We start from the raw sequence: 86,947 nt of genomic DNA on the forward strand, positions 1-86,947 counted from the left end.
CTCGGGGGGCGGCTGGCGCTCGACGGGGACGGGCGCTTCGTGGCGATGTCCCCCTGCATGGTGACCCACTGCGTCTCGGTGAAGGCGTCGACGTTCGCCCCGGTGCCGCCGAACCGCGCTCCCGTCCCCGAGGCCCCCACCCCGCCGAACGGCGCCACGGCCTCGTCGTCCACGGTCTGGTCGTTGATGTGCACGATCCCCGTCGGCACCAGGTCGGCCAGCGCCATCCCCTTCATCACGTCCCGCGTGAGGATGCCCAGCGACAGGCCGTACTCCGAGTCCGCGGCCAGCGCCGCCGCCTCCTCCAGCGTGGAGAACGTCGTCACCGGCGCCACCGGCCCGAACACCTCCTCCGCGTACGCCGGCGCGCTCACCGGCACCTCGGCCAGCACGGTCGGCCGGTAGAACAGCCCCTCGTACGTCCCCCCGGCGGCGAGCCGGGCCCCGGCGGAGACGCTCGCGGTGACCAGCTGGTGCACCCGGTCGCGCTGCCCGGCGTCGATCAGGGGCCCGAGCGCGACCTGCCCGGTGGCGGGGTCGCCCACCGGCAGCCCCGTGGCCTTGGCGGCCAGGCGCTCGACGTACTCCTCGGCCACGGCCTCGTGCACGAGGTGCCGTCCCGAGGTCATGCAGATCTGCCCCTGGTGGAAGAACGACGCCCACGCACCCGCCGACGCGGCGGCCCCGAGGTCGGCGTCGTCGAAGACGACCAGCGCCGAGTTCCCGCCCAGCTCCAGGTGGACCCGCTTGAGCAGGCGCGCCGCCGCCTCGCCGACCTTGCGCCCGGCGGCGGTGGAGCCGGTGAAGGAGATCACGGGGATGTTCGGGTCGGCGACCAGCGCCTGACCGGCCTCGGGACCGCCGGGCAGCACGTGCAGGAGCCCGCTGGGCAGCCCGGCCTCCTCGAAGACCCGCGCGACCGCGAACCCGCCGCACACGGCCGTACGCTGGTCCGGCTTGAACACCACCGCGTTCCCCAGCGCCAGCGCCGGGGCGACCGACCGGATGCCCAGGATCAGCGGGAAGTTGAACGGCGCGATCACCCCCACGACCCCGACCGGCACCCGCCGCGCGAAGCTGAGCCGCTTGCGGGCCGTCGGCAGCACCTCGCCCAGGGGCTGCGACGCCAGCGCCGCCGCCTCGTAGCACTCCTGCGCCGCCACGTGCGTCTCGAACCCGGCCTTGCCCGGCACGCCGCCGGACTCCCTGACGATCCAGTCCTGGATCTCCTGCGCGTGCTCCTCGAACAGCCGTCCGGCCCGCCGCAGCAGCGCCGCCCGCTCCTCGTACGGCGTGGCGGCCCACGCCCGCTGCTCCGACCGGGCCCGTACGGCGGCGGCCGCCACGTCGTCGGCGCCGGCGGTGCCCGCGCGGCCGAGTTCGTCGCCGGTGGCGGGCTCGGTGACGGGCGCGTCACCGGCGCGCGAGGCCGTCCATCCGCCGTCGAAGATCGAGCCCGTCCAGATCTTGGGGTCGAGGAACGTCATGGTGAGCCTCCTAAGGCTGGAAGTCCGGATCCACGGTCACGGTCACGTCGAGCAGCAGGGGCTCCTCGCGGGCCGCGAGCGACGGGAGCACCTCGTCGAGGGCCGCCGTCAGCTCGTCGTACGAGTCCACCCGCCTGGCGGGGCAGCCCAAGGACCTGGCCAGGCCGCCCATGTCCACCTCGGTGAACGGCGGCCACGGCGCCTTGCCGCCCTGCTTGTCGGCCAGCCGGTCCATGATCGCGTACCGGCCGTTGGAGAGCACGACGAACAGCGCGCCCACCCGGTAGTGCGTCGCGCTCCAGAGCCCGTGCACGCCGTAGAGGGCCGACCCGTCGCCCACGACGGCGATCACGGGCCGGTCGGGGAGCGCCATCCGCAGGCCCACCGCGGCGGGCACGGCGAACCCGAGCCCGCCCATGGCCGCCGACAGGAAGCCGAGCGGGGTTCTGGCGGGCACGAGCCGGTGCAGGTCGGGGCGGGACGAGGGGGTCTCCTCGACGAGCACGATGTCGGCGGGCAGCCGCAGCGCGAGCTCGCGCAGCACGTGCGCCGCCCGCAACGGCCGCCCCGCAGTGGGCAGTTCGGGAATGTCCGTCGCGGGAGCCCGTCCCGCTGCGGGAGCCCGTCCCGCGGCCGGTGACGATGAGGGGAGCAGAGCGGCCAGCCGGGCGCAGACGGCCGACGGCGAGGCGAGGTAGGCCAGGTCGGCCGGGCTGCGATGCGCCTCGGCCGGGTCATCCGTGATCACCGCGACCGACGTCCCCGCCGCCACCAGGGGACCGGGCACGTACGGGTACTGCCGGAAGACGGGAGCCCCCACCGCGAGCACCACGTCGTGCCCCGCCAGCGCCTCCCGCAGCCGAACCCGGTCGGCGGGCAGCACCCCCGCGTACTGCGGATGGTCCTGCGGGAACCCGGCCCGCCCCCCGAACGACTCCTGGAACACGGGACACCCGAGCCGCTCGGCCAGCGCGACCAGCGCCTCCCACCCGGCCCCCGCGCCCGCGACGATGGCCGGCGACCGGGCCCCCGACAGCAGCTCCACCAGCGGCGCGAGGTCATCGTCCGGGATGCCGGCGGGCCGCACCATCCGCGCGGGCGCCGCCACCGTCTCCTCCGAGAAGGGCGCCTCCCAGTCGTCCATCGGCACCACGACCAGCGCGGGCCCGCGGAAGGTCGTCGCCTCGTGGAAGGCCCGGACCACCGCCCCGGGCACGTCCTGCGCGCGCACCGGCTGGTCCACCCGCACCGGATAGTCCCCGGCCAGCCCGCTCAGGTGCCCGGTCAGGAACGGCTCCAGCGCCAGATGCCGCCGGTCCTGCTGCCCGACCAGGATCACCAGCGGCACCCGGTTCACCCGGGCGGTGGCGATGGCCCCCACCGCGTTCCCCAGCCCGGCCGTGGTGTGCAGCACGGCCAGCGCGGGCGCCTCGTGCCCGATCGCCCACCCCGTGGCCATCCCCACCACGGACCCCTCGTGGAGCGCGAGCACGAAACGCAGGTCGTCCGGGAGCCCGGTCAGCAGGGTCACCTCGGTGGAGCCGGGGTTGCCGAAGATCGTGGTCAGCCCGTACCGCCTGAGCACGTCGAACGTGGCGTCCCGGACGGTCGTCATCGCCGGTCCCTCGCCCGCTGGATCTGCCGGTAGACGTGCCCGCGCAACTCGCCGAACCGGGGCAGCGAGCGGGTCGTCAGCTGGTCGCGTTCGGGCGGCAGATCCACCTTCAGGTCCTCCAGGATCACGGTCGGCGACGAGGACAGCACGATCACGCGTTGCCCCAGGTAGACGGCCTCGTCGATGTCGTGGGTGACGAACAGCGTGGTCACCTCCAGGTCCCGCCACAGCCGCAGGATCAGGTCCTCCAGGTCCGCCCGGGTCTGGGCGTCCACGGCGGCGAACGGCTCGTCCATCAGCAGCACCTGCGGCTGGTACGCCACCGCCCTGGCGTTGCGCATCGCCGCCGTGAACCGCCTGGTCAGGTCGGCGTCGGTCCGGCCCGTGGTGAAGTACATGGCGACGGTGAGGTCGGGGGCGGCGTCGGCGAAGTTCCAGGCCACGGGGCGCGCTCCCTGGCTGACGGCCTGGCTGACGAACGGCTCGACCACCCAGATGGCGTCCACCCGGCCGCTCTGCAGCGCGGCGGGCGCGTCCGGGAAGGGCAGCTCCACGAACTCGATGCCGGTGGGGTTGCCTCCCGCGTTGCGCACGGAGGCGCGTACGGTCGTGTCGCCGATGTTCTTGAGCTGGTTGACGGAGATCTTCCTGCCCGCCAGGTCCTTGGCCGTCCTGATCGGGCTGTCCTGCTCGACCAGCACCGCGCTGAAGTCCTTGCCCTGCTGACCGGTGGAGGAGACGCCGTTGGCGACCACCTTGACGTCGAGGCCCTGCTGCTTGGCGGTCAGCAGCGAGGTCGTGTTCGCGAACGCGAACTGGAACTGCCCGCTCACCGCCCCCGAGACGGCGGCCGCGCCGCCCTGGACCGGGGTGATGGTGAGGACGAGAGCGCGACGCACGGCTGCTCCTAGTTGTTCGCGATGCGCACATGTATTCTCTGACCGAACAATCCCGTATCGCGGAACCTACGCTCTTGCCAGCTCATGTCAAGGGGATCACGATGGTTGATCATGTGCAGTCGCTGGCCCGGGGGCTCGCGGTGATCCGGGCGTTCAGCGCCACCGACCCTGAGCTGACGCTCAGCCAGGTGGCCCGCGCGACCGGCCTCAGCAGGGCCGCGGCCAGGCGATTCCTGCTCACGCTCGAGGACCTGGGGTACGTGCGCAGCGACGGGCGGCTGTTCTCGCTCACGCCCCGGGTGCTGGAGCTGGGGTACGCGTACCTGTCGAGCCTGTCGCTGCCCGAGGTCGCCGACCCGCACCTGGAACGCCTGGCGGCCGAGGTGCACGAGTCGGCCTCGGTGGCGGTGCTGGACGGGGAGGACGTCGTCTACGTGGCGCGGGTGGCGACGGCGCGGATCATGCGGGTGACGATCAGCATCGGGACCCGCTTCCCCGCGTACTGCACGTCGATGGGGCGGGTCCTGCTGGCCGCCCTCCCGCCGGACGAGCTGGACGCGTACCTGGAGGGGGCCTCGTTGCGCCGCCTCACCTCGCACACGATCGCGCTGCCGGCCGCGTTGCGGGCGGAGCTGGGCAAGGTGCGCGGGCGGGGGTGGGCGATGGTGGACCAGGAGCTGGAGGAGGGGCTGCGCTCGATCGCCGCGCCGATTCGCGACCGTTCGGGGCGGACGGTGGCCGCCGTGAACGTCTCGACCCACGCCAGCCGGACGACCCTGCAGGCGGCCCGCCGCGACCTCCTGCCGCCGCTGCTGGCCACGGCCGCCAAGATCGAGGCCGACCTGGCCGCCCTGTCGGTCGCCCGCGCCTGACCACCGCCCGCGAAGGCGGCGGTCGTTTCGGCCGCCCCCTCGACGCGGACCCTCCCAAGGGACGGCAACCGACGTCGGCGGTCGCTTCGGGGCCTGTGCATCGGGGGCACGGCCCTGGGCCGTGTGCGACGTCGGCGGTCGCGTCGGGGCCGGTGGGTCAGCGGTTGCGGTAGCGGTCCGTGGCGTTCCGGGTGGCCCGGATGGCCGCGTCGGCCGTGTCGTACGTCCGCTGCGCCAGCCCCACGAAGATGCAGTCCACGATCAGCAACTGGCTGATCCGGCTCGCCAGCGCCCCAGGCCGGAACGCCGTCTCCCGCCCCGCCGACACCAGCGTGTGATCGGCCAGCTCCGCCAGCGACGACCGGGGGTTGTTGGTGATGCCCACGACCAGGGCCCCGGTGTCGGCCGCGGTGCGGGCGGGCACCAGCACGTCGGGCGTCTCGCCGCTGCAGCTGATCGCCACCACGACGTCGCCTTCCTTGAGCAGCGCCGCGCTGGTCAGAGCCAGGTGCGCATCGCTGAACGGGTGGCTGGACAGCCCGATGCGCAGCAGCTTCTGCGACATGTCCGCCGCCACCAGCCCCGAGGCCCCCACCCCGTACACGTCCACCCGCCGCGCCACCGAGATGGCCTTCACCACGTCGCCCAGCTGGTCGGGGTCGAGCTGCGCGGCGGTGTCGGCCAGCGCCTCCGACTCGGCGCGGGCGACCTTGGCGATCACGTCCGTCAGCGGGTCGTCGGGCCCGAGGTCGCCGGGCACCAGCCGCTCCGGCTCCTTGGCCACGGCCGCCGCCAGGGCGAAGCGCATCTGCGAGTATCCCGCGAACCCGAGAGCCCGGGCCGTGCGCACGATGGTGGCCTCGCTCGTCCCGGAGACCGCGCTGAACTCGGTGATCGTGCTGCGCACCACCAGCCCGGGGTCGTCCAGGATGATGCGGGCGATGGACTGCGCCGCCGGGGTGAGCGAGGGCAGCACGGCGCGTACGGTGGCGACCGGGTTCGCGGGTTCGGCGGTCACTGGGTCAGCCATTCTGCCGCCGCCTGTGCGGACACGCGGGAGATGCCGTGGGTGGCCAGGTGGACGGCCCCGCCGGGCGGCGCCGGCACGCCGGTGTCCACCACGATCACGTCGGGCCGCACCGCCAGCGCCTTGGCCACCGTCGAACGCACCCAGTCGTACCGGGCGGCGTCGTGCACCACCAGCACGATCGGCCGCCCGTCGGCCGCCAGGTCGGGCAGGTCGCCCATGGGTTCGAGCTGCAGCCGGGCCGTGTTCGGCAGGAGGGAGGTGAGGGCCGCCGTGATGCCGGTCGGCGTCGAGGGGTCCACGGCCTTGCTGAAGCGGGTGTTGACCTCGACCACCAGCGGGGCGCGGTCGAGCCGGGCGGTGCCGGAGGTGGTCAGCGCCGCCCTGGCCGCCTCCAGGCCCACGCCCTCGTCCACGTCGCCCCGGGCCTTGTCGCGCAGCGCCGCCTGCGCCCCGTACCACTGGGAGAGCGCGAGCACCCGCGCGGCCGCCTCCGCGAGCCGCTCCTCGGGCAGCTCACCGGCGCGTACGGCGGCCACGATCGTGTCGCGCATCGCGTGCAGGCTCTCCTCGGTGGCCAGCCCCACGCAGATGGCGTCCACGCCCGCGTCCAGGGCCCGCACCGCGATCTCGCCCGGCGTGAACATGGCGGCCACCGCCTGCATCTCGATCGCGTCGGTGACGAGCATCCCGTCGAAGCCGAGCTCGCCCCTCAGGAGCTCGGTCATGGCGGTACGGCTCAGCGTCGCCGGCATCGACGGATCGAGAGCGGGGACGAGCAGGTGGCCCGACATGATCGAGCGCACCCCGGCGGCGATCGCGGCCCGGAACGGCGGCAGGTCGCGTGCGAAGAGCACCTCGCGCGAGGCGTGCACGGTGGGCAGCGCCAGGTGGGAGTCGGTCACAGTGTCCCCGTGGCCGGGGAAGTGCTTGGCGCAGGTGGCCACGCCCGCGCCCTGGACGCCGTTCACGTACGCGACCGTGTGCCGGGAGACCAGGTCGGGCGTGGGGCCGAAGGAGCGGATGCCGATGACGGGGTTGGCCGGGTTGGAGTTCACGTCGGCGTCGGGCGCGTAGTCGAGCGTGATGTCCAGCTCGCCGAGCATCCGGCCGATCTGGCGGCCCACGCGCTCGGTGAGCGTCACGTCGTCCACCACGCCCAGGGCCCGGTTGCCGGGGAAGGAGCTGCCGGCCTGGACCTCCAGCCGGGTGACCGCGCCGCCCTCCTCGTCGATCGCGACGACGGTGTCAGGGTTCTCGGCGCGCAAATGCCGTACGAGCTGCGCATCTATGACGTTGCGGGCGAACAGCACAACTCCGCCCAGACCCTCGCCCAGCGCGCGGCGCAGCCAGTCGGGGACCGAGGTCCCCTCGTACCCTGGGTGCAACACTGTCATCGCCAGTCTGGACAGGTCACCGCTCATCGGCACTTTCCTTCACGGTTGTTGATCTGAAGGTAATTTTCTGTCATCGTCGCCTTCGATACAACCACTTTCCGAGAGGCCACCCCCCCATGCCGAGCAGACGGACTCTCTTGAAGGGCCTCGCCCTCGCTGCCGCCGCCACCGCCGTTCCGATGCCTGCCTTGGCGCAGGACTACGTGCCGCCGTTGCGTCAGATGCGCGGTATGTGGATCGCCTCGGTGGTCAACATCAACTGGCCGTCGAAGCCAGGGCTGACCGCCGACGAGCAGAAGGCCGAGTTCGTCGCCTGGCTGGACGTGGCCGTGCAGCGCAAGCTCAACTCGGTGTTCGTGCAGATCAGGCCGACCGCGGACGCGTTCTGGCCGTCACCGTTCGAGCCCTGGTCACAGTATCTGACCGGAACCCAAGGTCAGGACCCCGGCTATGATCCGCTCGGCTTCGCCGTGGAGGAGACGCACAAGCGTGGCCTGGCCTTCCACGCCTGGTTCAACCCGTACCGCGCCTCGATGCAGCCCGACCCCGCCAAGCTGCACCCCGACCACCCCGGGCGCAAGCACCCCGACTGGATCCTGCCGTTCGGCGGCAAGCTGTACTACAACCCGGGCCTGCCGGAGGTACGGAAGTTCTGCCAGGACGCGATGATGGACGCGGTCACCCGCTACGACATCGACGGCCTGCACTTCGACGACTACTTCTACCCCACGAACACCACGGCTTTCGACGACAGCGCCACGTTCGCCAAGTACGGCGCCGGCTTCCCCGACCTGGCCACCTGGCGGCGCAACAACGTCGACCTGATGGTCCAGGAGATGCAGCAGCGCGTCCTGGCGGCCAAGCCGGAGATCGCGTGGGGGATCAGCCCGTCCGGCATCTGGCGCAACAAGGCCTCCGACCCGCTCGGCTCGGACACCAACGGCGGCCAGTCGTACGACAACCTGCACGCCGACACCCGAGGCTGGGTCAAGAAGGGCTGGCTCGACTACATCGCTCCGCAGCTCTACTGGTACATGGGGCAGCCGCCGGCCGACTACTCCAAGCTCGTGCCCTGGTGGTCCGACGTGGCGAGCGGCACCAACACGCTGCTGTGGATCGGCCAGGCCGCCTACAAGGCGGGCGACCCGGCCCAGGCGGCCCAGTGGCAGGCCCCCGGCGAGCTGTCGGCCCACCTGACGCTCAACCGGAACCACCCCGAGATCGGCGGCGACATCTGGTACAACGCCAACGACGTCAAGGTCGACCGGATCGGCTCCATCACGACCGCCGTCAACGACCACTACCAGCGGCCCGCGCTGGCTCCCGTGCTGCCCCGGCTGGCCAACGGCGAGCCGCCGCACAGGCCGGTCCTGGCGTACGCGCTGCGCAAGCCCGGCGGGGTCGAGGTGCGCGCGGTGGCCACCGGCAGGGACGAGCCGTTCCAGTTCGCGATCTTCCGCTTCGGCGGGAACGCGTCCTCGCGCGACTTCGCCGACGCCCGCAACCTGGTCGCGGTCGTGCCCGGCGACCGGCAGGTCCGCTGGACGGACGCCGACGGGAAGCGCGGCGACCACTACTACGTGGTCGCGGTGGACCGGGCCAACCGGACCAGCAAGCCGAGCAACGGCTTCCGGGTGATCTGAGCGCATGCTTGGCCGATGAGCGTCGCCGGCCGGTTTCCTGGCCGGCGACGTGCCCGTTTCCCGTGGGTCGCGGGCATGCTAGCGCTCAGGTTCCGACGCTGCCGGAACCCCTCGCCGAAGCCCCGGTCGCGATCAGGCCCCAAGTACCGTCGTCAAGAAGCCCTTCGCCCAGCCGCCGACGGCTGCTCGGCGGGGGTGCCCGTCGACCGCTGTGGTGGCACCACGGGGGTCGGACGGACCAGACCGAGCGCGACGACCTCGTTGGCCAGGCGCGTGCGCCGGTTGGTGCCCTCGGGGATCCTGAACTTCTGGTAGAGCCGCAGCAGATGCTGCTTGACCGCGGCCTCGGTCACGACCAGGTCGTCGGCGATCTCGCGCGCGGTCGCCGGGGCGACGAACGCCTCGTCCGACAGCGCCGGCCTGCAGAGCGAGGTCAGCACATCAACCTCGCGCCTGGTCAGCTCGGGCGCCGCCGCCCTGCGCAGCTCGACCTCCGGGGTGAAGTCCTCTCGGGGGACTCCACCGATGCGACCCCGCGCCGCGCCGAAGGAGACCACGTCGCCGTCGTCAAGGACCCTCCGGGCGATCGGCCTGCCGTTCACCCGCGTGCCGTTCCTGGACAGCCCCAGGTCGACGACGTACAGGTAGGGTCCTCGTCTGACGAACTCGGCATGGAGTCGAGACACACTGGGATCGGTGAGCCGGATGTCGACCCCCCGGCCTCTCCCGACCGTCGTGATCTCGGGGCGCAACGGGACCACCTCGCCAGTGTCCTCGATGCGTATGAACGGCCCCTCCACTGGCGGTTCCTCCCCTTGTGAGGCAGCGTATGAACGGCACGCCGCCACCTGGGCACGGCAGTTCCTCCCCAGGTAGCCCGCCGTAACTATTACTACAGCTCCGGCTTACCCAAACGAGGGGATGCGGAATCGCCTTTGCCGAAAGGAGAATCCGGCGTGAAATTGGTCTGGACCTTTGAGGCCGGTTTTGCCTGCTCACGGGTAGACTTCGGACGAAGATAAGCGGAGGAAACACTCATGGCGGACAAGCCCACGAAAGGCCTGGCCGATGTCGTTGCCGCGTCCACAGCGCTGAGCGACATTGACGGAAAGGCCGGCCGGCTCTTCTACCGTGGATACGACATCCACGACCTGGCCGGTCGCGCGACGTTCGAGGAGACCGCACACCTGCTTCAGCGTGGCAAGCTGCCCAACCGGTCCGAGCTCGACGCGTACGTCGACGAGCTGGCGCAGGGCCGGGAGCTGGGCGCCCTGGCTTCCGCGAACATCGCCGAGATCGCCGAGAAGCAGAAACCGATGGAGGCGCTGCGCAGCCTGGTCTCGCTGGCCGCCGCCGACGACGCGGACAAGGACTCCATCGCCCCCGACGCCAACCTGCGCAAGGCGGCCCGGCTGACCGCGCAGCAACCGCTGCTGGTCGCCCGCTACCACGCCGCCCGCACCGGCGGGAGCGTTCCCGAGCCCGACCCGTCGCTCAGCATCGCCGCGAACTTCCTGCACGAGGTCACCGGCCGCGTCCCCGACCCCCGGGCGGTCGAGATCTTCGACGAGTGCCTGGTGCTGCACGCCGACCACACCATGAACGCCTCCACGTTCGCCGCCCGCGTCTGCGCCGCGACCCTCTCGGACATGCACTCCGCGATCGTCGCCGCCATCGGCACCCTCAAGGGCCCGCTGCACGGCGGGGCGAACGAGCAGGTCATGAAGCTGCTGGAGTCGATCCCTCCGGGTCAGGTGGCCCAGGCCGTACGTGACAAGCTGGCGGCCCACGAGAAGATCATGGGCTTCGGGCACCGCGTCTACAAGACCGAGGACCCGCGCGCGACCCATCTGCGCAAGATGTCCGCCGAACTGGCCGAGGCCGGCGGCGACGACACCTACTACCGGATGTCCAAGGAGATGGAGGAGGTCGTCTTCGAGACGAAGGGCCTCTACCCCAACGTCGACTTCTACGCGGCTTCGGTCTACCACTATCTCGGGATCCCGACGGACCTTTTCACGCCGGTCTTCTCGATCAGCCGAATGTCTGGCTGGACTGCCCATGTCATAGAGCAGCACGCAGACAATAGGCTGATCCGACCTGACAGTGAGTACATCGGTGAGACCGATCAGAAGTGGAAGCCTCTAGAGGAACGTTGAGCCACGGGACCAAGCGTGAGAGCTGGGGGCCGTATCCGCTGATTCTGGCGGGTGCGGTCATCGGCGTACTCGTGATCTTTTTCGTGAACCCGCGCTGGGGCGGGTTCGCGCTGGGCGCCGTCATCATGATCGCCGCCGCCCTCCGCTTCGCCGGTTACGGTGGGCAGCTGTCCATCCGCAGCAAGAAGGTTGACGTCATCACGCTGGCCGGGTTCGGGTTCGTGCTGGTCCTGACCTCGCTCCTGCTCTACAACAACGAGCTCAAAGCGTTGATACTGTCCCTTTTCGCCTGATGACCGGACGGTCCGATAGCCTCAACGCATCAAAACATTGAAGGGGAACCATTCGCATGCCCAAGATCAAGGTGGAGGGTCCTGTCGTCGAGCTTGACGGCGACGAGATGACCCGGATCATCTGGCAGTTCATCAAGGACCAGCTGATCCTTCCCTACCTCGACGTCGACCTGAAGTACTACGACCTCGGCATCCAGTACCGGGACGAGACGGACGACCAGGTCACCATCGACGCCGCGAACGCCATCAAGAAGTACGGCGTCGGTGTGAAATGCGCCACCATCACCCCGGACGAGGCGCGGGTCGAGGAGTTCGGTCTCAAGAAGATGTGGAAGTCCCCCAACGGGACCATCCGCAACATCCTCGGCGGCGTGATCTTCCGCGAGCCGATCATCATGTCGAACGTGCCGCGCCTCGTCCCCGGCTGGACCAAGCCGATCGTCGTCGGCCGTCACGCGTTCGGTGACCAGTACCGCGCCACCGACCTGAAGATCCCCGGCGAGGGCACGCTGACCCTGACGTACACGCCGAAGGACGGCTCCGAGCCGATCGAGCTCGACGTGTACGACTTCCCCGGCAGCGGCGTCGCGCTGGCGATGTACAACCTGGACGAGTCGATCCGCGACTTCGCCCGCGCCTCGATGCGCTACGGCCTGGCCCGCAACTACCCGGTCTACCTGTCGACGAAGAACACTATCCTCAAGGCGTACGACGGCCGCTTCAAGGACATCTTCGCCGAGGTCTACGAGACCGAGTTCAAGGCCGACTTCGAGAAGGCCGGTCTCACGTACGAGCACCGCCTCATCGACGACATGGTCGCCGCGGCGATGAAGTGGGAGGGCGGCTACGTCTGGGCCGCGAAGAACTACGACGGCGACGTGCAGTCCGACACTGTGGCGCAGGGCTTCGGCTCCCTCGGCCTGATGACCTCGGTCCTGATGACCCCCGACGGCAGGACCGTCGAGGCCGAGGCCGCGCACGGCACCGTGACTCGCCACTACCGCGAGCACCAGAAGGGCAACCCCACCTCCACCAACCCCATCGCCTCGATCTTCGCGTGGACGCGCGGCCTGGCCCACCGGGGCAAGCTCGACAACACCCCCGCCGTGACCGACTTCGCCAACAAGCTGGAAGAGGTCTGCGTCGAGACCGTCGAGGGCGGCCAGATGACCAAGGACCTGGCGCTCCTGGTCGGCGGCGACGCCAAGTGGCTCACCACCCAGGACTTCCTGAGCGCACTGGACGAGAACCTCAAGAAGAAGATGGCAATTTGACCGTTTCAGCGTAAAGGGCCGCCTGCGGGCGGCCCTTTCGCTTGTCCGCTTCCCAGACCATCTCTTGACAGTGACGCGGCGTGGCGCAGTTGATCAGCTGGGTAAGAGCCACCTCGTAACAGTCGTACGCGTCTCGGGGGGTTCGGATGCGACTGCGTATTTTCAGTGGAGTGGGGCTGTTGGCCGCCGCCACCCTCCTGAGCGGCTGCGACTCGCAGCCCACCACCGTCAAGATGGCCGACACCAAGGTCGACGCCGCCGCCAAGCTCAAGGCGGCCCAGGCCGCCAAGGCCAAGCGCGCCGCCGAGGTCAAGGCGAACGAGCTGGGGCAGATCCCGGTGCTCATGTTCCACCGGGTGATCGACAAACCGGGCTCGACGGACGACAGGACACCGCAGCAGTTCCGCGCGGACCTGGAGCGGCTGGCCAGGGAGGGGTACGTGCCGATCACCGCCGCCGAGATGGTGGCCGGGAAGATCGACATTCCGGCGGGCAAGCACCCGGTGGTGCTGACCTTCGACGACTCGTCGCCATCACAGCTGACGCTCAACGAGGTAGGCGTCCCCGCCCCGAACACCGCCGTCGCCATTCTCAAGGACGTGGCGGCCAAGAACCCGGGCTTCCCGGCGAAGGCCACCTTCTACGTGACCCGCGACATGTTCGGCAAGACCGTACGCGAGGAGCAGGCCCAGATGCTGGGCTGGCTCAAGGACAACGGCTTCGAGATCGGCAACCACACCCGCGACCACATCAACCTGCGCGGACGCTCGCACCAGGAGGTCGACGAGCAGATCAGCACGATCGCCCAGCAGATCGCCTCCCTCTCCGGCGTCCACCCCACCACGATCGCCCTGCCGTACGGCAACCAGCCGAGCAACAAGGAGTGGGCCATGCACGGCAAGGCCTACAACCACCTGGGCGCGTTCCTGGCCGGTTACACGCCCGCGCCGGCGCCGTTCAGCAAGGCGTTCGAACCGCCGGGGATCCCGCGGATCAAGGTCATGGAGAAGAAGGGCGACTGCAAGCAGTTCTGCTCGGAGGCGTGGCTGGACTGGCTCAAGAACAACCCGGACATGCGCTACACCTCGGACGGGGACGTGCGGACCGTGGCGTACCCGAAGTTCAAGAACCCGTACCTGCGCAAGACCTTCACCAAGTGGGGCCTGCCCTACTGACGGACCTTCCCGAGGGCCACTCCCAGTTCGGCGGGCTGCAGGAACTGGTCGGCCACGTCACTCATGCGTACGTCGAGTCGCCGCGCCGCCCCGGTGGCGAGGTCCACGACGTGGTACGCCATCTCGGCACGAGGTCCGGAGGCCTGCACGACGACGGCGTCCTCGCCGTCCCAGCGCAGGACGCTCGTGGCCTGCCAGCCCGCCGGCAGCCGCGGCGCGACGGTCCGCGCCGGCCTGCCGGTTGACGTGTCGGTGAGCACGATGCCGTGCGCGACGACGCCGTCCGGCGTGATCTCGCGGGCGAGTGTGGCCGTCGTGCGCCCGGACGGCGACGGCATGGCGCCCGCCGCCAGGTTGCCGGGCAACGTGAAGCGTCCGACCACCTTGCCCTTGGGCGACCAAACGGTGAACGAGGCCGACGTGGTGTGCCCGGGCAGGCTGTTCGTGCGACGGGTCGTCATGGCCATGAGCCCTGCGGACGTCCAGCCGACGACCTGCCCGACGGCGGGCAGGTGACGGACGGCGCCGGTGCCGAGGTCCACGATCATCGGGTTCTCCAGCACGGTCTCGTCGTCCTTGTCCAGGTGGTCGCGCTGGATGAGCAGGTGGCGGCCGTCGAGGGAGAACAGCGGGATCTGGGCGCCGAACATCTCGCCGACCGTGCCGCCCTTCTGCCGTACGGGGAGCGCCTTGACCGCTCCGGTGCGCAGGTCGGCCACGACGTACGTGCCGTCGCTCGTCCGCAGGTAGGCCGCATGTGTGCCGTCCGGGCTGAGAGAGAGCGAGTCCGCGGCGTCGGTGCCGGGCAGCCGGCCTCGCTCGCCGCCCCACGCGACAAGGACCCAGTGGCTGCACGGGGCCGAGCCGTCCTCGCAGGTGGGGCTGTACGCATATCGGATGGGGGAGGCGTACCTGCTGAGTTCTTCCGGGGCGGTGACCGCGCGGGTCGGTTCGGGGCGGGCGAACTGGACCGGCGGTTGCTCGCCGGTCGGGCCGATCACCCACGCGGTGGCCACGGCCAGCGCCGCCGCGGCGAAGGCGTACCACCACCGGCTCACTGGATCCTCCCGAACACCGCGCCGTCGAGGTTCGCCGGCAGGTCCCGCATCGGGCTCGCCTCGCCGGTGCCCGGATCGACCAGCTGGAACTCCTTCTCGGCATCCGCATCGATCTTGATGAGGAGCCGCCCGTCCCGCGCCCAGGCGAGTGCCTTCGGCGTGCTGTCTTGCTCGGGCACGCTCAGCTTGGCGTGCCTGCGGATCTCGGCCGTGCGGGGATCCATGGTCAGCACCTCCTCTTCGGTGAGGACGACCAGCGCGCGGGCGTCGGGGGAGGCGATCACCTCGAGCGTCGGATCGAAGGGTGCCCGGGTCCGCACCGTGCCGTCGTACCCGATCGTGAGGAGTTCGGTGTCGGGGGAGCCCGCCGGCGCCCGGCGGCCGGTGGTCGCCATGACGCCGTCGGGGCCGAAGCCGAGCACGCGGCCGACGCCCGGCAGGCGGGTGCGGGCTCCGGTGCGGTTGTCGATCACTTCCGGGCCGACGCTCACGTACCGGCCGTCCTGGGACAGCACCACCTCGGGGAGGGGCCTGCCGGTCAGCGGCCCGGTCAGGTCACGCCGCGCGCCCGGCCCCGACATGTCCTGCTGCACGAGGCGGCGAGTGGCTTCGTCCACGTAGACGAGGTGCAGTCCGTCGCCGCTGAGCACGAAGGGCTCGCCGGGCAGCCGTGTGCTCGCCTGGCTCACCTCCTGCTTCTGCTGCCCTTCGCTCCGCAGCGTCCACGTGCCGGACCCCGGATCCATCAGCGCGTACTGGACGGGTCCGGCGAGGCTCTCGGGAGCGGCGGCGTCCGGCGTCTGCTGCCACACGGACCGGCCCATGGCCAGTCCCACGCCGGCCAGTGCCACACCCGCGGTGACCCAGAGCCAGGTCGTCCTCTTGCCCGAGGCGCCGGCCCGCCAGGCGTTCGAGGCCAGGGCCAACGCCAGGATCGGCAGGCCGACGAGGGCCAGCACGCCTATGTCGTTGAACTGCTGTACGGGCAGGGCGATCACCGACGTCCAGAGGGCCACGGACGCGCCCACCCCGAGCAGCCAGCGGGCGGAATGGGACCGCGTGGCCATTTCCCCGCCCACGAGGTCCGCCGGCCCCGGGAGCGGCGCCCGCCGGTGCAGGCCGCTGACCATGAACTGGACGCCGGCCACCACGGCGAGCGCGGCCGCGGCGCCGAGTCGCCGGCCGACGGTGGTCTCCGCGGAGAGGGACCGTTCGACCGTGCTGAAGGCGACCCCGCAGGAGAAGGCGGCGCAGATCAGCCAGGTCGCGGTGAGCTGCGGCGGGACGAGTCGTATTCCTGGCGCGCGCCGAATTGGGCCCCGCGGACGGCCGAATGCGATTTCACCGGCCATGACTCCGAGGAGCCAGCCGATCAGCACAAAGTAAGGAGCCAGAAAGATTGATCCGGATGATGCGCTGAAAACACCCGTGGCCAGTCCCGCGCTGGTGCCCATCCACCGGTATCGCCGCGTCACCTGGAGATATCGCAGTATGTGAGGGCCGTTGAACGCGGTGATGTCCACCATCTGGCGGTGTCCGAATCGGTCCGCCTCCACGCGGTGCAGGGGTGAGTTGGCGGCCCCGGCGACCATCGGTATCACCAATAACAGGAAGACCAGAAAACCGGTCAGCAACAAGAGTCGTCTTTCGCCATGACCGGAAAAGTAGCAGAATGCGGAATCGCCAAAAAAGGGGGCTCGAGTGATTTCCGATGAAGTCTGGGTGCGCCTGGATCCAAGGACGGGCATGGTGCGCCGCTTCGCCTACGGACGCTGGCTCCTGGCCGGGATCGCGGTGCTCGCCGCCGGGGTCGCGTGGACGAGCGGAGCGATCGTCCCCCGCCTGTCGCACGACGCGAGCGGTGGCTCCGGCTCGACGTCCCAGGATGAGGCGGGTCGGCGGCACGTCGAGGTGCTGATCGGCCTGGAGGTCGTCAACGAAGGCTGGCTGCCCACGACGGTCACGGCGGTGGGCGTGCGCTCGGCCGGTCTCGCGCTCCGATCGGTGACCCTCGACGGTAGCGGCGCCTTTCCCCGCTCGATCCCGCCCCGCACGCGGATGACGCTGACGCTCGTCCTCGGTGTCACCGACTGCCGGACCGCCCTGTCGGAAGACGTCCCCCTCGTGGTGGAGACGGAGCAGTGGTGGGGCCGCACCACTGCCGAGGCCCTGGACGAGGAACCCTGGCACACCCTCTCGACCGAGTCCGCCTGCCGTCTCAACGCTTCCTGACGAAGGAGATGTCCGCCGCGCGCAGCCGGTCGATGAGCGGCCGGCCCATGGCCGAGGCCGTCGTGAGCTGGCCGGCGCGGTCCGGGAGGTCGTCGAAGGCGAGGCAGAGGGCCGACTCCGCGAACATCCTGGCCGTCGCGCCGTAGCCCGGGTCCCCACCAGCGACCTCCGTGACCACGCGCTCGCCCCCGCCCTCGCCCAGGAACGTGACCTTGAACCAGTTCCGGGCGCGGCGCTCGGCCGACGGGCCTTCGCCGGGCTTCAGCCGGTCCTGGATCCAGCCGCGTACGGGCGGGATCTGGGCGAGTGCGGCGAAGGCGCCGGCGGCCGTCACGGTGGCCAGGGCCTCGGGGAGGGTGCGGACGGCGTAGTGCTGGCGGTAGGTGAAGTCGGGGCCGTAGCGGTCGAGGAGGCGGGCCGAGTAGCCGACCACGAACGGGTCGAGGCTCGGCATCGGGAGCGCCCACCCGCCCACGTAGCGGACGCCGCCGGGCAGCGAGCTCACCCTGCGGCCGGTGGGCCGGGGCTCGGCGGAGCGGCGCTGCGTGCCCTGCTGGACCGTCTGGCGGGCGCGGCCGAGGATGGACATCATCGTGGCCAGGGTGCCGCCGGACGGGGCCATCCTCGCCCGCAGGAAGCCGCTCACCCTGAGCGGGACACCTTCGGGGAGGTGGGTGACGGTGTGGAGCACGCCCAGGTCGTACGGGATGGAGTCGAAGCCGCAGGCGTGCACGAGCTTGGCGCCGCTCCTGGCCGCCCGGTCGTGGTAGCGCACGTAGACCAGGTCCACGAACTCGGGCTCGCCCGTCAGGTCCAGATAATGGGTGCCGGCCTCCGCACACGCGGCCACCAGCGGCTCCCCGTACGCCACATAAGGGCCGACCGTCGTTGCCAGGACGCGCGTCTGACGGGCGAGCGCGGCCACCGAGGCGGGGTCCGTGGCGTCGGCGAGCAGGATCGGTACGTCGAGCCCCAGCCGCTCCAGCTTGGCGCGGTCGCGCCCGGCCAGCGCCCACCGCGTGCCGGGCCCGGCGGCCTGCGCGAGGTAGGCGGCCGTGAGTGCGCCGGTGAAGCCGCTCGCTCCGAAAAGTACGATGTCGTAGGGGCGCTCCATGATCCAGAGCCTCCCCTCGACGGCCCGCGCGCGCAACTCCACGCCGGTAAAACCGTGACGTCACGAACGCTTAACGGATCCCTGAGGAGTTGCTGAACGTCGTAAAGTTTGCGTCGTTGGGGTTAGCACACGTGGGGATGACGAATGCCGCAAATCTCGCCGCTGGTCGCCGGCGATCCCACACAGCTGGGGTCCTTCCGGCTGTCCGGACGGATCGGGGAAGGCGGTCAGGGCATCGTTTACCTGGGCGTCAACGACAACGGGGAGCAGGCGGCCATCAAGCTGCTGCACGTCAAGTTCACCGGTGACACGATCGCCAGGTCGCGTTTCGCCAGGGAGCTGAAGGCGGCCAAGCGGGTGGCGTCGTTCTGCACGGCCAGGGTGATGGAGGCCGATCTCGACGGCAACACGCCGTACATCGCCAGCGAGTACATCGACGGCCGGGCGCTCAGGGACATCATCGAGACCGACGGGCCGCTCACCGGCACGGTGCTCGACCGGCTGGCCATCGGCACGGCGACCGCGCTCACCGCGATCCACCACGCCTCGATCGTCCACCGGGACTTCAAGCCCGACAACGTGCTGATCGCCGCCGACGGGCCGCGCGTGGTGGACTTCGGCATCGCCCGGATCATCGACTCCACCGGCACGATCACCAGCCGGGCCATCGGCACCCCCGCCTACATGGCGCCCGAGCAGATCGCGGGTGACGACGTCGGGCCCTATACGGACGTGTTCTCCTGGGGCGCCACCATCGCGTTCGCGGCCACGGGGACGCCCGCGTTCGAGGGCAAGTCCATCGCCGTGGTGCTCAACCGGATCCTCAACCACGAGGTCGACGTCGGCATGATGCCGGAGCCGCTGCGCGGCGTGGTGAGCTCCGCGCTGTCCAAGTCCCCGGCCGACCGGCCGTCCGCCGACCAGATCCTGCTGCGGCTGCTCGGGCAGCCGTCCACGGTGGGGGCGTCCACGGCGGTGCTCACCCGGGGCGTGCAGGTGGCCAGCGACGACACGACGCCGTTCAACAGGGTGTCGGCGGGGTCGATCACGGACCTGCCCCGGCCGCAACCCGCGACGGCACCGTCCGCGACGGCACAGCCCACTACGGCTGCGTCTCCCGCCACGGGTGCGCCTCCCGCGACGGTGCCGCCGGAGGGGGACAGGGTGCCGTACCCGGTGACCGAGCCCTCCCTGCCAGGGCGGTCGCGCCGCGCGCGGGTGTGGATCGCGGTGGGCACCGCCGTCGTCCTGCTCGCCGCCGCCGCCATCGCGCTCGCGATGAACGGCGGCTGGTCGCTCGCGTTCCGCGAGGGGCCCGAGCCCACGGAGACGGTCGAGCAGAAACCTCCCACGACCGCGTTCGCCACCGTGATCGACAAAGTGGCGCAGACCGGGAAGATCGTGATCGGCGTCAAGGGCGACCTGCCAGGCGTCGCGCTGCAGGACGGCGACGACTTCCAGGGCTTCGACGTCGAGGTCGCCAAGCGCATCGCCGCCGAATTAGGAGCCAAGGACACCGCGCTCGTCAAGGTCAGCAGGGGCGACCGGGCCGACGCGCTGGCCGAAGGCAGCGTCGACCTGGTCGTGGCCACCTACTCCGTCGACCGGTCCGAGACGCAGTTCGCGGGGCCGTACTACGTGGCGCACCACGACGTCCTCGTACGCGCGGGCAGCGGCATCGACTCCGTGGACGACCTGGAGGGCAAGAAGCTCTGCGCGCCCGACAGCCCGTCCGTCGGCGAGGTGCAGCAGAAGGTGAAGGTCGAGCCGGTCTCGGCCGACGACTACGCCGTCTGCATGCAGCTGCTCCGCGACGGCAAGGTGGACGCGGTCCCCGGCGACGACCTGATCCTGGCCGGGTTCGCCGCCCGCGAGAACATGCGCTACAAGATCGTCGGCGCCAAGCTCAACAACGAGCGGTACGCCGTCGGCATCAAGAACGGCGACGTGAAGACCTGCAAGGCGGTGAAGGCGGTCATCGCCGACCTCTATCGCACGGGCTTCATGAAGCAGCTTCTGAGCAAGTACTTCGCCAAGGTCGAATTCGATCCGGAGCTGAAGGTGCCCGCGATGGAAACCTGCGGATGACGAGCAGGTAGCATCCCAAAGTCAACGAATATCCTGCGAGTGAGGGGAAGGCCATGGCGTCGTCAGCCAACGGGCCCGTCAAGGTAACCGTCACCGGAGCCGCCGGTCAGATCGGTTACGCACTGCTGTTCCGCATCGCGTCGGGGCAGCTGCTCGGCGCCGACGTCCCGGTCAAGCTCAGCCTGCTGGAGATCCCGGCGGCGGTGAAGGCCGCCGAGGGCACCGCCATGGAGCTCGACGACTGCGCGTTCCCGCTGCTGTCCGGCATCGAGATCACCGATGACCCCAACGTCGCCTTCGCCGGGGCCAACGTCGCGCTGCTGGTCGGCGCCATGCCGCGCAAGGCCGGCATGGAGCGCGGCGACCTGCTCGGCGCCAACGGCGGCATCTTCGGCCCCCAGGGCAAGGCGATCAACGACCACGCCGCCGACGACATCAAGGTCCTGGTCGTGGGCAACCCGGCCAACACCAACGCGCTCATCGCCCAGCAGAACGCGCCCGACGTGCCCGCCGACCGCTTCACCGCGATGACCCGGCTCGACCACAACCGCGCGCTGTCCCAGCTGGCCGCCAAGCTCCAGGTGCCGGTCACCGAGATCAAGAAGATGACGATCTGGGGCAACCACTCCGCGACGCAGTACCCCGACCTGTTCCACGCCGAGGTGGGCGGCAAGATCGCGGCCGAGCAGGTCGACGGCGAGTGGCTGCGCGAGACGTTCATCCCGACGGTGGCCAAGCGCGGCGCCGCCATCATCGAGGCCCGTGGCGCCTCCTCGGCCGCCTCGGCCGCCAACGCGGCGATCGACCACGTCTACGACTGGGTCAACGGCACCGAGTGGACCTCCGCGGCCGTCGTCTCCGACGGCTCCTACGGCGTGCCCGAGGGGCTCATCTCGTCGTTCCCGGTGCGTGCGGCGAACGGCACGTTCGAGATCATCCAGGGGCTCGAGATCGACGCGTTCTCCCGCGACCGGATCGACGCCAGCGTGCGCGAGCTGGCGGAGGAGCGCGACGCGGTCAAGGAGCTCGGCCTCATCTGACGACCGGCCCGGCCCCCCGCGCGAGGCGGGGGGCTTCAGGGCGGACAGGACACGGGCTGCACGGCGGGAACGGCCGGCGGGGTGGCGAAGATCACGCCCGCGGCGGCCAGAAGACTACCCGTCACGATGAGGACACCGAAGAGCAGCTTCGTGACCCTTGGTGAAAAGTTCCTCACATTTCGGTATCACAGCACATTTTCCGGTGCGGCATCACGCATTTGCGGAAAGCGCGTCCCACGCGTCAGAAACGATGTCACGTAGCGCGGGTCGTTCGGCCTTCCAGCCGAGCTCGCGCTGGATCCTGGCGGACGAGGCGACCAGCACGGCGGGATCGCCTGGACGCCGGTCCGCGACCACGGCCGGGATCTCGTGCCCGGTGACCTCGCGGCAGACCGAGATCACCTCCTGGACGCTGAAGCCGGTGCCGCTGCCCAGGTTGTAGATCTTGTGCTGGCCCGGCGTGATGGCGTCCAGCGCCAGCAGGTGCGCCCGCGACAGGTCGGACACGTGGACGTAGTCGCGCACGCAGGTGCCGTCGGGCGTCGGGTAGTCGGTGCCGAAGACGCTCACCGACTCGCGCTCGCCGGTCGCGACCTTCAGGACGTTCGGGATGAGATGGGTCTCGATCGTGTGCCGCTCGCGGAAGCGGCCGTAGGCGCCGGCCACGTTGAAGTAGCGCAGGCTCACCGCGCCCAGCCCGCGAATCGCCGCGAACGCGCTCAGCGCGGTGTCGACGGCCAGCTTGGAGGCGCCGTAGGGGTTGGTCGGGCGCGTGGGGTCGTCCTCCTCGATGGGGGAGCGCTCGGGCTCCCCGTACGTGGCCGCGGTCGAGGAGAACACGATCCTGCCCACCCCCTTGTCCCGCATGGCGTCGAGCAGGGCCAGCGTGCCGCCGAGGTTGTGCGCCCAGTAGAGGCCCGGCTTCTCCACCGACTCGCCCACCAGCGACTTGGCCGCGAAGTGCAGCACCGCGTCCATGCCGTCGAGCACGTCATGTGCCTCGGTGATGCTTTTTTGGACAAATCGGGCACCTTCCGGCACCGCGTCCTGATGCCCGGTTGACAGGTCGTCGAGTACGGTCACCTCGTGCCCTGCCTCGATGAGCTGCGCCGCCACGACACTGCCGACGTATCCGGCACCCCCGGTGACCAATAGCCTCATGTGTACTCCTGTTCAAATATGTTGGATTTTGTACGGCTCGCCGCCCAGCATACGCGCGAAGGCCGCCGAGTACGCTGCCAACCACCATGTTTGACACCCTCGCGGCCAACATCGCCCTGGTTCTGGTGTTCATCCTGATCGGGGGGTTCTTCGCCGCCGCCGAAATAGCCATGGTCTCCCTCCGGGAAAGCCAGGTCCGCAAGCTCTCCCAGCGGGGCCGCCGCGGCGAGCGGGTGGCCAAACTCGCCCATGACCCCAACCGCTTCCTGTCCGCCGTCCAGATCGGCGTCACCGTCGCCACCATGTTGTCGGCCGCGTTCGGCGCCGACCGGCTGGCCGCGCAGCTCGTGCCCGTGCTGGAGCAGTGGCAGGTGCCCAAGGCCGTCGCCCCCGTGCTCGGCCTCGTGCTGGTGACGCTGGCGATCTCGTACGTGTCGCTCGTGCTCGGCGAGCTGGCCCCCAAGCGACTGGCGCTGCAGCGGGCCGAGGGGCTGTCGCTGTACGTGGCGCCGTTCCTCGACCGGATCGCGTCCCTGTCGCGGCCGATCATCTGGATGTTGTCGAAGTCCACCGACCTCGTGGTCCGGCTGCTCGGGGGCAATCCGGAGGCCGACCGCGAAGAGGTCACCACCGAGGAACTGCGTGACATGGTGGTCGGGCACACCGACCTCACCGCCGACGAGCGCAAGCTGATCGGCGAGGTGTTCGCGGCCGGGAAACGGCAGCTCAGGGAGGTGATGCTGCCGCGTACCGAGGTCGAGTTCATGGACGCCGAGACGCCGCTGGACGAGGCGGCCCGCCTCGCGGCGGGGCTGCCGCACTCGCGCTTCCCCGTCTATCGGGAGACGTACGACGAGGTCATCGGGTTCGTACACGTACGGGACCTGCTGGACCCCGAGCTCAACGGGCGGACCGAGCCGATCAGCGCGGTGGTGCCGATCCGCGCGGCCAAGTTCGTGCCCGCCTCGAAGCGGCTGCTCAGCACGTTGAACGAGATGCGCGACGAGGGCCAGCACCTGGCGATCGTGGTGGACGAGTACGGCGGCACGGCGGGCATCGTGACCCTGGAGGACCTGGTCGAGGAGCTGATCGGGGACATCAGGGACGAGTACGACGAGGAGCAGGACGTCGTGGTCCTGCCCGCCGGTGAGATCGAGATCGACGGCCTCACGAACCTCAACGACTTCGCCACCGAGACCGGCATCCGATTGCCGGACGGCCCATATGAGACGCTTGCCGGATTTGTCATGGCGATGCTGGGGCATGTGCCGGTCGTGGGGGAAAAGGTGGAAATATCGGGTTTTGAGATGACTGTCACAGAGCTGGACGGGCGCCGTATCGCCAGGGTGAGAGTGAAACGCGGCCCGGCGGTCGAGTCGCCGCCCGAGCAAGATTCCTGACACAATTGCGTGCTATGGCCAGACCTCGTGTACTCTCCGGCATCCAGCCCACAGCGGACTCCTTCCACCTGGGCAACTACCTGGGTGCCGTCCGTCAGTGGGTCGCTCTGCAGGAGACCCACGACGCCTTCTACTGCGTGGTCGATCTCCACGCGATCACCGTGCCGACCGAGCCCGCCGCGCTGCGCCGCCGCACTCGCGTCGCCGCCGCCCAGCTCTTCGCCGCGGGCCTCGACCCGGAGCAGTCCACGGTCTTCGTGCAGTCGCACGTACGTGAGCACACCGAGCTCGCCTGGATCCTGATCTGCCTCACCGGCATGGGCGAGGCGGGCCGGATGACCCAGTTCAAGGACAAGTCGGCCAAGTTCGGGGAGAGCGCGGCCAGCGTCGGCCTCTTCACCTACCCGATCCTGCAGGCCGCCGACATCCTGCTCTACCAGGCCAACCGGGTCCCGGTGGGCGCCGACCAGAAGCAGCACCTGGAGCTCACCCGCGACCTGGGCCAGCGCTTCAACCACCGCTTCGGCGACACGTTCACGCTGCCCGAGCCGTACATCCTCAAGGAGGTCGAGAAGATCACCGACCTCCAGGACCCCACGGCGAAGATGTCGAAGTCCTCCTCGAGCCCCGCCGGCATCCTCGACGTCCTGGAGCAGCCCGGCCCGCTGCGCAAGAAGGTCATGCGGGCGGTCACGGACACGGGCTCGGAGGTGCTGTTCGACGAGGAGAACAAGCCGGGCATCTCCAACCTGCTCCGCATCCAGTCGGCCCTGACCGGCACCCCCATCCCCGACCTTGTGGCCCGCTACGAGGGGCAGGGGTACGGCACGTTCAAGAAGGACGTGGCGGAGGCGGTGGCGGACACGTTCACGCCCATCAGGGAGCGTACGGAGAAGCTGCTGTCGGACGAGGCCGAGCTCGACCGCCTGCTCGCCATCGGCGCCGAGCGCGCCGCGGCGGTGGCCAAGCAGACCATGGCCGAGGTCCGCGACAAGGTCGGCTTCCTGCCCACGCTGTAGGTCGCGCGGCGCCACCCACCCGTTGCCCGGTCACCGGGTGGGCCTCCTGGAGCCCGCCCCGAGCGGTCCTCGCTGTCGCTCGGGCTGCCCTTCCTCGGGCGGCCTTCGGCCGCGCCATCGCCCAAGGCTGCCCTGTCGCTCAAGCGCGGTTCGTCGACCATGGGGGCACGAGCTTTCGTACCACCAGATCGCCGACCAATAGCGCTCAGCCGCGCCCGGCGGTTCCCCCTCTGCGTGACAGCCGACAGCGGGGTGGCTCGTACGCGCACGAGCCACCCCTCATCACGAGATCACCCGAAGATCATTTGAAGAGGCCCATCCAGCCCGGCGTGCCGGGTTGCGGAGTGACGGGCTCCCTGAGCGTCTGGACCTCGGCGGGCGGGACAGCCGGGCAACGGGTCCCCGGCGCCGGGAGGGTCCGCGAGATCAAGTAGGTGTCGACGGCCCCCGTGGTGCAGGCTCCACGCCCGTAGGCGATGTGGCCCCAGCCCTCGTACGTGAGCAGCCGGCCCGACCGGCCCAGCTGCTGGGTCGTGCTGAGCGCCCACGGATAGACGGTGGCCGGGTCGTGCAGGGAGTTGAGGACCAGCAGCGGCGTGTTCGTCCGCACCTTCAGACGGTGCTGCGGGTTGGGAATCGGGTCCGGCTGGCCGAGGCACGAGATGACCGGCCCGACCGCCAGCGGGCTGTAACGCATGTCGGGCGCGATCTTCGCCAGGCGGCGCAGGTGCTTGCTGAACTCCCGGTAGTCGCGTACGGGCAGCCGGAAGTCCAGGCAGAAGACCTGGAACGGGTTGGGGCTGACCTCCTGCGTCCGGTCGATCGCCAAGGGGAGCGCGCCCGGGCGCGGGGTCTCACCGGCCTCCAGATCGGCGAGCAGCTGGGAGAGCGGCTGCCAGTTGGCCGGATCGTAGAAGGCGCCCAGGGCCTCGCGGATCAGCATGAACGCGGTCACCTTGGTGTCCGGCTCTCCCGGGACGGGCAGTTCGCCGCGGTCGGCGCGCTCCAGCAACCCCTTCCAGATCGACCTGACGTCCTTGCCGTGCTGGACGCAGCGGCTGTCGCGGTCGCACCAGGCCACGAACTCGTTGAAGGCGTCCTGCGCGCCCCAGGTCTCCGTGTCCATGAAACCCCGCGTGTCCAGGCTGTGGTCCATCGTGCTGTCGAGCACGAAGGCGCGGACCCGCGACGGGTAACGCTCGGCGTACAACTGGCCGAGGAGGGTGCCGTAGGAGCCGCCCCAGAAGGTCAGCTTCTCCTCGCCGAGCGCGGCGCGGAAGGCGTCGAGGTCGGCCGCGGTGCTGAGCGAGTCGACGTGGTCGAAGAGCAGGCCGGTACGGGCCCGGCAGTCGGCACGCAGGCGGTCGTTGTAGGCCAGCATCCTGTCGAAGTCGGCCTGGCTCTTCAGGAGCGGATCCGGGGCCTGCATCATCACGTCCGTGGAGCAGACCACGGGGTGGCTGCGGTTGGTGCCCCGCGGGTCGAGGCCGACGATGTCGAAGCGGCGCAGGATCTCGGGACTGAACGTGTGCGGGCTGCCGAAGACCAGCCGTACGCCGGATCCTCCCGGGCCGCCCGCTCCCAGCACGAGCGCGCCGATCCTGGCGGCGGGATCGGTGGCCCTGCGGCGGGCCACACCCACCTCGAACGTGCCGCTCGACGGCTGGTTCCAGTCGATGGGCACGGTGAGCGTTCCGCATTCGACGGCCGGCTCCTCCGGACACGGCGTCCACGAGATCGTGTCCCGTGGCTGCGCGGCCTGCGTGGTGGCGGCCGAGACCGGCGTGAGTAAGGCGAGCGGCGAAATGAGTCCTACCAACAATGCGGTGAGTCTTCGCATGCTCTGATCTTCAACGGCCTCCGGACAACTGTGAATCGGGCGCAAGTATGGACCGGCGACTCCTTCGCGAGGACGACGGCACTGGGTCTTTGGTCCCATGTACCGGTTTTCCATGAATTCCGGAGGCTTCGATTCTCATCAAAGGTCGGGCACCTCGCCGCCACCCTTGACGGCGTCCAGTTAGGCGAGGCAGGCCGGCGTGCGGGTCGTCGGAGTGGCGCCAGAGGTCGAACAACTGGTCGCCACGTTCTGCGTGCTCACTCGGGGACGGGGAGCCGCGGCGCCGGGAACAGATCGCCGACCAGCAGCGTCGCCGCTTGCGTGGCGATGGCGAGGATGTCGTCGTCCGTGGCTTCGGTGCCCTGGGCGGCCAGCACGGCGTTGTGCACACTGAGCAGGGCCATCCGGACACGCAGCCGGTCGGTCAGTGGCGCGTCGGGGCCGAGGAGGAGCTGTGTGGCCCTGCCTATCCGTTCCAGCGGGCCGCCGTCCCGCAGTGGCATCACCTTGCGCAGGGTGGCATGGTTGGCGGCGGCGAACCGCATGACCCGCAGTCCCCGTCCGCCGCTCAGAGCGATCCAGCGGCCCAGGAATTCGGAGGACAGTTCCGGGGTGAGCGCCTGACCTGCGGCCCAGTCCAGGAGGTCGTCGAGGGCGCGCATGTTGTCCTGGAAGAGGCTGAGGATGATCGCCTCTTTGCTGTCGAAATGGTAGTAGAGCGCCGCCTTGGTGATGCCGATCTGTTCGGCGATCTCGCGCATCGAGGTGGCGTCGTAGCCGCGCTCGGTGAACAGTGACAGCGCGGCCTGCTGGATCTCGCCCCGCGTCTGGCTGCCCCTGCGCCGCGGGGCCGTCGCCTGTTCCGTCTTTGACATCGCTCTTCTTGCTCCCAGGCTCAGCTCTCCAGAGAGTCTACACCCACTTGCTTACCGGCCGGTCAGCAAGTAGCTTGCTAACCGGCCGGTAGGCAAGCACCTCCGGGCAGGGCTTGGGTGTTTGATGACCCGGCCCCGCCGGGATCGAGGAAGGAAGGGCTGGCATGAGTTTGCGAGTTGTGGGAGCGGGATTTCCGCGTACGGGGACGACGTCGCTGAAGGCGGCGTTGGAACGGCTGCTCGGGGCGCCCTGCTACCACATGCAGGACCTGTTCGGGCGGCCGGACGACGCCGCGGTCTGGCGCGACGCCTGTGCGGGTGTCATGCCTGACTGGCAGCGATTCCTCGCAGGATACGCCGCCGGGGTGGACTGGCCGATGTCGTGGTTCTGGCGGGAACTGTCCGCCGAGTTCCCGGACGCGCTGGTGCTGCTGTCCCGGCGGGAAAGTGCCGAGCGCTGGTACCAGAGCATGGACCGGACGGTGCTGGAAGGGGCGCGCCGCCTGACGCGCGGCGACTTCGCCGGCGCGCGGCCGCCGATGCGCGCCAGTGGCACCCCCGAGCAGGCCCGCGCCATGGAGGAGATGATCCGGGCCCTGTTCGGCGGCGCGTTCGGCGACCCCAACGACCGCGACAAGGTCATCGCGGCCTACGAGCGGCACCTCGCCGAGGTCCGCGCCACCGTGCCGGCGCACCGGCTGCTGGAATGGCAGCCGGCCGACGGCTGGCAGCCCTTGTGCGCCGCACTCGACCTCCCGGTTCCCGACGAGCCGTTCCCGCACGAGAACACCACGGCCGACATGCGGGCCCGGATGGGCGACCTCGGCGGGCAATGACCTCAGCGCCGCGTCAGATGCCGGCGAGGGGGGCAGCCGTGCGATTGCTTACCGGCCGGTTAGCAAGTAAGCTTGCCGACCGACCGGTAAGTTCTATTGCATCGATGGGAGCGCAATGATGGCAGGAGACAGCGCGACGAGTCCCCCGGTGGCGGGGCAGCAGGCCGGACTGGGGTTCAGCCATCGCCAGATCCTCGTGACCATGAGTGGCCTGGTCATCGCCATGATGCTGGCGATGCTGGACAACATGATCGTCGCCCCGGCGCTGCCGACCATCGTCGGTGATCTGGGCGGCCTGAACCACCTGGCGTGGGTGACCACCGGCTACGTCCTGGCCTCCACCGTGGCCACGCCGATCTGGGGCAAGCTCGGCGACCTGTACGGCCGGCGCATCGTCTTCGTCGCCGCCGTGGCGCTCTTCCTGCTCGGCTCGGTGTTGTGCGGGATGTCACAGGACATGGCGCAGCTGATCGGCTTCCGCGCGCTGCAGGGCCTGGGAGCGGGCGGCCTGATGGTCGGCGTGCTGTCGATCATCGGTGAGATGATCCCGCCGCGGGACCGCAGCAAGTACCAGGGCGTGATGATGGCCGCCATGCCGGTGGCGATGATCGGTGGCCCGCTCATCGGCGGCTTCATCACCGACAACCTGAGCTGGCGCTGGGCCTTCTACGTCAACCTGCCGCTCGGCGCCGTCACCCTGGTCCTGTGCTGGATCACCCTGGCCAAGCTGCCCAAGGGCACCGGCAAGGCCGTGATCGACTGGTGGGGCACCGCGCTGCTGACAGTGTGGATCACCGCACTGGTGCTCATCACCAGCTGGGGCGGCACCCAGTATGACTGGGGCTCGCCGCAGATCCTTGGCCTGGCGGCGCTGGCGCTGGCCGGGTTCGTCGCCTTCGTGATCGTCCAGCGGCGGGCAGCCGAGCCGATCATGCCGCTGCGAGTCTTCAGGAGCCGCAACTTCTCCCTCGCCGGCGCCGTCGCCTTCATCTCGGGTTTCGCCATGTTCGGCGCCACGGGCTTCCTGCCGCAGTTCCAGCAGTTCGTCCAGGGCTCCTCGGCCACCAACAGCGGCCTGCTGCTCATGCCCATGATGATCGCCGCGATGATCGTCAGCCTGGCCGGTGGCTCACTGATCAGCAAGACCGGGCACTACAAATCGCTGCCCATCATCGGCTCCATCCTCGTCACCGTCGGCCTGGCACTGTTCGCCACCGTGGACCTCGACACCACCACCACGATGACGGCCCTCTACATGGTGGTCCTGGGCGCCGGCATGGGCGCGCTGATGCAGACCAGCACCCTCATCGCCCAGAACAGCCTCGACCTGCGCGACATGGGCGCAGGCACCGGGGTGTCGACCTTCCTGCGCAACATGGGCAGCTCGCTCGGTGTCTCCCTGCTCGGCGCCGTCTACACCAGCCAACTGGCCGACTCCCTGGCAGCCGCCGGGCCGGCCGGGCAGGGCGTGGCCGCCTCCGCCGTCTCGATGACCCCGCAAGCGCTGCGTGCCCTGCCCGAAGCAGCCCGGCACCTGTTCCAGCAAGCCGTCACCGACGGCATCACCGCCCTGTTCACCTGGGGCGCGGCGGTGACCGCCGTCGGCGTCATCCTGGCCCTGTTCATCCGCCAGGTCCCACTGCGCAGCGCCGCCGCACCAGCTGCCAGCCCCGACGCCGAGCCGGTCGCGGCCGGTAGGTGAGGCCATCCGCCGCCACCGGCCGACGCCGGGTAGTCGTGCGGCCTTAGCGGTGCTAAATTTGCCTTAGCGACGCTAAGGGGGTGGCTGATGATCAAGGTGATGACGGCCGACGGGACCGAGGCGCGGGCCGTCGACGAGGGGCAGGGGCCGATCGTTCTCGTTCTGCATCCCGGCCTCGACGACGGCTCGTCCTGGCGGGAGGTGGCCGCGCGGCTTGCCGCGCGCCATCGGGTCGTGCGGCTGCACCGGCGGCGGTACCGGCTCGATCTCGACGGCGCCTCCTGCACGGTCGCGCAGGAGGTCGAGCACGTCCTGGCCGTGGTGGCGGCGCTGGGCGGCGGGCCGATGGTGCTCGTCGGGCATTCCTCGGGTGCCGTGATCGCGCTGGAGGCCCTGGTGGCCGACCCGTCGGCGTTCGCGGGGGCGGTCCTGTACGAGCCGCCCACCGTGATCGGGGCGCCGCTCGGCGGGCCGCACGGTGAGGTGCACGCGCGGGCTCGGGCGGCGATCGCGGCCGGTCGGCCGGGGAAGGCGTTGAGGGTTTTCCTGCGGCGCACCGTGCGGGTTCCCGCGTGGGTGGCGTTACTGGCCGGGGTGTTCGTGACGGTGGTGCCGAGGATGCGGGCGCTCGTTCCGTCGCAGATCGAGGACAACGTGGGCATGGACTCGCTCGGCGTGCGGCTCGACGCCTACTCGGGGATCGAGGTGCCCACCGTGCTGCTCGGCGGTGATCGCAGTCCTGCGCATCTCGGGGAGCGGCTCGACGCGCTGGAGCGGGTGATGCCGCGGGTGGAGCGGGTGGTGATGCGCGGGCAGGGGCACTCCGCCCACGTCAAGGCTCCCGGTGAGGTCGCCGCCGTCATCGACGCCTTCGCCGCCAAGGTGCTCGACCAGGCCGGCCACTGAGGCTCAGGAGTCGCCGAAGGTCCCGGCGGGTGCGAGCCTGGCGGTTGAAGGGGCCGCGATGGCTCTGTCAGCCCCGGTGGGTGCCGCGGTGGAGCCGGAGGAGGGCGCGCAGGGCCGCCAGGCTGGGGCGGGTGAGGCGGGTGTCCCCGTGGGTGGCGGTCCAGCCGGAACGATCCCGCTGGAACGACCACCCGGGGAACTCCCGTGTTGCCTCCTGAAGCAGTCGTTCCATGACGAACTCGGCACTCGGCGCTGTGGTCATGAACACAGCGTGTCACTCACACCCCGCTCCGTGACGAACTCCGGCCGCAGAACTCCCCGTTCATCCGGCCCGAACTCTCAGTTCGCGATGCCGTGGCGCTCGGCCAGGTAGCGGACCTCCGGCGCCCACGACGGCCGCGCGCGCCGCGCCAGGGACCGCACCATCTCCCTCAGCAGCAGCTTGTGATCCAGCTCCTCCGGGCATTCGCGCTCGATCCGCAGGAGGTGGAGCAGGCTGGCGGCGTCGTCGCCCACGTCCTCGCAGGCGCGGGCGATCTGGCTGAGGTGGGTGGCGCGCCGCTCGATGGACGGCGTGTGCCGCAGGTCGATGTCGTCGGCGATCTGCAGCACCGCCTCCGGCCGCCCCAGGTCGTTCTCGATGCTGGCCATGTGGATGGCGACGTTGGTCGGCCCGAAGAAGGCCAGGTCGTAGACGTCGGCCCCGTCCTCGACGCGCTGCGCGAGCCGCGCCGCGGGCCCGCGGACGATCTCCCTGGCCTCGTCGTCGTCGCCCCCGCGCGCCGCGCCGATCGCGGTCAGCAGGTGCAGCGCGCCGAGCGCCTTGACGTGGCGGTCGTCGCCGTCGGCGACGTGGGGTTCCAGCATCTCGATGCCGCGCCGGCCGATGTCGTACGCGATCTGGTGCATGTCGTCCGACAACATCGACTGCCCCAGGCTCCAGTACGCCCACGCCCGGATCAGCGGATCTCCCGACTCCTCCGCGAACCGCATGGCCCGGTCCGCCACCAGATGCGCGAGATCGACCCGCCGCAGGTGCTTGAGCACGCCCCTGGCCAGCATGTACGCGTCGGACGCGACGCGATGGGCCTGCGGCGTGTCCTCGAGCGCGAGGTTCTCGGCGTCGGAGATCAGGGACGGCAGGGACGCCATCAGGATCGAGTAGCGGTGCGCCGAGGTGAACCAGGCGCTGCGGGCCGCCGCCACCCGTTCGGAGAGCTGTTCGGCGTCGGGCGGCTCGATGTCGGGCTCCAGCGAGCGCCACGTGAACAACGCCCGCTCGATGTCGCTGATCTGCGGCCGGCTGGGCTCGTGCGAGTCACGCGGGGTCTCCCCCAAGAGCACGGCGGAGCGTACGCCCAGCACCTTGGCGATCTCCCGCAGCAGGGGGAGCGAGGGGGTTCGTTTGCCGTGCTCGATCAGCTCGATGTGCCTGGGGGTGCAGCCGGACTGGGTCGCCAGCGCGGTGGTGCTCATGCCCCTTCGTTCGCGCTGGAGCCTGATCATCTGCCCGGTGGCTATTTCGGACATGGACGTGCGGCCTCCTGGGTGGGTCCCGACATCCCACAGGCTAGGGCTCCAGGAGATCGCCTGTCCTGGATTCAGCCCTGCTCAGGGGAGCTGCCGGAGCGCGCGTGATGCTCCAGGAGGCGGGTCAGCAGACCTGACAACTGCTCGCGTTCCGGTTGGCTCAAAGGGGCGAACAGCTCGTCCTGAAGGCTCGCGATGAGCGTGTGCAGCCGTCGTACCTGCTGGATCCCCTCGGGGGTGAGGGTGATGACGTTGCGGCGGCGGTCGGCGGGGTCGGGGGCGCGCTCGACGAAGCCGCGCTCCGCGAGCTCGTTGATGACGGCGACCATGTCGCTGCGGTAGATGCCGGTGCGCCTGCTCAGCTCGGCCTGGCTCACCGGGCCCGCCTCGCGGAGCGCGACGAGCGCCGCGTAGTGCCACTTGCGGGCGTCGACGGCGGCCAGGCCCTCGTTGACCAGCCGGTCGGCGTACATCGCGATCAGCGACAGCGTCCGGCTGGGCAGGAGCCGCAGCGCTGCGGGGGTGGCCCTGAGGTCGTCCGTCATGCTCCCGATGATAGTCCCTTGCGTTAGTGGCACTAACGATGTACGTTCGTTAGTGCCATAAACGTTAGTCGCACTTACGAAATGAGAACCGTCATGCCGACGATCGACGTGCTCGACTCGACCATGTACTTCGAGGACTCCGGCGGCTCCGGCCTGCCCTTCGTGTTCCTGCACGGGAACCCGGCCTCGTCCCATGCGTGGCGGAAGGTGCTGCGGGGGCTGGACGGCCGCCTGCTCGCCCCCGACCTCATCGGCATGGGGCGCTCGGGGAAGCCGGACATTCCCTACCGGTTCGGCGACCACGCCCGCTACCTCGACGCGTGGTTCGACGCGCTCGGGCTGGAGGAGGTGGTGCTCGTCGGGCACGACTGGGGTGGCGCGCTCGCGTTCGACTGGGCCGCCCGTCACCCGGAGCGGGTCCGGGGGGTGGCGTTCATGGAGAGCATCGTCCGCACGATGAGCTGGAGCGACCTGGGCGAGGCCCCGCGTGCCCGCGCCGAGATGCTGCGGAGCGCCCAGGGGGAGGCGCTGGCGCTCGACCAGAACTTCCTCGTGGAGACGGCGTTCTCGGGCGGCGTGCTGACGAGCCTGAGCGAGGAGGAGAAGGAGCCGTACCGGGCGCCGTACCCCACCAGGGAGAGCAGGCGGCCGCTGCTGGAGTGGGCGCGGTCCCTGCCGCTGGACGGCGAGCCCGCCGACGTGGCCGAGCGGGTCGAGGGTTACGGGAAGTGGCTCGGGGCCAGCTCTGACGTGCCCAAGCTGCTGCTGACCTTCGACCCCTCCCCGACGCTGCTGATCGGGCCCGAGGCGGCCGCCTGGTGCGCCGCGAACATGGCCGCCTTGGAGGTCGAGCACTGCGGCCCGGCCGGCCACCACGCCTCCGAGGACCAGCCGGAGGCCATCGCCGCCGCGATCGCCGGCTGGGCGGCCCGCCACGGGTGGCGCGCGAGCACGTCCTGAGAAGGGGTCAGCGGAAGCGGCGGCGGCCGAGGCGGGAGAGGACCTCGCGCAGCGCGTCGGCCGCCTCGCGCACGACCTCGTCCGGGATCCCGCCCGCCACCTCCTCGGTCGCCCGCCCGGAGGCCACCAGCGCGGCCTCCGCCACGCGCCGCCCCTCATCGGTGAGCTGCACCCAGCGGCTGCGCGCGTCGCCCGCGTCGGCCTCGCGCTCGACGTATCCCGCCGCCGCCAGCCGCTGCAGCACGTTGCTGATCCCGCCCGACGTCAGGAACAGCGCCTTCGACAGCTCGCTCGGCTTCATCCGGTACGCCGGCGCACGGCTGAGCGCGGCCAGCACGTCGAACTCGGCATACGTCAGCCCCAGCTCGGCCAGCTCGGCCTTGACCACCTGATCGAACAGCAGATGGAGCCGCGCCGTCCGCTTGCTGAGCTCCAGGGCGGCGATGAGCGACGGCGACAGGCCCGCGTCCTTCCAGCGGGGGACCAGCGCGTCGACCTCATCGTGTGTCACGCCATCGAGGATACCTGTCACAATATTGCTTTCTTAAAAGCTTCTCGCTAAGCTTTTCGCCATGACATCTACGATCTTGATCAGGAACGGCGTCGTCGTGGACACCGAGCCCGAGCCCGTCGTGCTGGGTCGGGTGGACGTGCGGATCGAGGACGGCCTCATCGCCGAGGTGGGCCCCGGCCTGCCGGACGTCCCGGGTGCGGAGGTGATCGACGCGACCGGGCGGATCGTGCTCCCCGGCTTCGTCGACACCCACCGCCACACCTGGCAGGCGGGCATCAGGGCCGTCGCGACCGACATCACGTTCGACACCTACCTGCGGCGGGTCCTCGCCGAGCTCGCACCCCGCCACCGCCCCCAGGACGTGTACGCGGGCAACCTCGCGGGCGCGCTGGAGTGCCTGGACGCGGGCATCACCACACTGCTCGACTGGTCGCACGTCCAGTTCAGCCCGGAGCACACCGAAGCGGCCGTGCGGGGGCTGGGCGAGTCGGGCATCCGGGCTGCGTTCGGCTACTGCTACGGCGGCGATTCCGACGAGCTGACCAAGGAGACCCGGCGGGTCCACGACTCGCTCTTCTGCTCGTCCGGGCTGGTCACGATGGTGGTCGCGGCGCTCGGCCCGGAGATCGTGGGGGAGGAGCGCTCGCTGGAGGAGTGGCGCGTGGCGGCCGAGCTCGGTCTACCCGTCACCGCGCACCTGGGCGGCCACGGCCCGGAGAGCGCCGAGCGCGGGCTCGCGTTCCTGGAGGCGAACGGCCTCCTGGCCACCCCCACGACCTTCGTGCACGCGCTGCACTACACCGACGAGGCGCTCCGGCGCATCGCGGCCGCCGGCGGCACCGCCTCGCTCGCCCCCGTGGACGAGATGAACCTGGGCCTCGGCTACCCCGCCACCGGCCGGCTGAGGGCGGCGGGGATCCCGACCGGCCTCGGCGCGGACACCGTGGTCTGCGCGCCGGGGGACCTGTTCAGCCTGATGCGGGCGGTCCACCTGCTCGAACGCGGCCGCCCCGACGGCGCCGGGATGGGCTTCACCACCCGCGACGCGCTGCGCATGGCCACCATCGAGGGCGCCCAGGTGCTGGGCCTCGCCGACGTCATCGGCTCGCTGCGGCCGGGCAAGCAGGCCGACCTCGTGCTGCTGCGTACGGACACGTTCGGCATGGCAGCGGCGCACGACCCGATCGGCGCCGTCGTGCTCAACGCCGACACCAGCGCCGTGGACACCGTGCTGGTCGGGGGCCGGGTGGTCAAGCGTGACGGGAGGCTGCTCCACCACGACGTGGCGGCGGTCCTCTCCACTCTGATCGAATCGGCGGATATGGTGGCGAACCCCTGATCGTCGCCCCGGCGCCGGGGTAGTGGGTCCCCAGGAGGCGTCATGGCGAGCGTGATGAAGCGGATCGAGGCGGTCAAGGCCCGGGGCCGCCGCAAGGTGACACGCTGGCGGGAACGGCGTCCGGCGTTGGACCACGCGATCAGGGCGGTGCGGCGTTACCAGCACCAGTCCGGCGACACGCTGGCGGGCGCCGTCACCTACTACGCGTTCCTGTCGTTCTTCCCGCTCGTGGCGCTCTCGTACGCGGTGCTCGGGTTCGCGGTGGCGACCAGCGAGGCCACCAGGGACGCGCTGGAGAAGGCGATCGTCGAGCGGCTGCCCGGCATCGCCACCCAGCTCAACCTCGACGCCATCGCCACGGCCAGGCAGACGGCCGGGGCCATCGGTCTGCTCGGTCTGCTCTACGCCGGGCTCGGCGCGCTGGACGCGCTGCGCGGGGCCCTGCGCGAGATGTCGATGACCACCGCGCCGCCGCTCGGCTTCCTCGTCGGCAAGCTGCGCGACCTGGCCTCGATCCTCCTGATCGGGATCACGATGATCGCGTCCGTCCTGGTCGCCGGGTTCGCCACCACGGCCACGGACAGGGCCATGCAGTTCGTCTTCGGGAGCGACTCGGAGCTGGCCACCTGGGGGCTGCGGCTCGCGGGCGTGGTGGCGAGCGTGGGGGCCGACTGGCTGCTGTTCCTGATCCTGCTCGGGTGGGTGGACCGGCCTACCCGGCCGTTCCGGCTGATCGCCAGGGGGGCGCTGCTGGGCGCGATCGGGTTCGGGGTGCTCAAGCAGGCGGCGACGCTGCTGCTCGGACAGACGCTGAGCAACCCGATCTACGGGACGTTCGCCGTCATCGTCGGGTTGCTCGTCTGGATCAACTTCTCGGCCAGGCTCGTGCTCTACGTCGCCGCCTGGACGGCCACCGCCGGCCGCTGCCCGCCGCCTTCTCCGACCCCGGTCCCGTCCTGGAACCCGGACGGCTGGGCCGTGCGCGAGGGCACGTCAGGAGCCTGAGCGGCCGCGCCGGCGGCGGATGCCGAACCCGAGCCAGACCAGCCCGAACAGCAGCCCTCCGCCGATCACCACAGACCCGATCGTCTTCGTGGAGTCGGTCTGCTTGGAGGCGGCCGTGTCCAGCAGCGGCGGCTGGGCCGCGGGCGTGACCTTGGAGGCCGGTGGAGCGGAGGAGCGCGGGGCGGCCTGGACCGCCGGGAGCGGGTCGACGAGCCGGCCGACCGGCTGGACCTTGCCCCTGACCGAGAAGCCCCAGTCGAGCAGGTTGGCCACCTCCTCCCAGAAATACCCCTCATGCCGCATGATGCTCACGACGATCGTGTGCCCGTCACGGGTGGCCGCGCCGACGAAGCTGCCCAGGGCCTTCGAGGTCCAGCCGTTCTTGATGCCGATCATGCCCTTGTAGCGCCAGAGCAGCTTGTTGTGGTTGCTGATCTCGTAGTAGCCCTTGGGCGCGGGGAACTTGGACGTCTTCGTACTGATATATCCGCGGAAAGCGGTATTGGCGAGGCCTGCGCGGGCGATCAGCGCCAGATCGTACGCCGAGCTGCTCTGCCCCGGCTTGTCCAGCCCGCTGGGCGTCTTGGCCACGGTGTCGTACGCCTGCAGCCGCTTGGCCGTGGCGTTCATGTCGCTCATGGTCTTGGCGACGCCGCCGTTCGTCTCGGCCAGGGCCATGGCCGCGTCGTTCCCCGACGACATCATCAGCGCCCTGAACAGGTCGTCGATCTTGTACGTCGCCTTGACCGACAGGCCGACCGCCGTGCCCTCCTGGTTGCAGGCGTTCTCGCTGGGCCGGATCCTGCGGTCCTTGTCGAGCCTGGGAATGAGCGTGAGCGCGGTCAGCGTCTTGAGCGTGCTGGCCGGCAGGTAGCGCCCATGAGGGTCCTTGGCCGCGAGCACCTCACCCGTGTCCGCGTCCGCGACGACGTACGACGTAGCCTGGGTTTTGGGCGGTTCCTTGACGCCCTCGGGCGTCACCAGGCCGCGGCTGCCCAGCGCCTCACCCCCGACCGGTGTCGTCGGAGCGGCGGCATACGCGGTCCCGCCGGTGAGCGAGACCGAGGCGATGAGTGCCGTGACCGGCACGAGTTTCGTCCACATGGCGGTCTCAGCGTAGCTTCGAGTGAATGCCCATGTGGCGACACATCCCCCGTTGATCCACCTTCGATACTAGAGAGGCGCTCATGTCACGAAAGATCGCCGGATTCCTCATCATCCTCGGCGCATTCATGATCTTCGAGTGGGTGAACCTCGGGTTTAACTTGGCCGACGGGCATCCGACCAGCTTCTACGTGGTGCACGGAATCCTGATCGCGGTGAACATCATCCTCGCCATCGTGCTGGGGATCATCGGCTGGCGGGGGTTGCGCGGGAGTCGCGAGAAGGGGGTCACGGGCCGCACAGGAGACGCCGCGTGAGGGCGTGCAGCTCGTCCGCCTCCTCGCGGGAGTCGCCGATCGTGGTGAAGCCCAGCTTCCCGTGCTCGGGCACGGCGCCGAGCAGATGGAAGACGTTGCCGGTACGCCGTTCCGCGTCGAACCCGATCCCGAGCCGATCGGCCATGCGCACGACCTCGCCGGGGCTGCGCCCGCGCAGGCAGGTCGATGAGCAATTGTCGGTCGCGGTGTAGAACTTCGGCTGATTTCCGGACATGAGGAGGCCGGTGGCCGGATCGTACGTGGCCCCGGTCGTCAGCACGGCGGCGCCGAACGGATGCGTGGTGCCGCCGATCCGCAGATTGATCTCGCACAGCAGCGCCGCGTACCCGGCGTCGGCCTTCAGCGCGAAGAAGTCCATGCCGAATATCCCCACCACGCCCCGATCGGCCAGCACCTGGGCGATCCGCTCGGCGGACGAGCCCACCTCGGCCCGGTACTCGAGCGCCGCGGGGAACGTGCAGCCCTGGTAGACGTGGCCGTTGGGCCCGCCGAGGATCTGGTCGTGCGTGGCCAGCACCTGCGCGGTGCCGCCCGGCGTGATGCAGGCCAGGGCGCTCGGGTAGTACAGCGGCCGGTGCTCGATGAACTCCTCGACCACCGCCCCCCGGTCCCTGATCTTCGCGGTGAAATTGGCCCAGGTCTCCCCGGAGGCCGAGAAGCTGGTCAGCGACCGGTCGGCCTTGGTGACGATCGCGTTGCCGAGGCCGGAGTAGCTGTCGTTCAGCTTGACGATCACCCGCTCGCCCGGCAGGGCCTCGATCGCCTCCTCGATCTCCAGCACGTGCCGGACGTCGCCGAAGCCCCGCGCCATCGGCACGCCCGCCTCGTGGCCGACCTCGCGCGCCCCGCTCTTGGAGCCGTAATAGGCCAGGGCGGTGGCCGGTCCGTAGAGGGGGACGTTGAGTAACGAGGCGAGCTCCTCCTCGAGCTCGCTCAGGACGAACGGCACCAGCCAGGCGTCGCCCTCGATGGCCGCGCGCACCTGCTCCAGCGCGTCCGGGCGGGCGAGCAGGGCCTTGGTCAGCGGCTGGGACCAAGGGTCGTCGAGGCTGATCAGCGTGAGCCGTTTGGCCGCGTCATCCGGATCCGGCAGGAACGCGAAGTAGTAGTCGATGATGTCGGGATCGATGGGCGCGGAGGAGAGGTAGACCACCTTGACCCCGGGCTCGCGGAGCGCGAGCAGCAGGAACAGCAGCCGCTCCTCGTAGGATCTGGCCCCTGTGATCCGGCGGAGCTCATCCTGAGGAAGGGAGAGCGAGGGTACGACCACCAGGGTCCCCTCGCTCGGCTTGAAGATGCTCAACCCAGCATACTTCTCCCCGAACGGGATATTAGTGATCATATTGCGAGTGAAACACGCATTCTTCTCAAATGCAGCCATCGCTGAAGTGTGATGACCATGACAGAAGGTGACAGGATTCGGAATCGCTGACCACGTTTGAACTGGCAGCATCGGGTCATGATCTACTGATCCGTTGTGACCATTTCCGGATCACCTGAACGTTCACGGACCGTGACCACCTGGGGTTACGGACATGCTCACAGGAACTTTTGGAGTATCTGTCACCGCGAACTTGCGCCGGGGCGATAAAGTCGAAGCATCGCCATCGGGCTCACGGCCGACCGCTGTGCTCCCGGGCTGCAGCGGCGCTCGCGACTGACGAACGCAAAGCCCATGCTGACGATCTCGCGCACCCTTACCAATGGGTGTGTTTTTTGATCCGCCGAGTGTGCCGCTCGACCGGGAGGCCACGGCGGGATGACGAGCTTTCACAGCGGATGAGCCGCGGTGGTCAGACATATTGGTGCGCGCGGCATGGACGGGACGGTGACATATGCGGGGACGTGAGCTTCGGGGGGAACTCGACGCGTTCCTGGCGGAGACCGAGCAGGATCTCGTGGCGTTCCGCCGCGACCTGCACATGCACCCTGAGTTGGCCTTCGCGGAATATCGCACGACGCAGCGGATCGCCGAGCGGCTCACCGCCGCCGGGTTGACCCCCTCGGTGCTCCCGCGCGGCACCGGGCTGATCTGCGACGTGGGCAGCGGCGACGGCCCGACCGTCGCGCTGCGCGCCGACATCGACGCGCTGCCGCTGCAGGACGAGAAGGACGTGTCCTACCGCTCCACCGTGGCCGGTGTCTGCCACGCGTGCGGTCATGACGTGCACACCACGGTCCTGCTCGGCACCTCGCTCTTCCTCGCCCAGCAGGCCGCCGCCGGCCTGCTGCCCGGCCGGGTGCGGCTGATCTTCCAGCCCGCCGAGGAGCTGCCCGGCGGCGCGCTCGAGGTCATGGCCCAGGGCGGCATCAGCGGCGTCGACCGCATCTTCGGCCTCCACTGCGACCCGCGCGTGGACGTCGGCCAGGTCGGGCTCAAGGCCGGCCCGATCACCTCGGCCTGCGACAAGCTGGTCGTCAGGGTGTCGGGCCCCGGCGGGCACACCGCCCGCCCCCACCTGACCGCCGACCTGGTCTTCGCCCTGGCCAAGATCCTCACCGAGCTGCCCGCCGCCCTGTCGCGCCGGGTCGACCCGCGCTCCTCGCTGAGCCTGGTCTGGGGCAAGGTCGAGGCCGGCACGGCGGCCAACGCGATCCCCGACGACGGCCTGGCCGCCGGGACGGTCCGCTGCCTCGACGAGGGCGCCTGGCACGCCGCGCCCGACCTGATCAAGTCGCTGCTGGAGTCGGTGGCCGGCGCCTACGGCGTGGAGGCCGAGATGGACTACACGCGCGGCGTGCCGCCGGTCGTCAACGACGAGGTCAGCGTCGAGATGCTGGCCGAGGCCGCCGAGCGCGTGCTGGGCGCGGGCGCGGTGGTCCCGACCCAGCAGTCACTCGGCGGCGAGGACTTCGCCTGGTACCTCGAGTCGATCCCCGGCGCGTTCGCCCGCCTGGGCACGCGCTCGCCCGACGGCGTGACGTACGACATCCACCAGGGCACCTTCGACGTCGACGAGAAGGCGATCGCGATGGGCGTGCGCGTCATGGCCGCCACGGCGCTGACCGCGCTGTGGGAGGTCGGCCCGCTCGACACGGTCACCACCACCGCGATGGCCTAGTCCCTAGAGCAGCTTGCCGAAGACCACGGGCAGTCGCAGCGACGACTGCCCGGGCGAGACCGTGATCTTCGTGCCCGGCGGGTACCGCAGGGTGTAGTCGACGTCGGTCGAGATGATCACGAGGCCCAGCCGGTGGCCCTTCTTGAACAGGTAGTCCGTCGGCTGGAAGTCCCACGTGAACGTGTACTCCTTGCCCGGGCGCAGGGCCTCGGTCCGGTCCGCGCGGTGCCGGTTGCGGACATCCAGCCAGCCCCTGGTGACGATCTTGTACGGGGTGGTGGCGGTGCCGAGCGTCCTGAGCGTCGTGCAGCCCGTGTCACCCGGGACGCCTTCGCCGTAGCAGTAGGACTGGCCGGTCGAGACGAGGGAGCCGTTCGCGCGCACGTCCGTGCCGTAGTCCACCAGCAGGGCCGTCAGGTACGGCGAGGAGCCGTCCTTCAGCGAGGCCCGCACCGACACCGTCGGGGTGCCGGAGATCCGCACGTCGGCGGGCAGGTCGCCGGTCACGTACGCCAGCCGGTTCGGATCGGAACCAGTGGCCTCCACCAGCTGCTCGGCCGTCCTGGACTTCTGGTCCACGAACGACTCCCTGGCCGAGCGCGGGCTGGGCAGCAGGCCCAGCTTCGAGCCCGAGCCCGCCCACAGCGGCACCGTGGCCGCGCCGGGCAGCGGCCATGAGGCGTGCTGGGCCCACTGGCCGGGGGCGATCTCCACGTCGGCCTGCGGCTCGCGCATGATGCCCGAGTCGATCCCGTACAGCCAGTAGTCGAACCAGCCGTGCAGCTGGCGCAGCCACTCGACCGTGCGCAGGTTGAAGGGGTTCATGTGGGTGCCCTGGTGCAGCCAGATCTTGCGCGGCACGTGCCGCTTGGCCAGGGCGTACCACCACTGGGCGAACTGCTTGGTCTTGACGTTCCAGTCGTTGAGCCCGTGCACGAGGAAGACGCTGGCCTTGACCTTGCCGACGTCGTTCAGGTAGTTGCGGGCGTCCCACATCTGGCTGTAGTCGCCGGTGATCCGGTCCTGGGCCGTGGTGATCCCGTCGATCAGGGCGCCGCAGGCGGCCTGGCCGTCCTGCCTGGTCAGCACGTACTTGGCGAGCACGTCCAGGTCCTCGCCCTGGAAGCCGCCGGGGGCCAGCACGCCGCCGTTGGCGCGGTAGTAGTCGTACCAGCTGGAGATCGAGGCGATCGGCACGATCGTCTTCAGGCCCTCGACGCCGGTCGTGGCGACCGCGTTGGGCAGCGTGCCGTTGTAGGAGACGCCGATCATGCCGACCTTGCCCGTCGACCAGGTGGCCTCGACCGGGTTGCCGGCGGCGTCGAAGCCCTTGGCGCGGCCGTTCAGCCAGTCGATCGCGGCCTTCGGGCCGGCCGTCTCGTTGCGGTCGCCGGAGGTGGGGCAGCCGGTGGCGCGGCCGCTGCCGAGGTTCTCCACCAGCGCGATGGCGTACCCGCGGGGCAGGAAGTAGTTGTCGTAGTAGCCGTCGAACGGTTCGGCGGCCAGCTTGTTCCTGGCGGCGGCGAGGGTGGGCAGCGGGTTGCCGTTCGCGTCCACGTCCACGGGGTGGTTGGGAACGTCGTTGCCGCCGGCGTAGTACGGGCTGGCCTCCATGATGACCGGGACCTTCAGCCCCTGGTCGGTCTCCTTCGGGCGCAGGATGTCGACGGCGACCCGGTCGGGCTTGCCGTCGTTGTCGCTGTCGGTGCCCTCGACCTCGACGAACACCGTCTGCTTGACGGCGTCCGCGCGGGAGAAGACGGGCTGGGTGGCGTTGTTCTCGATCTTGACGGCCGGTGCGTCGGCCGTCGCGGGCGTGTTTCCACTCAGGGCCACGACGAGCAGTGTGGCCAGCGGCACTGTCAGGACCTTCCAAGGATGCATACGGGGCTCCGAGATCAGGTTTCCACCGTCTGTCGGAATCTCCGTCATGATCCGCGCCGGCACAAGGGGTCAAAGTTGGGCAAAACCTTCCGTGTGTCACGGATTGCTCCAGATTCGTCCTTCAGGTCACGGACGCGAGTGATGTCGATAACGGAGCGGTTGCGACCCTGTGCGCTGGTTTGGTTCGCCCTGGTCAAGCAACTATCTTCCGTGCAGGTGCCGTACGTGCTTCGCGCGCGCGATGAAGTATCGGCAGCGGCGAAGACGACGGGGAAAGGGAAGGGAGTCGCCTTGCTCGGCAAGCGATTCAACAGGATGGCGATCGGCTCGGTAGCCGGGATCATGCTCATGGCAGTGGCCGCCTGTGGCGGCAGCGGCGGGGGCGCCACGGCCAGCGAGGCGCCGAGCAGCGCCGGCGCGAGCAGTGAGGCGTCGAAGGGCGGGCTGAAGGTCGGACTGGCGTTCGACGTCGGCGGCCGGGGCGACAAGTCCTTCAACGACGCGGCCTACGCCGGTCTGGAGAAGGCCAAGACGGACCTCAGCGCGGAGATCAAGGAGCTGAGCCCGGCGGCCGACGGCTCCAACCGTGGCGACCTGCTGCGCCAGCTCGCCGACGCGGGTTACAACCCGATCATCGGCGTCGGCTTCGCGTACGGCGACGACATCAAGAAGACGGCGGCCGAGTACCCCGACATCCAGTTCGCGGTGGTCGACTCCGCCTCCAACGGGCCCAACGTGACCGGCCTGCTGTTCGCCGAGGAGCAGGGCTCCTACCTGGCGGGCGTCGCGGCGGCCACCAAGTCCAAGTCCAACCACGTGGGCTTCGTCGGCGGCGTCGAGAACGACCTGATCAAGAAGTTCGAGGCGGGCTTCGTGGCCGGCGTGAAGTCGGTCAAGCCGGACGCCAAGATCGACATCAAGTACCTCACCCCCGACGGTGACTTCTCCGGCTTCAAGGCCCCCGACAAGGGCAAGGTCGCGGCCGAGAAGATGTACCAGGACGGCGCCGACATCGTCTACCACGCCTCCGGCGACTCCGGCCTGGGCGTGTTCCAGGCGGCGGCCGCGGCCAAGAAGAAGGCCATCGGCGTCGACTCCGACCAGCGCCAGACGGTCAAGGAGGCCGACCTGCAGGGCGTCATCATGACCTCGATGCTCAAGCGGGTCGACGTCGGCGTGTTCGAGTTCATCAAGGCCTTCCAGGGCGGTGCCAAGGGCGGCTCCAACATCACGTACGACCTCAAGGTCGACGGCGTGGGCCTGTCCACCACCGGTGGCGAGATCGACGACATCAAGGACAAGCTCGACGCGGCCAAGAAGGACATCGTCGACGGCAAAATCACGGTTCCGTCGAAGCCGTAATCGGGGTAGGAGTGACAGCTGAGGGCCCGGAGTCCCCACTTCGGGCCTTCTGTCTATCCCCCGCCCCCCGCTAGGAGAGGCGAAATGAGTGCTGACACCCTGGCCACGGCGAAACCCGCTGTAGAGCTGGAGGGCATCACCAAGCGTTTCCCCGGTGTCGTCGCGAACCACGACATCCGCATCACCGTCGAACCAGGGACGGTGCACGCCATCGTCGGGGAGAACGGCGCGGGCAAGTCAACGCTGATGAAGATCCTGTACGGCATGCAGAAGCCGGACGAGGGCACCATCAGGATCAACGGCGCCGAGGTCAGTTTCCGTACGCCGAGCGACGCCATCGGCGTCGGCATCGGCATGGTCCACCAGCACTTCATGCTGGCCGACAACCTCACCGTGCTGGAGAACGTCGTCCTCGGGGCCGAGCCGAAGAAGGTCGGCATGCTCGACATGGCCTCCGCCCGGAGACGCATAACCGAGCTGGCCGAGAGCCACGGCCTGCGGGTCGACCCCGACAAGCTCGTGGAGGACCTCGGCGTCGGCGACCGCCAGCGCGTCGAGATCCTCAAGGTCCTCTACCGAGGCGCGCGCATCCTCATCCTCGACGAGCCGACGGCCGTGCTCGTGCCGCAGGAGGTCGAGGAGCTCTTCCAGAACCTGCGCGAGCTCAAGGCCGACGGCCTGACCGTCATCTTCATCTCCCACAAGCTCGACGAGGTGCTCGGCATCGCCGACGCGATCACCGTGATCCGGCGCGGCACCACGGTCGCGAGCGTGGACCCCCGCGAGGTCACGGCCCGCCAGCTCGCCGAGCTGATGGTCGGCAGCGAGCTGCCCACGCCCGAGACCCGCGAGTCCACGGTGACCGACGTCGTGACGCTGCGGGTCGCCCAGGTCACCATGGAGGCCGACGGCTACCACGCCGCCGCCGACCCGGCCAAGCTGCGCGAAGAAGGCAAACGGCTGCTCCTCGACGACGTGTCGTTCGAGATCCACCGGGGCGAGATCCTCGGCATCGCCGGTGTCGAGGGCAACGGCCAGTCCGAGCTGATCGAGGCGATCATGGGCATCCGGCCCGCGCACGGCAGCATCGAGCTGGACGGCCAGGACATCAGCCAATGGTCCACGCTCAAGCGCAGAGAGTCCGGCATCGGCTACATCCCGGAGGACCGGCACCGGCAGGGCCTGCTGCTGGAGGCCTCGCTGTGGGAGAACCGCGTGCTCGGCCACCAGACCAGGAAGCCCGCGCGCAGCGGCATCTGGATCAACCGGCGGGCCTCGAAGGCCGACACCGAGCGCATCGTCAAGGACTACGACGTACGCACGCCCGGCATCGACACGCTGGCCCTGGCCCTGTCGGGCGGCAACCAGCAGAAGCTGATCGTGGGCCGCGAGATGAGCGGCGAGCCGAGGTTCCTCATCGCCGCTCACCCCACCAGAGGCGTGGACGTCGGCGCGCAGGCCGCCATCTGGGACCACCTGCGCAACGCCAGGGCCGCCGGGCTGGCCGTGCTGCTCATCTCCGCCGACCTCGACGAGCTGATCGGCCTGTCCGACACGCTCCAGGTGATCTACCGCGGGCGGCTCGTGGCCGCGCTCGACCCTTCCGACATCACGCCCGAGCGGCTGGGCGGCTACATGACCGGCGCCATCGCCGGCGCTGAGGAGACGTGATGCCCGCCGGGCTCAACCGGGCGCTGCTCACCGTGGCGGGCGCCGTCGTCGCCATCGTCCTCGCGGTCGCGATCTCCAGCGTGGCGATCACCGCGGCGGGCGCCAGCCCGCTCGACGCGTTCGCCGCCTTCTTCGACTTCGGCGCGACCCCGCGGGCCGTCTCCAACGGCATCGCGGCCTTCCTCAACCGGGCCGTGCCCCTGTTCATCGCCGGTCTCGCGGTGGCCGTCGGCTTCCGCATGAACCTCTTCAACATCGGCGTGGAGGGCCAGTACCGGCTCGCGGCCATCGTCGCCGCGTACGTGGGCTCGACGTTCGAGGCGCCCGCCCCGATCCAGATCGCGGTGATCATCGTGGTCGCCGCGGCCGTCGGCGGCCTCTACGCGCTGATCCCCGCTGTCATGAAGGTGACCAGGGGCGTGAACGAGGTCATCGCCACGATCATGCTGAACTACGTCGCGATCAACATCGCGTCCTACCTCGTACGCGGCCCCTTCGCGGGCCAGCGCGCCGCGGGCCAGCTCACCACGACCACGCCGCAGCTGCCCGAGTCGGCCATGTTCCCCAACCTGAACTTCCTGTTCGAGGGGTTCGGCCTGCTTCCGCCCACGCGCGGCGGCGGCCTGTGGGGCTTCCTGATCGTGGCGATCGTGCTCGGCGTGGTGATCTGGGTGGTGCTGGAGCGGACCCGGTTCGGCTTCAACGTCAAGGCCAGCGGCCTCAACGGCCCGGCCGCGCTCGCCTCCGGCGTGAACCCCAAGACCATGGTCATCGCGGCGATGGTGCTGTCCGGCGCGATCGCCGGGCTCATCGGCCTGCCCGAGATCCTCGGCGACAAGGGCGCGTTCAACTCCAACTTCACCGCCGGTCTGGGCTTCCTCGGCATCGCGGTGGCGCTGCTCGGCAGGAACAAGCCCGTCGGCATCGCGGTCGCCGCGTTGCTGTTCGCCTTCCTCGACCGGGCGCAGGGCCCCCTGCAGATCGCGAACGTCCCGCCGTCCGTCATCACGATCATCCAGGGCGTCACCGTCCTGCTGGTCGTCGTGGCCAACGAGGTGACGAACCGGCTCGCGCTCAGACTCGAGGAGCGCCGGGCCGCCCAGCAGCTCAGCAGCAAGACCCCGGTTGAGGTGGCAGCATGACCAGGCTAAGCAAATACCACCTGGCGCTCATCGGAGTCGCCGCGCTCATCCTGCTGATGTCCCTGGTACGCGTCGCGTCCGGCCAGAACGACATCACCTCGTCCGGCATGTTCGCCGCCGCCCTGATGCTGGCGGTGCCGATCGCCCTGGCCGGCCTCGGCGGCCTGTGGGCCGAGCGGGCCGGCGTGGTCAACATCGGCCTCGAAGGCATGATGGTGCTCGGCACCTGGTTCGCCGGCTGGGCCGGATACCAGTGGGGAGCCTGGGCCGCGCTGCTGGCCGGGCTGCTCGGTGGCGCGCTCGGCGGCCTCATCCACGCCATCGCGACCGTGACGTTCGGCGTCGACCACATCATCAGCGGCGTCGCGATCAACCTGCTCGGCCCCGGCATCACCCGCTTCCTGTCCGAGGTGTTCTACAAGGACGGCACCGCCGCGGCGGACGCGGGCGCGGGCTTCACCGGCTCACCGGCGATCACCTCGCCAGCGCCGACGCCCAGCCTGCCACTGCTCTCCGACGGGCCGGACCTCCTGGGCAAGCTGGAAGGGACTCACTGGTTCCTCCTCTCGGACCTGGCGGGCATCCTGCGCGGGCTCACGCACGAAGTGAACGTGCTGGTCATCCTGGCGGTCCTGCTGCTGCCCCTGACGTTCTTCGTGCTCTGGCACACCCCGTTCGGGTTGCGCCTGCGCTCGGTGGGCGAGAACCCGTGGGCGGCCGAGTCGCTGGGCGTGAACGTCTACCGGATCAAGTACTTCGCGGTCGTCATGTCCGGCGCGTTCGCCGGGCTCGGCGGCGTGTTCCTGGTCTTCGTCTCCTCCAAGTACGTCGAGGGCCAGACGCAAGGGCGCGGCTTCATCGGCCTGGCCGCCATGATCTTCGGCAACTGGCGCCCGGGCGGACTCGCCATCGGCTCCTCGCTGTTCGGCTACGCCAGCGGGCTCCAGCTGCGCAGCACCACCGGGGCGATCACCTCGTTCTTCCTGTTCGGCGCCATGCTGCTGCTCATCTACCTGATCATCAGGGTCCGCCGGATGTTGTCGCCCGACCGGCCCGCCGAGCTCGAGGCCAGGAGCGCCAGGGAATATACGCTGATGGCGGTCGCCGCCGCGGGCATGGTCGTGCTCTTCTGGCTCTGGCGGACCGTCGACCAGCTACCGAGCGAGTTCGTCTTCATCACACCACACGTGCTCACGCTGATCGTGCTCCTGGCGGCTTCGCAGCGACTGCGAATGCCCAAGGCCGACGGCGTGCGCTACCGCCGGGGAGAACAACATTGAGCACCATCAACTGGGACGGCCTGCGTTTCGAGGCCACGCAGGCCATGCACAACGCGTACGCGCCGTACTCGAAGTTCCCTGTGGGGGCGGCGGCGCTGGTGGACGACGGGCGGATCGTCACGGGCTGCAACGTCGAGAACGCCTCCTACGGCGTGGGCCTGTGCGCCGAGTGCGGCCTCGTGTCGGCGCTGCAGGCGACGGGCGGCGGCCGGCTGGTGGCCTTCACCTGCGTGGACGGGCACGGTGAGCTGCTGATGCCGTGCGGGCGCTGCCGTCAGCTGCTGTACGAGTTCGGCGGCGAGGACCTGCTGGTCGAGACCGTGGACGGGCCGAAGCGGATGGCGGAGATCCTGCCGTACGCGTTCGGCCCCCAGGACCTCAGCCGGAGCGCCTGAATGGACGCGATCGAGGTCATCCGCGCCAAGCGTGACGGCGGCGAGCTGACCACGGCCCAGATCGACTGGGTGATCGACTCCTACACGCGCGGCAGCGTGGCCGACGAGCAGATGTCCGCGCTGGCCATGGCCATCCTCCTGAACGGCATGAACCGCCGCGAGATCGCCGACTGGACGCAGGCCATGATCCGCTCGGGCGAGCGCATGGACTGGTCCGCGCTCGACCGGCCCACCGCCGACAAGCACTCGACCGGCGGCGTCGGCGACAAGATCACGCTGCCGCTGGCGCCCCTGGTGGCGGCGTGCGGGGCGTACGTGCCGCAGCTCTCGGGCCGCGGCCTCGGGCACACCGGCGGCACGCTCGACAAGCTGGAGTCGATCCCCGGCTGGCGGGCCTCGCTCTCCAACGGCGAGATGCTGCAGGTCCTGCGCTCGGCGGGCGCGGTCGTATGCGCGGCCGGGTCGGGGCTGGCCCCCGCCGACAAGAAGCTGTACGCGCTGCGCGACGTCACCGGCACCGTCGAGTCGATCCCGCTGATCGCCTCGTCGATCATGTCCAAGAAGATCGCCGAGGGCACCGGCTCGCTCGTCCTCGACGTGAAGGTGGGCTCGGGGGCGTTCATGAAGACCCCCGAGACGGCTCGGGAACTGGCCGAGACCATGGTGGCCCTGGGGACGGACGCCGGGGTGCGCACCGTGGCCCTGCTGACCGCGATGGACCGGCCGCTGGGCCTGGCCGTGGGGAACGCGCTGGAGGTCGCGGAGTCGGTCGAGGTGCTCGCCGGCGGCGGGCCCGCTGACGTGGTGGAGCTGACGGTACGGCTGGCGCGCGAGATGCTGGAGGCGGCCGGGGTGTCGTCCGGCAAGGACCCCGCCAAGGCCCTCGCCGACGGGTCGGCCATGGACGCGTGGCGGCGGATGATCCTGGCGCAGGGCGGCGATCCGGACGCCCTGCTTCCCCGGGCGGCCGAGACCCTGACCGTGGAGGCGCCCACGTCCGGTGTGGTGACCCGGCTGGACGCGTACGCCGTGGGCCTGGCCGCCTGGCGCCTGGGCGCCGGACGGGCGCGCAAGGAGGACCCGGTGTCGTTCGGGGCCGGGATCACCCTGCACGCCAAGCCCGGGGACCTGGTGCGGGCGGGGCAGCCGCTGATGACGCTGCACGCGGACGAGACGGCTCGGTTCGAGCGCGCTCTGGAGGCGCTGGAGGGCGGTTACGCGGTGGGCTCGGCGGGCGAGGAACACCTCCCCCTGGTCATCGACCGCATCACCGCCTCCTGAACCCTCCCCACCCCCCGAGGGACGCCTCCCTCCCCGAAAGGACACAGGCCACCGTCGGCGGGGTCGTCGCGGGCTGGGTCGCCAGGGAGCTCCACGACGCGCATCTCGCCCTCTCACCCGAAGGACACCGGCCACGGTCGGTGGGGTCGTCCCTGAGGGACTTCGGGGGAGAGGGCGTCGGGCCCTGCGGTGGTCGGCCGGGTGTCAGCGGGCCAGGGCCGGGGCGTCGGCGAAGATCTCCGTGAGGACGGCGCGCTGTGTGGGGAGGGCCTCGGCGTGGCGGGCGCGGCCCTCGTCCGTGATGCACACGAACACGCCCCGCCGGTCGGCGTCGCAGACCCCGCGTGACACGAGCGCGGCCTTCTCCAGGCGGGCCACCACCCGGGACAGGGCGCTCTGGCTCAGGTGGACCTCGTCGCAGAGCTCCTGGATGCGCAGCTTCCGGTCGTGATGGACGATCCGGTCGAGCACCTCGAACTCGCTGGGCCCCAGCCCATGTCGATCCCCCAGCTCGCGCTCCAGGGCACACATGGCCTTGGCGTGCTTGGCCAGGACGTAATGCCAGGTGTCGACCACGAACTCCTCGTCCATGTCGCGGAGGTTACCACTTCGCTAAAACTGATGCAACGGCATTAAATGCGTTTGCATTAGATGCGCCTGCATGTAATGTTCTGCTCTATGTCCTCTTCCTCATCCCGTTGGGGCGCGCTCGCCGTGCTCTGCGCAGTGATCTTCCTTGACGCCCTTGACGTCTCGATGGTCGGTGTCGCCCTGCCTGCCATTCAGCACGATCTGGGCCTTAGTACGTCATCTCTGCAGTGGGTGGTCAGCGGCTACGTGCTCGGCTACGGCGGTCTTCTGTTGCTCGGGGGCAGGACCGCCGACCTGCTCGGGCGGCGCAGGGTGTTCCTGGTCGCTTTGGGTGTCTTCGCCGTGGCGTCGTTGCTTGGTGGCATTGTGGACGACGGCGGGTTGCTGATCGCGGCCCGGTTCGTCAAGGGTGTGGCCGCCGCGTTCACCGCCCCCGCGGCCTTGTCGATCATCACGACGACTTTTCCTGAGGGGCCCGAGCGCAACAAGGCATTGAGCATCTTCACCGCCTGTGGCGCCAGCGGCTACTCGCTCGGCCTCGTGCTGTCCGGCCTGCTCACCGAGATCGGCTGGCGCTGGACGCTGCTGATGCCGGTCCCCGTGGCGATCCTCGCCCTGCTGGTCGCGCCGAGGGTGCTGCGCGGCCGTGACGAGCGGGCCGAAGGCGGTCACGACCTGATCGGCGCCGCGCTGATCACCGCGTCCATGCTGCTGCTGGTGTTCACGGTCGTGCAGGCGCCGGAGGCCGGCTGGGCCTCGCTGCAGACCATCGGCTCGCTGGTGGCGGTGGCCGTGCTGCTCAGCCTGTTCGTCGTCACCGAGCGGCGGATGCGGCACCCGCTGGTGCGCCTCGGCATCCTGCGCTCCGGCCACATCGTCCGCGCCAACCTGGGGCTGCTCATCCTCATGGGCTCGTACGTGGCCTTCCAGTTCGTGGCGATGCAGTACTTCCAGAACCTCCTCGGCTGGTCGGCCCTGGGCACCGCCCTGGCGTTCCTGCCCGCCGGTCTGCTGGTCGCGCTCACCTCGACCAAGATGGGTGACTTCGCCGACAGGTTCGGCACCGGCAAGCTGATCGTCATCGGCTCCGCCGCGCTGGCCGGCGGGTACGCGATGTTCCTCGGCATCGACCGCACCCCCAGCCTGGGCGGCATGGTGATCCCGGGCATGCTCCTGATGGGCATCGCGTTCGCGCTGTCGTTCCCCTCGCTGAACATCCAGGCCACCACAGGCGTGGACGACGACGAGCAGGGGCTGGCCTCCGGGCTGCTCAACACCTCCGGCCAGGTGGGCGGCGCGATCGTGCTGGCCGTGGTCACCGCCGTGCTCACCTCGGGCGGCGGTGAGACGCTCTCGATCGGCTCGCTGCGCTCGGCGATCGTGGTCTCGCTGGTGCTGGCCCTGGTCGGGCTGGCGATCTCGGCGACCGGGCTGCGCGCCCGCAAGGCCCAGGCCGTCGAGGGCGAGAGCGTCAAGGTCTACGAGACCGTCTGACCAGCGGCGTTTGTCACTTGAAAGGGCTCCGTCGTTCCGGCGGGGCCCTTTCTTGTCATTTCAGCGCGCCGAGCGGGGAGTCGTAGCCGATCCACTCCTCGCCCCCGAAGTCGGCGCTCTTGCCCGACCGGACGTCCACCTTGGTCAGGTAGGCGTCCTCGTCGTCCTCGTCGGGCTGGCGTACGAGGACCTCGTCGGCGCTGAGCCAGCGCTCGACCGCGATCACCCCGTAGTCGTCGAGCGCCGTGCGGGAGCCGAAGACGCGGCCGGTGCGGGCGTTCATGGTGACGAGCCTCTCGTCGGCCGACACCAGGGCCAGCGTGCGGCCGTCCGGGGAGAGCGCGGCGCCGTACTCGAGGAGGCCGGGATCGACGCGGTAACCGCCCGCGCGGCCCCTCGCGCCCCGGAGCGTGAGGGTGGCGACCGACGCGTGGCCCGGTACGTCGTCCACGTCCACCTCGTCGCTGACCACCCGCGTGCCGTCGTTCCCCACGGCCAGGATCTTGATCTTCTTTCCGCTGACGTGCCGGGTCGCGCCGGTGTCGAAGTCGAGCATCGCGCCGTCGGCCGCGCCGAAGTCGAGGGCGAAGTACCGGCCGTTCGGCGAGGAGGTGATGTGCGGGAGCGTCTCCTCGTGCTCGATGTCGATCTTCTTGACGACGCCCGTCGGCAGGTCGTGCACGACGTACGAGCCGTCGCGGTGCCGGTAGGCCAGGCGGTGGCCGTCCTGGCTGATGGCGAGGGGCAGGGCGATGAGCGTGTCCTCGTCGTAGCCGGCCCGCGCGGCCTGCAGCCGCCACTCCTTGCCCGACAGGGTCGTCAGCCGCCACTGGCCGCAGGGTTGCGGGTCGCCGGGGTCGGAGGAGGCGCCCTCGCAGTAGGCCGTGTACGCGTACCGGACGGGGTCGCCCAGCTTGTCCGGCATCGCCATGGGGACCTCGTCCGGCGGCGTGAGGGCGGTGCTGCCGTCATCGGCCGCCTTCTCCAGGTTGCCCGCCAAGGTGCTCGCCGCGATCACGACCAGGGCCGCCAACGCGCCGACGGCCCCTGCCGACGCGGCCGCCCACAGGGTGACGCGGAGCCTGCGCCGCCTGCCGATGCGGGTCAGGACGGGCTCGGCGAGGTTGGTGTGCGGCATGCCGGCCGCGATCCGGACCAGGGCGGCACGCAGGCGTGGCTCGTCGGTGTCCGACCCCGGGGTGGGGACTGCCCACGGGGTGGCTTCCGTCTCTTGAGCGGTGCCCGGCGGATCTTCGGGGGCGACCCACGGCGCCTGGTCCGCCGCCGCCTCCCGCACGTCACCGTCCGGCTCCGAGGGTGCGTCGCCATCCGGCTCCAGAGGCGGGGTGTCATCCGGCTCCGGGGACGGGGCATCGCCTGGCTCCGAGGGCTCCGAGGGCTCCGGGGGCGCCGGCGTTTCGGCGCGCGTGAAGAGGTCGGGGTGCGCGGCCCGGAGGAGGGCGAGGGCCTGGTGCGCCTCCTCGTCCAGGGCGGCCGTCCACAGGCCCGTCACCATGGCCACCTGCTCCGGGGGCAGCGCGTCGTGGTAGCGCGCCACGAGCACGGCTCGCGCCGTGGGCGGCAGCGTGGCCAGCGCGTGGTCCTCGGGTGCGGGCGGCGGCGCGGCGGCCAGGAAGCGCGCGTACAACTCCCGCAGCACCTCCACGGCCGGCTGGCCCCAGCGGATGGTGGACCAGCGGCGGCACGCCGTGACCAGCGCCTCGACCGCCAGTTCGCGGGCCCGGTCCGCGTCACCCGTCAGCAGGTACGCGGTCCGCGCGAACGACGGCGAGTAGTTGGTCAGAAAGATCGGTAAATCGCCAGACTTTTTCACGTATATAACTCCTCGTGGGGTGATCAGGGTACTCGGCAGGGCGGGAAGCCCGGTCGCATGCGGGACCGCAGGCCGGGCATCTTGGAGGTATGCGCCCGTCATCCCCGCGAGCGGGCTCCCGGGTTCTCGCCTCGCTCGCCTGCCTGACCCTGCTCACCGCCTGCGGCCAGGCCGTACAGACCGCTCTGCCGCAGCAGCCCGCCGCCACCGGGACGGACCGGCCGGAGCCCGACACGCCGACGAGCACGGCCGAGGTGGACGTCCAGCGCGACGGGATCGAGCCCGCCGTCGTCACGGGCGTCCGGTTCGCTGGTCACGGCACGTACGACCGCCTGGTCATCGACCTCAAGGGCAAGGTCCCGGGCTACAGCGTCGAGTGGGTGGACGAATTCGTCGAGGACGGCTCGGGCAAGCCCATGGACGTGAACGGCGGCGCGTACCTTCAGGTCACGCTCGTCCCCGCGAACGCCCACGACGCGAAGGGCAAGCCGACCTGGAAGGGCGGCCCCGTCTTCCCCACCGGCCTGCTCAACCTCACCGACGTCGTCAGGACCGGCGACTTCGAGGGACACGTCGGCATCGGCCTGGTGCTGGCGAGGAAGGCCGCGTTCCAGGTCAAGGAGCAGGGCGGTCCCAGCCGCCTGATCATCGACGTGGCACACTGACGTCGTGGTGAGAAAGATCGAGGGCCCGGCCCGCATACCCGTACCCGGCGGCAAGCTCATCGACGAGCACATCGGCCGCGTCAGCAGCGGCGACGACGGGATCTCCATAGCGCACATGACCGCCCCGCCCGGCTGGGAGGAGCCGCCTCAGCGGCCGCAGTTCATCGAGTACACGGTGGTGCTGCGCGGCCTGGTGATGGTGGAGCACGCCGAGGGCACGACGGAGGTCGCGGCCGGGCAGTCGGTGGTGACGTCGCCGGGGGAGAGGGTCCGTTACAGCGCAGGTCCCGAGGGCGCCGAGTACATCGCGGTGTGCCTGCCGGCCTTCTCCGCCGAGAGCGCAGGGCGCGACTGAACCGTACGCGAGGGACGCCCTATCATGGCCAGATGAGTCCCACGCTTGACGAGATCCGGCGGGCTCCCAAGGTGCTGCTGCACGATCACCTCGACGGCGGGCTCCGCGCCGAGACGATCGTCGAGCTGGCCAGGGAGACCGGCTACGATCGGCTGCCCACCGACGACCCCGACCGCCTGCGCCACTGGTTCGAGGAGGCGGCCGACTCCGGCTCGCTCGAGCGCTACCTGGAGACGTTCGCCCACACCGTGGGGGTCATGCAGACGCGCGAGTCGCTCGTCCGCGTGGCCGCCGAGTGCGCTCAGGACCTCGCGGCCGACGGCGTGGTCTACGCCGAGGTGCGGTACGCGCCCGAGCAGCACACCACGCGCGGGCTGAGCCTCGACCAGGTGGTCGAGGCGGTGCTCGAAGGGTTCAAGCAGGGCTCGGAGGGGCGCGGGATCCGGGTCGGCACGCTCCTGACGGCCATGCGGCACCAGGCGCGGTCCATGGAGATCGCCGAGCTGGCCGTGCGCTACCGCGACGTGGGCGTGGTGGGGTTCGACATCGCGGGGGCCGAGGCGGGCTACCCGCCCACGCGGCATCTCGACGCGTTCGAATACCTCCAGCGGGAGAACGCCCACTTCACCATCCACGCGGGCGAGGCGTTCGGGCTGCCGTCGATCTGGCAGGCGATCCAGTGGTGCGGTGCCGACCGGCTCGGCCACGGCGTACGGATCATCGACGACATCTCCGTGTCCGAGGACGGCTCCGCCAAGCTGGGACGGCTGGCCGCGTACGTGCGTGACAAGCGCATCCCGCTGGAGATGTGCCCCACCTCCAACCTGCAGACCGGGGCCGCCCCGTCGATCGCCCAGCACCCCATCGGGCTGCTGCGGCGGCTGCACTTCAGGGTCACGGTCAACACCGACAACCGGCTGATGAGCTCGACGAGCGTGTCGCAGGAGTTCGCCAAGCTGGTGGAGGCGTTCGGCTACGGCTGGGACGACCTGCAGTGGTTCACGGTCAACGCGATGAAGTCGGCGTTCCTGCCGTTCGACGAGCGGCTGGCGCTGATCAACGGCGTCATCAAGCCGGGGTTCGCGCAGCTCAAGTGGCAGCCGTGAAACAGACCTACCGGTCCAAGACCGCGTTCGTGCTCGCCTGGGTGTGGCTGGCCTTCGTCGCGTTCAACGTCTGGGACCTGATCGCCCACTACACCGGCAAGTCGTCGCTGGTGGCGCTGGCCGTGCTCGGCGCGCTGACCGCGCTGGTCTATGTGATCGCGATGCGCCCCGCCACCGTGTTCACGGAGGCGGGGCTGATCGGGCGCAACCCGCTGCGCACGACGTTCCTGCCGTGGGCGTCGATCGAGGACGTGACGGTGTCCCACTCGATCAACGTCGAGTACGGCGACGAGCGGGTGCTGCGGTTGTGGACGCCGATGAGCAGCGCGCGGGAGCGGGCCAGGGCGCAGCGGCGCGGAGCGCCCAGGCAGCAGCGCGGACGCTTCAGCACCGAGCCCACGCTGTCGAAGGCCGAGCAGGCGGCCGTGGAGGCGTTCGCGGGCAAGACGCACGCCGACTGGGTGGGCGACCAGATCCGCGACCGCGCCGAGTCGGCCAGGCGCCGCGAGGAAGAGGCGGCGCCGGCCCGGGTCACGTGGTCCTACGACTCCATCGCGGTGCTGGCGGCGGCCGTGGTCCTGCTGGTGGTGGCGATCGTCACCGCCTAGCCCGGTTGACGAAGCGGGACATGCCCTCCTGGGCGATGCCCGACTCCTCGACCTGCTTGGCGGCCTCCGTCTCCCTCGCGAAGGCGCGCTCGACCTCGTCCCGGGACGGCCTGAGAAGTGCCAGGTGGACCGCCGTGGCCGTGCCCGGCCGGGTCCAGTGGTGCAGGCGTTCGATCGCCGCGTCCAGCAGTCGTTCCTGGGGGACGATCTCGTCCAGCAGGCCCGTGGCCAGGGCCTGCTCGGCGGTCATGCGGGTCGAGTCGAGCACCAGCTTCAGCGCCCTGGCGCCCACCAGGCGGGGGAGCAGGTAGCTGGCGGCGTTCGAGACGGACAGGCCGATGTGGTTCTCCGGCAGGAAGTACTCGGTCGCCGGGGTGCCGATGCGGGTGTCGAAGCACAGCGTCCACTCGGCGGCCCCGCCCACGGCCAGGCCGTTGACCGCCGCCACGACCGGGACCCGCGTCTCCAGCACCGCCCTGGTCATGTCGTGGAAGAGCTCCACCTCCTCGACCAGCGACTTTCCGGCGGCCTCGTGGATGTCCTCCCCGGCCGAGAACGCCCGGCCGGTGCCGGTGACCACGACGCCCCTGACGTCCTGGCCGCACGCGCGGATCGCGGCCGCCAGGTCGCGGCGCATGCCCGCGGTGAGGGCGTTGAGCTTCTCCGGGCGCGCGAGGGTGATGACGGCCACCCCGTCGCGTTCCGTTACTTCGATCATGCTCTCTCCTTGGGGATCGCGATGGCGGGGGCTGCGCGCTGGTCTCGTTCCGGGGTGAGGAGATGGCGCTTCTCGATACGGGACGACGGGGTGAGCGTGAACTCCGCCACGAACTCCACGTACTCCGGGATCTTGAAGCGGGCCAGCCGCTCCCTGGCGTGGCCGATGATGCTCCCGGCCGTCCCGGCGTCGGGGGCGTGTCCCGGGCGGAGCTGGATGAACGCCTTGGGCAGCTCGCCGAACAGGTCGTCCGGAACGGGCACCAGGGCGGCCTGGAGGACCGCGGGGTGCTCGGTGAGCACGCCCTCCACCTCGGCGCACGAGATGTTCTCGCCACCTCTGCGCACCATGTCCTTCAATCGCCCGGAATGGTGGATGTAGCCGTGCTCGTCGCGGAAGCCGAGGTCGCCCGTGTGATACCAGCCGCCCCTGAACGCGTGGGCGGTGGCCTCCGGGTGGTTCCAGTAGCCGTTCATCATGGGCGTGCCCCTGACCAGGATCTCGCCGGTCTCCTCGTCCAGCGTGACCTCCTTGCCCGGGTACGCGAGCCCCATGGCGCCGGTGCCGACCGTCTCCACGGCTTCGACGGGCACCCCCAGGTCGGGCCCGCTCTCCGTGGACCCGTACAGCTCGCGCCACGGCGCGCCCCAGCGCTCCTCGAACGCCCGGTGCAGGTCCGGCCGGATGCCCGAGCAGAGCACGAGGCGCATCCGGTTGTCGCGGTCGTGGGGGTGGGGCGGCTGCTTGTGCAGGAGGAGGGGCATCGAGCCGAGTACGTACGTGAGCGTCGCCCCGTGCTCCCGGACCGAGGCCCAGAAGCCGGAGGCGGAGAAGCGGGGGAGCACGACGAGGGGGATGCCGCCGACCAGGCAGAAGAGGGTGGCCCACTGGGGGTCTATGTACGAGTACGGCTGGGCGATCAGCATGACGTCGTCGTCGCGCAGGCGGACCTGGTCGGCGATGAGCCGGGCGGTCCTGAGCCAGTAGTCGTGGGTGAGCATGCAGGCCTTGGGGAAGCCGGTGGTCCCCGACGTGTACTGAAAATTCGCGATTTCGTGTGTCAAAACCGGACGCTTGTCACGGTGCTCAGTGTCGAGGACGTAGACCGTACCTGGGATGTGCGGGGCGTGCTCGTCGGTGGTCAGGGTGGCCACGGCGCCCGAGTCGCGCAGGACGTGCTCCAGGTCGGCGGCCCGGTAGCGGACGTTCACCGGCACGGTGACCGCGCCCGCCTTGAGCACGGCCAGCCAGCTCAGCGGCCAGCCGGGGACGTTGTCGATCATGATCGCCACGCGGTCGCCCGGCCGGACGCCCTTGTCGATCAGCGCGGCGGCCAGGCCGTCGGACCGGGCGTCGGCGTCGGCGAAGGTGAGCGAGGTGTCGGGGAAGCGGAGGAACTCGCGCGTGCCGTACGTGCTAGCGGCGTGCCTCATCAGGTCGGGGATCGTTGCGTGCATCCGGCGGCTCCCACGGGAAGTCGGGCAGCAGGGAGAGGTCGAGGGTGGCCCCGGCCGGGGCGGGCGCGCGGACGGCGGCCAGGCCGATCGTGACGAACTCGGCGCACACCTGCTCCAGCGTGGAGTCCCCGTCGGGGCGGTACCACTCGCTGGTGCCGGTGCACATGGACATCAGGGCGAGGCGGGTCAGCTTCTGGTCGGCGACGCGGAACACGCCCTGGGCGACGCCGTCCGCGAGGGCGTCCTTCCAGTGGGCCTCGTACGCGTCGCGCAGGGCGATGATCTCGTCGTAAGCGGCGGAGCCGGGGGTGAGGGAGCGGAGTTCGCCGTCCATGACGCGGCTGGTCATGGGGCTGAGCGCGTGGACGGAGGTGAGGGAGCCGATCAGCAGGGCCAGGCGGTCGGTGGGGCTGTGGACGTTCTCCAGCATGCGTTCCGTGGCGTCGATCAGCCCTTGCTGGCCGACGCGCATGAGGTCGGCGAGCAGGGACTCCTTGCTCGTCACGTGGTGATATATCCCGGCATTGGTCATGCTGACCGCTTTGGCCAGGTCGCGGATGCTCGTGGCCGCGTAGCCCCGCCGGGCGAACAGCAGCACCGCCGCCGTCCTAATCCGCCGGTTCGCATCCTCGCTGGCAGTCCTACCGAACGTTCGGTCGACCATGATGGGAAAAATACCCCATGCCTTACGAAATCGCCATAGGTTGACCCTGACACCGTGTCAGGCCGTAGACCTGGAGCCGTCATGTTCAGCATCGGAGATTTCGCCAGGCTCGGACTGGTCTCGGTACGCATGTTGCGTCACTACGACGCCATCGGCCTGCTGCGCCCCGCGCACGTGGACCCCGTCAGCGGCTACCGGTCCTACCAGGCCGCGCAGCTGTCCCGGCTCAACCGCATCGTCGCGATCAAGGACCTCGGCTTCACGCTGGAGCAGGTCAGCGCCATCCTCGACGAGAAGGTGAGCACGGAGGAACTGCACGGCATGGTACGGCTGCGCCGCGCCCAGCTCGAAGCCCAGATCAGCGCCGACCTGGCCAGGCTCCGAGGCGTCGAGGCGCGACTGCGCACCATCGAGACGGAAGGGCACATGAGGACAGCCGAAGTCGTGCTCAAGAGGGTGCAGCCGGTCCGGGTCGCCGAGCTCAGCGCCAGGGCGGCCAGCTACGAGGGGGAGGACATCGGCCCGGTCATCAAGCCGCTGTTCCGGGAGATCTGCCGCCGGGTGGAGGCCGCCGGGGTGAGTGTCGTGGCTCCCGGCCTGGCCTATTACGTGCCGGACGACGACGGCTCCGTCATGGTGCACACGTGCCTGCCGGTTTCCGTGCCGCCCGGCCCCTACGACTTCGAGATCGTCGACCTGCCTCCCATCGAGACCGCGGCCGCGATCATCCACGAGGGGCCGATGGAGGCGGTGGGGCCGACGTTCCAGGCGCTGGCCCACTGGATCGAGGAGAACGGCTATCGCTCCCTGGGCCTGGCCAGGGAGATCTCCCTGCACTGCCCGGAAGACCCGGACGAGTGGGTCACCGAGCTCCAGATCGAAGTGACGTCGGCGTAGTCGATGAGTTTCGACCGCGCGCCCGGTCGGAAGGATGAAGGAGGAACACGACATGCCACAGATCGTCGAATTTCCCGAGCGCCCCTACATCGGGATCCGCAAGACCATCACCATGACCAGCTTCGGCCTGGTCGGGGACCGCATCGGTGGGCTCATCGGCTGGCTCGCCGAGCGCGGGGTGTCCCCGGCCGACGCCCCGTTCTTCAGGTACGACAGCATCAACATGGCGGAGGACCGGCTGGTGGTGCAGGCGGGAGTGCCCGTTCCGGCGCCGGTGGCGGGTGAGGGCGAGATCTTCGCCGACGTCCTGCCCGCGGGCCGCTACGTCACCACCTCCCACCACGGCCACCCGGACCAGCTGAGGAACGTCATCGCCGGGCTGCTGAAGTGGACCGAGGAGCAGGCCCTGACCTGGGACATGACCGAGAAGGACGGGACGGAGCACTGGGGCTGCCGCCTGGAGTTCTACAAGACCAACCCCATGGTCGAGCCCGACCTGAACAACTGGGACACCGACCTCCAGTTCCGCCTGGCCTGACCTCCGAGGGAGAGCGGGGTCCGGAGCGGGCCCCGTGCCGCGGTCAGTCGTCGATGGCCTGGTAGAGCGTGGTCCAGAAGTCGTTCATCAGCCGCGCCGGGTCCGGGACGGTGTATCCGACCTGGGTGAGCAGGATTCCGGTGAGCTGCTTGGCCGGGTCGGCGTAGGTCGAGGTGCCGCTTCCGCCGTCCCAGCCGAACTGGCCGACGGAGGCGTAGTCGCCCCGGTACGTGCGCACCGCCATCCCCAGGCCCCAGCCGCCCTGCTGGCCCTGGCCGAAGGACACGTGGACGTTGTTGACCGCCAGCGCGTGCCGGGCGGCCTGCTGCTCGGCCGTGAGCCGGTTGGTGGTCATCAACTCCACCGCGGGCCGCGACAGGATCCGCTCGCCGCCGTGCATGCCGCCGTTGAGCAGCATCCGGAAGTAGGCGTGGTAGTCGTCGGCGGTGGAGACCAGCCCACCGCCGCCGCCCTGGAACGCCGGAGCCTGGTTCCACCGCCCGCCCTTGGCCTCGTCCCACACGAGGAACTCGCCGGTCTGGGGGTCGGGGGCGTACAGGTCCGGCAGCCGGTCGATCTTGTCGTCGGGCACGTGGAAGCCGGTGTCGGTCATCCCCAGCGGCTCGAAGACGCGCTCGCGCAGGAACTCCTCGAACGACCGGCCCGTGACCCGGGAGACCAGCACACCGACCAGATCGCTGCTGATCTGGTACTGCCAGCACTCGCCGGGCTGATGCATCAGCGGCAGCTCGCCCAGGCGGCGCATCCACTCATCCTGCTCGGGCACCGGCACCGGCAGATTGGGCGTGAGCCCCCGCTCGAAGATCGCGTTCAGGATCGGCGTGCCCAGCGCCGTCATGTCCATGCCGAGCCCGAACGTGGAGGTCAGCACGTCCCGTACGGTGATCGGCCGGCGCGCCGGCACGGTGTCGTCCAGCGGGCCGTCGATTCGCTTCAGCACCTGACGGTCGGCCAGCTCCGGCAGCCACGCGTCGACCACGTCGTCCAGCCGCAACCGGCACTCATCCAGGAGCACCATCGCCGCCGCGATCGAGACCGGCTTGGACGTGGAGGCCATCCGGAAGATGGTGTCCCGGCGCATCGGCGCGCCACCGTCATGACGCATCGTCCCGATCGCCTCGACGTGCGTCTCGTCACCCCGGCTGACCAGAGCGACCAGCCCGGGGATCTTCCCGGACTCGACATGCCGCGTCAGCACCTCACGCAGCCTGCGCAGCCCCGCTTCGGAGAAGCCGCCGTTGCTGTGTTCCATCATGAATCTCCTTGCGCACATTGTTCGGGTATCTCTGAACGAATGCGACACTACATTGCGTTCACTGATCGGTCAACATGCAAAGATGGCCTTTTTGGCTAGCTAGACCGGTAAATCTGGATCTGCTTTGCAATGACAATGAAGCTGAACGCAAAAGGTGATCAAGATGTGGATTGCAATGAGAATCCGCGCGACTGCATACTGTGCAGCGGGGCCGCACGGCGAGCGACAGGAGACGAGCACCGATGCCCGGAGGCAGACTCACCAACGAGGACCGTCAGCACATCGCCGCGGGGCTGGCCGAGGGGCTCGGATACGCGGAGATCGGCCGGCGTCTGGAGCGGCCCGCCTCGACCATCATGCGGGAGGTCACCCGCAACGGCGGACCCGACGATTACGGGGCGGAGCGGGCACACGAGGCCACCCGGCATCGCGCGCGCCGTAACAAGCAGGCTCAGCCTCCGGCGCCGCAGATCCCCGACGGCGGCCACGGGCGCGACCCCCAAGAGGTGCGGGACTTCACGGAGTCCTTCACCGCCCTCCTCGTCCAGCAGGGGCTGCCCCAGATGATGGCGAGGGTGCTGGCCTGCCTGTACATCACCGACTCCGGCACCCTCACCGCCGCCGACCTGGTCCAGCGGCTACGCGTCAGCCCGGCGTCGATCTCGCACGCCGTCGCCTTCCTCGAACAGCAGGGAATGCTCAGGCGGGAACGGGTCCCCGGCAGGCGGCGCGAACGCTATGTCATCGACGACGAGATCTGGCTCCGGTCCATGCTCGCCGGCCTGCAGATGAACGAGGCACTGGCGGCCGCGTCGCGGCGCGGAGCCGAGGTTCTCGGGGCGGCGACCCCGGCGGGGGTCCGCTTCGAGTCCTCCGCCGAGCTCCTTCACCTCGTGAGCGAGGCCTTCCGGCAGGTCATGGAGCAGTGGCGGCAGGGCCAGGCCGCCCGGCGCCCGGGCACCCTGACCCCACAGGACGAAACTCCTCCAGGTCCGCGGTAGCTTCAGAGGCCCAGGCCGGCGGCCAGGTCGGCCTTCAGAGCGGCGAGATCGCGGGCCGCCTGCTCGCGGGCCTGCGCGACCTCCCCCGTCACCGGCACCACGACCTCCAGATAGCACTTCAGCTTGGGCTCCGTGCCCGAAGGGCGCACGACCACGCGGCCGTCCCCCGACAGCAGGTATCGCAGCCCGTCCGTGGGCGGCAGCCCGCCGTCGCCCTTCGCCAGGTCGTCCGTACGCGTCACCGCCCGGCCGCCCAGCGCCGTCGGAGGGTGGGCGCGCAGGCGGGTCATGGCGTCGGCGATCAGCGACAGGTCGGACACCCGGAAGGAGAGCTGGGACGTCGCGTGCAGCCCGTAGCGGCGGGCCTGGTCGTCCAGGAGGTCCAGCAGCGTACGGCCGGAGCGCTTGGCCGCCGCGGCGACGGCCGCGACCGTGAGGGCCGCCCCGATCCCGTCCTTGTCCCGGACCGGCAGGCCCGCGTCGGAGCCGACGCTGTAGCCGATGGCCTCCTCGTAGCCGAAGACCAGCCCCGGACCCGCCTTGATGATCCACTTGAAGCCCGTCAGCGTCTCGCCGTAGCGGACCCCGTGCGCCCGGGCGATCTTGCCCAGCAGGGTCGAGGAGACGATGGTGGTGGCCACCATGCGGTCGCCGGCGGTCTGTGTGATCACGTGCTCGGCCAGCAGGCCGCCGACCTCGTCGCCGGTCAGCATGCGGCACGTCCCGTCCGGCAGCGGGACCCCCACCGCGCACCTGTCGGCGTCGGGGTCGTTGGCCAGGACCAGGTCGGCGTCCAGCTTGGCGGCCAGCGCGATGGCCAGGTCCATCGCGCCGGGCTCCTCCGGATTGGGGAAGGAGACCGTCGGGAAGTCGGGGTCGGGGTCGCGCTGCTCCTCGACGGCCACCGGGGTCTCGAAGCCGGCGGCCAGGAACGCGCCGGTGAGCGTGGCGGCGCCCACGCCGTGCAGGGGCGTGTACGCCACGCGCAGGTCGCGGGCCTCGCCCAGGGGCAGGGAGGTCACGGCGGCGAGGTAGTCGTCGACGATGTCCTCGCCGAGCTCCGTCAGCGTGCCGGGACCGTTCAGCGGGAGCCGGTCCACCCGTCCGACGGCGTCGATGGCCGCCGAGATCTCGCCGTCGACCGGGGGCACGATCTGGGAGCCGTCGCCCCAGTAGACCTTGTAGCCGTTGTCGCGCGGCGGGTTGTGGCTGGCGGTGACCGTGACCCCGGCGTCCGCGTCGAGGTGGCGTACGGCGAAGGCCAGCACGGGCGTGGGCAGCGGACCCGGCAGGAGGGACGCGTCCAGCCCGGCGCCCGTCAGGACGGCGGCCGTGTCACGGGCGAACACGTCGGACTTGTGGCGGGCGTCGTAGCCGACGACCACGTGCTTGCCCGGCCCGAGGACCCGGGCCAGGCCCGCGGCGGCGCGCATGACGGTGACGCGGTTCATCCGGTTGGGGCCCGCGCCCAGCTCTCCCCGCAGGCCCGCCGTGCCGAACTCCAGCTTGGCCCCGAACCGGTCGCGCAGGGCCGCCAGGTCGCCGCCGTCCAGGAGCCGGGAGAGCTCGTCGCGGGTCTCCGGATCCGGGTCCTGGGCCAGCCACTCCCGCGCCGCGAGCACCAGATCCTCGCTCACAGCCGGTCCACCACCTTGGCCAGAAGGACGCCCATGCGGGCCGCCGTGGACCGGCCGACCTCCAGGACCTCCTCGTGGTTGAGCGGCTCGCCCGCCAGCCCCGCGCCGGGGTTGGTGACCAGGGAGACGCCGAGCACCTCCAGCTTCGCCTCCCGGGCGGCGATGGCCTCCAGGACGGTGGACATGCCCACCATGTCTCCGCCCAGCGTGCGCAGCATGCGGATCTCGGCCGGCGTCTCGTACGTGGGCCCGCGGAAGGCCACGTACACGCCTTCGGAGAGGCTCGGGTCGACCTCGCGCACCAGCTCGCGCAGGCGGCGCGAGTAGACCTCGGTGAGGTCGATGAACGTGGTGCCGGTGATCGGGTTGGCCCCGGTCAGGTTGATGTGGTCGCTGATCAGGACCGGGTCGCCGACGTTCTGCGTCTCGGGGCGCAGGCCGCCGGCGGCGTTGGTGAGCACGAGCGTGCGTACGCCGGCCGCGGCCGCCGTACGCACTCCGTGGACGACCGCGTCCACCCCGAGCCCTTCGTAGAGGTGCGTGCGCCCGAGGAACACCAGCGCGTGCCGCCCCGCCGAGGTGCGCACGACGCGGATCTTGCCGCCGTGCCCCGCCACGGCGGGTGCGCGGAAACCGGGCAAATCGGTGAACGGGACCTCGCTCACCGTCTCGCCGATGGCATCGGCGGCGGGCACCCACCCCGACCCCATGACGAGAGCCACGTCGAAGGTGTCGAGGCCGGTCGCGCTCTTGAGAGCCGCGGCGGCCTCATCTGCCAGGGTGTATGCGTCGTTGGTCACAACTCAGTAGTTTAGGAGGAGCCTGTCCAGCACCCGCACCCCGAACTGCAGGGCGTCCACCGGCACCCGCTCGTCCACGCCGTGGAACATCGAGGCGAAGTCCATGTCGGCGGGCAGCCGCAGCGGCACGAAGCCGAACCCGCGCACCCCCAGGTCCGCGAAGAACGTCTTGTTGTCGGTGCCGCCCGACATGCAGTACGGGATCGCCCGCGCCGCCGGGTCCTCGGCCTTGAGCGCCGCGATCATCGACTCGACCAGCGCCCCGTCGAACGTCGTCTCCAGCGCGATGTCGTGGTGCACGAACTCGCGCCGGATCTTCGGCCCGAGCAGCGAGTCGACGGTCTTGAAGAAGTCCTCCTCGAACCCGGGCAGGAACCGCCCGTCGACCACCGCCGTGGCCTGGCCGGGGATGACGTTCGACTTGTAACCGGCGTCGAGCTGGGTCGGGTTGGTGGTGTTGCGCAGCGTCGCGCCGACGAAGCGGACAAGCGGCCCGATCTTGTCCAGGATCGGCTGCGGGTCGTCCTCGTCGAACGGGATCCCGAACGCGTCCGCGACCTCGGTGAGGAACTGCCGCACGGTCGGCGTGTACGTGAGCGGCCAGTCGTGGGCGCCGATCCTGGCCACGGCCTTGGCGATCTCGGTCACGGCGTTGTCGGAGTTGAGCATCGAGCCGTGCCCGGCCGTGCCGTCGGCGATGAGCTTCATCCAGGCCAGGCCCTTCTGGGCCGTCTCGATCAGGTAGAGCCGCAGGGACGGGTCCACCTCCAGCGAGTAGCCGCCGACCTCGCTGATCGACTCGGTGACGCCCTCGAACAGCTCGGGGTGGTTCGCGGTGAGGTACTTGGCGCCGTACACGCCGCCGGCCTCCTCGTCGGCCACCCACGCGAACACGAGGTCGCGGCGCGGCCGGCGCCCGTCGCGCTTGAGCTGGCGCAGCACGGCCAGCATCATCGCGTCCATGTCCTTCATGTCCACGGCGCCGCGGCCCCAGATGTAGCCGTCGCGCACCTCGCCGCCGAAGGGGTCGACGGACCAGTCGGCCGCGTTGGCGGGCACGACGTCCAGGTGCCCGTGCACGAGCAGGGCGGGCAGGGACGGGTCGGTGCCCTCGACCCGGGTGATCACGTTGCCGCGGCCGGGCTCGCTCTCGATGTACTTCGAGTCGATCCCGACCTCGGCCAGCCTGGCCATGACGACCTCGGCCGCGGCCCGCTCGCCGGGGCCGGTGCCGTCCCCGTAGTTGCTGCTGTCCACGCGGATCAGCTCTGCGCAAAGGTCGGCGACTTCGTTCTCGGCAGGTGTCATGGCGTCTTCTCCCAACGATGATCCAACGTGAGCAATCCGGACTTGTGGAGGTGGCCGCGCTTGTAGGCGCGGGTGATCAGGGTGAGGTCGCTGTCGGCGATCTCGTCATACTGCCCGACGACGCCGGTCATGAAGCGGTAGAGGTCGGCCTCGTGCGCGGCGACGACCTGCACGATGAGGGAATGGGTGCCCGAGGTGGCGGCGCAGTAACGCACGCTCGGGTGCCCGGCCAGCCGCTGCCCGACCAGGTCCAGCCCGTACGGCCGGACCTTCAGCCACAGCATGGCCTCGACCTCGAGCCCGAGCAGCGCGGGCTCCACCTCGGCCCGCGGCAGCAGCAGCCGCCGTTCGATCAGCGAGGTCACGCGCCTGCGTGCGGTCGGCACGGAGATGTCGAGGCGCTCGGCGACGGTGGTGAAGGCGATCCTGCCGTCGGCGGCGAGCAGCCGGGCGATCTCCTCCTCCAGGGGCGACAGGCCCTCCTCGTCGGGCAGGCACTCGGGGGGCGGCGCGGGTCGCAGTTCGAGCACCTCCTCCTCGCTGAGGTACGGCGCGTGCCACTCGGCCACGGTCCTGAACGTGTGGAGCACGACCTGAGCCTGCGTCTGCCGCACGCCGTAGATTTCGGACATCTGCGTGGACAGTACGTGATGCAGATCCTCGCGGGACGGGGAGACCAGCTCACAGCCGATGTCGGCGGCGCCGGTCAGCGCGTAGACCGAGCGCGTGTCTGGCCGGTCGGCCAGCGCCTCGGCCACCTTGCCCGCCGTGCCGGGGCGTACGTGGACGTGCAGGTGGACGGGCCGCCCGTGGCCGGTGCGCAGGTCGTCGTAGATGGCCGTGACCCGGACGATCCCCTCGGAGATCAGGCGCTGCAGCCGCCTGGCGACCGTACGTTCATGCTCGCCGACGACCCTGCCGATCTCGCCCCATGAGGCGCGCGGGCTGACCTGGAGCGCGGCGACGAGGCGCCGGTCGAGAACGTCCACCTGCAACCTGTTCTGTGTCGGGTTTGTAAATATCTGGCCAGAGATTTGACTGTTTCGGTCGTCCAACTGCACAGTAAGCCATCTCCGCACTTTGCAGCAAAGGAGCCCCCCGTGGCGACCTCCCCCGTGGCACAATCACCGGTCGGCATTCCGAAGAGTCGTGTCCGCCAGCTCATGGCGGCCAGCATCGGCAACGTCGTGGAATGGTACGACTGGTACGCATATACGTTCCTCGCGACGTACTTCTCCGCCCAGGTCTTCCCCAAGAGCGAGGGCGGCCTCGTGGCGCTGCTGAGCGCCTACGGGGTGTTCGCGGTGGGCTTCTTCATGCGCCCGCTGGGCGGCCTGCTGGTCGGCGCGTTCGCCGACCGGTTCGGGCGCAAGGCCGCGATGACGTTCACGATCGTGCTGATGGGCGTGGGCTCGCTGCTGCTCGCGGTGACGCCGACGTACGAGGCCGTCGGCCTGCTGTCGCCGGTCATCCTGACCCTCGCCAGGCTCATCCAGGGCCTGTCCGTGGGCGGGGAGTTCGCCGCCGCGACCACGTTCCTCGTGGAGTCGGCCCCGCCCGGGCGGCGCGGCCTCTACTCGAGCTTCCAGTACGTCAGCACCACCATCGGCCAGCTGCTGGCCTCCGGCCTGGCCGCGCTGCTCGCCTCCACCCTCATCAAGGAGGACATGGCCTCCTACGGCTGGCGCATCCCGTTCATCGTGGGTGCCGTGATCAGCCTCGTGGGCCTGTGGATCCGCAAGGGCGCCGACGAGACCTCGGCCGTGGCCGAGGAGATCCAGCGCGGTGAGGCCAAGCGGCCGAAGCTGTTCGAGTTCCTGGTGGGCTACCCGAAGGCGGCCGCCACGATCGTCGGCATCACGATCGCGGGCACCGTGGCGTACTACACCTGGACCAGCTTCCTGCCGATCTACGCGCAGATCACGGTCAAGTTCGACGCGGCGCAGTCGCTCACGGTCGGCACGATCTCGCTGCTGTTCTTCATGGTGCTGCAGCCGCTGCTCGGCATGCTGTCGGACCGCATCGGGCGCAAGCCGATGCTGATCACCTTCGGTGTCGCCTTCGTGGTCCTGCCGGTGCCGCTGCTCAGCACGCTGGGCAACTCGTTCGGGAGCCTGCTGCTCGTGCAGCTGATCGGCATGGTGTTCCTCGGCTGCTTCACCTCGATCTCGGCCGCCGTGAACTCCGAGCTCTTCCCGACGAGGGTGCGCGCGGCCGGCGCGGGCTTCCCGTACTCGCTGACCGTGGCGCTCTTCGGTGGCACCGCCCCGCTCATCGGCACCGCGCTCAAGGACGCCGGCAACGTCGGGGTGTTCCCCTATTACATGTCGGCGCTGGCGCTGATCTCGACGCTGGTCTACATCTTCGTGCTGAAGGAGACCAAGGACGAGCCGCTGCGTTAACCGCCGTACGAGGTGCAGGGGCGCTCCCGCAACTCCTTGACGTAGTCGTCGGGGGCGCCCGCCCGCTCCGCCGCCTCGGCCAGGCTGCCGAGGTAGCGGGCCGACGGCAGGCCGCCCTCGTAGCCGTCGAGCACGTAGAACCAGGCCACGACCTCCCCGTCGAGGGTCTGCACCCGTAGCCGCACCTTGTGGTACGCCCCGCGCAGCGCGCCCTCCCACTGGTCGAGCGAGGTCTCCTCCCAGTCGGGCACGTCGTAGAGCACCACGAACACGTGCTCGTCGGGATCCTCGACGATCGTGGCGATCGCGCCCTCCCAGGTGGGGTCGCTGCCGCCGAAGGTCAGCCGCCAGCCCGTCAGCCAGCCGACGCCCCAGATGGGGGAGTGCGGCGCGCGCATGGCCATCTGCTCCGGGTCCATGTTCGAGCCGTACGCGGCATAAAGCCTGGGCTCATTCGGCTTTCCTGCAGGACCTGAAAGCCACGCCACGGTCCACCCCTCTCGGCGGGTGCTGCACGTCATCCAGCTACCGCGCCATCCTGTCACGCTGGGCGGCCGAGTCGGTCCATCACTACGGATGTGGGGACGACGTGTCACCCCTCCGTCACCGAGCGGCATGATACCAGCCATCATGATCTTGAACCTTTTATCAGGCGTGTGCGGGTGGCAACGGCCCAGTTGCAGCCTTACCGAGACCATGCGGGACAATGGGTTACGTGACGAGGATCGTGATCATCGGTGGCGGACCCGGCGGCTACGAAGCGGCGCTGGTGGCCGCGCAGCTAGGCGCGCAAGTCACCATGATCGAGCAGGACGGCCCGGGCGGCGCGTGCGTGCTGACCGACTGCGTGCCGTCCAAGACGCTGATCGCGACCTCGGTCCGCAAGCAGGCGCTGCTCGACGCGCCGTCCCTGGGCGTGGCGTTCTCCGGGGGGCCCGACGGTGACGCGGGCGTGGTCGGGGTCGATCTGCCGCTGGTCAACAAGCGTGTGAAGGAGCTGGCCCAGGCCCAGTCCGCCGACATCGCCACCCGGGTCGAGGCCGAGGGCGTCGAGATCATCAGGGCGCGCGGGCGGCTGGTCGATCCGCAGGTGGTCCGGGCGGGCGACCGTACGATCAAGGCCGAGGTCGTGATCGTGGCCACCGGCGCGACGCCGCGCGTGCTGCCCGGCGCCGAGCCCGACGGCGAGCGCATCCTCACCTGGCGCCAGCTCTACGACCTGGAGGAGCTGCCCGAGCACCTGATCGTGGTCGGCTCGGGTGTGACGGGCGCGGAGTTCGCGGGCGCGTACCGCTCGCTCGGCTCGGAGGTCACGCTGGTCTCCAGCCGCGACCGGATGATGCCCAACGAGGACGCCGACGGCGCCGAGGTCCTCGAAGAGGTCTACCGCCGCCGCGGCATGAACGTCATGGGCCGCTCGCGCGCCGCCTCCGTCAAGCGCACGGCCGACGGCGTGGTCGTGACCCTGGAGGACGGCCGCACGGCCGAGGGGACCCACGCGCTGATGACGGTCGGCATGATCCCCAACACCGCCGGCATCGGCCTGGAGGAGGCCGGCGTCCAGCTCGACAAGGGCGGCTTCATCAAGGTCGACAAGGTCTCGCGCACGTCCGCGCCCGGCGTCTACGCGGCCGGTGACTGCACGGGCGTGCTCATGCTGGCCTCGGTGGCGGCCATGCAGGGGCGCATCGCGGTCTGGCACGCGCTCGGGGAGGCCGTCCAGCCGCTGCGGCTGGCCACGGTGGCCTCCAACATCTTCACCGACCCGGAGATCGCGGCCGTCGGGGTCGCCCAGCGGTCCATCGAGGCGGGCGAGATCGAGGCCAACGTCGTCAAGCTGCCCCTGGCCACCAACGCGCGGGCGAAGATGCAGGGGTTCAACGACGGCTTCGTCAAGCTGTTCTGCCGCCCGCACACCGGGATCGTGCTGGGCGGCGTGGTGGTGGCGCCGCGCGCTTCCGAGCTGATCCTGGCGGTGTCGGTGGCGGTGCAGCAGCGGCTGACCGTCGACCAGCTCGCGCACACGTTCGCCGTCTACCCGTCGCTCTCGGGCTCCATCACCGAGGCCGCCCGCCGCCTCATGCAGCCGGGCCACGCGATCTGACCCCTTCAGCTCCCGGACGCCGAAACCCACCCGCTGGCCAAGCCCCACCTCGACGTCGAGCGGGCCCTGACCGCCGTCCTGGCCGACCCCACTCTGAGCGGCAGGGCCTACACGCTGACCGGCCCCGAGTCGATCACCTGCGCCGAGCAGATCGACATCGTCAGCCGCGTGACCGGCCAGGACATCGCCATCCGGAACGTCACCCGCGAGGAGTGGAAGACGGAGATGGCCGACCACGTGTCCGGACCCGTCGCCGACGCGCTGCTGGACTGGCAGCGCGCGAACGACGGCGTTCCGACCGAGCTCACCGCGGACCTCGAGCGGCTGATCGGACGGCCCGGCCGCACGTTCGCCACCTGGGCGCAGGAGCACGCGGCCGCCTTCAAGCCCTGACGGCAGCGCAGGCGTCAGCTCTGCGAACAGGTTGAACACCGAGGGGCGTCATTGCAGGGTGAGCGGGGTCTCGGATGCGATGCGGGTCAGCTTGTGCGGGTTGCGGACGTAGTAGAGGCCGGTGATGCGTCCGTCCTCGACACCGATCGCGACGACGCCGTCGATCTCGCCGTCCACGCGGAGGACGAGTGCCGGGCTGCCGTTGACCATGGTGGGATCACCGGTGAGCGCGACGCCGGCCTTGCCGATGCCGCCGACGACGAACCGGGCCACCTTGCCGGCGCTGACGATGGGCCGCGGCGCGGCCTGCTTGACGCCGCCGCCGTCGCTCACCAGGACGACCTCGGGGGCGAGCACGTCCAGCAGGCCCTGCAGGTCGCCGGCTTCGAGCGCGCGCCGGAACGACTCCAGAGCCGCCCGGGTCTGGTCCGCGGAGACCGCCTCGCGAGGGCGGCGGGCTTCGACGTGCCGGCGGGCCCGGTAGGCGATCTGGCGGACGGCCGCGGGGCTCTTGCCGACGGCGGCCGCGATCTCCTCGTAGCCGACATCGAAGGCCTCGCGCAGCACGAAGACGGCGCGCTCGGTCGGCGACAGCGTCTCCAGGACGAGCATGAGCGCCATCGACACACTCTCGGCGAGCTCGACGTCCTCGGCCACGTCCGGCGCGGTGAGCAGCGGCTCGGGCAGCCAGGGGCCGACGTACGCCTCCTTGCGGCTCTTCATGCTGCGCAGGCGGTTGAGCGCCTGCCGGGTGGTGATCCGGATCAGGTAGGCGCGCCGGTCGTGCACCTGATCCAGGTCGGCCCTGACCCAGCGCAGCCAGGTTTCCTGCAGGACGTCCTCGGCGTCGGCCGCCGAGCCGAGCATCTCGTAGGCGACGGTGAAGAGAAGATTGCGGTAGGAGAGGAAGATCTCGGTCGCCGGGTTGGTGGCGTGCTCGCTCATCTGCAGTCTTTCTCCTTCGTGGCCGGTCACTGGGTGCCGACGGCCGGCGCGCCGTGCGCCCGCGCCGAAAGATCCTGCCAGTCGGCCCAGGTCCTGAGCCGGTCGGCGTAGGCCTGCTGGATCATCGGGTAGAAGCCCTGGCCGAAGAGCACCCGCAGGGGCGGGTTGTCGGAGTCCACGAGCTCGAGGAGTGCCTGGGCCGCGGCGGCCGGGTCGCCGGCGGGCTGCTTTCCGGCGATCGCGCCGAGACGTTGACGGAGACCGTCGTAGGCCGGGTCCGTCCGGGCCAGGTGGCCGTTGGCGAGCGGGTCCGGGTTCCTGCCGGACCTGGTGGCGAAGCCCCCGGGCTCGATGATGGTCACCTTGACGCCGAAGTCGGCCACCTCGCCGGCGAGGGCTTCGTTCAAGCCCTCGAGGGCCCACTTGGAGGCGTGGTACGCGCCGCCGAGCGGCATGGCGATGACCCCGGCCGCCGAGGACAGCTGGACGATGTGCCCCGAGCGCTGCTCGCGCAGGTAGGGCAGCGCGGCCTGGACCACCCACACCGCACCGAACAGGTTCGTCTCCATCTGGTCGCGCAATTGCTGCTCGGTCAGCTCCTCGACGGCGCCGATCTGGGCGTAGCCGGCGTTGTTCACGATGACGTCCAGCCGGCCGAAGCGCTCCTTCGCCCGCTTCACACTCTCGAAGACGGCGGCCTTGTCGGTTACGTCCATCTCGAGCGGGAGCACCGCGTCGCCGTAGGCGGTGACCAGCTCGTCGAGGCCTGCGGCGGTCCGCGCGGTCGCGGCCACCTTGTCGCCGCGCGACAGGGCGGCCTCGACGAAGTTGCGGCCGAGGCCGCGCGACGAACCGGTGACGAACCAGACCTTGCTCATGACTGTCCTTCCGTTCTTTCCGTTGCCCGCTGTTCCACCCTCAAGACACGCGGTCCGGCAAGGACATAACACCCGTCGGATGTGATCCGTGTCTCTCCCGCACTTGCGGATGCGGAGGGGCGGGACCGTTGACGTTTGTTGGTATGGACAGCAAACTAACTCACGAGTTGGCGCAGCCGTTCGTAAGGAGCTTCCATGGCCTATCGCCCCCCATTGGTCGCGCACGAGTACTTCGTCGCCGACCCGCCCGAGCTTCCGGTTCGCGGACGAGGCGAGGGTGGTCTGTCGGCGGTGACCGCCGCGGAGCTGGTCGCGGCCGACGGCGCCGAGGTGATGGTGAAAGCGGTCACCACGGCGGAGGAGACGCTAGTCGTCCAGGTGGGTGTGGCCGGTGAGGGAGTCATCCGGGTGCGGTTGTCGGAGGACGCGAACGCCCGGCCGCGCTCGGAAGGGGCCATCTCCCTGGTGACCCCCGGCACGTATCCAGGGGCACGTGCCGGGGTCGCGCCGGGCGAGCCGATCGTGATCGACGCGGGTTCGCTGCGGGCCGAGATCAGCTTGGCGCCGTGGCACCTGAGGTTCACGGACGCGACCGGTAAGACGCTGGTCGAGCAGGATCGGGGGCACACCGACATCAGCGGACGGCTGCGTACGCTGCCCTTCGGCCGCTCCAGCGTCAACGGCGCCCCCGTCGCCTACCACGAGAGCTTCGCCGCCGCGCCCGACGAGGCCTTCAGCGGGTTCGGGGAGTCGTTCACCCGGCTGGACAAGCGCGGCCAGCGCCCGCTCATGTGGAACTTCGACGCGTTCGGCGCCGAGTCGCAGCGCGCGTACAAGAACATCCCCCTGTACGTCTCCAGCAAGGGCTACGGGGTCCTCGTCGACAGCGGGGCCCCGACGGAGTTCGACGTGTGCCAGTCCACGCACAGCGTCGTGCAGATCCTCGTGCCGGACGACGTGATGGACTACTACGTGATCGCCGGGCCGACGCCGCCGGAGGTCCTGAACCGTTACGACCTGCTGACCAGCCGCCCCTCGCTGCCGCCGAAGTGGGCGTTCGGGACGTGGATCTCGTCGGGGTTCTGCGTGGACAGCCAGGAGCGGGTGCTGGCCAGGGCGCGGACGATCAGGGAGCGCGGCATCCCGTGCGACGTGCTGCACCTGGACACGTACTGGCAGAGCGACGGGCACTGGTCCGACCTGCAGTGGGACCCCGTGAACTTCCCCGATCCGGACGCGATGCTGGCCGAGCTCAAGGGGATGGGGTTCCGGGTCTGCCTGTGGATGAATCCGTATATCTCCCACCTGAGCCCCGCCTTCGCGGAGGCAGCTGATGCCGGATATTTCTTGAAGAATCGGGCGGGGGAGACGTACGTCGCCGACTGCTGGCACGGGTCGTTCCCGGCATGCGGGATCGTGGACCTCACCAACCCGCAGGCCGTCGCCTGGTTCCAGGGCCTGCTGCGCGACCTCCTGCGCCAGGGCGTGGACACGTTCAAGACCGACTTCGCCGAGGGCGTGCCCGCCGACTCCGTGGCCTTCAACGGCATGAGCGGCACCGACCTGCACAACGTCTACACCCTGCTGTTCAACGACGCCGTCGCCGCCGTGACCCGTGAGGTGCACGGCCACGACCTGGTCTGGGCCCGCTCCTCGTACCTCGGAGGCCAGCGCCACAGCGCCCAGTGGGGCGGCGACACCTACACCAGCTACGCCGCCATGGGCAGCACGATCAGGGGCGGCCTCGCGCACGGCCTGTCCGGCGTGCCGTTCTGGAGCCACGACGCCGGCGGCTTCACCGGCCGGCCCACCGACGACCTGTACGTGCGCTGGACCCAGTTCGGCGCGCTCTCCCCGCTGCTGCGCCTGCACGGCACGACCACCCGCGAGCCGTGGGAGTTCCCGGCCGTCGAGGAGCAGGCCGTCGGCGCGCTGAAGCTGCGTTACCGGCTGATGCCCTACATCTACACGGCGGCCGTCGAGGCGGCCCGCACCGGCGCGCCCATGATGCGGGCCCTGTGCGTGGACCACCCGGACGACCCGGTGGCCTGGCAGGCCGACCTGCAGTACCTGCTCGGCCGGGACCTGCTCGTCGCCCCCATGACCGCGCCCGAAGGCTCCCGCCAGGTGTACCTGCCGCGCGGCACGTGGGTCGACTACTGGACGGGCGAGGTGCTCGAAGGCTCCCGCTACGTCACGGTCGGCAAGCCGCTCGACCAGATCCCCCTCTTCGTCCGGCACGGCGCGCTCATCCCGGTGGTCACCGACCCAGGGGACACGGTGGACGTGCCGGCCGAGATCACCCTCGTCGCCTTCGGGGGCGGCGACGCGACTGCGGAAATTCACGACGCGGACGGCGTGACGGTCGCCGTCGCCACCAGGGACGGCGATGTGCTGCGCGTCGCCGTCACCGGCCCGAAGCGCGTCACCGGGATCGAGATCGCCCCGGTGGCCGGCGCTCCCGCGCGGGCCGAAATCTCGTAACACCCCCTGGAGGGATCATGGTGAAGTCAAGAGCCGCGGCGGCGCTGGCCGTCGCGGTCCTGGTTCTGTCGGCGTGCGGCTCGGGAGGCTCGGAGACCCCGTCCGCCCAGAGCAGCAGTCAGCCGCGCACTCTCAAACTCTGGCACTACGAGTCGGCCGACAGCGCCATGGGCAAGGCGTGGACCGAGGCGATCAAGAAGTTCGAGGCGTCCCACCCGAACGTGAAGATCAAGTTCGAGGCCAAGGGCTTCGAGCAGATCCAGAAGACGGCGAGCATGGTCCTCAACTCCGACGAGGCCCCCGACATCATGGAGTACAACAAGGGCAACGCCACCGCCGGTCTGCTGTCCAAGCAGGGGCTGCTCACCGACCTGAGCGAGGAGGCCGCCAAGCGCGGCTGGGACAAGCTGCTGCCCGGCGGGCTGCAGACCACCGCCAAGTACGACGACCGCGGCGTCATGGGCTCCGGCAAGTGGTACGGCGTGCCGAACTACGGCGAGTTCGTGATGGTCTATTACAACACGGACCTGTTCGACAAGCACAAGGTCCAGGTGCCGACGACGTTCGAGCAGTTCACGGCCGCGATGGACACGTTCGTCAAGGCAGGGGTGACCCCCATCGCCACGGCCGGCGCCGAGTACCCGGCCCAGCAGATCCTCTACCAGCTCGCGCTGACCAAGGCGCAGAAGCCGTGGCTGGACGCCTTCCAGTCCTACAAGGGCAAGGTCGACTTCCACGGCCCCGAGTTCACCTACGGCGCCGACACGTTCGCCGACTGGGTGAAGAAGGGCTACATCGCCAAGAACTCGTCGGGGATCAAGGCCGAGGACATGGGTGTGTCGTTCATCAACGGCAAGTTCCCCATGATGATCAGCGGTAGCTGGTGGTACGGCCGCTTCGCCTCGGAGATCAAGAAGTTCGAGTGGGGCCACTTCCTCTTCCCCGGCGCCACGATGGCCCCGGGCTCCAGCGGCAACATCTGGGTCGTGCCCGAGAAGTCGGAGAACAAGGACCTGGCCTACGACTTCATCGACATCACGATGAGCAAGGACATCCAGAACCTCCTGGGCAACTCCGGCGGCGTCCCCGTGGCCGCCGACCCGGCCGCGATCACCGACGCGAAGAGCAAGGAACTCATCGAGACGTTCAACAAGCTCACCAGTCAGGACGGCCTGGCCTTCTACCCCGACTGGCCCGCGCCCGGCTACTACGACGTGCTCGTCGCCGGGGTCCAGAACCTCATCAACGGCAGCAAGGCCCCGGCCGCGGTGCTGGACGAGATCGCCAAGCCGTACGAGGACAACCTCGCTGACATCGGCAATTAGATGAGAGTTCGCACGAGGGGGTACTGGCTCTACCTGGCCCCCAGCCTGCTGCTGTTCCTGGTCGTCATCGTCGTGCCGTTCCTCATGAACGTGGGCGCGAGCTTCACCCGCTGGTCGGGGGTCGGCACGCCCAGGTGGATCGGGTTCGACAACTACACCAGGCTGCTGAAGGACGAGCGGTTCTGGCAGTCGTTCCAGCACAACGTGGGCCTGATCGTGGCCATGGCCATCGTGCCGACCGCGATCGGCCTCGTGCTGGCGGCCGCCCTGTTCGACTACATCGGCAAGAAGTTCGGGCCGCGCACGGCCTCGGCGCTGCGGGCCATGTACTACCTGCCGCAGGTGCTGCCGGTGGCCGTGGCCGGCGTGGTGTGGGGCTGGATGCTGCACCCGTCGTACGGCGCGATCAACCAGATCTTCGGCCTCGACCTCGACTGGCTCGGAGATCCCGACCTGGCGCTGGCCACGGTCATGGCGGTCATGGTCTGGTTCCAGCTCGGCTACCCGGTGGTGATCTTCATGGCGGGCCTGCAGCGCGTGGACCCGGCCTACTACGAGGCGGCCGAGATCGACGGGGCCTCGTGGTGGCGCCGGTTCTGGCACATCACGATCCCGCAGATCCGGCCGGAGATCTTCGTGGTGCTGCTGACGTGCACGATCGCCGCGCTCAAGGTGTTCGGGCCGATCTTCGTGCTGACCCGCGGAGGGCCCGGCAACGCGACGATGGTGCCGTCGTACTTCTCGTACCTGAACTTCTTCCAGAAGAGCAACGTCGGGTACGGCTCCGCCATCGCCACGGTGCTGGCCCTGATCATCATCGTGGTGACGTTCCTGTTCCTGCGGGTCCAGGAGCGTGCGGAATGAGGGGCCCGGGACGCTGGGCCGTGCTGTTCGCGCTGGTCGTGCTGGCGGTCGTGATGGTGTTCCCGTTCGCGATCGTGGCGATCAACGCGGTCAAGTCGCCGGCCGAATACAGCTCCGACGGGCCGCTGAGCCTGCCCGACGGGCTCTACCTCCAGGGGCTCGTCGACTTCTGGAACCGGGTGGAGTTCGGCACGAAACTCTGGAACAGCCTCCTGATCAGCGCGTCCGTGGCCGTGCTCGCCGTCGTGCTGTCGGTGCTCAACGCGTACGCGCTGGGCATCGGCAGGGTGAAGGGCCGGCTGTCGATCCTCGTGCTGTTCCTGGTGGCCAACACGCTGCCGCAGGAGGCGCTGGCCTACCCGCTGTACTACCTGGCCAAGGCGGTCGGGCTGTACGACACGCAACTGTCGGTGATCATCGTCATGACGGTGATCCAGGCGGCGTTCGGCACGTACCTGCTGAGCGCGGTCCTGGGCCAGTTCCCGAAGGAGATCCTTGAGGCGGCGGCGATCGACGGCGCGGGACGGCTGCGGTCCCTGTGGCGGATCGTGGTGCCGATCAGCAGACCCACCCTCAACGTGCTGCTGATCTTCTTCTTCATCTGGACCTGGAACGAGTTCTTCCTGCCGCTGATCTTCCTGATCTCGAACGACACCCAGACGGTGCCCGTCGCGCTCGCCGTGCTGCAGGGCGAGAAGTACATGGACGCCACGATGTCCAGCGCCTCGGCGCTGCTCGGCCTCCTGCCGGCGGTCGCCTTCTTCCTGATCTTCCAGCGCACGCTGACCCGAGGCGTGACGGTCGGCGCCATCAAGTGATGGAGAACCATTGATGCGAAAGACCCCGCTATTAGCCACCCTCACGCTGGCGGCCTCGCTGCTGGCCGTACCTCCCGCGCAGGCCGACGGCCTCCCGTTCCAGAACCCGGCCCTGCCGGTGGAGCAGCGGGTCGACGATCTGCTCGGCCGGCTCACGCTCCAGGAGAAGCTGGGCCTGCTGCACCAGTCGCAGGCGGCCATCCCGCGGCTGGGCATCGCGTACCACAAGAACGGCACCGAGGCGCTGCACGGCGTCGGCTGGTCCAACCACCTCAACGACGGCTGGAGCCAGAAGTTCGCCAGCGGCACCGTGTTCCCGCAGGCCGTCGGGCTGGCCAGCACGTGGGACCCCGAGCTGATCAAGCGGGTCGGGTCGGCCGTCGGCGACGAGGTCCGCGGCTACAACGACGCGGACCCGGTCCTGTGGGGGCTGCAGGTGTGGGCTCCCGTCGTGGACCTGCTTCGCGACCCGCGGGCGGGCCGCAACGAGGAGGGCTACTCGGAGGACCCGCTGCTGACCGGGGCCATCTCCACCGCCTATGGCAAGGGCCTGCAGGGTGACGACCCCGTCTACCTGAAGACCGCGCCCGTGCTGAAGCACTACCTGGCCTACAACAACGAGACCAACCGCGGCACCAGCTCCTCCAACCTGACGCCGAAGCTCAAGCACGAGTACTACGAGCAGGCGTTCAAGGCGGCCATCTCGGCCAACGCCGCGACCGGGGTCATGGCGTCGTACAACCTGGTCAACGGGCGGCCCAACCACGTCAACCCCGACCTCGGCGCCACGGTCAGGTCGTGGACGGACAACACGCTCTACAACGTCAGCGACGCCTGGGGGCCGTACGCGCTCACGGAGACGGAGAAGTACTACGACAGCAAGCCCGAGGCGTTCGCCGCGGTGCTCAAGGCGGGGCTCGACAGCTACACCATCGACGACAGCAACGCCGGGCCGCTGGCCGAGCACCTGACGGCCGCGCTCAACCAGGGGCTCATCACCCAGGCCGACGTGGACCGGGCCGTGCGCAACGTGCTGACCATCCGGACGCGGCTGGGGCACTTCGACCCGGACGGCGGGCCGTACAAGAAGATCACCAAGGACGTGATCAACAGCCCGGCCAACCAGAAGCTGAACCGGGAGGCCGCGGGCAGGGCCGCGGTGCTGCTGCGGAACTCCGGCGCGCTGCCGTTCAAGGCGCCGAAGTCCGCGGCCGTGGTCGGCCCGCTGGCCGGGACGCTCTACCGCGACTGGTACGGGGGCAAGGCGCCGTACCAGGTCACGCCGGTGGACGGGATCAAGGAGCGCGTCGGGGACGTCAGCACCGGCGCGGGCCTGGAGCGGATCGCGCTCAAGCACCTCGCCTCCGGCAAGTACCTCACCGCCACCGGCACCGGGGCCGACGACAACGCCGCCCTGATCGACACGGCGCCGACCGCGGCCTCCCAGTGGGACCTGACCGACTGGACCGGTGGCGTGTCCACGCTGCGCAACGCGGGCAACGGCAAGCTGCTCGGCGGCGACTGGCGCTCGCTCGACACCGACGACGCCGACCCCGACGGCTGGTATGTCCAGCAGCAGTTCGCCCTGGAAACACAGGCGGACGGCAGCTACCTGATCAGGTACGCCGGCTACGAGACCGCCGAGGGCTGGTACGGCCTGCCCGACCCGTACGTGACGGTCTCCGCCGACGGCACGCTCGGCCTGGCGCCCAAGGCGCAGGCCGCCAAGTTCGGCAAGGAGGTCGTCTCGGACGGCGTCGCCGCGGCCGCCGCGCAGGCCGCCAAGGCCGAGGTCGCGGTCGTGGTGGTGGGCAGCCACCCGTTCGTGGCCGGGCGCGAGGTCCACGACCGTGCGAACCTGCAGCTCGGCGCCGGGCAGCGGCGGCTGATCGAGGCCGTGCGCAAGGCGAACCCGCGCACCGTCGTCGTCCTGGAGACCAGCTACCCGGTCGTCGTGGACGCCCCGAACCTGCTGTGGACCACCCACGCGGGCGCGGAGACCGGTCACGCCGTCGCCGACGTGCTCTTCGGCGCCGTCAACCCGGCCGGCCGGCTCACCCAGACCTGGCCCGCCGGCGACAGCCTGCCGGACATCTACAACTACGACCTGGCCAAGACTGGGATGACGTACCTGTACGGAAAGGGCAAGCCGCCGCTCTACGCGTTCGGGCACGGCCTGAGCTACACCAATTTCGGCTACCAGGGCCTGACCGTCCAGGGCGACAAGGTGAGCGTCAAGGTCACCAACACCGGCAAGGTCAAGGGCGACGAGGTGGTCCAGCTCTACACCCACCAGCGCGAATCCCGCTTCAAGCAGCCGGTCAAGCAGCTGCGCGGCTTCCAGCGGGTCACGCTGAACCCGGGCGAGACCCGTACGGTGACCTTCACCCTGAAGAAGTCCGACCTGGCGGTCTGGGACTACACCCGGGGCAAGTGGGCCGTGGAGAGCGCCACCCACGACGTCCTCGTCGGCTCGGCGTCCGACCGGATCCGCCAGTCCACCACGCTGCGGGTCTCCGGCGAGACCGTCCCCGTGCGCGACCTGGCGAAGACCACGCGGGCGATGGACTTCGACGACTACGCGGGCGTGGCGTTCGCGGACGAGACCAAGGCCGGCGGCGAGGCCGTGGAAGGGTCGGCGGGGGACTGGATCTCCTTCACCGGCGCCTCCTTCGGCTCCAAGTTCACGGCCGGCGTGTCCTCGGTGAGCGGCGGCTCGCTGGAGCTGCGCTCCGGCTCGCCGACCGGCGCCCTGCTGGGCACCGTCCAGGTGCCCGCCACGGGCGGCGTCTATCAGTGGGGTACGGCGACCGCCACGGTCAAGGCGGGCAGCGGGAGCCTGTACCTCGTGTTCAAGGGTGACCTGCGGATCAAGGACTTCGCGCTCGCCCGATGACGTTTCGTGGCGGCCATGAGCATGGTCGTGGCCGCCACGGAACACCCCTTGCCGCTCTTGGATAGTTGTGCTATCTATTGCCTAGATAACTCGACTATCCAATGGAGGCTCCGGTGATCGTGATCGTTCTGCTGGTCGCCACGCTGGCGTTCCGGCTGCTGGGCGCGCTGGGTGTGGCCAGGTTCGCCACCTGGAGGGTCAGTGCCGCCCACGGGCTGGCGGTCATGCTGGTGATGACGGCCGGCGCGCATTTCGTCCCGGAGGGCGTGACGTTCATGCCCAACCGGGGCGACATGGTGGCCATGGTGCCGCCGTTCGTGCCGTTCCCGGTCTTCGTGGTCTATCTGACCGGCGTGCTGGAGCTGGCCGGCGCGGCCGGGCTCGTGCTCGAAAGGACCCGCAGGGCCGCCGGGATCTGCCTGGCGCTGCTCTTCGTGGGCCTGCTGCCGGCCAACGTGCTCGCCGCCCTCGCCGGCCAGGACGTGACCCCGCTCTGGGAGCGGATCCCCGAGCAGGTCCTCTACATCGCGATCGCGCTGTGGGCCGCCGCGCGCAGCCGCGAACTCAGCCGGGTGTGATCATCGGACGGTCCACCCTCCGTCGACCACCAGCGTGTGCCCCGTGACCAGGGAGGCGGCGGGCGAGACCAGGAACAGCACCGCGCCGGCCACGTCCATGGGCTCGCCGATGCGGTGCAGCGCCGCGATCCGCTCGACCACGTCCGCCTCGAACGCCGGGTCGGACAGGGCCTGCTCGGTCCCCGGGGTGCGGATGAAGGTCGGGGCCACGTTGTTGACGGTGATGCCGTGCGGGCCCCACTCGACCGCCAGGCAACGGGTCAGGTGGGCGATGGCCGCCTTCGTCATGCAATAGACGGACTCGCCGGGCAGAGCGACCTCGCCGGCCTGGGATCCGACGTTCACGATCCTGCCGTACCCCTGCCGGATCATGGCCCGGCCCACGGCCTGGCCGGCCAGGAAGGTGCCCTTCAGGTTGACCGCGAGCGTCCGGTCGAAGTCCTCCTCCGTGACGTCCTCGGCGGGGTTGCCCGGGGCGATGCCGGCGTTGTTGACCAGGATGTCGATCCGCCCGAACCGGTCGAGCGTCTCCTCCACCGCCCGGGAGATCTGGCCGGGGACCGTCATGTCCATCTGGAGGGGGAGCGCGGCGCGCCCCAGCCCGGTGATCTCGCCGGCCAGGCCGCCGTCCTCGCCGATGTCCCGCAGGCCGATGGCGACGTCGGCCCCGGCGTTGGCCAGCGCCAGCGAGATGGCCCGCCCGAGGCCCCTGGCCGCCCCTGTGACCAGGGCGACCTTCCCGTCGACCCGGAATTCGGGAAACTCCATGCTGCCGTCCTTAATTCGTTGTCTGTCCAAACTATTGACCGTCAGTGCGCCCGTGTGTGAGCCTTCTTGAGTAGCTCATGCGCGAAGGCGCGGTGACGGTCAGGGTCCCTGCACTCTGCTCGTGCATGGCGGTCATCTGAAGCCTTTGGGGCGCCTGCTGGCGTGCCTGGAAAGGGAGAGCCGCGCATGCGAAGAAGATTATTGGTCATGTTCACGGTCGCCGCCGTGCTGCTCGTGGCGGCTATCGTGCGGATGTCGCCGGTCTCGGCCGTCGCCTCGGATCCGTACGCGTACAAGAACGTCAGGATCGACGGCGGCGGCTTCGTACCCGGCATCATCTTCAACCCCACGGAGAAGAACCTCATCTACGCCCGCACCGACATCGGCGGGGCGTACCGGTGGAGCCAGTCCACCAAGTCCTGGACCCCGTTGCTGGACTGGGCCGGCTGGGACAAGTGGGGCTACAACGGCGTGATCAGCCTCGCCACCGACCCCGTGCAGACCAACCGGGTGTACGCAGCCGTCGGCATGTACACCAACAGCTGGGACCCCAACAACGGCGCGATCCTGCGTTCGACGGACAAGGGCGACAACTGGCAGGTCACCCCGCTGCCCTTCAAACTGGGCGGGAACATGCCCGGCCGCGGCATGGGCGAGGCGCTGTCGGTGGACCCGAACAACAACAGCGTCCTCTACTTCGGCACCCCCAACGGCAACGGGCTCTGGCGCAGCACCGACTACGGCGCCACCTGGGCGAAGGTGGCCAGCTTCCCGAACCCGGGCAACTACGCCCAGGACCCGAACGACTCCAACGGCTACCTCAGCCACAAGCCGGGCGTGGTCTGGGTGACCTACGACCCGCGCTCGTCCACCAAGGGCACCGCCACCAAGACCATCTACGTGGGCGTCGCCGACAAGGAGAACACCGTCTACCGCACCACCGACGCGGGCGTCACCTGGTCGCGCGTGGCCGGCCAGCCGACCGGCTACCTCGCCCACAAGGGTGTGCTGGACACCACCAACGGCTACCTCTACATCACGACGAGCGACACCGGCGGCCCGTACGACGGCGCCAAGGGCGATGTGTGGCGCTACGCCACCGCGACCGGCACCTGGACCCAGATCAGCCCCATCCCGTCGTCCAGCTCCGACGACTACTTCGGCTACAGCGGCCTGACCATCGACCGGCAGAAGCCGGGCACGATCATGGTGGCCACGCAGATCTCCTGGTGGCCGGACGTGATCTTCTTCCGCTCCACGGACTCCGGCGCGACCTGGACCCGCGTGTGGGACTGGACCTCGTACCCGAACCGCAGCTTCCGCTACAAGCAGGACATCTCGGAGAACCCGTGGCTGACCTTCGGCGCCAACCCGCAGCCCCCTGAGGTCACGCCCAAGCTCGGCTGGATGACGGAGTCCCTGGAGATCGACCCGTTCGACTCCAACAGGATGATGTACGGCACCGGAGCCACGATCTACGGCACCGAGGACCTGGCCAAGTGGGACTCGAACACCCAGTTCACCATCAAGCCCATGGCCAAGGGCCTGGAGGAGACGGCCGTCCTCGACCTGATCAGCCCGCCGAGCGGCGCGTCCCTGGTCAGCGCCCTGGGCGACATCGGCGGCTTCCGCCACACGAACCTGGACGCCGTGCCGTCGACGATGTTCACGGCCCCGGTCTTCACCACGACCACCAGCCTGGACTACGCGGAGAAGTCCCCGTCGATCCTGGTCCGGGCGGGCAGCTTCAAGGACTCCGACCGCCCGAACGACAGCCACGTGGCCTTCTCCACGGACGGCGGCGCCAACTGGTTCCAGGGCACGGAGCCGGGCGGCATCGACGAGGGCGGCACGGTGGCCGCCGCCGCCGACGGCTCCCGCTTCGTCTGGGCGCCGAAGGGCGTCACGCCGGTCTACTCGGTGGGGTACGGCAACTCCTGGCAGCAGGCGTCCGGCCTGCCCACGGGGGCGATCGTGGAGTCGGACCGCGTCAACGCCATGAAGTTCTACGGCTTCAACGGCGGGCGGCTCTACGTCAGCACCAACGGCGGCGCGACCTTCACCGCCACCGCCGCCTCGGGCCTGCCCACCAGCGGCAAGATCAAGGCGGTGCCGGGCAAGGAGGGCGACCTGTGGCTGGCCGGCGACGGCGGCCTGTGGCACTCCACCGACAGCGGCGCGTCCTTCACGAAACTGTCGGGCGTCACCAATTCGGTGAACGTCGGCTTCGGCAAGGCGGCGCCCGGCGGCACGTACATGGCGGTCTTCGCGGTGGCCACGATCGGCGGCGTCACGGGCCTGTACCGCTCGGACGACGCCGGGGCGAACTGGGCGCGCATCAACGACGACAAGCACCAGTGGGGCAACATGGGCGAGGCCCTGACGGGCGACCCCAGGGTGTACGGGCGCGTCTACGTCGGCACCAACGGCCGCGGCATCCTGTACGGCGACCGCACGGGCCCGCCGGTAACCGTCACGCCCACCGTGACCCCGACGGTCACCCCCACCGTCACGCCCACCGTGACTCCGACCGTCACACCCACCACGGGGTCGGGCTGCGCGGCGACGTACAAGGGAGTGAACGAGTGGTCGGGCGGCTTCCAGGCGGAGGTCACCGTCAAGAACACGGGCGCGGCGCAGATCACGGGCTGGAAGGTGACCTGGACCTGGCCGGGTGACCAGAAGATCGGCCAGCTCTGGAGCGGCACCCCGACCCAGACGGGCGCCAACGTGAGCGTCGTCAACGCCGGCTACAACGGCACCCTGGCCCCGAACGGGACGACGTCGTTCGGCTTCACCGGCACCTTCACCGGCACCAACACCCCACCCGCCACCCTCACCTGCGCCCCGGCGTAGGCAAGGCCTTCCACGAGGGGGGCGCTGCGCGCCTTGGGATTCCAGGCAGCGCCTCCCAAGAGGGCTCCGCCCCAATGCCGCTTAGTTAAGAGTGGCGTTCGGTGTGATCACGAGTGGGGCGCAGCTGAGTGGCAGGGGGTTGGTGGCAACGAAGCTCCCCTGG

At 70.0% G+C, this 86,947-nt stretch carries 76 protein-coding genes; 43 read left to right on the plus strand and 33 right to left on the minus strand.

The annotated features are described in order from the left end of the window. The 3 genes from ACWDX9_RS08095 to ACWDX9_RS08105 form a co-directional block, all read right to left on the minus strand. Positions 1–1,487, minus strand: a 1,487-nt coding sequence (locus ACWDX9_RS08095; RefSeq protein ID WP_449950434.1) for an aldehyde dehydrogenase family protein, incomplete at its 3' end; no start/stop codon positions are given. 10 nt (positions 1,488–1,497) lie between these two features. Beyond that, complete coding sequence (locus ACWDX9_RS08100; protein WP_449950437.1) at positions 1,498–3,102, minus strand: thiamine pyrophosphate-dependent enzyme; 1,605 nt, start codon at positions 3,100–3,102, stop codon at positions 1,498–1,500. Continuing rightward, the gene (locus ACWDX9_RS08105; RefSeq protein ID WP_449950438.1) at positions 3,099–4,001 is read right to left on the minus strand and encodes an ABC transporter substrate-binding protein; all 903 of its coding nucleotides are present in this window, start codon (positions 3,999–4,001) and stop codon (positions 3,099–3,101) included. The genes ACWDX9_RS08100 and ACWDX9_RS08105 overlap by 4 nt, the downstream gene beginning before the upstream one ends. A gap of 101 nt (positions 4,002–4,102) precedes the next feature. Between ACWDX9_RS08105 and ACWDX9_RS08110 the strand changes: the two genes are divergently transcribed. Beyond that, positions 4,103–4,873, plus strand: a complete 771-nt coding sequence (locus tag ACWDX9_RS08110) for an IclR family transcriptional regulator (RefSeq protein ID WP_449950440.1) — start codon at positions 4,103–4,105, stop codon at positions 4,871–4,873. A 157-nt stretch (positions 4,874–5,030) separates the two neighbouring features. On the opposite strand, the gene ACWDX9_RS08115 is transcribed toward ACWDX9_RS08110, so the two are convergent. Together ACWDX9_RS08115 and ACWDX9_RS08120 are read right to left on the minus strand one after the other, a co-directional pair. After that, entirely contained in the window at positions 5,031–5,903 is an 873-nt protein-coding gene (locus ACWDX9_RS08115; protein ID WP_449950442.1) for a MurR/RpiR family transcriptional regulator, read from the minus strand. Continuing rightward, on the minus strand, positions 5,888–7,324 hold the full coding sequence (locus tag ACWDX9_RS08120; protein ID WP_449950444.1) for a glycoside hydrolase family 3 protein: 1,437 nt from the start codon (positions 7,322–7,324) through the stop codon (positions 5,888–5,890). Before ACWDX9_RS08120 ends, ACWDX9_RS08115 begins: the two co-directional genes overlap by 16 nt. A gap of 152 nt (positions 7,325–7,476) precedes the next feature. Between ACWDX9_RS08120 and ACWDX9_RS08125 the strand changes: the two genes are divergently transcribed. Continuing rightward, positions 7,477–8,940: a glycoside hydrolase family 10 protein gene (locus ACWDX9_RS08125; RefSeq protein WP_449950447.1), complete on the plus strand. Its 1,464-nt coding sequence runs from the start codon at positions 7,477–7,479 to the stop codon at positions 8,938–8,940. 152 nt (positions 8,941–9,092) lie between these two features. Here ACWDX9_RS08125 and ACWDX9_RS08130 read toward each other — a convergent pair whose 3' ends face one another. After that, positions 9,093–9,740 carry an FHA domain-containing protein gene (locus tag ACWDX9_RS08130; RefSeq protein ID WP_192790024.1) on the minus strand — a complete coding sequence of 216 codons (648 nt, stop codon included), beginning with the start codon at positions 9,738–9,740 and terminating at the stop codon, positions 9,093–9,095. 237 nt (positions 9,741–9,977) lie between these two features. Here ACWDX9_RS08130 and ACWDX9_RS08135 point away from each other — a divergent pair, with 237 nt between their 5' ends. The 4 genes from ACWDX9_RS08135 to ACWDX9_RS08150 all read left to right on the plus strand — a co-directional run bounded on the left by ACWDX9_RS08135 (position 9,978) and on the right by ACWDX9_RS08150 (position 13,841). Continuing rightward, the gene (locus tag ACWDX9_RS08135; protein ID WP_449950449.1) at positions 9,978–11,099 is read left to right on the plus strand and encodes a citrate/2-methylcitrate synthase; all 1,122 of its coding nucleotides are present in this window, start codon (positions 9,978–9,980) and stop codon (positions 11,097–11,099) included. Then, a complete protein-coding gene (locus ACWDX9_RS08140; RefSeq protein WP_449950451.1) occupies positions 11,075–11,392 on the plus strand; it encodes a DUF3017 domain-containing protein in 318 nt (105 codons plus the stop codon). The genes ACWDX9_RS08135 and ACWDX9_RS08140 overlap by 25 nt, the downstream gene beginning before the upstream one ends. A gap of 56 nt (positions 11,393–11,448) precedes the next feature. Next, complete coding sequence (locus ACWDX9_RS08145; RefSeq protein WP_364243457.1) at positions 11,449–12,666, plus strand: NADP-dependent isocitrate dehydrogenase; 1,218 nt, start codon at positions 11,449–11,451, stop codon at positions 12,664–12,666. Positions 12,667–12,836: 170 nt separating this feature from the next. After that, positions 12,837–13,841 carry a polysaccharide deacetylase family protein gene (locus tag ACWDX9_RS08150; RefSeq protein WP_364243454.1) on the plus strand — a complete coding sequence of 335 codons (1,005 nt, stop codon included), beginning with the start codon at positions 12,837–12,839 and terminating at the stop codon, positions 13,839–13,841. Here the strand turns inward: ACWDX9_RS08150 and ACWDX9_RS08155 are convergent. Together ACWDX9_RS08155 and ACWDX9_RS08160 are read right to left on the minus strand one after the other, a co-directional pair. Then, positions 13,835–14,899, minus strand: a complete 1,065-nt coding sequence (locus tag ACWDX9_RS08155; protein WP_449950454.1) for a hypothetical protein — start codon at positions 14,897–14,899, stop codon at positions 13,835–13,837. The two genes, ACWDX9_RS08150 and ACWDX9_RS08155, sit on opposite strands and share 7 nt — an antisense overlap. Then, positions 14,896–16,251: a hypothetical protein gene (locus ACWDX9_RS08160; protein ID WP_449950457.1), complete on the minus strand. Its 1,356-nt coding sequence runs from the start codon at positions 16,249–16,251 to the stop codon at positions 14,896–14,898. Before ACWDX9_RS08160 ends, ACWDX9_RS08155 begins: the two co-directional genes overlap by 4 nt. A gap of 349 nt (positions 16,252–16,600) precedes the next feature. Between ACWDX9_RS08160 and ACWDX9_RS08165 the strand changes: the two genes are divergently transcribed. Then, positions 16,601–17,131, plus strand: coding sequence for a hypothetical protein (locus ACWDX9_RS08165; protein ID WP_449950460.1), 531 nt, complete (start codon positions 16,601–16,603; stop codon positions 17,129–17,131). On the opposite strand, the gene ACWDX9_RS08170 is transcribed toward ACWDX9_RS08165, so the two are convergent. Then, positions 17,118–18,245 carry a saccharopine dehydrogenase family protein gene (locus ACWDX9_RS08170; protein ID WP_449950594.1) on the minus strand — a complete coding sequence of 376 codons (1,128 nt, stop codon included), beginning with the start codon at positions 18,243–18,245 and terminating at the stop codon, positions 17,118–17,120. The genes ACWDX9_RS08165 and ACWDX9_RS08170 overlap by 14 nt on opposite strands. A gap of 144 nt (positions 18,246–18,389) precedes the next feature. Between ACWDX9_RS08170 and ACWDX9_RS08175 the strand changes: the two genes are divergently transcribed. Continuing rightward, positions 18,390–20,333, plus strand: a complete 1,944-nt coding sequence (locus ACWDX9_RS08175) for a protein kinase domain-containing protein (protein WP_449950463.1) — start codon at positions 18,390–18,392, stop codon at positions 20,331–20,333. 53 nt (positions 20,334–20,386) lie between these two features. Then, positions 20,387–21,373, plus strand: a complete 987-nt coding sequence (locus tag ACWDX9_RS08180) for a malate dehydrogenase (RefSeq protein ID WP_449950465.1) — start codon at positions 20,387–20,389, stop codon at positions 21,371–21,373. Between the two features lie 210 nt (positions 21,374–21,583). On the opposite strand, the gene galE is transcribed toward ACWDX9_RS08180, so the two are convergent. Continuing rightward, the gene (gene galE / locus ACWDX9_RS08185) at positions 21,584–22,534 is read right to left on the minus strand and encodes a UDP-glucose 4-epimerase GalE (protein WP_449950467.1); all 951 of its coding nucleotides are present in this window, start codon (positions 22,532–22,534) and stop codon (positions 21,584–21,586) included. Between the two features lie 86 nt (positions 22,535–22,620). On the opposite strand from galE, the gene ACWDX9_RS08190 reads away from it, so the two are divergent. Next, on the plus strand, positions 22,621–23,934 hold the full coding sequence (locus ACWDX9_RS08190) for a hemolysin family protein (RefSeq protein ID WP_449950469.1): 1,314 nt from the start codon (positions 22,621–22,623) through the stop codon (positions 23,932–23,934). Between the two features lie 14 nt (positions 23,935–23,948). After that, positions 23,949–24,953 carry a tryptophan--tRNA ligase gene (trpS, locus tag ACWDX9_RS08195; RefSeq protein WP_350731256.1) on the plus strand — a complete coding sequence of 335 codons (1,005 nt, stop codon included), beginning with the start codon at positions 23,949–23,951 and terminating at the stop codon, positions 24,951–24,953. Between the two features lie 301 nt (positions 24,954–25,254). Here the strand turns inward: trpS and ACWDX9_RS08200 are convergent, their stop codons facing one another. Together ACWDX9_RS08200 and ACWDX9_RS08205 are read right to left on the minus strand one after the other, a co-directional pair. Next, entirely contained in the window at positions 25,255–26,793 is a 1,539-nt protein-coding gene (locus tag ACWDX9_RS08200; protein WP_449950471.1) for an alpha/beta hydrolase, read from the minus strand. Positions 26,794–27,050: 257 nt separating this feature from the next. Next, complete coding sequence (locus ACWDX9_RS08205) at positions 27,051–27,668, minus strand: TetR/AcrR family transcriptional regulator (RefSeq protein ID WP_449950474.1); 618 nt, start codon at positions 27,666–27,668, stop codon at positions 27,051–27,053. Positions 27,669–27,832: 164 nt separating this feature from the next. Between ACWDX9_RS08205 and ACWDX9_RS08210 the strand changes: the two genes are divergently transcribed. The 3 genes from ACWDX9_RS08210 to ACWDX9_RS08220 all read left to right on the plus strand — a co-directional run bounded on the left by ACWDX9_RS08210 (position 27,833) and on the right by ACWDX9_RS08220 (position 31,112). Then, positions 27,833–28,504: a sulfotransferase family protein gene (locus tag ACWDX9_RS08210; protein WP_449950476.1), complete on the plus strand. Its 672-nt coding sequence runs from the start codon at positions 27,833–27,835 to the stop codon at positions 28,502–28,504. 202 nt (positions 28,505–28,706) lie between these two features. After that, positions 28,707–30,206, plus strand: a complete 1,500-nt coding sequence (locus ACWDX9_RS08215; protein WP_449950478.1) for an MDR family MFS transporter — start codon at positions 28,707–28,709, stop codon at positions 30,204–30,206. Positions 30,207–30,293: 87 nt separating this feature from the next. Beyond that, complete coding sequence (locus ACWDX9_RS08220) at positions 30,294–31,112, plus strand: alpha/beta fold hydrolase (protein WP_449950481.1); 819 nt, start codon at positions 30,294–30,296, stop codon at positions 31,110–31,112. 67 nt (positions 31,113–31,179) lie between these two features. Here ACWDX9_RS08220 and ACWDX9_RS08225 read toward each other — a convergent pair whose 3' ends face one another. From ACWDX9_RS08225 to ACWDX9_RS08235, 3 genes are all read right to left on the minus strand, one after another. After that, positions 31,180–31,374 (minus strand): hypothetical protein, encoded by a 195-nt coding sequence (locus tag ACWDX9_RS08225; RefSeq protein WP_449950484.1) that lies wholly within the window; start codon positions 31,372–31,374, stop codon positions 31,180–31,182. Between the two features lie 77 nt (positions 31,375–31,451). Then, the gene (locus ACWDX9_RS08230; RefSeq protein ID WP_449950487.1) at positions 31,452–32,642 is read right to left on the minus strand and encodes a helix-turn-helix domain-containing protein; all 1,191 of its coding nucleotides are present in this window, start codon (positions 32,640–32,642) and stop codon (positions 31,452–31,454) included. A gap of 71 nt (positions 32,643–32,713) precedes the next feature. Further along, positions 32,714–33,187 (minus strand): MarR family winged helix-turn-helix transcriptional regulator, encoded by a 474-nt coding sequence (locus tag ACWDX9_RS08235; RefSeq protein ID WP_449950490.1) that lies wholly within the window; start codon positions 33,185–33,187, stop codon positions 32,714–32,716. 93 nt (positions 33,188–33,280) lie between these two features. Between ACWDX9_RS08235 and ACWDX9_RS08240 the strand changes: the two genes are divergently transcribed. Further along, entirely contained in the window at positions 33,281–34,147 is an 867-nt protein-coding gene (locus ACWDX9_RS08240) for a haloalkane dehalogenase (RefSeq protein WP_449950493.1), read from the plus strand. Between the two features lie 7 nt (positions 34,148–34,154). On the opposite strand, the gene ACWDX9_RS08245 is transcribed toward ACWDX9_RS08240, so the two are convergent. Beyond that, on the minus strand, positions 34,155–34,658 hold the full coding sequence (locus tag ACWDX9_RS08245; protein WP_449950496.1) for a MarR family winged helix-turn-helix transcriptional regulator: 504 nt from the start codon (positions 34,656–34,658) through the stop codon (positions 34,155–34,157). 61 nt (positions 34,659–34,719) lie between these two features. On the opposite strand from ACWDX9_RS08245, the gene ACWDX9_RS08250 reads away from it, so the two are divergent. Together ACWDX9_RS08250 and ACWDX9_RS08255 are read left to right on the plus strand one after the other, a co-directional pair. Further along, positions 34,720–36,000: an amidohydrolase family protein gene (locus ACWDX9_RS08250; protein WP_449950499.1), complete on the plus strand. Its 1,281-nt coding sequence runs from the start codon at positions 34,720–34,722 to the stop codon at positions 35,998–36,000. A 42-nt stretch (positions 36,001–36,042) separates the two neighbouring features. Beyond that, positions 36,043–37,005, plus strand: coding sequence for a YihY/virulence factor BrkB family protein (locus ACWDX9_RS08255; RefSeq protein ID WP_449950502.1), 963 nt, complete (start codon positions 36,043–36,045; stop codon positions 37,003–37,005). Here the strand turns inward: ACWDX9_RS08255 and ACWDX9_RS08260 are convergent. After that, positions 36,994–38,109, minus strand: a complete 1,116-nt coding sequence (locus ACWDX9_RS08260) for a D-alanyl-D-alanine carboxypeptidase family protein (protein WP_449950505.1) — start codon at positions 38,107–38,109, stop codon at positions 36,994–36,996. The two genes, ACWDX9_RS08255 and ACWDX9_RS08260, sit on opposite strands and share 12 nt — an antisense overlap. Positions 38,110–38,192: 83 nt before the next feature. Here ACWDX9_RS08260 and ACWDX9_RS08265 point away from each other — a divergent pair, with 83 nt between their 5' ends. After that, positions 38,193–38,426 (plus strand): SCO4848 family membrane protein, encoded by a 234-nt coding sequence (locus ACWDX9_RS08265; RefSeq protein ID WP_449950508.1) that lies wholly within the window; start codon positions 38,193–38,195, stop codon positions 38,424–38,426. Here ACWDX9_RS08265 and ACWDX9_RS08270 read toward each other — a convergent pair. Further along, the gene (locus ACWDX9_RS08270) at positions 38,398–39,789 is read right to left on the minus strand and encodes a peptide ligase PGM1-related protein (RefSeq protein WP_449950510.1); all 1,392 of its coding nucleotides are present in this window, start codon (positions 39,787–39,789) and stop codon (positions 38,398–38,400) included. The two genes, ACWDX9_RS08265 and ACWDX9_RS08270, sit on opposite strands and share 29 nt — an antisense overlap. Before the next feature lie 493 nt (positions 39,790–40,282). On the opposite strand from ACWDX9_RS08270, the gene ACWDX9_RS08275 reads away from it, so the two are divergent. Next, entirely contained in the window at positions 40,283–41,509 is a 1,227-nt protein-coding gene (locus ACWDX9_RS08275) for a M20 family metallopeptidase (protein WP_350731293.1), read from the plus strand. Between the two features lie 3 nt (positions 41,510–41,512). On the opposite strand, the gene ACWDX9_RS08280 is transcribed toward ACWDX9_RS08275, so the two are convergent. Then, complete coding sequence (locus tag ACWDX9_RS08280; RefSeq protein WP_449950513.1) at positions 41,513–43,393, minus strand: Xaa-Pro dipeptidyl-peptidase; 1,881 nt, start codon at positions 43,391–43,393, stop codon at positions 41,513–41,515. A 291-nt stretch (positions 43,394–43,684) separates the two neighbouring features. Here ACWDX9_RS08280 and ACWDX9_RS08285 point away from each other — a divergent pair, with 291 nt between their 5' ends. The 6 genes from ACWDX9_RS08285 to ACWDX9_RS08310 all read left to right on the plus strand — a co-directional run bounded on the left by ACWDX9_RS08285 (position 43,685) and on the right by ACWDX9_RS08310 (position 50,524). After that, positions 43,685–44,755 carry a BMP family lipoprotein gene (locus tag ACWDX9_RS08285; protein WP_449950515.1) on the plus strand — a complete coding sequence of 357 codons (1,071 nt, stop codon included), beginning with the start codon at positions 43,685–43,687 and terminating at the stop codon, positions 44,753–44,755. 84 nt (positions 44,756–44,839) lie between these two features. Beyond that, positions 44,840–46,426, plus strand: coding sequence for an ABC transporter ATP-binding protein (locus ACWDX9_RS08290; protein ID WP_449950518.1), 1,587 nt, complete (start codon positions 44,840–44,842; stop codon positions 46,424–46,426). Next, positions 46,426–47,568, plus strand: coding sequence for an ABC transporter permease (locus ACWDX9_RS08295; protein ID WP_350731300.1), 1,143 nt, complete (start codon positions 46,426–46,428; stop codon positions 47,566–47,568). The genes ACWDX9_RS08290 and ACWDX9_RS08295 overlap by 1 nt, the downstream gene beginning before the upstream one ends. Next, complete coding sequence (locus ACWDX9_RS08300) at positions 47,565–48,848, plus strand: ABC transporter permease (protein ID WP_449950521.1); 1,284 nt, start codon at positions 47,565–47,567, stop codon at positions 48,846–48,848. The genes ACWDX9_RS08295 and ACWDX9_RS08300 overlap by 4 nt, the downstream gene beginning before the upstream one ends. Further along, positions 48,845–49,243 carry a cytidine deaminase gene (locus tag ACWDX9_RS08305; protein ID WP_350731303.1) on the plus strand — a complete coding sequence of 133 codons (399 nt, stop codon included), beginning with the start codon at positions 48,845–48,847 and terminating at the stop codon, positions 49,241–49,243. The genes ACWDX9_RS08300 and ACWDX9_RS08305 overlap by 4 nt, the downstream gene beginning before the upstream one ends. Beyond that, positions 49,244–50,524 (plus strand): thymidine phosphorylase, encoded by a 1,281-nt coding sequence (locus ACWDX9_RS08310; RefSeq protein ID WP_449950524.1) that lies wholly within the window; start codon positions 49,244–49,246, stop codon positions 50,522–50,524. Between the two features lie 204 nt (positions 50,525–50,728). On the opposite strand, the gene ACWDX9_RS08315 is transcribed toward ACWDX9_RS08310, so the two are convergent. Continuing rightward, positions 50,729–51,115, minus strand: a complete 387-nt coding sequence (locus tag ACWDX9_RS08315; protein WP_355378320.1) for a MarR family winged helix-turn-helix transcriptional regulator — start codon at positions 51,113–51,115, stop codon at positions 50,729–50,731. Between the two features lie 135 nt (positions 51,116–51,250). Between ACWDX9_RS08315 and ACWDX9_RS08320 the strand changes: the two genes are divergently transcribed. Further along, positions 51,251–52,609 carry an MFS transporter gene (locus ACWDX9_RS08320; protein ID WP_449950528.1) on the plus strand — a complete coding sequence of 453 codons (1,359 nt, stop codon included), beginning with the start codon at positions 51,251–51,253 and terminating at the stop codon, positions 52,607–52,609. 55 nt (positions 52,610–52,664) lie between these two features. Here the strand turns inward: ACWDX9_RS08320 and ACWDX9_RS08325 are convergent, their stop codons facing one another. Then, on the minus strand, positions 52,665–54,443 hold the full coding sequence (locus ACWDX9_RS08325; RefSeq protein ID WP_449950531.1) for a hypothetical protein: 1,779 nt from the start codon (positions 54,441–54,443) through the stop codon (positions 52,665–52,667). 89 nt (positions 54,444–54,532) lie between these two features. Between ACWDX9_RS08325 and ACWDX9_RS08330 the strand changes: the two genes are divergently transcribed. From ACWDX9_RS08330 to ACWDX9_RS08345, 4 genes are read left to right on the plus strand one after another with little or no spacing between them, the layout of a single operon-like run. Continuing rightward, entirely contained in the window at positions 54,533–55,108 is a 576-nt protein-coding gene (locus tag ACWDX9_RS08330) for an AMIN-like domain-containing (lipo)protein (protein WP_449950534.1), read from the plus strand. A 4-nt stretch (positions 55,109–55,112) separates the two neighbouring features. Then, positions 55,113–55,463 (plus strand): cupin domain-containing protein, encoded by a 351-nt coding sequence (locus ACWDX9_RS08335; protein WP_350731311.1) that lies wholly within the window; start codon positions 55,113–55,115, stop codon positions 55,461–55,463. A 32-nt stretch (positions 55,464–55,495) separates the two neighbouring features. Next, positions 55,496–56,569, plus strand: coding sequence for an adenosine deaminase (locus ACWDX9_RS08340; protein ID WP_350731313.1), 1,074 nt, complete (start codon positions 55,496–55,498; stop codon positions 56,567–56,569). After that, positions 56,566–57,177 (plus strand): PH domain-containing protein, encoded by a 612-nt coding sequence (locus ACWDX9_RS08345; protein ID WP_449950538.1) that lies wholly within the window; start codon positions 56,566–56,568, stop codon positions 57,175–57,177. Before ACWDX9_RS08340 ends, ACWDX9_RS08345 begins: the two co-directional genes overlap by 4 nt. On the opposite strand, the gene ACWDX9_RS08350 is transcribed toward ACWDX9_RS08345, so the two are convergent. From ACWDX9_RS08350 to ACWDX9_RS08360, 3 genes are read right to left on the minus strand one after another with little or no spacing between them, the layout of a single operon-like run. Beyond that, on the minus strand, positions 57,167–57,895 hold the full coding sequence (locus ACWDX9_RS08350) for an enoyl-CoA hydratase/isomerase family protein (protein ID WP_449950540.1): 729 nt from the start codon (positions 57,893–57,895) through the stop codon (positions 57,167–57,169). The genes ACWDX9_RS08345 and ACWDX9_RS08350 overlap by 11 nt on opposite strands. Continuing rightward, a complete protein-coding gene (locus ACWDX9_RS08355; RefSeq protein ID WP_449950543.1) occupies positions 57,892–59,328 on the minus strand; it encodes an AMP-binding protein in 1,437 nt (478 codons plus the stop codon). The genes ACWDX9_RS08350 and ACWDX9_RS08355 overlap by 4 nt, the downstream gene beginning before the upstream one ends. Beyond that, positions 59,312–60,016: a TetR/AcrR family transcriptional regulator gene (locus ACWDX9_RS08360; RefSeq protein ID WP_449950545.1), complete on the minus strand. Its 705-nt coding sequence runs from the start codon at positions 60,014–60,016 to the stop codon at positions 59,312–59,314. The genes ACWDX9_RS08355 and ACWDX9_RS08360 overlap by 17 nt, the downstream gene beginning before the upstream one ends. 81 nt (positions 60,017–60,097) lie before the next feature. Here ACWDX9_RS08360 and ACWDX9_RS08365 point away from each other — a divergent pair, with 81 nt between their 5' ends. Both ACWDX9_RS08365 and ACWDX9_RS08370 read left to right on the plus strand, forming a co-directional pair. Beyond that, complete coding sequence (locus ACWDX9_RS08365) at positions 60,098–60,913, plus strand: MerR family transcriptional regulator (RefSeq protein ID WP_449950548.1); 816 nt, start codon at positions 60,098–60,100, stop codon at positions 60,911–60,913. Positions 60,914–60,965: 52 nt separating this feature from the next. Then, positions 60,966–61,451: a GyrI-like domain-containing protein gene (locus tag ACWDX9_RS08370; RefSeq protein WP_364243356.1), complete on the plus strand. Its 486-nt coding sequence runs from the start codon at positions 60,966–60,968 to the stop codon at positions 61,449–61,451. Between the two features lie 43 nt (positions 61,452–61,494). On the opposite strand, the gene ACWDX9_RS08375 is transcribed toward ACWDX9_RS08370, so the two are convergent. Then, on the minus strand, positions 61,495–62,724 hold the full coding sequence (locus ACWDX9_RS08375; RefSeq protein ID WP_449950597.1) for a serine hydrolase domain-containing protein: 1,230 nt from the start codon (positions 62,722–62,724) through the stop codon (positions 61,495–61,497). A 245-nt stretch (positions 62,725–62,969) separates the two neighbouring features. Between ACWDX9_RS08375 and ACWDX9_RS08380 the strand changes: the two genes are divergently transcribed. Beyond that, positions 62,970–63,728, plus strand: coding sequence for a helix-turn-helix domain-containing protein (locus ACWDX9_RS08380; RefSeq protein ID WP_449950552.1), 759 nt, complete (start codon positions 62,970–62,972; stop codon positions 63,726–63,728). 2 nt (positions 63,729–63,730) lie between these two features. Here ACWDX9_RS08380 and ACWDX9_RS08385 read toward each other — a convergent pair whose 3' ends face one another. Genes ACWDX9_RS08385 through ACWDX9_RS08400 form a run of 4 tightly spaced genes read right to left on the minus strand, consistent with a single transcriptional unit; the run spans position 63,731 to position 68,462 of the window. Further along, complete coding sequence (locus ACWDX9_RS08385) at positions 63,731–65,365, minus strand: phospho-sugar mutase (protein WP_449950555.1); 1,635 nt, start codon at positions 65,363–65,365, stop codon at positions 63,731–63,733. Next, on the minus strand, positions 65,362–66,165 hold the full coding sequence (locus ACWDX9_RS08390; RefSeq protein ID WP_355190511.1) for a purine-nucleoside phosphorylase: 804 nt from the start codon (positions 66,163–66,165) through the stop codon (positions 65,362–65,364). Before ACWDX9_RS08390 ends, ACWDX9_RS08385 begins: the two co-directional genes overlap by 4 nt. A 3-nt stretch (positions 66,166–66,168) precedes the next feature. Further along, positions 66,169–67,473 (minus strand): M20/M25/M40 family metallo-hydrolase, encoded by a 1,305-nt coding sequence (locus ACWDX9_RS08395; protein ID WP_449950558.1) that lies wholly within the window; start codon positions 67,471–67,473, stop codon positions 66,169–66,171. After that, positions 67,470–68,462, minus strand: a complete 993-nt coding sequence (locus ACWDX9_RS08400) for an Lrp/AsnC family transcriptional regulator (RefSeq protein WP_449950562.1) — start codon at positions 68,460–68,462, stop codon at positions 67,470–67,472. Before ACWDX9_RS08400 ends, ACWDX9_RS08395 begins: the two co-directional genes overlap by 4 nt. A gap of 111 nt (positions 68,463–68,573) precedes the next feature. Here ACWDX9_RS08400 and ACWDX9_RS08405 point away from each other — a divergent pair, with 111 nt between their 5' ends. Beyond that, the gene (locus ACWDX9_RS08405) at positions 68,574–69,875 is read left to right on the plus strand and encodes an MFS transporter (protein ID WP_449950565.1); all 1,302 of its coding nucleotides are present in this window, start codon (positions 68,574–68,576) and stop codon (positions 69,873–69,875) included. Here the strand turns inward: ACWDX9_RS08405 and ACWDX9_RS08410 are convergent. Beyond that, positions 69,872–70,363, minus strand: coding sequence for a gamma-glutamylcyclotransferase (locus ACWDX9_RS08410; protein ID WP_313044612.1), 492 nt, complete (start codon positions 70,361–70,363; stop codon positions 69,872–69,874). The two genes, ACWDX9_RS08405 and ACWDX9_RS08410, sit on opposite strands and share 4 nt — an antisense overlap. A 227-nt stretch (positions 70,364–70,590) precedes the next feature. Between ACWDX9_RS08410 and ACWDX9_RS08415 the strand changes: the two genes are divergently transcribed. Beyond that, positions 70,591–71,979 (plus strand): NAD(P)H-quinone dehydrogenase, encoded by a 1,389-nt coding sequence (locus tag ACWDX9_RS08415; protein ID WP_350731339.1) that lies wholly within the window; start codon positions 70,591–70,593, stop codon positions 71,977–71,979. Positions 71,980–72,147: 168 nt separating this feature from the next. Then, entirely contained in the window at positions 72,148–72,372 is a 225-nt protein-coding gene (locus tag ACWDX9_RS08420; RefSeq protein ID WP_449950569.1) for a hypothetical protein, read from the plus strand. A 48-nt stretch (positions 72,373–72,420) separates the two neighbouring features. On the opposite strand, the gene ACWDX9_RS08425 is transcribed toward ACWDX9_RS08420, so the two are convergent. Together ACWDX9_RS08425 and ACWDX9_RS08430 are read right to left on the minus strand one after the other, a co-directional pair. Next, the gene (locus ACWDX9_RS08425) at positions 72,421–73,317 is read right to left on the minus strand and encodes an RNA polymerase sigma-70 factor (RefSeq protein WP_449950572.1); all 897 of its coding nucleotides are present in this window, start codon (positions 73,315–73,317) and stop codon (positions 72,421–72,423) included. Positions 73,318–73,343: 26 nt separating this feature from the next. Continuing rightward, entirely contained in the window at positions 73,344–74,195 is an 852-nt protein-coding gene (locus ACWDX9_RS08430) for an SDR family NAD(P)-dependent oxidoreductase (protein WP_449950574.1), read from the minus strand. A gap of 195 nt (positions 74,196–74,390) precedes the next feature. Here ACWDX9_RS08430 and ACWDX9_RS08435 point away from each other — a divergent pair, with 195 nt between their 5' ends. The 6 genes from ACWDX9_RS08435 to ACWDX9_RS08460 all read left to right on the plus strand — a co-directional run bounded on the left by ACWDX9_RS08435 (position 74,391) and on the right by ACWDX9_RS08460 (position 83,160). Next, a complete protein-coding gene (locus ACWDX9_RS08435; protein ID WP_449950577.1) occupies positions 74,391–76,679 on the plus strand; it encodes a TIM-barrel domain-containing protein in 2,289 nt (762 codons plus the stop codon). Between the two features lie 17 nt (positions 76,680–76,696). After that, positions 76,697–78,004: an ABC transporter substrate-binding protein gene (locus ACWDX9_RS08440; protein ID WP_449950580.1), complete on the plus strand. Its 1,308-nt coding sequence runs from the start codon at positions 76,697–76,699 to the stop codon at positions 78,002–78,004. Beyond that, the gene (locus tag ACWDX9_RS08445; RefSeq protein ID WP_350731352.1) at positions 78,005–78,868 is read left to right on the plus strand and encodes a carbohydrate ABC transporter permease; all 864 of its coding nucleotides are present in this window, start codon (positions 78,005–78,007) and stop codon (positions 78,866–78,868) included. It abuts the gene before it with no gap. Then, positions 78,865–79,686, plus strand: coding sequence for a carbohydrate ABC transporter permease (locus tag ACWDX9_RS08450; RefSeq protein ID WP_192790081.1), 822 nt, complete (start codon positions 78,865–78,867; stop codon positions 79,684–79,686). Before ACWDX9_RS08445 ends, ACWDX9_RS08450 begins: the two co-directional genes overlap by 4 nt. A 13-nt stretch (positions 79,687–79,699) precedes the next feature. Then, on the plus strand, positions 79,700–82,582 hold the full coding sequence (locus tag ACWDX9_RS08455) for a glycoside hydrolase family 3 C-terminal domain-containing protein (RefSeq protein WP_449950584.1): 2,883 nt from the start codon (positions 79,700–79,702) through the stop codon (positions 82,580–82,582). Between the two features lie 113 nt (positions 82,583–82,695). Further along, positions 82,696–83,160: a DoxX family protein gene (locus ACWDX9_RS08460; protein ID WP_449950588.1), complete on the plus strand. Its 465-nt coding sequence runs from the start codon at positions 82,696–82,698 to the stop codon at positions 83,158–83,160. Here the strand turns inward: ACWDX9_RS08460 and ACWDX9_RS08465 are convergent, their stop codons facing one another. Continuing rightward, positions 83,161–83,928, minus strand: a complete 768-nt coding sequence (locus ACWDX9_RS08465; protein ID WP_350731357.1) for an SDR family NAD(P)-dependent oxidoreductase — start codon at positions 83,926–83,928, stop codon at positions 83,161–83,163. It abuts the gene before it with no gap. 186 nt (positions 83,929–84,114) lie between these two features. Here ACWDX9_RS08465 and ACWDX9_RS08470 point away from each other — a divergent pair, with 186 nt between their 5' ends. After that, on the plus strand, positions 84,115–86,784 hold the full coding sequence (locus ACWDX9_RS08470) for a cellulose binding domain-containing protein (protein ID WP_449950591.1): 2,670 nt from the start codon (positions 84,115–84,117) through the stop codon (positions 86,782–86,784). The last annotated feature ends 163 nt before the right edge of the window (positions 86,785–86,947 follow it).

It is taken from the genome of Nonomuraea sp. NPDC003201 (assembly GCF_053590415.1).

Bases quoted from the DNA above. Each gene is read 5' to 3' on its own strand.
- ACWDX9_RS08350 (WP_449950540.1), bottom strand. From the start codon at position 57,895: ATGATCGAAGTAACGGAACGCGACGGGGTGGCCGTCATCACCCTCGCG.
- ACWDX9_RS08190 (WP_449950469.1), top strand. From the start codon at position 22,621: ATGTTTGACACCCTCGCGGCCAACATCGCCCTGGTTCTGGTGTTCATC.
- ACWDX9_RS08395 (WP_449950558.1), bottom strand. From the start codon at position 67,473: ATGACACCTGCCGAGAACGAAGTCGCCGACCTTTGCGCAGAGCTGATC.
- ACWDX9_RS08210 (WP_449950476.1), top strand. From the start codon at position 27,833: ATGAGTTTGCGAGTTGTGGGAGCGGGATTTCCGCGTACGGGGACGACG.
- ACWDX9_RS08450 (WP_192790081.1), top strand. From the start codon at position 78,865: ATGAGGGGCCCGGGACGCTGGGCCGTGCTGTTCGCGCTGGTCGTGCTG.
- ACWDX9_RS08435 (WP_449950577.1), top strand. From the start codon at position 74,391: ATGGCCTATCGCCCCCCATTGGTCGCGCACGAGTACTTCGTCGCCGAC.
- ACWDX9_RS08240 (WP_449950493.1), top strand. From the start codon at position 33,281: ATGCCGACGATCGACGTGCTCGACTCGACCATGTACTTCGAGGACTCC.
- ACWDX9_RS08265 (WP_449950508.1), top strand. From the start codon at position 38,193: ATGTCACGAAAGATCGCCGGATTCCTCATCATCCTCGGCGCATTCATG.
- ACWDX9_RS08170 (WP_449950594.1), bottom strand. From the start codon at position 18,245: ATGGAGCGCCCCTACGACATCGTACTTTTCGGAGCGAGCGGCTTCACC.
- ACWDX9_RS08250 (WP_449950499.1), top strand. From the start codon at position 34,720: ATGACATCTACGATCTTGATCAGGAACGGCGTCGTCGTGGACACCGAG.
- ACWDX9_RS08455 (WP_449950584.1), top strand. From the start codon at position 79,700: ATGCGAAAGACCCCGCTATTAGCCACCCTCACGCTGGCGGCCTCGCTG.
- ACWDX9_RS08205 (WP_449950474.1), bottom strand. From the start codon at position 27,668: ATGTCAAAGACGGAACAGGCGACGGCCCCGCGGCGCAGGGGCAGCCAG.
- ACWDX9_RS08310 (WP_449950524.1), top strand. From the start codon at position 49,244: ATGGACGCGATCGAGGTCATCCGCGCCAAGCGTGACGGCGGCGAGCTG.
- ACWDX9_RS08280 (WP_449950513.1), bottom strand. From the start codon at position 43,393: ATGCATCCTTGGAAGGTCCTGACAGTGCCGCTGGCCACACTGCTCGTC.
- ACWDX9_RS08230 (WP_449950487.1), bottom strand. From the start codon at position 32,642: ATGTCCGAAATAGCCACCGGGCAGATGATCAGGCTCCAGCGCGAACGA.
- ACWDX9_RS08135 (WP_449950449.1), top strand. From the start codon at position 9,978: ATGGCGGACAAGCCCACGAAAGGCCTGGCCGATGTCGTTGCCGCGTCC.
- ACWDX9_RS08115 (WP_449950442.1), bottom strand. From the start codon at position 5,903: ATGGCTGACCCAGTGACCGCCGAACCCGCGAACCCGGTCGCCACCGTA.
- ACWDX9_RS08175 (WP_449950463.1), top strand. From the start codon at position 18,390: ATGCCGCAAATCTCGCCGCTGGTCGCCGGCGATCCCACACAGCTGGGG.
- ACWDX9_RS08340 (WP_350731313.1), top strand. From the start codon at position 55,496: ATGAGTCCCACGCTTGACGAGATCCGGCGGGCTCCCAAGGTGCTGCTG.
- ACWDX9_RS08270 (WP_449950510.1), bottom strand. From the start codon at position 39,789: ATGATCACTAATATCCCGTTCGGGGAGAAGTATGCTGGGTTGAGCATC.
- ACWDX9_RS08370 (WP_364243356.1), top strand. From the start codon at position 60,966: ATGCCACAGATCGTCGAATTTCCCGAGCGCCCCTACATCGGGATCCGC.
- ACWDX9_RS08215 (WP_449950478.1), top strand. From the start codon at position 28,707: ATGAGTGGCCTGGTCATCGCCATGATGCTGGCGATGCTGGACAACATG.
- ACWDX9_RS08260 (WP_449950505.1), bottom strand. From the start codon at position 38,109: ATGTGGACGAAACTCGTGCCGGTCACGGCACTCATCGCCTCGGTCTCG.
- ACWDX9_RS08365 (WP_449950548.1), top strand. From the start codon at position 60,098: ATGTTCAGCATCGGAGATTTCGCCAGGCTCGGACTGGTCTCGGTACGC.
- ACWDX9_RS08225 (WP_449950484.1), bottom strand. From the start codon at position 31,374: ATGACCACAGCGCCGAGTGCCGAGTTCGTCATGGAACGACTGCTTCAG.
- ACWDX9_RS08110 (WP_449950440.1), top strand. From the start codon at position 4,103: ATGGTTGATCATGTGCAGTCGCTGGCCCGGGGGCTCGCGGTGATCCGG.
- ACWDX9_RS08180 (WP_449950465.1), top strand. From the start codon at position 20,387: ATGGCGTCGTCAGCCAACGGGCCCGTCAAGGTAACCGTCACCGGAGCC.
- ACWDX9_RS08100 (WP_449950437.1), bottom strand. From the start codon at position 3,102: ATGACGACCGTCCGGGACGCCACGTTCGACGTGCTCAGGCGGTACGGG.
- galE (WP_449950467.1), bottom strand. From the start codon at position 22,534: ATGAGGCTATTGGTCACCGGGGGTGCCGGATACGTCGGCAGTGTCGTG.
- ACWDX9_RS08445 (WP_350731352.1), top strand. From the start codon at position 78,005: ATGAGAGTTCGCACGAGGGGGTACTGGCTCTACCTGGCCCCCAGCCTG.
- ACWDX9_RS08425 (WP_449950572.1), bottom strand. From the start codon at position 73,317: ATGAGCGAGCACGCCACCAACCCGGCGACCGAGATCTTCCTCTCCTAC.
- ACWDX9_RS08145 (WP_364243457.1), top strand. From the start codon at position 11,449: ATGCCCAAGATCAAGGTGGAGGGTCCTGTCGTCGAGCTTGACGGCGAC.
- ACWDX9_RS08300 (WP_449950521.1), top strand. From the start codon at position 47,565: ATGACCAGGCTAAGCAAATACCACCTGGCGCTCATCGGAGTCGCCGCG.
- ACWDX9_RS08275 (WP_350731293.1), top strand. From the start codon at position 40,283: ATGCGGGGACGTGAGCTTCGGGGGGAACTCGACGCGTTCCTGGCGGAG.
- ACWDX9_RS08470 (WP_449950591.1), top strand. From the start codon at position 84,115: ATGCGAAGAAGATTATTGGTCATGTTCACGGTCGCCGCCGTGCTGCTC.
- ACWDX9_RS08330 (WP_449950534.1), top strand. From the start codon at position 54,533: ATGCGCCCGTCATCCCCGCGAGCGGGCTCCCGGGTTCTCGCCTCGCTC.
- ACWDX9_RS08355 (WP_449950543.1), bottom strand. From the start codon at position 59,328: ATGAGGCACGCCGCTAGCACGTACGGCACGCGCGAGTTCCTCCGCTTC.
- ACWDX9_RS08290 (WP_449950518.1), top strand. From the start codon at position 44,840: ATGAGTGCTGACACCCTGGCCACGGCGAAACCCGCTGTAGAGCTGGAG.
- ACWDX9_RS08295 (WP_350731300.1), top strand. From the start codon at position 46,426: ATGCCCGCCGGGCTCAACCGGGCGCTGCTCACCGTGGCGGGCGCCGTC.
- ACWDX9_RS08380 (WP_449950552.1), top strand. From the start codon at position 62,970: ATGCCCGGAGGCAGACTCACCAACGAGGACCGTCAGCACATCGCCGCG.
- ACWDX9_RS08315 (WP_355378320.1), bottom strand. From the start codon at position 51,115: ATGGACGAGGAGTTCGTGGTCGACACCTGGCATTACGTCCTGGCCAAG.
- ACWDX9_RS08220 (WP_449950481.1), top strand. From the start codon at position 30,294: ATGATCAAGGTGATGACGGCCGACGGGACCGAGGCGCGGGCCGTCGAC.
- ACWDX9_RS08375 (WP_449950597.1), bottom strand. From the start codon at position 62,724: ATGGAACACAGCAACGGCGGCTTCTCCGAAGCGGGGCTGCGCAGGCTG.
- ACWDX9_RS08440 (WP_449950580.1), top strand. From the start codon at position 76,697: ATGGTGAAGTCAAGAGCCGCGGCGGCGCTGGCCGTCGCGGTCCTGGTT.
- trpS (WP_350731256.1), top strand. From the start codon at position 23,949: ATGGCCAGACCTCGTGTACTCTCCGGCATCCAGCCCACAGCGGACTCC.
- ACWDX9_RS08120 (WP_449950444.1), bottom strand. From the start codon at position 7,324: ATGAGCGGTGACCTGTCCAGACTGGCGATGACAGTGTTGCACCCAGGG.
- ACWDX9_RS08255 (WP_449950502.1), top strand. From the start codon at position 36,043: ATGGCGAGCGTGATGAAGCGGATCGAGGCGGTCAAGGCCCGGGGCCGC.
- ACWDX9_RS08235 (WP_449950490.1), bottom strand. From the start codon at position 33,187: ATGACGGACGACCTCAGGGCCACCCCCGCAGCGCTGCGGCTCCTGCCC.
- ACWDX9_RS08430 (WP_449950574.1), bottom strand. From the start codon at position 74,195: ATGAGCAAGGTCTGGTTCGTCACCGGTTCGTCGCGCGGCCTCGGCCGC.
- ACWDX9_RS08160 (WP_449950457.1), bottom strand. From the start codon at position 16,251: ATGGCCGGTGAAATCGCATTCGGCCGTCCGCGGGGCCCAATTCGGCGC.
- ACWDX9_RS08360 (WP_449950545.1), bottom strand. From the start codon at position 60,016: ATGGTCGACCGAACGTTCGGTAGGACTGCCAGCGAGGATGCGAACCGG.
- ACWDX9_RS08465 (WP_350731357.1), bottom strand. From the start codon at position 83,928: ATGGAGTTTCCCGAATTCCGGGTCGACGGGAAGGTCGCCCTGGTCACA.
- ACWDX9_RS08125 (WP_449950447.1), top strand. From the start codon at position 7,477: ATGCCTGCCTTGGCGCAGGACTACGTGCCGCCGTTGCGTCAGATGCGC.
- ACWDX9_RS08200 (WP_449950471.1), bottom strand. From the start codon at position 26,793: ATGCGAAGACTCACCGCATTGTTGGTAGGACTCATTTCGCCGCTCGCC.